This window comes from Qipengyuania psychrotolerans, from assembly GCF_019711355.1.
GTDB lineage: Bacteria > Pseudomonadota > Alphaproteobacteria > Sphingomonadales > Sphingomonadaceae > Qipengyuania > Qipengyuania psychrotolerans.
This window is the reverse complement of the sequence record NZ_CP081297.1, coordinates 1-112285: the sequence shown is the minus strand read 5'-3', so window position 1 is coordinate 112285 and position 112285 is coordinate 1. Positions and strand designations below refer to the sequence as shown.

The 112285-nt window shown below is 60.7% G+C and carries 118 protein-coding genes and 1 pseudogene (1 of these 119 cut by a window edge); 55 read left to right on the top strand and 64 right to left on the bottom strand.

The window, feature by feature from the left end; genetic code table 11:
* The 3 genes in view from polA to K3166_RS00585 are tightly spaced (at most 47 nt apart) and all read left to right on the top strand, a layout consistent with a single transcriptional unit that may run on beyond the window.
* Window positions 1-1383, top strand: the end of a protein-coding gene (gene polA, locus K3166_RS00595; protein WP_221422787.1) for a DNA polymerase I. It extends 1452 nt beyond the left edge of the window; 1383 of the gene's 2835 nt are visible here — the last part of the coding sequence; its start codon lies beyond the left edge, outside the window; it ends in the stop codon at window positions 1381-1383.
* Window positions 1384-1430: 47 nt separating this feature from the next.
* The gene (locus K3166_RS00590; RefSeq protein ID WP_221422786.1) at window positions 1431-2690 is read left to right on the top strand and encodes a sensor histidine kinase; all 1260 of its coding nucleotides are present in this window, start codon (window positions 1431-1433) and stop codon (window positions 2688-2690) included.
* Window positions 2691-2700: 10 nt separating this feature from the next.
* Window positions 2701-3780 (top strand): mechanosensitive ion channel family protein, encoded by a 1080-nt coding sequence (locus K3166_RS00585; RefSeq protein ID WP_221422785.1) that lies wholly within the window; start codon window positions 2701-2703, stop codon window positions 3778-3780.
* A gap of 33 nt (window positions 3781-3813) precedes the next feature.
* Here K3166_RS00585 and K3166_RS00580 read toward each other — a convergent pair whose 3' ends face one another.
* Window positions 3814-6123 (bottom strand): CDC48 family AAA ATPase, encoded by a 2310-nt coding sequence (locus K3166_RS00580; protein WP_221422784.1) that lies wholly within the window; start codon window positions 6121-6123, stop codon window positions 3814-3816.
* A gap of 252 nt (window positions 6124-6375) precedes the next feature.
* Window positions 6376-6954, bottom strand: coding sequence for a hypothetical protein (locus tag K3166_RS00575; RefSeq protein ID WP_221422783.1), 579 nt, complete (start codon window positions 6952-6954; stop codon window positions 6376-6378).
* Between the two features lie 128 nt (window positions 6955-7082).
* On the opposite strand from K3166_RS00575, the gene K3166_RS00570 reads away from it, so the two are divergent.
* From K3166_RS00570 to K3166_RS00555, 4 genes are read left to right on the top strand one after another with little or no spacing between them, the layout of a single operon-like run.
* A complete protein-coding gene (locus tag K3166_RS00570) occupies window positions 7083-7805 on the top strand; it encodes a CoA transferase subunit A (RefSeq protein WP_221422782.1) in 723 nt (240 codons plus the stop codon).
* Entirely contained in the window at window positions 7802-8713 is a 912-nt protein-coding gene (locus tag K3166_RS00565; protein ID WP_221422781.1) for a 5'-nucleotidase, lipoprotein e(P4) family, read from the top strand. Before K3166_RS00570 ends, K3166_RS00565 begins: the two co-directional genes overlap by 4 nt.
* A gap of 1 nt (window position 8714) precedes the next feature.
* A complete protein-coding gene (locus K3166_RS00560; RefSeq protein ID WP_221422780.1) occupies window positions 8715-9380 on the top strand; it encodes a CoA transferase subunit B in 666 nt (221 codons plus the stop codon).
* Window positions 9381-9387: 7 nt separating this feature from the next.
* On the top strand, window positions 9388-10536 hold the full coding sequence (locus K3166_RS00555) for a CaiB/BaiF CoA transferase family protein (protein ID WP_221422779.1): 1149 nt from the start codon (window positions 9388-9390) through the stop codon (window positions 10534-10536).
* A gap of 1 nt (window position 10537) precedes the next feature.
* On the opposite strand, the gene metK is transcribed toward K3166_RS00555, so the two are convergent.
* The 6 genes from metK to hisS all read right to left on the bottom strand — a co-directional run bounded on the left by metK (window position 10538) and on the right by hisS (window position 17526).
* Window positions 10538-11776, bottom strand: coding sequence for a methionine adenosyltransferase (gene metK / locus K3166_RS00550; protein WP_221422778.1), 1239 nt, complete (start codon window positions 11774-11776; stop codon window positions 10538-10540).
* A gap of 32 nt (window positions 11777-11808) precedes the next feature.
* Entirely contained in the window at window positions 11809-13404 is a 1596-nt protein-coding gene (gene lnt / locus K3166_RS00545; protein ID WP_221422777.1) for an apolipoprotein N-acyltransferase, read from the bottom strand.
* A gap of 76 nt (window positions 13405-13480) precedes the next feature.
* Entirely contained in the window at window positions 13481-14149 is a 669-nt protein-coding gene (locus tag K3166_RS00540) for a DUF4167 domain-containing protein (RefSeq protein ID WP_221422776.1), read from the bottom strand.
* 236 nt (window positions 14150-14385) lie between these two features.
* Window positions 14386-15225, bottom strand: a complete 840-nt coding sequence (prmC, locus tag K3166_RS00535) for a peptide chain release factor N(5)-glutamine methyltransferase (RefSeq protein ID WP_221422775.1) — start codon at window positions 15223-15225, stop codon at window positions 14386-14388.
* Window positions 15218-16285 carry a peptide chain release factor 1 gene (gene prfA / locus K3166_RS00530; RefSeq protein WP_221422774.1) on the bottom strand — a complete coding sequence of 356 codons (1068 nt, stop codon included), beginning with the start codon at window positions 16283-16285 and terminating at the stop codon, window positions 15218-15220. The genes prmC and prfA overlap by 8 nt, the downstream gene beginning before the upstream one ends.
* Window positions 16282-17526 (bottom strand): histidine--tRNA ligase, encoded by a 1245-nt coding sequence (hisS, locus tag K3166_RS00525; protein ID WP_221422773.1) that lies wholly within the window; start codon window positions 17524-17526, stop codon window positions 16282-16284. The genes prfA and hisS overlap by 4 nt, the downstream gene beginning before the upstream one ends.
* Before the next feature lie 115 nt (window positions 17527-17641).
* Here hisS and ppa point away from each other — a divergent pair, with 115 nt between their 5' ends.
* Window positions 17642-18175 (top strand): inorganic diphosphatase, encoded by a 534-nt coding sequence (ppa, locus tag K3166_RS00520; RefSeq protein ID WP_221422772.1) that lies wholly within the window; start codon window positions 17642-17644, stop codon window positions 18173-18175.
* Here ppa and K3166_RS00515 read toward each other — a convergent pair whose 3' ends face one another.
* From K3166_RS00515 to K3166_RS00505, 3 genes are all read right to left on the bottom strand, one after another.
* On the bottom strand, window positions 18176-19561 hold the full coding sequence (locus tag K3166_RS00515) for a mechanosensitive ion channel family protein (RefSeq protein ID WP_221422771.1): 1386 nt from the start codon (window positions 19559-19561) through the stop codon (window positions 18176-18178).
* Window positions 19558-20904 (bottom strand): TldD/PmbA family protein, encoded by a 1347-nt coding sequence (locus tag K3166_RS00510; RefSeq protein ID WP_221422770.1) that lies wholly within the window; start codon window positions 20902-20904, stop codon window positions 19558-19560. The genes K3166_RS00515 and K3166_RS00510 overlap by 4 nt, the downstream gene beginning before the upstream one ends.
* Window positions 20905-20969: 65 nt before the next feature.
* Window positions 20970-21386, bottom strand: a complete 417-nt coding sequence (locus tag K3166_RS00505) for a hypothetical protein (RefSeq protein WP_345719136.1) — start codon at window positions 21384-21386, stop codon at window positions 20970-20972.
* Window positions 21387-21550: 164 nt separating this feature from the next.
* Here K3166_RS00505 and lptB point away from each other — a divergent pair, with 164 nt between their 5' ends.
* The 6 genes from lptB to K3166_RS00475 all read left to right on the top strand — a co-directional run bounded on the left by lptB (window position 21551) and on the right by K3166_RS00475 (window position 27519).
* Window positions 21551-22321 carry an LPS export ABC transporter ATP-binding protein gene (lptB, locus tag K3166_RS00500; RefSeq protein ID WP_425594585.1) on the top strand — a complete coding sequence of 257 codons (771 nt, stop codon included), beginning with the start codon at window positions 21551-21553 and terminating at the stop codon, window positions 22319-22321.
* Between the two features lie 26 nt (window positions 22322-22347).
* Window positions 22348-23805 carry an RNA polymerase factor sigma-54 gene (gene rpoN / locus K3166_RS00495; protein WP_221422768.1) on the top strand — a complete coding sequence of 486 codons (1458 nt, stop codon included), beginning with the start codon at window positions 22348-22350 and terminating at the stop codon, window positions 23803-23805.
* A gap of 139 nt (window positions 23806-23944) precedes the next feature.
* Window positions 23945-24640, top strand: a complete 696-nt coding sequence (gene ctrA, locus K3166_RS00490) for a response regulator transcription factor CtrA (protein WP_221422767.1) — start codon at window positions 23945-23947, stop codon at window positions 24638-24640.
* A gap of 82 nt (window positions 24641-24722) precedes the next feature.
* On the top strand, window positions 24723-25424 hold the full coding sequence (gene trmB, locus K3166_RS00485; protein ID WP_221422766.1) for a tRNA (guanine(46)-N(7))-methyltransferase TrmB: 702 nt from the start codon (window positions 24723-24725) through the stop codon (window positions 25422-25424).
* Window positions 25425-25486: 62 nt separating this feature from the next.
* Entirely contained in the window at window positions 25487-26869 is a 1383-nt protein-coding gene (locus K3166_RS00480; RefSeq protein WP_221422765.1) for an NAD-dependent succinate-semialdehyde dehydrogenase, read from the top strand.
* On the top strand, window positions 26866-27519 hold the full coding sequence (locus K3166_RS00475) for an SDR family NAD(P)-dependent oxidoreductase (protein ID WP_221422764.1): 654 nt from the start codon (window positions 26866-26868) through the stop codon (window positions 27517-27519). The genes K3166_RS00480 and K3166_RS00475 overlap by 4 nt, the downstream gene beginning before the upstream one ends.
* Window positions 27520-27522: 3 nt before the next feature.
* Here the strand turns inward: K3166_RS00475 and K3166_RS00470 are convergent, their stop codons facing one another.
* The 3 genes from K3166_RS00470 to K3166_RS00460 form a co-directional block, all read right to left on the bottom strand.
* Complete coding sequence (locus K3166_RS00470; RefSeq protein ID WP_221422763.1) at window positions 27523-28131, bottom strand: outer membrane protein; 609 nt, start codon at window positions 28129-28131, stop codon at window positions 27523-27525.
* A 112-nt stretch (window positions 28132-28243) separates the two neighbouring features.
* Window positions 28244-29380, bottom strand: coding sequence for an aminotransferase class V-fold PLP-dependent enzyme (locus K3166_RS00465; RefSeq protein ID WP_221422762.1), 1137 nt, complete (start codon window positions 29378-29380; stop codon window positions 28244-28246).
* Between the two features lie 5 nt (window positions 29381-29385).
* Complete coding sequence (locus K3166_RS00460; RefSeq protein WP_221422761.1) at window positions 29386-31650, bottom strand: NADP-dependent malic enzyme; 2265 nt, start codon at window positions 31648-31650, stop codon at window positions 29386-29388.
* 115 nt (window positions 31651-31765) lie between these two features.
* Here K3166_RS00460 and mutS point away from each other — a divergent pair, with 115 nt between their 5' ends.
* The 3 genes from mutS to K3166_RS00445 are packed head-to-tail and all read left to right on the top strand — an operon-like array spanning window position 31766 to window position 35219.
* On the top strand, window positions 31766-34390 hold the full coding sequence (mutS, locus tag K3166_RS00455) for a DNA mismatch repair protein MutS (protein ID WP_221422760.1): 2625 nt from the start codon (window positions 31766-31768) through the stop codon (window positions 34388-34390).
* Window positions 34391-34416: 26 nt separating this feature from the next.
* On the top strand, window positions 34417-34767 hold the full coding sequence (locus K3166_RS00450) for a hypothetical protein (protein WP_221422759.1): 351 nt from the start codon (window positions 34417-34419) through the stop codon (window positions 34765-34767).
* A gap of 41 nt (window positions 34768-34808) precedes the next feature.
* The gene (locus K3166_RS00445; RefSeq protein WP_221422758.1) at window positions 34809-35219 is read left to right on the top strand and encodes a YidH family protein; all 411 of its coding nucleotides are present in this window, start codon (window positions 34809-34811) and stop codon (window positions 35217-35219) included.
* Here K3166_RS00445 and K3166_RS00440 read toward each other — a convergent pair.
* The 5 genes from K3166_RS00440 to gluQRS form a co-directional block, all read right to left on the bottom strand.
* Window positions 35216-35563 (bottom strand): hypothetical protein, encoded by a 348-nt coding sequence (locus tag K3166_RS00440; protein ID WP_221422757.1) that lies wholly within the window; start codon window positions 35561-35563, stop codon window positions 35216-35218. The genes K3166_RS00445 and K3166_RS00440 overlap by 4 nt on opposite strands.
* Before the next feature lie 48 nt (window positions 35564-35611).
* The gene (locus tag K3166_RS00435) at window positions 35612-36484 is read right to left on the bottom strand and encodes a 3-hydroxyacyl-CoA dehydrogenase NAD-binding domain-containing protein (protein WP_221422756.1); all 873 of its coding nucleotides are present in this window, start codon (window positions 36482-36484) and stop codon (window positions 35612-35614) included.
* Window positions 36485-36555: 71 nt separating this feature from the next.
* A complete protein-coding gene (locus K3166_RS00430; RefSeq protein ID WP_221422755.1) occupies window positions 36556-37134 on the bottom strand; it encodes a cob(I)yrinic acid a,c-diamide adenosyltransferase in 579 nt (192 codons plus the stop codon).
* Window positions 37135-37139: 5 nt separating this feature from the next.
* Entirely contained in the window at window positions 37140-37370 is a 231-nt protein-coding gene (locus tag K3166_RS00425) for an HIG1 domain-containing protein (protein WP_221422754.1), read from the bottom strand.
* A gap of 9 nt (window positions 37371-37379) precedes the next feature.
* Complete coding sequence (gene gluQRS / locus K3166_RS00420; protein WP_221422753.1) at window positions 37380-38210, bottom strand: tRNA glutamyl-Q(34) synthetase GluQRS; 831 nt, start codon at window positions 38208-38210, stop codon at window positions 37380-37382.
* 116 nt (window positions 38211-38326) lie between these two features.
* Between gluQRS and K3166_RS00415 the strand changes: the two genes are divergently transcribed.
* A complete protein-coding gene (locus K3166_RS00415) occupies window positions 38327-38935 on the top strand; it encodes an HNH endonuclease (protein ID WP_221422752.1) in 609 nt (202 codons plus the stop codon).
* Window positions 38936-39191: 256 nt separating this feature from the next.
* A complete protein-coding gene (locus tag K3166_RS00410; protein ID WP_221422751.1) occupies window positions 39192-39467 on the top strand; it encodes a hypothetical protein in 276 nt (91 codons plus the stop codon).
* A 19-nt stretch (window positions 39468-39486) separates the two neighbouring features.
* On the opposite strand, the gene kynU is transcribed toward K3166_RS00410, so the two are convergent.
* From kynU to dksA, 7 genes are all read right to left on the bottom strand, one after another.
* Window positions 39487-40704, bottom strand: coding sequence for a kynureninase (gene kynU / locus K3166_RS00405; protein WP_221422750.1), 1218 nt, complete (start codon window positions 40702-40704; stop codon window positions 39487-39489).
* Complete coding sequence (kynB, locus tag K3166_RS00400; protein ID WP_221422749.1) at window positions 40697-41344, bottom strand: arylformamidase; 648 nt, start codon at window positions 41342-41344, stop codon at window positions 40697-40699. Before kynB ends, kynU begins: the two co-directional genes overlap by 8 nt.
* Window positions 41341-42132 carry a tryptophan 2,3-dioxygenase gene (locus K3166_RS00395; protein WP_221422748.1) on the bottom strand — a complete coding sequence of 264 codons (792 nt, stop codon included), beginning with the start codon at window positions 42130-42132 and terminating at the stop codon, window positions 41341-41343. Before K3166_RS00395 ends, kynB begins: the two co-directional genes overlap by 4 nt.
* Before the next feature lie 51 nt (window positions 42133-42183).
* The gene (locus K3166_RS00390) at window positions 42184-42654 is read right to left on the bottom strand and encodes a DUF4112 domain-containing protein (RefSeq protein WP_221422747.1); all 471 of its coding nucleotides are present in this window, start codon (window positions 42652-42654) and stop codon (window positions 42184-42186) included.
* A gap of 5 nt (window positions 42655-42659) precedes the next feature.
* Window positions 42660-44120, bottom strand: a complete 1461-nt coding sequence (locus K3166_RS00385; protein ID WP_221422746.1) for an ABC transporter substrate-binding protein — start codon at window positions 44118-44120, stop codon at window positions 42660-42662.
* Between the two features lie 39 nt (window positions 44121-44159).
* Window positions 44160-44519, bottom strand: coding sequence for a PilZ domain-containing protein (locus K3166_RS00380; protein WP_221422745.1), 360 nt, complete (start codon window positions 44517-44519; stop codon window positions 44160-44162).
* 127 nt (window positions 44520-44646) lie between these two features.
* The gene (gene dksA / locus K3166_RS00375) at window positions 44647-45105 is read right to left on the bottom strand and encodes an RNA polymerase-binding protein DksA (RefSeq protein ID WP_221422744.1); all 459 of its coding nucleotides are present in this window, start codon (window positions 45103-45105) and stop codon (window positions 44647-44649) included.
* A 283-nt stretch (window positions 45106-45388) separates the two neighbouring features.
* Between dksA and K3166_RS00370 the strand changes: the two genes are divergently transcribed.
* Window positions 45389-45721 carry an SEL1-like repeat protein gene (locus K3166_RS00370; RefSeq protein WP_221422743.1) on the top strand — a complete coding sequence of 111 codons (333 nt, stop codon included), beginning with the start codon at window positions 45389-45391 and terminating at the stop codon, window positions 45719-45721.
* Between the two features lie 4 nt (window positions 45722-45725).
* On the opposite strand, the gene K3166_RS00365 is transcribed toward K3166_RS00370, so the two are convergent.
* The 5 genes from K3166_RS00365 to K3166_RS00345 are packed head-to-tail and all read right to left on the bottom strand — an operon-like array spanning window position 45726 to window position 48963.
* A complete protein-coding gene (locus K3166_RS00365; RefSeq protein ID WP_221422742.1) occupies window positions 45726-46856 on the bottom strand; it encodes a GNAT family N-acetyltransferase in 1131 nt (376 codons plus the stop codon).
* Window positions 46853-47620 (bottom strand): glycerophosphodiester phosphodiesterase family protein, encoded by a 768-nt coding sequence (locus tag K3166_RS00360; protein WP_221422741.1) that lies wholly within the window; start codon window positions 47618-47620, stop codon window positions 46853-46855. The genes K3166_RS00365 and K3166_RS00360 overlap by 4 nt, the downstream gene beginning before the upstream one ends.
* Window positions 47598-48056: a RidA family protein gene (locus tag K3166_RS00355; protein ID WP_221422740.1), complete on the bottom strand. Its 459-nt coding sequence runs from the start codon at window positions 48054-48056 to the stop codon at window positions 47598-47600. Before K3166_RS00355 ends, K3166_RS00360 begins: the two co-directional genes overlap by 23 nt.
* Complete coding sequence (locus K3166_RS00350; RefSeq protein ID WP_221422739.1) at window positions 48053-48682, bottom strand: HAD family hydrolase; 630 nt, start codon at window positions 48680-48682, stop codon at window positions 48053-48055. The genes K3166_RS00355 and K3166_RS00350 overlap by 4 nt, the downstream gene beginning before the upstream one ends.
* Window positions 48679-48963 (bottom strand): DUF3572 domain-containing protein, encoded by a 285-nt coding sequence (locus tag K3166_RS00345; protein ID WP_247714803.1) that lies wholly within the window; start codon window positions 48961-48963, stop codon window positions 48679-48681. Before K3166_RS00345 ends, K3166_RS00350 begins: the two co-directional genes overlap by 4 nt.
* A gap of 53 nt (window positions 48964-49016) precedes the next feature.
* On the opposite strand from K3166_RS00345, the gene K3166_RS00340 reads away from it, so the two are divergent.
* From K3166_RS00340 to K3166_RS00325, 4 genes are all read left to right on the top strand, one after another.
* Window positions 49017-49385, top strand: a complete 369-nt coding sequence (locus K3166_RS00340; protein WP_221422738.1) for a response regulator — start codon at window positions 49017-49019, stop codon at window positions 49383-49385.
* A 111-nt stretch (window positions 49386-49496) separates the two neighbouring features.
* Window positions 49497-49742 carry an acyl carrier protein gene (locus tag K3166_RS00335; protein WP_221422737.1) on the top strand — a complete coding sequence of 82 codons (246 nt, stop codon included), beginning with the start codon at window positions 49497-49499 and terminating at the stop codon, window positions 49740-49742.
* Window positions 49739-50989 (top strand): serine palmitoyltransferase, encoded by a 1251-nt coding sequence (gene spt, locus K3166_RS00330; RefSeq protein ID WP_221422736.1) that lies wholly within the window; start codon window positions 49739-49741, stop codon window positions 50987-50989. Before K3166_RS00335 ends, spt begins: the two co-directional genes overlap by 4 nt.
* A 56-nt stretch (window positions 50990-51045) precedes the next feature.
* Window positions 51046-51477 carry an OsmC family protein gene (locus K3166_RS00325; RefSeq protein ID WP_221422735.1) on the top strand — a complete coding sequence of 144 codons (432 nt, stop codon included), beginning with the start codon at window positions 51046-51048 and terminating at the stop codon, window positions 51475-51477.
* Window positions 51478-51535: 58 nt separating this feature from the next.
* Here K3166_RS00325 and K3166_RS00320 read toward each other — a convergent pair whose 3' ends face one another.
* Entirely contained in the window at window positions 51536-52381 is an 846-nt protein-coding gene (locus tag K3166_RS00320) for a sterol desaturase family protein (protein WP_221422734.1), read from the bottom strand.
* Between the two features lie 101 nt (window positions 52382-52482).
* Between K3166_RS00320 and K3166_RS00315 the strand changes: the two genes are divergently transcribed.
* On the top strand, window positions 52483-53118 hold the full coding sequence (locus tag K3166_RS00315) for a Crp/Fnr family transcriptional regulator (RefSeq protein WP_221422733.1): 636 nt from the start codon (window positions 52483-52485) through the stop codon (window positions 53116-53118).
* Window position 53119: 1 nt separating this feature from the next.
* On the opposite strand, the gene K3166_RS00310 is transcribed toward K3166_RS00315, so the two are convergent.
* Window positions 53120-53758, bottom strand: a complete 639-nt coding sequence (locus tag K3166_RS00310) for a YqaA family protein (RefSeq protein ID WP_221422732.1) — start codon at window positions 53756-53758, stop codon at window positions 53120-53122.
* A 225-nt stretch (window positions 53759-53983) separates the two neighbouring features.
* On the opposite strand from K3166_RS00310, the gene K3166_RS00305 reads away from it, so the two are divergent.
* From K3166_RS00305 to K3166_RS00215, 19 genes and pseudogenes are all read left to right on the top strand, one after another.
* Window positions 53984-54463 (top strand): hypothetical protein, encoded by a 480-nt coding sequence (locus K3166_RS00305; protein WP_221422731.1) that lies wholly within the window; start codon window positions 53984-53986, stop codon window positions 54461-54463.
* A complete protein-coding gene (locus K3166_RS00300) occupies window positions 54450-55787 on the top strand; it encodes a DNA-packaging protein (protein WP_221423894.1) in 1338 nt (445 codons plus the stop codon). The genes K3166_RS00305 and K3166_RS00300 overlap by 14 nt, the downstream gene beginning before the upstream one ends.
* A 14-nt stretch (window positions 55788-55801) precedes the next feature.
* Window positions 55802-56952: pseudogene (locus tag K3166_RS00295) on the top strand (phage portal protein).
* Window positions 56952-57260: a DUF6127 family protein gene (locus K3166_RS00290; protein WP_221423893.1), complete on the top strand. Its 309-nt coding sequence runs from the start codon at window positions 56952-56954 to the stop codon at window positions 57258-57260. Before K3166_RS00295 ends, K3166_RS00290 begins: the two are co-directional and overlap by 1 nt.
* Entirely contained in the window at window positions 57257-57658 is a 402-nt protein-coding gene (locus K3166_RS00285) for an HK97 family phage prohead protease (RefSeq protein WP_221422730.1), read from the top strand. The genes K3166_RS00290 and K3166_RS00285 overlap by 4 nt, the downstream gene beginning before the upstream one ends.
* Window positions 57659-57731: 73 nt before the next feature.
* Window positions 57732-58871 (top strand): phage major capsid protein, encoded by a 1140-nt coding sequence (locus K3166_RS00280; RefSeq protein ID WP_221422729.1) that lies wholly within the window; start codon window positions 57732-57734, stop codon window positions 58869-58871.
* Between the two features lie 153 nt (window positions 58872-59024).
* The gene (locus K3166_RS00275) at window positions 59025-59564 is read left to right on the top strand and encodes a head-tail connector protein (RefSeq protein ID WP_221422728.1); all 540 of its coding nucleotides are present in this window, start codon (window positions 59025-59027) and stop codon (window positions 59562-59564) included.
* Window positions 59565-59712: 148 nt separating this feature from the next.
* Window positions 59713-60105, top strand: coding sequence for a tail completion protein gp17 (gp17, locus tag K3166_RS00270; RefSeq protein ID WP_221422727.1), 393 nt, complete (start codon window positions 59713-59715; stop codon window positions 60103-60105).
* Window positions 60106-60134: 29 nt separating this feature from the next.
* Window positions 60135-60542: a phage major tail protein, TP901-1 family gene (locus K3166_RS00265; protein ID WP_221422726.1), complete on the top strand. Its 408-nt coding sequence runs from the start codon at window positions 60135-60137 to the stop codon at window positions 60540-60542.
* Complete coding sequence (locus K3166_RS00260; RefSeq protein WP_221422725.1) at window positions 60539-60841, top strand: gene transfer agent family protein; 303 nt, start codon at window positions 60539-60541, stop codon at window positions 60839-60841. The genes K3166_RS00265 and K3166_RS00260 overlap by 4 nt, the downstream gene beginning before the upstream one ends.
* A 1-nt stretch (window position 60842) precedes the next feature.
* On the top strand, window positions 60843-61037 hold the full coding sequence (locus K3166_RS00255; RefSeq protein ID WP_221422724.1) for a phage tail assembly chaperone: 195 nt from the start codon (window positions 60843-60845) through the stop codon (window positions 61035-61037).
* Window positions 61030-61617: a tail tape measure protein gene (locus K3166_RS00250; protein WP_221422723.1), complete on the top strand. Its 588-nt coding sequence runs from the start codon at window positions 61030-61032 to the stop codon at window positions 61615-61617. Before K3166_RS00255 ends, K3166_RS00250 begins: the two co-directional genes overlap by 8 nt.
* A gap of 12 nt (window positions 61618-61629) precedes the next feature.
* Window positions 61630-63942: a DUF2460 domain-containing protein gene (locus tag K3166_RS00245; protein ID WP_221422722.1), complete on the top strand. Its 2313-nt coding sequence runs from the start codon at window positions 61630-61632 to the stop codon at window positions 63940-63942.
* Window positions 63939-64754, top strand: a complete 816-nt coding sequence (locus K3166_RS00240) for a DUF2163 domain-containing protein (protein ID WP_221422721.1) — start codon at window positions 63939-63941, stop codon at window positions 64752-64754. The genes K3166_RS00245 and K3166_RS00240 overlap by 4 nt, the downstream gene beginning before the upstream one ends.
* A complete protein-coding gene (locus tag K3166_RS00235) occupies window positions 64751-65167 on the top strand; it encodes an NlpC/P60 family protein (protein ID WP_247714668.1) in 417 nt (138 codons plus the stop codon). The genes K3166_RS00240 and K3166_RS00235 overlap by 4 nt, the downstream gene beginning before the upstream one ends.
* Window positions 65168-65169: 2 nt before the next feature.
* Window positions 65170-67347 (top strand): GTA baseplate fiber-binding domain-containing protein, encoded by a 2178-nt coding sequence (locus tag K3166_RS00230; RefSeq protein WP_221422720.1) that lies wholly within the window; start codon window positions 65170-65172, stop codon window positions 67345-67347.
* 18 nt (window positions 67348-67365) lie between these two features.
* Complete coding sequence (locus tag K3166_RS00225) at window positions 67366-67815, top strand: DUF2793 domain-containing protein (protein ID WP_221422719.1); 450 nt, start codon at window positions 67366-67368, stop codon at window positions 67813-67815.
* 199 nt (window positions 67816-68014) lie between these two features.
* Window positions 68015-69145 carry an OmpA family protein gene (locus tag K3166_RS00220; protein WP_221422718.1) on the top strand — a complete coding sequence of 377 codons (1131 nt, stop codon included), beginning with the start codon at window positions 68015-68017 and terminating at the stop codon, window positions 69143-69145.
* A gap of 95 nt (window positions 69146-69240) precedes the next feature.
* Complete coding sequence (locus K3166_RS00215) at window positions 69241-69768, top strand: superoxide dismutase family protein (RefSeq protein WP_221422717.1); 528 nt, start codon at window positions 69241-69243, stop codon at window positions 69766-69768.
* Window positions 69769-69778: 10 nt separating this feature from the next.
* On the opposite strand, the gene K3166_RS00210 is transcribed toward K3166_RS00215, so the two are convergent.
* The 7 genes from K3166_RS00210 to K3166_RS13485 all read right to left on the bottom strand — a co-directional run bounded on the left by K3166_RS00210 (window position 69779) and on the right by K3166_RS13485 (window position 76658).
* On the bottom strand, window positions 69779-71365 hold the full coding sequence (locus K3166_RS00210) for a spinster family MFS transporter (RefSeq protein ID WP_221422716.1): 1587 nt from the start codon (window positions 71363-71365) through the stop codon (window positions 69779-69781).
* A gap of 4 nt (window positions 71366-71369) precedes the next feature.
* Window positions 71370-72086, bottom strand: coding sequence for a 7-cyano-7-deazaguanine synthase QueC (gene queC / locus K3166_RS00205; RefSeq protein ID WP_221422715.1), 717 nt, complete (start codon window positions 72084-72086; stop codon window positions 71370-71372).
* A gap of 39 nt (window positions 72087-72125) precedes the next feature.
* Window positions 72126-72533 carry a hypothetical protein gene (locus K3166_RS00200; RefSeq protein ID WP_221422714.1) on the bottom strand — a complete coding sequence of 136 codons (408 nt, stop codon included), beginning with the start codon at window positions 72531-72533 and terminating at the stop codon, window positions 72126-72128.
* Between the two features lie 128 nt (window positions 72534-72661).
* Window positions 72662-73567, bottom strand: coding sequence for an Hsp33 family molecular chaperone HslO (gene hslO / locus K3166_RS00195; protein WP_221422713.1), 906 nt, complete (start codon window positions 73565-73567; stop codon window positions 72662-72664).
* Between the two features lie 38 nt (window positions 73568-73605).
* Complete coding sequence (gene argF, locus K3166_RS00190) at window positions 73606-74541, bottom strand: ornithine carbamoyltransferase (protein WP_247714667.1); 936 nt, start codon at window positions 74539-74541, stop codon at window positions 73606-73608.
* 10 nt (window positions 74542-74551) lie between these two features.
* Window positions 74552-75739, bottom strand: a complete 1188-nt coding sequence (locus K3166_RS00185; RefSeq protein WP_221422711.1) for an aspartate aminotransferase family protein — start codon at window positions 75737-75739, stop codon at window positions 74552-74554.
* Between the two features lie 130 nt (window positions 75740-75869).
* Window positions 75870-76658 carry a cold-shock protein gene (locus K3166_RS13485; RefSeq protein ID WP_221422710.1) on the bottom strand — a complete coding sequence of 263 codons (789 nt, stop codon included), beginning with the start codon at window positions 76656-76658 and terminating at the stop codon, window positions 75870-75872.
* Between the two features lie 309 nt (window positions 76659-76967).
* On the opposite strand from K3166_RS13485, the gene K3166_RS00175 reads away from it, so the two are divergent.
* Complete coding sequence (locus K3166_RS00175; protein WP_221422709.1) at window positions 76968-77408, top strand: protein tyrosine phosphatase family protein; 441 nt, start codon at window positions 76968-76970, stop codon at window positions 77406-77408.
* Here the strand turns inward: K3166_RS00175 and K3166_RS00170 are convergent, their stop codons facing one another.
* On the bottom strand, window positions 77409-78827 hold the full coding sequence (locus K3166_RS00170; protein ID WP_221422708.1) for an amidohydrolase: 1419 nt from the start codon (window positions 78825-78827) through the stop codon (window positions 77409-77411).
* A gap of 60 nt (window positions 78828-78887) precedes the next feature.
* Between K3166_RS00170 and K3166_RS00165 the strand changes: the two genes are divergently transcribed.
* Genes K3166_RS00165 through K3166_RS00155 form a run of 3 tightly spaced genes read left to right on the top strand, consistent with a single transcriptional unit; the run spans window position 78888 to window position 81847 of the window.
* Window positions 78888-79292, top strand: a complete 405-nt coding sequence (locus K3166_RS00165) for a hypothetical protein (RefSeq protein ID WP_247714666.1) — start codon at window positions 78888-78890, stop codon at window positions 79290-79292.
* A gap of 5 nt (window positions 79293-79297) precedes the next feature.
* On the top strand, window positions 79298-80236 hold the full coding sequence (locus tag K3166_RS00160; protein WP_221422707.1) for a sterol desaturase family protein: 939 nt from the start codon (window positions 79298-79300) through the stop codon (window positions 80234-80236).
* 24 nt (window positions 80237-80260) lie between these two features.
* The gene (locus tag K3166_RS00155; protein WP_221422706.1) at window positions 80261-81847 is read left to right on the top strand and encodes a GMC family oxidoreductase; all 1587 of its coding nucleotides are present in this window, start codon (window positions 80261-80263) and stop codon (window positions 81845-81847) included.
* On the opposite strand, the gene K3166_RS00150 is transcribed toward K3166_RS00155, so the two are convergent.
* The 16 genes from K3166_RS00150 to hisN all read right to left on the bottom strand — a co-directional run bounded on the left by K3166_RS00150 (window position 81844) and on the right by hisN (window position 98856).
* Window positions 81844-82374 carry a GNAT family N-acetyltransferase gene (locus tag K3166_RS00150; RefSeq protein WP_221422705.1) on the bottom strand — a complete coding sequence of 177 codons (531 nt, stop codon included), beginning with the start codon at window positions 82372-82374 and terminating at the stop codon, window positions 81844-81846. The two genes, K3166_RS00155 and K3166_RS00150, sit on opposite strands and share 4 nt — an antisense overlap.
* Before the next feature lie 71 nt (window positions 82375-82445).
* Window positions 82446-85217, bottom strand: a complete 2772-nt coding sequence (locus K3166_RS00145) for a TonB-dependent receptor plug domain-containing protein (protein ID WP_221422704.1) — start codon at window positions 85215-85217, stop codon at window positions 82446-82448.
* 251 nt (window positions 85218-85468) lie between these two features.
* Complete coding sequence (locus tag K3166_RS00140; RefSeq protein WP_425594584.1) at window positions 85469-86803, bottom strand: ammonium transporter; 1335 nt, start codon at window positions 86801-86803, stop codon at window positions 85469-85471.
* A gap of 23 nt (window positions 86804-86826) precedes the next feature.
* On the bottom strand, window positions 86827-87165 hold the full coding sequence (locus K3166_RS00135; protein ID WP_221422702.1) for a P-II family nitrogen regulator: 339 nt from the start codon (window positions 87163-87165) through the stop codon (window positions 86827-86829).
* Window positions 87166-87307: 142 nt separating this feature from the next.
* Window positions 87308-88009 carry an endonuclease/exonuclease/phosphatase family protein gene (locus K3166_RS00130; protein WP_221422701.1) on the bottom strand — a complete coding sequence of 234 codons (702 nt, stop codon included), beginning with the start codon at window positions 88007-88009 and terminating at the stop codon, window positions 87308-87310.
* 6 nt (window positions 88010-88015) lie between these two features.
* Entirely contained in the window at window positions 88016-88573 is a 558-nt protein-coding gene (locus tag K3166_RS00125; RefSeq protein WP_221422700.1) for a pyridoxamine 5'-phosphate oxidase family protein, read from the bottom strand.
* A complete protein-coding gene (locus K3166_RS00120) occupies window positions 88573-89442 on the bottom strand; it encodes an alpha/beta fold hydrolase (RefSeq protein ID WP_221422699.1) in 870 nt (289 codons plus the stop codon). Before K3166_RS00120 ends, K3166_RS00125 begins: the two co-directional genes overlap by 1 nt.
* Window positions 89443-89479: 37 nt before the next feature.
* On the bottom strand, window positions 89480-91024 hold the full coding sequence (locus K3166_RS00115) for a peptide chain release factor 3 (RefSeq protein WP_221422698.1): 1545 nt from the start codon (window positions 91022-91024) through the stop codon (window positions 89480-89482).
* A gap of 57 nt (window positions 91025-91081) precedes the next feature.
* Complete coding sequence (locus K3166_RS00110; RefSeq protein ID WP_221422697.1) at window positions 91082-91831, bottom strand: SDR family NAD(P)-dependent oxidoreductase; 750 nt, start codon at window positions 91829-91831, stop codon at window positions 91082-91084.
* Entirely contained in the window at window positions 91828-94218 is a 2391-nt protein-coding gene (gene pheT, locus K3166_RS00105) for a phenylalanine--tRNA ligase subunit beta (RefSeq protein WP_221422696.1), read from the bottom strand. Before pheT ends, K3166_RS00110 begins: the two co-directional genes overlap by 4 nt.
* Complete coding sequence (gene pheS / locus K3166_RS00100) at window positions 94215-95315, bottom strand: phenylalanine--tRNA ligase subunit alpha (protein ID WP_221422695.1); 1101 nt, start codon at window positions 95313-95315, stop codon at window positions 94215-94217. The genes pheT and pheS overlap by 4 nt, the downstream gene beginning before the upstream one ends.
* A 168-nt stretch (window positions 95316-95483) precedes the next feature.
* A complete protein-coding gene (locus K3166_RS00095; protein WP_221422694.1) occupies window positions 95484-96431 on the bottom strand; it encodes a helix-turn-helix transcriptional regulator in 948 nt (315 codons plus the stop codon).
* 117 nt (window positions 96432-96548) lie between these two features.
* The gene (gene rplT / locus K3166_RS00090; protein WP_006834668.1) at window positions 96549-96908 is read right to left on the bottom strand and encodes a 50S ribosomal protein L20; all 360 of its coding nucleotides are present in this window, start codon (window positions 96906-96908) and stop codon (window positions 96549-96551) included.
* 23 nt (window positions 96909-96931) lie between these two features.
* Complete coding sequence (gene rpmI / locus K3166_RS00085) at window positions 96932-97135, bottom strand: 50S ribosomal protein L35 (RefSeq protein WP_221422693.1); 204 nt, start codon at window positions 97133-97135, stop codon at window positions 96932-96934.
* Window positions 97136-97266: 131 nt separating this feature from the next.
* Window positions 97267-98016, bottom strand: a complete 750-nt coding sequence (locus K3166_RS00080; protein WP_221422692.1) for an SDR family oxidoreductase — start codon at window positions 98014-98016, stop codon at window positions 97267-97269.
* Between the two features lie 57 nt (window positions 98017-98073).
* A complete protein-coding gene (hisN, locus tag K3166_RS00075; RefSeq protein ID WP_221422691.1) occupies window positions 98074-98856 on the bottom strand; it encodes a histidinol-phosphatase in 783 nt (260 codons plus the stop codon).
* A 247-nt stretch (window positions 98857-99103) separates the two neighbouring features.
* Between hisN and K3166_RS00070 the strand changes: the two genes are divergently transcribed.
* Entirely contained in the window at window positions 99104-99934 is an 831-nt protein-coding gene (locus tag K3166_RS00070) for a helix-turn-helix domain-containing protein (RefSeq protein ID WP_221422690.1), read from the top strand.
* A 16-nt stretch (window positions 99935-99950) separates the two neighbouring features.
* On the opposite strand, the gene K3166_RS00065 is transcribed toward K3166_RS00070, so the two are convergent.
* Window positions 99951-100886 (bottom strand): ribose-phosphate pyrophosphokinase, encoded by a 936-nt coding sequence (locus K3166_RS00065; RefSeq protein ID WP_221422689.1) that lies wholly within the window; start codon window positions 100884-100886, stop codon window positions 99951-99953.
* Between the two features lie 92 nt (window positions 100887-100978).
* Complete coding sequence (gene glpX, locus K3166_RS00060; RefSeq protein ID WP_221422688.1) at window positions 100979-101953, bottom strand: class II fructose-bisphosphatase; 975 nt, start codon at window positions 101951-101953, stop codon at window positions 100979-100981.
* A gap of 85 nt (window positions 101954-102038) precedes the next feature.
* On the opposite strand from glpX, the gene K3166_RS00055 reads away from it, so the two are divergent.
* A complete protein-coding gene (locus tag K3166_RS00055; protein ID WP_221422687.1) occupies window positions 102039-102689 on the top strand; it encodes a hypothetical protein in 651 nt (216 codons plus the stop codon).
* Here the strand turns inward: K3166_RS00055 and K3166_RS00050 are convergent.
* From K3166_RS00050 to K3166_RS00040, 3 genes are all read right to left on the bottom strand, one after another.
* Window positions 102610-103917 (bottom strand): homoserine dehydrogenase, encoded by a 1308-nt coding sequence (locus K3166_RS00050; RefSeq protein ID WP_221422686.1) that lies wholly within the window; start codon window positions 103915-103917, stop codon window positions 102610-102612. The genes K3166_RS00055 and K3166_RS00050 overlap by 80 nt on opposite strands.
* Window positions 103910-104326, bottom strand: coding sequence for an acyl-CoA thioesterase (locus tag K3166_RS00045; protein ID WP_221422685.1), 417 nt, complete (start codon window positions 104324-104326; stop codon window positions 103910-103912). The genes K3166_RS00050 and K3166_RS00045 overlap by 8 nt, the downstream gene beginning before the upstream one ends.
* A 68-nt stretch (window positions 104327-104394) precedes the next feature.
* Complete coding sequence (locus K3166_RS00040; protein WP_221422684.1) at window positions 104395-105219, bottom strand: hypothetical protein; 825 nt, start codon at window positions 105217-105219, stop codon at window positions 104395-104397.
* Between the two features lie 369 nt (window positions 105220-105588).
* Here K3166_RS00040 and K3166_RS00035 point away from each other — a divergent pair, with 369 nt between their 5' ends.
* From K3166_RS00035 to K3166_RS00015, 5 genes are all read left to right on the top strand, one after another.
* The gene (locus K3166_RS00035; RefSeq protein WP_221422683.1) at window positions 105589-106257 is read left to right on the top strand and encodes an energy transducer TonB; all 669 of its coding nucleotides are present in this window, start codon (window positions 105589-105591) and stop codon (window positions 106255-106257) included.
* A 52-nt stretch (window positions 106258-106309) separates the two neighbouring features.
* Window positions 106310-107098 (top strand): MotA/TolQ/ExbB proton channel family protein, encoded by a 789-nt coding sequence (locus tag K3166_RS00030; RefSeq protein ID WP_221422682.1) that lies wholly within the window; start codon window positions 106310-106312, stop codon window positions 107096-107098.
* A 79-nt stretch (window positions 107099-107177) separates the two neighbouring features.
* Window positions 107178-107708 carry an ExbD/TolR family protein gene (locus K3166_RS00025; protein ID WP_221422681.1) on the top strand — a complete coding sequence of 177 codons (531 nt, stop codon included), beginning with the start codon at window positions 107178-107180 and terminating at the stop codon, window positions 107706-107708.
* Between the two features lie 38 nt (window positions 107709-107746).
* Complete coding sequence (locus K3166_RS00020) at window positions 107747-108178, top strand: ExbD/TolR family protein (protein ID WP_221422680.1); 432 nt, start codon at window positions 107747-107749, stop codon at window positions 108176-108178.
* Between the two features lie 154 nt (window positions 108179-108332).
* The gene (locus tag K3166_RS00015) at window positions 108333-108764 is read left to right on the top strand and encodes an ExbD/TolR family protein (protein WP_247714665.1); all 432 of its coding nucleotides are present in this window, start codon (window positions 108333-108335) and stop codon (window positions 108762-108764) included.
* Window positions 108765-108781: 17 nt separating this feature from the next.
* Here the strand turns inward: K3166_RS00015 and K3166_RS00010 are convergent, their stop codons facing one another.
* A complete protein-coding gene (locus tag K3166_RS00010; RefSeq protein WP_221423889.1) occupies window positions 108782-111238 on the bottom strand; it encodes a ligase-associated DNA damage response DEXH box helicase in 2457 nt (818 codons plus the stop codon).
* 48 nt (window positions 111239-111286) lie between these two features.
* On the bottom strand, window positions 111287-112285 hold a 999-nt coding region (locus tag K3166_RS00005), incomplete at its 5' end, for a hypothetical protein (RefSeq protein ID WP_221422679.1).

Sequence of the window (112285 nt, the reverse complement as noted above, 5' to 3'; positions counted from 1 at the left end):
TGCCTGACCTTCAAGGAAGTGTGCGGAACCGGAAAGAAGGCCATCAGCTTCGGCGAAGTGCCGCTGGACCGGGCGACCGAATACGCGGCGGAAGATGCTGACGTGACGTGGCGATTGTACCAGCATCTCAAGCACCGCCTCCCGCTCGAAGGCGGCACGGCGATCTATGAACGCGTTGACCGGCCGCTGGTCCCTGTCGTCGCCCGCATGGAACAGCGCGGCATCAAGGTGGACCGGGCCAACCTAGCCGGTCTGTCGAAGGAATTTGCGACCGAAACGGGCAGGCTTGAGAAGGAAATTCACGCACTCGCGGGGCGGGAATTCACCGTTGGCAGCCCGAAACAGCTGGGCGATGTCCTGTTCGATACACTTGGCTACAAGGGCGGCAAGAAGGGCAAGAGCGGCCAGTATTCGACCGACCAATCGATCCTGGAGAGGCTTTCCGGTGAGGGCGCCGAGATCGCTGACAAGGTGCTGGAATGGCGCCAGCTGACCAAGCTCAAGTCGACCTATACCGACGCGCTCCAGGAAGCGATCAACGCGAAGACCGGTCGGGTGCATACCAGCTACAGCCTTGTCGGCGCCCAGACTGGCCGCCTGTCTTCGACCGACCCCAACCTCCAGAACATCCCCATCCGTACCGCAATCGGCCGCCAGATCCGCGATGCCTTTGTCGCAGAGGAAGGCAATGTCCTGCTGGCTGCCGACTATTCGCAGATCGAGCTGCGGCTCGCCGCTCATATGGCGGATGTGGGGCCGCTGAAGGAAGCCTTCGCCAATGGTGAGGACATCCACGCCCGCACGGCAACCGAGATGTTTGGCGAAGTGACCCGCGACACACGCGCCCAAGCCAAGACGATCAACTTCGCCATCCTCTACGGTATTTCCCGCTGGGGCCTCGCAGGCCGCCTTGGCGTCGAGGCAGACGAGGCACAGGCAATGATCGATACCTATTTCAAGCGCTTTCCCGGCATCCAGCGGTACATTCAGGAGACGCTGGAGACAGTGCGCGAGCGCGGTTACTCGGAAACGCTCTTTGGCCGCAAAACGTGGTTCCCGCGCATCGGATCGAAGAATCAGGCAGAGCGCCAGGGGAGCGAGCGCGCGGCCATCAACGCACCGATCCAGGGCACCAGCGCTGACATCATCAAACGGGCCATGATCCGCATGGAGGCCGCACTTGCCGATGCAGGCTTACCCAAGGTGCAGATGCTGCTCCAAGTGCACGATGAATTGGTTTTCGAACTGCCAGAAAGCGATATCGACGCCGCTTCCAAAGTGATCGAGAACGTTATGGCAAATGCGGCCCGGCCAGCAGTCATACTCGACGTGCCGCTGGGTATCGAAATCGGAACGGGCAAAAGCTGGGGGTCGGCGCATTGAAAGAACTAGCTAGGATTGTCAGGCGCGGCCAACGCTGGCCGAATGCCGTGCTTTCTCTGATCATTTTCGGCGCGATGTTCGCGCTGATCCTCATCGTCTACCAGACTGTCGAGGCTGAGCGCGAGGAGCGCCAGCAATCGCAGCTCACCGCCCTCATCCTCAATGAACTGGAGCAGGTTGAGACCGCGGCGCTGAATGCAGAAACCGGGCAGCGCGGGTATCTCATCACGCTGGATCGCCGCTACCTCACTTCATGGGAAGAAGGCAGCGAACAGATTGATCCGACGCTGCGCCGCCTGCGCGGTCATCTCGACGGCCAGATGACCCTTAGGCAGGAGGAGCTGCTCGACCAGATCGATGCGCTTGCGCGCGCCAAATTTGGTGAGATGGAACGTTCAGTCCTGCTGGTACAGGATGGACGCCTGCTCGATGCCCGCCAAGCCGTCCTGTCGGACGAAGGGCACGAGGCCATGCAGCGGCTGCGGCGTGCGATTGACGAAATGCGGGTGATCGAACGCAAGATCCTCGCCACGCAGGCTGCAGACACCGCTCGGTTCGAGGCGCGTATCCTGCCTTTGCTTGGCGGACTGATCGTGCTCCTGCTGATCGCGATCCTGTTCGGCGCCAGGCTGGTATCACGTGCCGCACGGGCCGAGGCCGAAGCCGCACAGGCTGCTGCGGTGGGCGAAGCGCGCGACCGGGCCGACTTGCTTGCCCGCGAACTCAACCACAGGGTCAAAAACCTGTTCGCGGTCGTCCTTGCCATCGTGCAGATGAGCGCGCGCGACAAACCCGAAGCCAAGCCACTGACCGACAGTATTTCAGAGCGGATCAGGGCACTGCTTACGGCCCATGAGGTCAGTCAGGGCGCGCTCGATACGCAGCTTGCATCCCTGGAGGTGTTGATCGACACTTCGCTGGCCCCTTACCGTTCATCCACCCAGACTGCCACGATCGAAGGCCCGGAAATCTTCCTTCCGGCCAAGCGCATTACTCCGCTGGGGCTCGTATTCCACGAACTCACCACGAATGCTGTGAAATACGGCGCCTGGGCGAACGGGGGCTCCATTAATGTCAGTTGGAAAAAGAGCGGCGATGAAATCGAACTGACATGGCGCGAAACGGGCGTAAAACTGGACGGTGAGCCCGAACGCAAAGGCTTTGGAAGCCTCCTCATGAACTCCGCTGCACGCCAGTTCGGCGGGACCGTGACACGCGATTTCACCGGTGACGGACTGGTTGTGAAGATCACCATGCCGTTTGACGAGGCCGCCACCTTGCTTGCAACACCCGAAGCTGCGGCCTAACTGGCGTTCGATGATTCAACGATACAATCCGCAAAACTGGGAAGTCTCGACCGAGGCTATGGTGGAAACCGCCGTTGCTCTGGGCGGCGCAATCCTGTTGGCACTAGTCGTCCACTTCATTGCCTTCGCCTTGATCCGGCGGTTTACCAAATCATCGGCCAGCCAGATCGACGATGTCGTCGTGCAAAAAGTCCGCAAACCGATGCGCTGGGCCATGGTCGGCTTTGCAATTTCCATTGCAGCGGAAAATGACGCACTGGTTGGCGATGGTTGGGACACCTTTGTAAAGTTCCTCACGCCAGCCCTGATCGGCTGGGTGGCCTTTGCCGTAGTGAAGGGCTTCGCCGCGGGTTACGAGCGTCAGGTCGAAATACAGGGCGACGAGGTCGCGACACGTTCGCACCGGACGCGCATCGCGATCCTGTCGCGCACCATCCGCGTGGCCATCGTGATCATCGCAGTTTCGCTTATTATGCTCAATATTCCGGGCGTAGCGGACGTCGGCACCACCATGCTGGCTTCTGCCGGCCTTGCCGCTCTTGCGATCGGTGCTGCGGCGCAGCCCGCGCTTAAATCGCTGATTGCCGGATTGCAGATGGCCATCACGCAGCCGCTCCGGATTGGCGATCTGGTGAAGGTAGAGGGGCAAGCCGGGCGCGTAGAAGAAATCCGCATGAGCTTTGTCACGGTCCGCACCTGGGACGAACGCGTCCTTGTCGTGCCGACCTCCGTTTTCCTCGACAATCTGTTCGAGAACTGGTCGCGTGTCAGCGAAGCGCTCACCGGTCCGGTCATGCTGCACCTCGATCCGGCGTCGGATATCGAACCGATCCGCAAGGAGTTCGAGCGTTTCGTCAGGGCTCATCCATTGTGGGACCAGCGCAATCTGGCCCTCCTGATGACCGAGGCCTACCCCGAGAGTGTCGAGCTTCGTCTCTCGATGAGCGCGGAGACCATCGGCGATCTGTTCAACCTGCGCTGTGCTGTACGCGAACATATGGTCCAGTGGCTGCGGAAAGAGCAGCCCGAAGCGCTCATCCGTCACCGCCTCGAGGTCGAAGCGGCTAACGCCCGCGTCACCGGCGGCTGACCGGCGGCTGACACTGGGCCAGCCGCCGAAGCATCAGTGCTTCTGGTCGCGGGTACTTTCGACCATGCCTTCGTGAATGAAGCCAATCGGCTGCACTTCGGCAGCGCGTTTCTTCAGTTCACCGCGCATTTTCTTGTATTCCTCTTCCATGCGGCTGGTCACTGTCGCGCGGCTGTCATTGAGCGCTTCGGTAAAGTCGGCAGAGGTCACTTGCTGCACATCCCCGCCCGCGCGCTGAAGGGCGTTGAGCCCTGCCCGCCGCACAACGTCTTCGAGGTCGGCGCCGGTGAAGCGGTCTGTCTTTTCCGCCACGTCTGCCAGCACCACATCATCGGCGAGCGGCATATTCGCCGTATGAATGCCGAGTATCTGTTCGCGGCCAGGTTTGTCGGGCGTCCCAACATAAACAAGCTCGTCGAACCGGCCAGGACGCAGCAGCGCAGGATCGACCAGCGTTGGACGGTTAGTCGCGCCAATCACGACCACCGACTGCAATTCTTCCAACCCATCCATTTCGGCGAGGATGGTGTTGACGACGCGGCCGGTAACCTGCGGTTCGCCCTGTCCGCTACCGCGAGCGGGGACGAGGCTGTCGATCTCGTCGATGAAGATCACGCATGGTGCGACCGAGCGGGCGCGTTTGAACATACGCGCAATCTGCTGTTCGCTTTCGCCATACCATTTGGACAAGAGGTCCGAGCTCTTCATCGAGATGAAGTTCGCTTTCGCTTCCTTGGCGACCGCCTTGGCGAGCAGCGTCTTGCCGGTTCCTGGCGGGCCATAAAGCAGGAAGCCCTTGGCCGGCCTGATACCCAGACGGCGGAACGCTTCCGGATTTTTCATCGGCAGCTCGATGCCCTCTTTCAGCTTTTCGATGGCATCGCCGACGCCGCCGATGTCCGACCAGCCTACATTGGGCATCTGCACCATCACTTCGCGCATGGCAGAAGGCTGGATGCGTTTGAGAGCCTCGACAAAATCTTCGCGAGTGACGCAAAGTTCGTCGAGAACCTCAGGCGGAATTGTCCGCTCGTCGAGATCGATCTTGGGCATGATCCGGCGGACCGCATCAATGGCCGCCTCGCGTGCCAAGGCCCCGATATCAGCGCCAACGAAGCCGTAAGTGGCCTTGGCCAGTTCCTGCAGGTCGACCCGGTCGCCCAGCGGCATCCCGCGGGTGTGAATGCCGAGGATTTCGCGGCGGCCCTGCTCGTCAGGCACACCGATCACGATTTCGCGGTCGAACCGGCCCGGGCGGCGCAGAGCTTCGTCGATCGCGTCGGGGCGATTGGTCGCCGCAATCACGACAAGGTTTGAACGTGCTTCCAGGCCGTCCATCAAGGTGAGCAATTGAGCGACCAGGCGCTTTTCGGCTTCACCCGGTACGCGGTCACGCTTCGGCGCGATGGAATCGATCTCGTCGATAAAGATAATCGCAGGCGATGCCTTGGCGGCTTCCTCGAACACTTGGCGCAGTGCTTTTTCGCTATCGCCGTAGCCCGATCCCATGATCTCGGGTCCGTTGATCGTGAAGAAATTTGCATCACTTTCATTGGCGACCGCTTGCGCCAGCCGGGTCTTGCCGGTTCCGGGGGGTCCATGCAGCAGCACGCCCTTGGGCGGATCGACGCCGAGCCGTGTGAACAGTTCAGGATAGCGCAGCGGCAGCTCGACCATTTCGCGGAGCTGCTGGATGGTTTCTCCCATGCCGCCGACATCGTCATAGTTCACGACGGCGCGGCCATCGCGCGGTTCTTCGAACTCGGCGCGCAGCTCGACCTCGGTATTTTCGTCAATGTGGACGATGCCCTTGGGGCTGGTGGAAACCACGCTCAGGCGGATCTGGGTCAGGGCATATGCTGGCGCGTTGAACATGCGGCGCACTTCCTGCGGCATGTTCTGGACCGGTTGCTGGCCGGTAGTAGCCACGAGATCGCCCGCCATGATCGGCTTCTGGAAGAAATTGCGCTTCAATGCCTGCGCCGGTCCCTGGAGCCGCATTTCGCGATTGGCCGGTGCGAAGACGACCCGGGTAGCCGGGCGCGATTCTGCGGCAACCACCTTTACATGCTCGCCCGAGCCGACTTCCGCGTTGCCGCGCTGGAGACCGTCGAGCCTGATCACATCAAGCGACTGGTCTTCGTCATAAGCGGGCATGGCAATGGCTACGGTGTCGCGCTTGCCAGTGATCTGGACGGTATCGCCTTCTGTGATGCCGAGCGACTGGAACGCGGAGCGCGGCATACGGGCAATGCCCTGCCCGCTTTCTTCCTGGCGGGCTGCAGCTACCTGCAACCTGACCGATTTTTCTTCTACCGCAGTCGCTGCATCCGCATCGGCCATCTGGGCACACTCCCTTGCGTCAATTCATTGCTGTCCCGCACGAGATGGGGACTGGTCACAATGTTGCAATGAGCGAGACTGCCATGGGGTCCAAGCGATCGCCGAAGCGAGGCAAGAAAAAAGCCCGGCAGGAAAACCGGCCGGGCTTGGAAAGTCTTGGGAGAGGATGCCTAAAAGGCAGGGAGACATATGCTGGCAGACGCGTTTTTGTGCAAGTGCGAAAGGATCAAGATTTGTTGCATAAAACGCAAGCTAAGTATCCGCTTCGCATTGCATCATGGGGACTGCTGATACCAATTCGGAGAAGACAAACTCTTGTTTGTCACCCTCATCCGCCGCCGCCAGCGCATCCGAAGTCGCAACGTCCTTGACTGGCAGCAATGGCGTGTAAACCAGTCCGCGGATTCCGCGCTCGTTCGCAAGGAAACCGTAGTGTGGGAAACGGTCGTCGACGAGCAGATACGTGCGCATGTTGAACAGGTGCATGTTTTTCATGTAGCTAGCGGCAACCGATATGTGACCTGATCCCCCGTCGGAGATGAACTTTTCGAAAGCATCGCATGAGCGCGGAAAGCTAATCGCCAGCAGATTTGAGCGCAGGCAATATTCCGTCTTATCCGAGCAATCCTGCATGGGGATCGCCGATCCCCGTATCCGGTTCATGAATCGTCCGCGTTTAGTATCGATGACGAACCCGGGCATGAATGCGTACACATCACCTCGGTTTTCTTGTGGTGGCCTCGCCTCATGTGCCGATAGGGTGCTGGTACAGGCCAAGGCCATCGCCGCGCTGGCACATCGATTCAAAAATGAACCCGCTATTCGTTTCATTTCCCTAATATCGCTTCGTAAAGGCCGCTTCGTCAATGACCCAGCTACTGCGGCCAGAAAGGCTCGCAGTTAGAAGGGGTGACAGGCTCGCAGTCGGGCGCTAGCAGCCTCTGGGTAACGGAGGATTGATGAACAAGCTTTATCCCGATGCCGCCGCGGCCCTCGACGGGCTTCTGACAGACGACATGCTGATTGCCAGCGGGGGGTTCGGCCTGTGCGGCATACCCGAGCGACTGCTGGAGGCTATCCGCGAGAGCGGCGTGAAGAACCTAACCTTCGCCAGCAACAATGCCGGGATCGACAATGAAGGCATCGGCATGTTGCTGCGCACGCAGCAGGTGAAGAAAATGATCTCTTCCTATGTCGGCGAGAACAAGGAATTCGAACGGCAATTCCTTTCTGGAGAGCTTGAGGTGGAATTCTGCCCCCAAGGTACGCTTGCTGAACGCATGCGAGCAGGCGGAGCGGGTATTCCCGGCTTCTACACCAAGACCGGTGTCGGCACGCAGGTTGCCGAGGGCAAGGAAGTGAAATCTTTCGCCAATCGCGACGGACAAATGGAAGACTATATCCTCGAACACGGCATCTTTGCCGATCTCGCCATCGTCAAGGCATGGAAGGCAGACGAAACCGGTAACCTCGTCTTCCGCAAGACCGCCCGCAATTTCAACCAGCCGGCCGCGACCTGCGGCAAGGTTTGCGTGGTCGAGGTCGAAGAGATCGTACCGACCGGCAGCCTCGATCCGGACTGCATCCACCTGTCCGGCGTGTATGTGCAACGCATGATTGTCGGAGCGCCCTACGACAAGAAGATCGAGTTCGTGACAACTCGCGAACGGGAAACGGCATGATCCGGTCGCTCGTCATATCGGCAGCAGCGGTTGCCCTTGCAGGCTGTACCACGGCGACCACGAACTATTATCAAGCGTCGGCCAAACCGGATGCGGCACAGTCCATCAGCAGCGATGCGCCGGATTCCATGCGCTGGCTTTATGGTTCGGGTGAAGCCTCGGCCGTATCGATCCAGAGCTGGCGGATGCTGGCCGACTATGCAGTGGCGCGCGCCCGTGAACGCCGCATCCCGCAAGCCGTACCGATGGGTATTGCCGGCAGCGTGTCCCAGCCCGCATGTACTGTAGGCGAAACGATCAAGCCGCTCGCTGTGGTATTCGACGTCGACGAGACCGTGATCCTGAATGCAGGCTACGAATACTGGCTCGCAATGGGTAACGAATACTCGTCCGCGACCTGGCAGGAATGGGAAAATGATGGCGCACCGCTCGCCAGACCCGTGCCGGGTGCCGTCACGGGGATACGACGCTTGCGCGAAGCTGGCATCACGCCGGTATTCAATACCAATCGGCAGTTCAGTCCCGAAGGTGCAGCGCGTGCTATCGCCGTCGCTGGTCTGGGCGATGCCACGCATCTCGAAACCCTGTATCTGCGCGGAGACGATGGCGGCAACGGCGACAAGGATGGCCGCCGCGCGATGATTTCAGAGAAATTCTGCGTGATTGCGCTTGCAGGCGACAATCTGGGCGACTTTGCTGACATCTTTAACGATGATGACCTGGGCGTGCAGGACCGCCGCCAGATGGCTTCGCGCGGAGAGTACGCGCAGCTCTGGGGCAATGGCTGGTTCGCCCTGCCCAACCCCGTTTACGGAGATTCCATCAAGGGCTCGATCGGCGAGGTCTTCACAGAAGACCAGCGCTGGAATGCCCAGACCGCGCCCGCAATCACGAACGAAGGCAATTGAGATGAGCGAGACCGCAGAGAAAACTGGCTGGGACCGTGATCAGATGGCTGCCCGCGCCGCCAAGGAGCTGGAAGACGGCTATTACGTCAATCTGGGCATCGGCATACCGACACTGGTCGCAAACCACATCCCTGAAGGCATGCACGTAACGCTCCAGAGCGAAAACGGCATGCTCGGCATCGGCCCCTTCCCCTATGCCGGCGAGGAAGATGCCGACCTGATCAATGCCGGCAAGCAAACGATCAGCGAACTGCCGCACAGCGCCTATTTCGACAGTGCCGCCAGTTTCGCCATGATCCGCGGCGGGCATATTGATTTGACCGTGTTGGGCGCGATGGAAGTCGCCGAAAACGGCGACATCGCCAACTGGATGATCCCGGGCAAGATGATCAAGGGAATGGGCGGCGCGATGGACCTCGTCGCCGGCGTGAAAAAGATCATCGTGGTGATGGACCATAATGCCAAGGACGGCAGCCCGAAGTTCATTCCGGAATGCACGCTGCCGCTGACCGGACAGAACGTGGTCGACATGATCATCACCAATCTCGCCGTGTTCCACCGGCCCGACCATGACAGTCCCTTCAGGCTGATCGAACTGGCTCCCGGAGTGTCGGCGGAGGAAGTAGCCGCGAAGACTACGGCGAAGTACGAAGTCGCCTTGGGCTGACGCTCGGATGGCCGCCTGGCTCGACAAACCTCGCAATGAAGGCACCCCTCTTGCGGGCCTGAAGGTGCTGGAACTGGCGCGCGTGCTGGCGGGCCCATGGGCGGGTCAGATCCTCGCCGATCTGGGCGCGGATGTGATCAAGGTCGAAAGCCCGGAAGGCGACAACACCCGCATCTGGGGGCCGCCTTGGATCGAGCACGAGGGCGAGCGAACGGCCGCCTATTACCACGCCTGCAATCGCGGCAAACGCGGCGTCGTGGCGGATTTTCGCGATCCTGAACAGCTTGGACAGATATCCGATCTAGCCGCCAGTGCCGATGTGGTGCTCGAAAACTTCAAGCCCGGTGCACTGGCCAAGTTCAAGCTCGACTATGCGAGCCTTGGGAAAGCCAACCCTGCTCTGGTCTATTGTTCGATCACAGGATTCGGACAGGACGGACCGCGGCGCGACGAGCCGGGCTATGATTTCGTTATCCAGGCGATGAGCGGCTTCATGTCGCTGACGGGCGAGCCGGATGGCGAGCCGATGAAGCATGGCACTTCCGTTAGCGATCTCGCCTGTGGGCTGTGGTCAGCCAATGCCGTGCAAGCCGCCCTGTTGATGCGGCACCGGACCGGCAAGGGCCAGTGGATCGACATGAGCCTGCTCGATTGTTCGGTCGGGTTGCTGGCCAACCAAGCGATGACCTATTTCGCAACGGGGCAGAACCCTCCGCGCATGGGCAACGCGCACGCACAGGTCAGCGCTTATGGGGTTTTCCCGACACGAGACGGACCCGTCGTCCTTGCTCCTGCGAACGATGCTTTGTTCCGCAAACTTTTGCGGGTCCTGGGCCGGGAGGATCTTGTCGAGGACGACCGTTTCAAGACCAACGAGAGCCGGATCGCGCACCGCGCTACAATCGATGCGCTCATCGCAGGCGAAACGATAAAACTGCCGCGCGATGAACTGCTGGCCAAGTGCGCCGGGGCAGGCGTCCCGGCAGGGCCCATCAATAATCTGGACGAGGTCTTTTCGGACCCGCAGGTACAAGCACGCGGCATGAAAATCATGCCTGACGGCGTGCCGGGCCTGCGCAGCCCGTTCAGCTTTTCAGATGCAGAACTGACCCTCGACAAACCCTCCCCGCGCAAAGGCGCCGACCAAGGCCGCTAAGTCAGCCGAGCGCGGTTTTCAGTTCGTCAGTCAGGTCGGTGCGCTCCCAGGGAAACGCATCACCGTCGGCCTGACGCCCGAAATGGCCATAGGCCGCGCTCTGCCGGTAGATCGGCTTGTTGAGACCGAGATGCGTGCGGATGCCGCGCGGCGTAAGCCCGCTGAGGCTGTCGATTGACGCGATGGCATTTTCCAGCGCCTCGTCGGAAACGCCTTCGATGCTCGTGCCGTGGGTATCAACATAGAGCGACAGCGGCTTCGATACGCCAATCGCGTAGGCCAGCTGGATCGTGCACCGCGTAGCAAGCTTCGCAGCGACAATGTTCTTCGCCAAATAGCGGGCGATATAGGCAGCAGAACGATCGACCTTGGTCGGGTCCTTGCCGCTGAATGCTCCGCCGCCGTGCGGAGCCGCGCCGCCATAGGTGTCGACAATGATCTTGCGGCCGGTAAGGCCAGCGTCCCCGTCAGGGCCACCGATCTCGAATGCTCCGGTGGGATTGATGTGCCACTCGGTTTCGTCGGTCAGCCAGCCGCTCGGCAGGATGTCGCTCACCACGCCTTTTACGTAGGACTTGAGCTCGGCTTCCTTTTCGCCTTCGTGATATCCCTTCGCGTGCTGGGTCGAGACGACGATCGCAGTGCATTCGACCGGCTTTCCGTTCTCGTAGCGGAGCGTGACCTGGCTCTTCGCATCAGGTTCGAGGAACGGCGCTGCGCCGCTTTTGCGGTCGGCCGCGAGACGTTCGAGGATCTTGTGACTGTAATCGAGTGTCGCGGGCATCAAATCAGGCGTTTCATCGCAGGCGAAACCGAACATAATTCCCTGGTCGCCGGCACCTTCATCCTTGTTGCCACTGGCATCGACGCCCTGGGCGATTTCGGAAGACTGGCCGTGCAAGTGGTTTTCGAACGTGAGGGTCTTCCAGTGGAACCCTTCCTGCTCATACCCGATTTCGCGCACGGTGCGGCGGACCGCTTTTTCGATTTCTTCCTTCGCGCCCGGCGCCCAGCCGCCGTTCTCCGCCCATTCGGGATTCTTGGCATCGTACATCGGCGCGCAGCGAATTTCGCCCGACAGGATCACGCGCTGCGTCGTGGTCATCGTTTCGCAAGCCACGCGCGCTTCTGGATCCTTGGCCAGCATCAGGTCAACGATCGCGTCACTGATCTGATCGGAAACCTTGTCCGGGTGTCCTTCGGAAACGCTTTCGGAAGTGAAGAGATAATTAGCGCGCATTGAGACCCCGATTAGTGGATATAAAGAAACCTTTATGTGTCTTGAGACACGTAACGGTCCTGCACTCGCATGGCAACAAGTGATGCAACGATTAAGGCGATACCCCAAAGGAGTGTCAGCCAGTGCCCTGACCGCGCGAACCATGTTGGCGCGGCAGGCGGCGGCACAAGTGTGTCAATCCGGTCCGCCTGGTATTTCCCAATGTGGTTGCGCACCACCCCCCGCGCATCGATTACCGCGCTGATACCGGTTGTGGTGGAACGCAGCACCGGAAGTCCTTCTTCGATGGCACGCATCCGGGCTTGGCCCAAATGCTGGGGCGGCCCCCAAAGGCCAAACCAGCCGTCATTGGACGGGTTAAAGATGTAGTCAGGACGGTTGTCGGGATCGGTGACTTCGCCGGAGAACACTATCTCGTAGCAGATCTGCATCCCGGCCTTGCCGTATTCCTTGAAATCGAACGTCTGGGGTCCGGGCCCTGGCAGGAAGTCGATGCTTCCGGCCACCAGGCGGGACAAGCCAAGCGGCTCCAGAAGCTCCCGCATTGGCAAGTATTCGCCGTACGGCACCAGATGCGCCTTGGCATAACGGGGCCCCAGGGTGCCGTTCGCTTCGATCGCGGTTACAGTATTGTATGCCCCGACGGCGCGGCGATATCCATCAACCTCGCCCATTTCCAGATCGGTCGCACCGGTAAGCAGCAAGCCTCCATCCGAGATGGCTTGCCCTATTCTGAAGCGCGCGAAGGCGGGTTCGCCGGCGGCAGTCGTCTGATCGTAATACCGCTGCGGATAACCATCGCGCAGGTAATCGGGGACTCCGCTTTCAGGCCACAGCACCAATCTGCGTTCGACGTCGCGCTGCTTCTTGCTGAGCCGGGCAATCTGCTGGAACTGCTCTTCGTACTTGCTCGGATCGTGGATGTCTTCCTGCTTCAGATTGGGCTGGACCAGCGTTAGAGGCAGCGAGCCTTCACGAGGCTGAGATGCAGGCCAAAGCATGCCGCCAATCATCAGCGCCCCGGTCACGCCGACTGCAGTTCGGCGTCCGGTCGACACCATCCACGCAAGCAATCCGCATACCGCCACCGCGAGGCCGGACAGGGCGTAAGTGCCGAAATAGGGCAGGATTCCTGCCCAGCCCGGCCTGCTCCAGTCGCCCAGCAGCGACAGCGAAAAGGGGCCCCACGCATAGCCTGTGAAAACCCAGCTTCGCAGCCATTCAGCCGCAATCCATAGGGCACCAAAGGCGAGCGAAGCTGCAACCGGCCCGCTCTTGCGAGCAACCAGCCACGCGCCAAGCGAGGCCAGACCCGGCCAAACTGCTAGGTACAAGGAAAGCAAGGGGACCGCAGCCCACCCCAGGATGCTCGGCATTTGGGCCTGGAAGGTAAAGGCGGTGGCGATCCAGTTGTTGGTCAGCGTGAAATGCGCGACCCCGAACAGCCATCCTGCCAGGAACGCGCTTTTGGCGCTGGGCCGCTGCCACAGCAGCCATGTATAGGCCGCCATGCCGGCGATCGCGAGCGGCCAGAGGTGCAACGGCGGGTAGCCGAGCGCAGCGACAAGGCCGAGCGCAAGCGCGCTCCAGTAGGGGAATTTTGCGAGATAACCGGCGAGACGATCCATCGCCTCGCCTGTTAAAGTCAGCGACGTGGTTGGCAAGTGAAAGCGTCAGCCGCAAGCGCGGCTGGCGCGATCAACATCAGCCTACCGCGGTTTCGGCTTCGCTCTCGTCAGCCTTGCGGCGGCGACGACGCGGTGCCGGCTTGGCTGCGCCGTCGTCATCGTTCGAACCGATCGCCGGAGGCAGGGCCGCAGCATCGATCTCGCCGTCGCCGCCTTGCTCGCCTTCGTCACGCTTCTGCGCCTTGCGCGGAGCGCGGCGCTTCTTCGGCTTCTCATCTTCTTCATCCTTGCGGGTGAAGGGGTTTTTCGAAGGCTCGAAGTCCGTGTCGTCCCCGTCCGAGCCATCACGGCTCTTGCGAGCGCGCGGCTTGGTCCGGGGCTGGTCCTGTTCGTCGTCCCGGCGAACACGCGGGCGGCGGTTGCCGCGGCGATCATCGCCGTCGTCATCACCATCATCGTCGCTTTGCTGGCGATCGTCAGGGCGCTTGGCCTTGGCCTCTTCCTGACGCGCCTTGTTGTCGGCGATCACGCGGAAGTAATGGTCGGCAAATTGCAGATAGTATTCAGCCTGAACGCGGTCGCCATTGTGTTGGGCGTCCTGAGCCAGCTTCTTGTACTTGTCGAGCATCTGGGGCGCATTGCCCCGGGCACGGCTATCGATCCGGTTGGCCGAATTGCCTCCGCCCTGACTGCGGTTAGTATTATGACGTCCGCGACGACGGTTGTTATTACGATTGTTGTTCAAGGATATTCGTCCTTAGTTATGGCGCGGCGCGAACCTTCTGGTCCGCAATTGCCGCCAATCCCCTTGCGCAAGGCGCACCCTCCGGCGCAATGCGTACCCCTGTTTGTGCATGGTATGCGGGGCCGGAACCTCGCACCAGAACTGCAATGTCGGAGCTAGAACCGATGGGGCGAAATTACGCGCACACCACTGGCCTATGGCCAGAGGTAGAGGGTCGAATCGCCTTTGCCAAGCCCTTATCTCAGGATCAGCGCTCTGGGACGTTCAGCAAGGTCGAGTCGCAGCTTTGTTTCGAAGCCCGATTCGTGTGCAATTGCTGCCACTGCGGGTGCCTGTTCTGCGCCGATTTCGAGGACAGCCAGCCCCCCCGGAATTAAAAGCTTGCCAAGCTGCGGGATAATCGCCCGATAATCGTCAAGCCCCTCTGGCCCAGAAAACAGTGCGGATGCTGGTTCGTATTCTCGGACATCGGGGTCGAGCTCGGCATCATCCTCCACATAGGGCGGATTGCAAAGCACCAGATCGAACTGGCCAAGATCGCTGGCCCACCCCTCGCAGAGCCAATTCGCTTCGTGAAACTGCGCTCGCTCGGCCAGGCCAAGTCGTTCGGCATTGGTTTGCGCGACGCGCAAGGCTGCCGGTGAAGCGTCGGTTCCGACGCCGGCCGCGCCTGGGTTTTCGTGCAGATATGCCAGGAGCAAGGCACCGGACCCTGTCCCCATGTCGAGCACCCGGCTGGCCGATGGAGCGACCTCGAGCGCCGCCTCGACGATCGTTTCACTATCGCCGCGCGGGATGAGGGTGTCGGGCGTGACTGCAAAGTCCAGGCCGCAAAATTCCTGCGCCCCCAAGATATGCGCTACCGGCTCACAGGCGGCGCGGCGCGTTACGAGCGGGGCAAATCCCGGCGGCTCCTCTTCGCGCATCAGCGTGATCAGCATTCGCGACCGCGACACTCCAAGAGCGTGGGCCATCAGCAATTCGGCATCAAGCCGCGCGGTATCGCTGGTTGGCGACAGGCGGTCTGCCGCCGCACGGATCGCGTCGGCAACGCTTGGTGCCGCGCCGTTACTCACTGAGCGCGGCGAGCCGCTTGGCTTCGTCCTCGGCGATCAGCGCATTGACCAGCTCGCCAAGGCCGGGACCTCCGATGATTTCGGGCAGCTTGTGCAAGGTCAGGCCGATGCGGTGGTCGGTCACGCGGCCTTGCGGATAATTATAGGTCCGGATGCGCTCGGACCGGTCGCCCGACCCGACCATGGCCTTGCGCGCCTCGGCTTCGGCGCCCTGTGTGGCTTCGCGCTGCGCTTCATAAAGGCGTGCGCGCAGGACCTGCATCGCCTTTTCCTTGTTCTTGTGCTGGCTACGCCCGTCCTGGCAGGTGACGACCGTATCGGTGGGCAAGTGCGTGATCCGGATCGCGCTGTCCGTCGTGTTCACGTGCTGGCCGCCCGCCCCGCTGGCGCGGTAGGTATCGATCTTGAGGTCGCCGGGATCGATCTGGATGTCGACGTCGTCCGGCTCTGGCAGAACGGCCACGGTTGCCGCCGAGGTATGGATACGCCCGCCGCTTTCGGTTTCGGGCACGCGCTGGACACGGTGGACGCCGCTTTCAAACTTGAGCTTGGCGAACACACCCTTCCCGGTGACGTTGGCGACGATTTCCTTGAAGCCGCCAACCTCGGACGCGTTCATGCTAACCGGCTCGACCTTCCAGCCCTGTTCGGCGGCGTAGCGTTCGTACATCCGGAATAGGTCGCCTGCGAACAACGCGGCCTCGTCTCCGCCGGTGCCGGCGCGGATTTCGAGCATGGCTGGCTTGTTGTCGGCACTGTCACGCGGGAGCATGGCGATGGCCAGTTCGCGCTCGGCTTCGGGCAAGCGCTTGCGAAGGGCGGCAAGTTCCTCTTCCGCCATGGCTTTCATTTCCGGATCGGCGAGCATTTCTTCCAGCTCCGCGATCTCCTCGCGCGCCGCTTTAACCTCGGCAGCGACCTTGGCCACCGGTTCCAGTTCGGAATAGTCGCGGCTCGCCTGGACGAACTCGTCGCCCACAAGCTGGCCAGACGCCATCCGCGCTTCCAGTTCAGCGAAGCGGTGAGCAATCTGTTGAAGGCGTTCGGCGGGGATGGTCATTGGAAACCAGCAAGTGCCTTGTTTATGCGGTCGGCGATCTCTCCATCCGCATTTATGGAGTGCGTCTGAGCGTCATTTTCGCGCTTGAACGAGATGAGCGCCAGAGGTTGCTGCTTGACTGCCTTGTCGTAACGCTTCCTGGGCGAGCCAGATGCGAAAAGCTCTGCGGTCAGTCCTTCTGAACGAAGATTGCCAAGGGTGTGAATTGCGCGCGCCATTTGGGCGTCATCCTCAACAACCACAATGACATCTGCAACGCCTTCACCGCGATCGCCCACCAGCATCGCAAGCCGCTCGATCCCAGCCGCCCAGCCCACCGCAGGGGTGGCTGCGCCGCCGAGGCTTTCCATCAGGCCATCATAGCGTCCGCCACCCAGGATCGTGCTCTGGCTGCCGAGCTTGCTGGCCGCTTCGCTGCCCTCGTCGGGAATGAACTCGAAGGCGGTGTGCCGGTAATAGTCGAGGCCGCGCACGAGGCTTTCCGCGCGTGTCCATTTCACGCCCGCCGCATCGAGGCCGCTGGTGACGGCTTCGAAGAAGGCCTTCGCCTCGTCGGTCAGAAAATCATCGATCTTGGGCGCATCGGCGACGAATTTCTGGTCGCGGCGATCCTTGCTGTCGAGGATGCGCAGCGGGTTCTTCTCGAGCCGTTCTTGCGAATCTTCGCTTAGCTCGTCCTTCACTGCGCGGAAATATTCGACCAGCGCGGCGCGCCATGCTTCGCGGCTGTCGCCATCGCCAAGTGTGTTGAGGTGCAGGGTCACGCCCTCGATGCCGAGTTCCTTCAGGAGCTGGTCGGCCATCGCCAGCAATTCGACATCGGCTTGCGGTTCAGCCGCACCGATGATTTCCGCATCGATCTGGTGAAACTGCCGGTAGCGGCCCTTCTGAGGGCGCTCGTAACGGAACAGCGGGCCGTGCGTCGCGACCTTGAGCGGCGCGTGCTGCTGCCAGCCGTTGGACAGGTAAGCGCGCGCGATCCCGGCGGTGAATTCGGGGCGCAGCGTCAGCGAATCGCCGCCGCGGTCTTCGAACGAATACATTTCCTTCGACACCACATCGGTGGTCTCGCCGATGGCACGGCTGAATACTTCGGTTTTCTCGAATACCGGCATTTCCACACGGCGAAAGCGGTACAGCTTGCGCACGCGCTCGAAGGTTTCGACAACAAAGGCGAAGGCTTCGGCTTCGGGTCCGAAGATATCCTGCGTGCCGCGAATGGCTTGGGGCGTTTTCGACATGGTGGCGGCGATTAGGACGATAGTCCCCCTTCCGCAATGCTTCGCAAGCCGCTAGGGCGCGCGGCGAAGTCTTTCTGGGGGGAGGGGCAAACAGTAATTTCAACAAGAGTAGTCCATGCGCATCGAAATGATCCCCGTTGGCGACAACCCGCCTGAAAGCCTCAACGTGATTATCGAAGTGCCCACCGGCGGGGAGCCGGTGAAGTACGAATTCGACAAGGCAAGCGGCGCGCTGTTCGTCGACCGCATCCTGCACACGCCGATGCGCTACCCTGCGAACTACGGCTTTGTACCCCACACGCTCAGCCCTGATGGCGACCCGCTTGATGCGCTGGTCATCGCGCGTTCGCCCTTCATCGCAGGCTGCGTGGTGCGTGCCCGCCCGATTGGCGTGCTCAACCTCGAAGACGAGCATGGCGGCGATGAAAAGCTGATCTGCGTACCGGTCGACACGACTTTCCCGTATTATTCGGACGTCGGCGAAACCAAGGATCTGCCGAGCATCATCTTCCAGCAGATCGAACACTTCTTCACCCACTACAAGGATCTCGAAGCGGACAAGTGGGTCCGCGTCGGCAAGTGGGGCGATGCCAAGGAAGCTCGCCAGATCGTGATCGAAGCGATCGAGCGTTACGAAGCCGCGAAGTAATTATTCCACAGGGCGGGAGTGATCGAGCAGGTCCATATCTTGCTCGCCCCCGCTTTGACGGCGCTCCTGGTTCACCATGTCCGCAATATCCGCCGCCGGGCTGACGTCCTCGTCTGCTTCGCTGACGGTGACCTGCGGCACCGGCTTTGCAGCCTTGCGCTCTTTCTCCGTCGTGCCTTCCGCCTTGTTTTCGAAAGGCAGCGTTGCCGACCTCGGGTCGAAGCGAAGGCGGTAGATCGGTTCGGGCAAGCCAAATCCGGCGGCTTCCAGCGCTTCCTTCACTGAAGGGATCGCCTGGCTCTGCGCCTTCCACCAGTCGGTTTCGTTCTGATTTATCCAGCCCAGGAAGCGGATCACGACATTCGAATCGCCAACTTCCTTGATCCGTGCCTCGGGCGGCGGATCACTGAGGATGAAGTCGAGGCCAGCCAGCGTGTCGCGCCCTAGCTTGCTTGCCGCACGCGCATCATCATCTGCGTCCACGCCCAGCTCGAATTCGAACCGGCGCTGCGGATTGCGTGTGAAGTTGGTGATGACCGCCTTGAAGACCTGGCTGTTAGGTATGCGCAGGTGATTGCCGTCGAGCGTCATGAGTACGGTTGCGCGGCTCGTCAGCCGAATGACCCGGCCCTCCAGGTCGTCAATCTGCACCCAGTCATTCGCACGGAACGGTTGGCGCAAGCTCAGCATCAGCGATGCAACATAGTTCTCGATTGTATCGCGCAGGGCAAAACCCAGTGCGAGGCCGATAACCCCTGCTCCGCCGAGAACCGCTCCGAGCAACGCGCTGGCACCGATGATATCGAGTGCGACGACCAGACCGCCGACCACAAAGACAAAGCGGATCGCGCTGGCGATAAGCTCGGCCAGGAAACTGTTGGGAGCCACCTTGCGCCACAAGGCACTGAGCCCGGCGAGGAGATATCCGATCAGCGAGATCGCTGCCCATACCGCGAACGCGAGGCCGACAAGCGGCAGCATTGCAACGAAGCCGGAAATTCGGTCAGCCAGGCTGGCGATGCCTTCGCCTTGCGCGGCGATCGAAAGATCGCGTTCAAGGTCGTTCTCGACCGTCACCACACCAGAGACGCGGCCCGCAATCGCTTCAGCGCGGGCAATGTCTTCCTGGTCAGGGACGACACCGGTCAGCGAAACGACGCCTTGTTTCACGTCAACGTTGATCTCGGCGAGCGCGGGCAGCTCTGCAAAAATCCCTTCGATACGTCCGGCAATGCGCGCGTCGGCGCCCGCATCCTGCGTGTCGGCAATCTGCTGGGCAGGCGATTCCGGTGGAGCAGGCTCGGCGCTCTCGGACGGAGCGGTGGGCAGCATGGCTACGCCTGGCGTGGCAATTCCAAGCGCTATAGCGGCGAGTAGAGCCCTCATTCGCCGGCCACCGTCATTCCATCGATCCGCAAAGTCGGGACGTTCACGGCCCTGAACATTTCGAGGTCATTGGCAGGTGTCATTGCCCGGAACATGTCCGGCAGGCTTCCGGCGATGGTAATTTCGGCGACCGGCCCGGCCATTTCGCCGTTCCGAATGCGGATACCGGTCGCGCCGCGGCTGTAGTCACCAGTCACCATGTTCACTCCTTGGCCGAACAATCCGGTCACATACAGACCGTCCTCGATATCAGCCATCAGTTCCTGCGGCGTGACATCGCCAGCCTCAAGATACCCATTGCTGGCGCTGACACCGGGGGAACCTCCGCCCGATCGCGCTGCGTGCCCCGTCAGTCCAAGGCCAAGCTGCCTCGCCGAAGCGACATTGGTCAACCAGCCGGTGATCCGGCCGTTCTCGACCAGAGGACGCCGGGCGCAGGGAACACCCTCGCCGTCGAAGGGGCGCGAGCGCAATCCGCGCAGCTGGAACGGGTCCTCGATGATGCGGATGCTGCTGTCGAAAAGCTCTTCATTTTCGCGGCCCAGCAAAAAGCTGGATTTACGTGCGATCGCAGGTCCGCTCATCGCGCCGATCAGGTGACCCAGAAGGCCGCCGCCAACGCGCGGATCGAATACAACCGGCATCTTGCCGCTTGGCAGGGAAACCGGGCTTACCTTTGCAACCGTCCGCTCGCCGGCCTCGCGTCCGATCTCGGCAGGAGCGGGCAAGTCCTCGTAGAACCGCGCGCTGCGCGAGGCGTAGTCGGTTTGCATCCCGCTGCCCTCGCCCGCGATAACCGCTGCGGAATAAGAGAAGCCGGACCCGGAATACCCGCGTGCAAATCCATGCGAAGTGACAAGTGCGACGACCGCCCTGCTCGATGTGGCGCTACCGCCATTGCTGTTCGTAACTCCTTCCACCGCGCGCGCTGCATCTTCGGCAGCCAATGCCGCCTCGCGCAAGGCCGCTGGATCAACCTCCGCCGGGTCGAGCAATTGCAGGTCGGGCATCTCGCCATCAAACAACTGCTCCGAAGCAGCCAGGCCGGCATAGGGATCTTCAGGCGCATGGCGGGCCATCTCCACGGCCCGCTGGGCCAGCGCGCGCAGACCTTCCGGTTCGAAATCGCTGGTGTGGATCGAGGCGGAGCGCTTTCCAACAAACACGCGAAGGCCGATTTCTTCGCCTTCGGAGCGTTCGACATCTTCAAGCTCGCCGAGACGCACGCTCACGCTCTCGGAGAAATCGGCGCGGGCCACTGCATCTGCAGCGTCCGCACCCATGGAACGGGCCAAGGCCACAAGGTCATTGCAGCGCGCCAGCGCAGTGTCGGTATCGATCATGTTGAAATAACTCCGCTGGTCCGGTTTGGGGTCCGGCTAGAGTTCCCATGGCGGGCTAGCAAGCCCTAGCCCAGAGCGGCGAACGCTACCTTTAACAGGGCTGTCAGCAAAACCGGCAAGCCGATCGCCAATCCCCACAGCAGGGCAAGGTCACGGCGGAACGCGCCTTTCATGGCTGGATCAGCCGCTTCATCGTCCGACAGGTCGAGCCACCGACGCTCGAACCAGCGGCACGCCGGGATAATGGCCGCAACCAGAACGATCAGAGCAAAATAAGGGGCAATCGAGGAAATGCCTTGTTTCATGGCGTGTACCGTCATGAAAATCTGGAGGCCGGTGTAAATGATCAGGGCAACGGCGATATTGTCGCTCATCGCTTTTCGAAGGTCGCGCTTGCTTGCGTGATCCGTCACGCCGCCAACGCCCGTCTTGTCGATCGCCTTGCCCATGGGCACACTCTCCAATCCTGCTCCGACTCGCATTGTTTCAAAATTGCGGCATTCTGGCAAGCGGCAGCCGACTAATTGCGTTTACCTGTCCCAAAGCAGTCCATGCATGAATCCTGCCAGTTCGTCGATTGAGGGGGCACGCAGGGGTTTTCAGCGCCGTAGGCCATGCTATGGCACCGGACATGGCAGATTTGACAATGAGCCCTGAAAACGAAGCGGTGCATGATGCCGCCCCGCCGATCCCGCAGGGCGGGCTCGAGGTCATTTCGATCGCCAAGAGCTATGACAAGCGCGCAGTTCTGACCGATATCTCGCTATCGGTCGGCAAGGGCGAGGTGCTTGGACTGCTCGGCCCCAATGGCGCGGGCAAGACGACCTGCTTCTATTCGATCATGGGTCTTGTGCGCCCCGATGCCGGCCGCATCCTGATGGACGGCGAGGATGTGACCAAGCTTCCCATGTACCGCCGAGCGATTTTGGGTCTTGGCTATTTGCCGCAGGAGACCAGTATTTTTCGCGGCATGACCGTCGAACAGAACATCAATTGCGTGCTCGAGATGGTCGAACCTGATGCCGAAACGCGCGAAGCAGAGCTGGAACGCCTGCTCGATGAATTCGGCCTCACGCGCCTGCGCTCCAGTCCGGCGATGGCGCTTTCCGGCGGTGAACGCCGCCGTGCGGAAATTGCCCGCGCGCTGGCCGCCAAGCCTTCGATCATGTTGCTCGACGAACCGTTCGCCGGGATCGATCCGCTATCGATCAGCGACATTCGCGATCTGGTTGCAGACCTCAAGACGCGCGGCATCGGCGTGCTCATCACCGATCATAACGTCCGCGAGACGCTCGAAATCGTCGATCGGGCCTGCATCATATATGGCGGACAGGTCCTGTTTGCAGGCACGCCCGAAGCACTGGTGGCCGATGAAAACGTGAAACGCCTCTACCTCGGCGAGAATTTCACGCTGTGAAAACGGCGCGCGCCCGGAGCTGAACGATGGCGCTTGGTCCGAGGCTAGACCTACGGCAAACCCAGTCACTGGTGATGACGCCGCAGTTGCAGCAGGCAATAAAGCTGCTGGCGCTGTCCAATCTCGAAATCGAAACCTTCGTGGCCGATGCTCTGGAGAGCAATCCCTTGCTCGATATCGGCGAGGTGCGGCGCGAAAAAGGCGAGGACAGTTCCGAGGCACCGCCTGCCGAACATGACAGCGCTCCTGGACCGGACGGAGAGGGTGCACTCGACATAGCGCATCACGCACTCGATCCGGAAGCAGCGCCGGGCGACATGGGAGACTGGGGCCGCGCAGCCGATGGCGGCAGCCTTGCGGGATCTGAATTACCCGATTTTGAAAACCGGGGTTCAGACGGGCCTACGCTGGCCCAGCACCTGCTCGGCCAGGTCGGGGCACAGGCGCATGATGCACGCGAAGCCCTGATCGCGACCCGTATTATCCACGAACTCGACGATGCAGGATATCTCCAGGCCGATTTGCGCCATCTCGCCGAAGAACTCGGCGCGCCGGTGGCGGAAATAGAGCGCGCTCTCGATCTGGTCCAATCCCTTGAACCAACGGGTGTGGGCGCGCGAAGCATTGCCGAATGCCTGGCGCTGCAAGCGAAAGAGGCCGACCGCTACGATCCGTGCATGGCGCGGTTGATCGACAATCTGGATCTCCTGGCCAAAGGCGAGATCGCACGGCTCAAGCGGCTTTGCGATGTCGATGATGACGATTTCTCCGACATGCTGGCCGAATTGAAAGGCTATGATCCCAAACCGGGATGCCAGTATGGCGGAGAGAACGAAGCCGCAGTCGTGCCCGACGTATTGATCGCACCCACGGGCAAACACGGTTGGTCAATCCGTATCAACGAAGCGAGCCTCCCGCGCCTCGTGGTGAACCGTGAATACTATATCGAGCTGGAAGCCGGCGCGCGCGACAAGGCATCGCGCAAATGGCTTGATGAACAGCTGGGCGAAGCCGACTGGTTAATCCGCGCGCTCGACCAGCGGCAGAAGACCATCCTGAAGACAGCCAGCGAGATTGTGAAGCGGCAGGAAGGTTTCTTCCGTGAAGGCGTGTCCGCGATGCGCCCGCTGACCTTGCGCGAAGTAGCCGAGGCAATCGAGATGCACGAAAGCACCGTCAGCCGCGTTACCAGCAACAAGTACCTTCACTGCCCGCGCGGCACGTTTGAAATGAAGTATTTCTTCTCCAGTGGGGTGGGCGCAGCCGATGGCGAAGGGGCCAGCAGCGAGGCGATCAAGGCCCGCATCCGTGCGCTGTGCGAAGGCGAAGACCCCAAGAAGGTTCTGTCCGATCAGAAGCTGACCGACCTCCTCAACGAAGAGGGATTCGATCTCGCCCGGCGCACTGTCGCAAAGTACCGCGAGGCAATCGGAATCGGATCCTCGGCCCAACGCCGACGCGAGAAGAAGCTGAAATCGCTGTGAGTCCTGTTTGCAACACTGAAAAATGTTAACTGTTTTTACTCCACGTTAACCTTTCCCGTTCACACCCAGTGTGGTTAACAAAGGGCAACACCTCTTTACAGGGGGTTACCGCAAACAGGGGCAAGGGGGGACCAAACCCATGCGTGTACTGCTGATCGAAGACGAGCCGACAACCGCCAAGGCGATCGAGCTCATGCTGACTACCGAAGGCTTCAACGTCTACGCTACGGACTTGGGCGAAGAGGGTTTGGACCTGGGCAAGCTGTATGATTACGACATCATCCTGCTCGACCTCAACCTGCCGGACATGCACGGCTACGATGTGCTCAAGAAGCTGCGCGTCGCCAAGGTGCAGACGCCGGTCCTGATCCTCTCGGGCATTGCCGAAATGGACAGCAAGATTCGCAGCTTCGGCTTCGGCGCAGACGATTACGTCACCAAGCCGTTCCACCGCGAAGAACTGATCGCCCGCATCCACGCTGTTGTGCGCCGCTCGAAGGGCCACAGCCAGTCGATCATTCGCACCGGCAAGCTGGCCGTGAACCTCGACGCCAAGACCGTCGAAGTCGACGGTGCCCGCGTTCACCTGACCGGCAAGGAATACGCCATGCTCGAGCTCCTCAGCTTGCGCAAAGGCACCACGCTGACGAAGGAAATGTTCCTCAACCACCTTTACGGCGGCATGGACGAACCCGAACTCAAGATCATCGACGTCTTCATCTGCAAGCTGCGCAAGAAGCTCAGCCATGCATGCGGCGGCGAGAACTACATCGAAACCGTATGGGGCCGTGGTTACGTGCTGCGCGATCCAAACGAAGAGGCGGAAGCCGCCTGACCGAATTCTCCTGGACGGGAAAACAGCGAGACGCCCGGCAGCCTATTGGCTTCCGGGCGTTTTGCTATTAGCGCCCCGCCCCATGTCAGCATTCAAGGACGGCGACCCAACCACGCTCAAGCGCCTCTATGGGCGCAGCAAGGGCAAACCCCTGCGTTCGAACCAGCAGGAACTGGTCGACAAGCTACTGCCGCAGATCGCAGTACCGACCGAAGGTCCGGTTACGTCGGAGCGCTTGTTCGGCTTCGACCGCCCGATGCATTTCGAAATCGGTTTTGGTGCGGGCGAGCATCTTGCCTACCGGGCGGATCTACTTCCCGATCACGGCTTTATCGGCGCAGAACCCTTTCTCAACGGCGTCGCGCAGGCGCTGGGCCACGTGCGTGACGGTAGCCTGGCGAATGTCCGCATCCAGCACGGCGATGCGCTGGAAGCCCTCGAACGTGTGCCCGACGGCGCGCTGACAATGGTCTATCTGCTCCATCCCGACCCCTGGCCCAAGAACAAGCACGCCAAGCGCCGCATGATGAACGACGGTCCGGTCCGCATGATTGCCGACAAGCTCAAACCCGGCGGCGAGTTCCGCTTCGGTACCGATCACGCAATCTACTTGCGCCACGCGCTGATGGTGATGCGCAATTTCACTGATGAATTCGAATGGATTGTCGAAGGCCGGAACACTTGGGAAACTCGCCCCTCCGGCTGGTGCGAGACGCGCTACGAGCACAAGGCGCGCAACACCTATGGCCACGAGGTCTGGTATTTCCGCTTCCGCCGAAAATAGCGGCGGAACGCAAAGCGGGGCGCGGCGATTGAATGGGTAAGACCGAATTCAGGAGCCGCCCCTTGATCACTACAATCAATCCCGCGACCGGCGAGCCAATCGCCGAATATGAAACGCTCGATGAAAACGGCATCGATTCCAAGCTTGAGGCAGCGACGCGGGCCTACCGCGACTGGCGCCGTAGCCCGGTGCAGGATCGCATCGACCTGCTGACAAGGCTCGGCGATCTTTATGAAAGCCGCAGCGAAGAGCTGGCGGTGCTCGCAGTCACGGAAATGGGCAAGCCGATCACGCAGGCGCGCGGCGAGGTGAAAAAATGCGCCAGCCTTTTCCATCATTTTGCCAAGGTCGGTCCGGCAATGCTCGAATCGGAGTTCTGGGACCTGTCCGATGGCGGCCGCGCTGAAGGGCGCTGGCTCCCGCAGGGCCCGGTGCTTGCCGTCATGCCGTGGAATTTCCCGTATTGGCAGGTCGTTCGTTTTCTCGCACCGACGATCCTTGCCGGAAATGTCGGCGTGCTGAAGCATGCCAGTCTCGTCCAGGGCGTGGCTCACAAAATCGAAGAGCTGGTACTGGAAGCTGGCGGGCCAGAGGGTCTGTTCCAGAACCTGTGCGTGCCGTCCGACCCCATCGGCGATGTCATTGCTGATCCTAGAATCGTCGCAGCGACACTCACCGGTAGCGAGGGCGCGGGCAGCGCGGTGGCGCAGCAGGCGGGCAAGCATCTGAAAAAGGTCGTGCTCGAACTGGGCGGCAGCGATCCGTTTATCGTCATGCCATCCGCCGATATCGATCAGGCGGTCGAAGACGCGGTTTTTGCGCGGATCCAGAACAATGGCCAATCCTGCATCTGCGGCAAGCGAACCATCGTCCACCGCGACATCCATGATGCGTTCGCGGAGAAATTCATCGCGGCGCTAAAGGACGTCAAGCTGGGCGATCCGATGGAAGACGATACACAGCTGGGCCCGCTTTCCAGCGAAGGGCAGCGCGACACAGTCCTGGAGCAGATCGAAAATGCCAGGCAGGAAGGTTGCACACTGTTATTCGGCGGCGAAAAGCTGGACCGGGACGGCGCGTGGATGACCGCAGGCCTGCTCACGGACGTGCCGCTCGCCAGTGAAACCGGGACAGACGAAATTTTCGGACCCGTCGGCCAGCTCTACAAGGCGGACGATATCGAGGAAGCAATCACCATCGCGAACGCAATCCCGTTCGGCCTCGGCTCGGCGGTCTGGACCAATGATGACGACGAACGCGAGATCTTCGCAGACCGCATCGAGGCTGGCATGACCACCTTCAACGCGGTCAATGGCTCGAAGATCGAGGCTCCGTTTGGCGGCATCAAGAAATCCGGCTTCGGGCGCGAATTGTCGCACCACGGCCTCCATGAATTCATGAACCTGAAAACGCTGGTCTATCCAGCAGAAGGAAATCCCCAATGAGCAAAACCATTCTCATCGTCGGCGCATCACGCGGCATCGGACTTGGCCTTGCCAAGGAATTCAAGGCTCGCGGCTGGGACGTCATCGCGACCGAACGTTCCAGAAGCGAAGACCTGCACGCGGTCGACGGGGTGCGTGTCGAAACGATGGACGTAACCGATCCCAAGACATTCGAGAGCTTCGACACTGAAGTGGACGCCGTGATCGTGAACGCTGGCATTACCGGCGCGAGCCATCAATCTGCGCTCGAAGCCACGGCAGATGAAGTGGCGCAGGTGATGATGACCAACGCGTTTGGTCCTGCCCACCTGGCCAAGGCGCTTTTGCCCAAGATCAAGGATGGCGGAACGCTGGCTTTCATGAGTTCGCTGATGGGGTCGATCGAAGACAGTTCAGGCGGCTACGAGCTTTATCGTACCAGCAAATGCGCGCTCAACATGCTCGCCAAGGGCATTTCCGAACAGGACGCCGGACCGCGTGGCATCGCCACACTGTCGCTGCATCCGGGCTGGGTCCAGACAGATATGGGCGGACCCAATGCTCACATCACGGTAGATGAGAGCGTGAAAGGCCTTGCCGATGTGGTCGAGAGTGCGAGCGGAGGAGAGTTTCGCTACGTCGACTACACCGGCAAGGATCTTCAGTACTAGCGTTTAGAAGCGCAGTCCAAGTCCGGCGACAACCTGATCGGTCGAGGCATCGCCCTGGTCGATATCGGCCAGGTTGTTGTAGTTGGAACGGCGGTATTCAATCCGCGCTTCGAGCGGTCCGGGAAGCTGAACCTGCAGTCCGCCGCCGAAGCGGAAGCCGTCAGTGTTCTCATCGAGATCGGACAGCGAACCGCTTTCGGTGAAAGCTGTTGTGTCGAGCGCGGTGTAGCCCGCCTTGCCATAGGCTGCGATGCCGGGCGTGATGGCAAAACCTGCACGCGCACCGATGTAGTACTGGCCGTCGGTCTCAAGACCTTCGCGCGCTCCGCCGAACGAGTCGGGGAAGCTGGTCGAACCATCGCTGGTCGAAATTTCGCCTTCGACACCGACGAATGCGCTTCCGAGGCTAAGATCATAGCCGGCGGTGATACCATAGACAGCATTGTCTGCGCTGGCCGTGGCGGTGCCGTCTGCGGCATCAACGTCCAGTCCTTCGTAACCGCCGATTACGCCGACGTGAAAACCGCCGGGAGCCACGTTCTGGTCCTGCGCTGCGGCTGGAGCGGCGGCAAGGCCGGCGCCTAGCGCGGCCAGTGCGATGAGTTTCTTCATGGTAATTCCTTGTTGTACAGACCCTGTTGCCGAGCCCCTGTCGCGGTGATGGTTGCGCGCGCCTTAACCGGGCTGTCAGAAACCAAATCCGCTCGACGAACGGTGCACCGGTCTAGGTGAGAACCTCTTCAAGCGTGGCGAGCAGCGCCTCGCAATCCGCGTCATTATTGTAGAGGTGCGGCGTCACGCGCAGCGACTGACCGCGTGCCGAAACGAACACCTGCGCTTTCGCGAGTCGGTCGGTCAGGCCATCGGGCAAACCATCCGGAAATTCGAGCGAGAGGAAATGCGCCGCCCGTGTGCCGATCGGTGCGGATGCCAGGCCAAGCCGTGCTGCCCTGTCCGCGATACCCTGGGTCGTACTTGCAAGCGTTTCTGCAATCGCGTCGACGCCGTGTTGGAGCAGAAAATCGATTCCTGCGCCGGCCCCCATCAGCAGCGGCGCGTTGGATTTTTCGCCCATGTCGAAGCGGCGGGCGCCGGGCTGATAATCGCTCCGGTAATCGACCAGCCGGGTGAAATCCTGTGATCCGGCCCGGTTGATCCAGTTGTGCTCGATAGGCTCCCCGCCATGGTGCTTTGGATCAGCATAGAGCATTGCGATGCCGTAAGGGCCCATCAGCCATTTATAGCACGCGGAGACTGCGAAATCGGGCTGCACCGCGGCGAAATCGATCGGCATCGCACCGAGCGATTGCGTAAGATCGAGGACCAACGCGGCACCGACCGAACGGCATTTCTCGCCGACTGCGGCGAGGTCGACCACGCGGCCGTCTGCCCAATGGCAATTCGGCAGGGCGGCGATGGCAGTGGCATCGTCGATCGCTTCAAGCACGGCCTGCGTCCAGCAGGACTGCGACGGCCGCTGAACAGCAACAACTTCCCCGCCCTTGCGCTTGGCCAGTTCCTGCCAAGGATAGACGTTCGAGGGAAATTGATCGCCCAGCGTGATGATGCGCTGCCCCTTCTCGAGCGGAAGGTTCGCTGCGGCGACAGCGAGGCCGTAACTGACCGAGGGGACGACGGCGATATTCTCTTCGGACACACGTGCCAGCTTTGCCGCCTTTCCGCGAAATTCCTCGGTCACGCGGAAGAAATCCGGCGGGAGGAAATTCCACGGCTGCTCTTTCAGCCGGGCGCCGTCCACCATCGCCGCGCTGACGGCGTGCGAGAGCGGCGCCATATAAGCGCAGTTGAGGTAATGAACCTCGTCCGGGATCGAAAACAGATGCCGCTGGGAAGCGATCATGCGGGTCAGCCCAGCACCCCTGCGCTCGCCAAGACTGCCAGGGTCAGGACATCGGGCGCGATTGCCGTCATCGGGGCGATTTGAACCGGCTTTTCCATACCGATCATCATCGGTCCCACGGTCGTCTCGCCGCCCAGTTCGCGCAGCAGCTTAGCCGACAAATTGGCCGATTGCAGTCCGGGCATGATCAGTACGTTGGCTGGGCCAGACAAGCGGCTGAAGGGATAGAGTGCCATCACCTTGGGATTGAGCGCGGCGTCGGGCGCCATCTCGCCTTCGTACTCGAAATTCACACTGTCATCAGCATCAAGCAATGCAACCGCATCGCGGATGTTGCCGAGCCACTGGCCGGACGGATTGCCGAAGGTCGAGTAGGACATGAAGGCCACGCGTGGCTCATGCCCCATGCGTCGTGCCACGGCCGCGGTTTCGCGCGCGATGTGGGCAAGCTGTTCTGCGCTGGGCCGTTCGTTGATCGTCGTATCGGCGAGGAAGGTCGTGTGGTTCTTACCGATCATCATGTGGATACCGAAAGGCACTGCGCCGGGCTTTTCATCGAGCACGCGGCCAACTTCGCGGGCAGTCTGCGCGAAGGTGCGGGTAAGGCCCGAAATCATGCCGTCACCGTGACCCAGTGCGACCAGCAGCGCGGCGAACACGTTGCGTTCCTGATTGACCATGCGGGCCACGTCACGCTCAGTATAGCCGCGACGCTGCATACGCTTGTAGAGGTAGTCCACCATGGCCGGGACCTTGTCCGAAACGGCCGAGTTTTCGATGATCCAGTCGTCCGGATCTTCCACCGCCAGCTCGATCAGCTTTTCGCGAACCTTCTCGGTCCGTCCGACGAGGATCGGCGTTCCGTATCCGAAATCGCGGAACTGGATTGCGGCACGCAAGGCAACATCTTCCTCCGCTTCGGCGAAGACCATCCGCTTGGGATTGGCCTTGGCGAGGTCGTAGATGTTGGTGAGCGCCGCGGTAGTGGGGTTGAGCCGGGCCTTGAGACGGTGCCGGTACTCTTCCATGTCCTCGATCGGGGCCTTGGCCACGCCGGAATCCATCGCGGCCTGCGCCACGGCGCTTGAGACCACTTCCATCAGGCGCGGATCGAACGGGGCGGGAATAATGTATTCCTCGCCGAACTGGTGTGTGACGCCATAGGCCGCCGCGACTTCTTCCGGCACGCGCTCGCGCGCCAGGGCAGCAATTGCCTGGGCTGCGGCCACCTTCATCTCCTCGTTGATCGCAGTCGCCTGCACATCGAGCGCGCCGCGGAAAATGAACGGGAAGCCCAGCACGTTGTTGACCTGGTTGGGATAATCGCTGCGCCCGGTCGCGATGATCGCATCGGGCCGGACTGCCTTGGCATCTTCCGGCATGATTTCCGGCACAGGATTGGCCATTGCAAAGATGATCGGCTTGTCAGCCATCTTTGCGACCCACTCCGGCTTCAATGCTCCTGCTGCTGACAGTCCGAGGAAAATATCCGCCCCGTCGAGCGCTTCTTCGAGGGTGGTCGCGGAGGTTGCGACAGCGTGAGCGCTTTTCCACTGATCCACGCCTTCGCGGCCAGGAGTGATCGGACCGGACCGATCGCACACGATCACCTGGTCATGCGGAATGCCGATGGCCTTGATAAGCGCGGTGCACGCCAGCGCCGAGGCACCCGCCCCGTTCACGACCATCTTGCAGTCTTTCAGATCACGCCCGGTCAAGTGGCAGGCGTTGATCAGTCCGGCCGCCGCAATGATCGCTGTGCCGTGCTGGTCATCGTGCATGACCGGGATGTTCATCCGCTCTCGCAAGGCCTGCTCGATGATGAAGCATTCAGGTGCGGCGATGTCTTCGAGGTTGATGCCGCCAAAGGTCGGCTCCATCAGCGCGACCGCTTCGATGAACTTGTCGGGGTCTTCGGTGTCGAGTTCGATATCAATGGAATCGACGTCGGCGAAGCGCTTGAACAGCACTGCCTTGCCTTCCATGACCGGCTTGGATGCCAGCGCCCCGAGATTACCGAGGCCGAGGATCGCCGTACCGTTCGAGATCACCGCCACCAGGTTCGCCCGCGCCGTGTAACGCGCAGCGTCCTGCGGGTTGGCGGCAATCGCTTCGACCGGGGCGGCTACACCTGGCGAGTAGGCCAGACTCAGGTCGCGCTGGCTCGCCATAGGTTTTGACGCAATAATCTCGATCTTACCCGGGCGGATCGTCTCGTGATAAAACAGCGCCTCGCGCGTGGTGAAAGCGGTCGGTTTCTCGTCGGCCATAGATGTCCCTGTGTTTTCTCGGCTCCGCCCTAAGGGCATTTTGGAGCAAGTCATAGGGGGAAAGACGCTCTGCGCCGCTTCCCGAATCGCTAACCCCGCCGCTACGGCTTTTGCAATGTCCGGCAAACCCACCCCGATGATGGAGCAGTACCTCGCGCTCAAGCAGGAAGCGGGCGACGCTTTGCTGTTCTACCGAATGGGCGATTTCTTCGAGTTGTTCTTCGAAGATGCGCGGGTGGCTGCAGGCGTGCTCGACATTGCACTCACCAGCCGGGGTGAACACGGCGGCCAGCCAGTTCCAATGTGCGGTGTGCCGGTCCATGCCGCCGAAGGCTACCTCGCCCGGCTGATCAAGGGTGGGTGCCGCGTTGCGATAGCCGAGCAGACAGAGACGCCCGACGAAGCAAAAGAAAGGGCCAAGCGCGAAGGCAAGCCGGTTTCCAAAACGCTGGTCGCCCGCGACATCGTGCGGCTCGTTACGGCGGGGACACTTACCGAAGAAGCCCTGCTGGAACCGCGGCGGGCGAACCTGCTGGTGGCGCTCGCCCCGGTACGCGATGCCATAGGGCTCGCCTCCTGCGACATTTCCACGGGCCGAATGGAACTGGAAGAATGTGCACCCGACCGGCTGGATGCAGCGCTGGCGCGGCTTGGGGCGAGCGAAGTGGTCATGCCCGACGACTGCGACGAGATAGCCGAGGATGTCATCGCGCGGCCCCGGGCCGATTTCCGCAGCGAAGACGGCGAAGCGCGGCTGAAACAGATCCACGGGATCGCAACGCTGGACGGTCTGGGTGACTTCACTCGCCCCATGCTCGCAGCAGCTGGCGGACTGATCGCCTATCTCGACCATGCCGGCCGCGGGAAAATGCCATTCCTGCTGCCTCCGGTTGCGCGGGGCTCTGGCGCGCATCTCGCGATGGATGCCGCGACACGGATCAGCCTCGAGATACTCGCTGCACAAAATGGCGGGCGCGAAGGCAGCCTGATCGCCTGTGTGGATCGCTGCGCGACAGGAGCGGGCGCGCGGCAATTGGCCGACGACCTTTCCGCTCCGCTGGCAGACCGGGCTGCGGTAGAAGACCGGTTGGCTGGTGTGCATCACTTCCACAGCGACCCGCTATTGAGGGCCGATTTGCGAGCGGTCTTGCGTCAGGCCCCCGACATTGGACGGGCGCTTGGGCGCCTGGTGGCAGGACGCGGCAGTCCGCGCGATCTCGGGCAGGTGCGCGACGGATTGGCCGAGGCGCAGCGGGTTCGCGATATGCTGGAAGGCAGCGCAGATCTGCCGCCATTGCTCACGCGGATGACCGGTGCCCTCGGGGGTCACGGCGCGCTGGTCGATCACCTTTCGCGCGCCCTTGTCCCCTCCCCCCCGACCGAGCGCGGTCAGGGAGGTTTCATCGCCGAGGGTTATGACCACGCCCTCGACGCGCTGCGCGAAACCAGCGGCAACGCCCGGCGTGCCATTGCCGCGCTGGAAGCAAAATACCGCGCCGAGACCGAAACCGCCTCGCTGAAGATCAAGCACAACAAGGTGCTGGGCTACTTCATCGAAGTACCAGCCAAGCACGGCGACAAGCTGATGGCCGCCGATAGCGGGTTCACGCACCGGCAGACGATGGCGGGCGCAGTGCGCTTCAACTCCATCGGCCTGCATGAAGAGGCCAGCCGCATCGCCGAAGCAGGCGCCCATGCGCTCGCGGCAGAAGACAGCCATTTCGAAAAGCTCGTCGGTGAAATCGTTGCCGACCGCGAAGCAATCGCCGCAACCGCTGCCGCCCTTGCCCGGATCGACGTGTCCGCAGGTCTGGCAGAACGTGCGGTCGAAGGCGATTGGGCACGGCCGGAAATGCTGGACGAGCCGTGCCTCGAGGTCAGCGGGGGGCGTCATCCGGTCGTCGAGCAAGCATTGGCGAAAAGCGGCGAGCGATTTGTGGCGAACGACTGTTCACTTGGACAGGACGACCGCCTCTGGTTGATCGGCGGCCCGAACATGGGCGGTAAATCGACCTTCTTGCGCCAGAACGCACTTATCATGCTGCTGGCGCAGGCAGGCAGCTTCGTGCCAGCAAGTTCGGCCCGGATCGGATTGGCTGACCGACTGTTCAGCCGTGTTGGTGCGTCCGACAATCTCGCTCGCGGGCGCTCCACGTTCATGGTCGAAATGGTCGAAACCGCAGCCATCCTGTCCCAGGCAACCGAACGCAGCTTTGTCATCCTCGACGAAGTCGGGCGCGGGACTTCGACCTATGACGGCATGGCGCTGGCGTGGGCGGTCGTGGAGGCGGTCCACGAACAGCTTGCTTGCCGCTGCCTGTTCGCCACCCATTATCACGAGCTGTCGCGACTGGCCGAAACCTGTGACGCGCTGAGCCTGCACCATGTGCGCGCCCGCGAATGGAAAGGCGACCTAGTGCTGCTGCACGAGCTGGCCAAAGGCGCGGCAGACAAGAGCTATGGCCTATCGGTAGCCAAGCTTGCAGGAGTGCCCGCTCCGGTCATCAAGCGGGCAAAGGCCGTGCTCGACAAGCTCGAAAAGGGGCGCGCCGAAACCGGGGGATTGGGCGCGGGGCTAGGAGATCTTCCGCTGTTTGCAGCGAGCATCCAAACCGAAGACGCTACAATCGATCCGGTAAATGAGATGCTGGATACGATCGACGTAGACACGCTCAGCCCGCGCGAAGCCCTTGAAAAACTGTATGAATTGAAGGCCAGAGCGGCGGAAAGAAAGACTTAACCGGATCGGCAGTATATCTGGTGCCCATGGACACCAGCATGTTTGTCACTCAGCGCAAGAAGCTCATCATGATCGGGCTGTTCCTCCTCGCAGTCGTCGCGGTGGTGGGCCGGGAGGAAGATCCCGGAATGCTTCAGCAGATTGCCGCAGAGGCGGAGGGCGCGCCGGTATCGGCTGGCCCGGCGCAGCAACAATCAGCTGCACCAGCTGCTGCGACCGCTCCTCAACCGAGCCGCCAAGCGCAACAAACGCCTGATCTGGACAGTTGGTATTCCGAAGCTGGGCGCCAGAACGTACCCGTCGAGCCTATTCCCGAAAACAAGGATTGGCTGATCAATGATGCCGAGCCCCTCGTCTCGGCTGAACCCATTAGCTAGCGCTTCCGGAACGCCTGCGGCTTTCGCTCGCTATTGAAGACATGGCACAGGACGATCCGCCCAAGGGCACAGACAAAAGCACCGAATGGGCGGAATTCCGCACCGACCTCGCAGAAGATCGTAACATCATGGCGATGGAGCGGACATTCGCAGGCTGGATGCGAACCGCATTCGCTGCAATCGGCATCGGCTTGGGGTTTCGTGCCGTCTTTGGTGAACTGGAGCCGCCATGGCTTGGGAAAGCCATCGCTACTGCCTTCATCGTGGGTGGAGGATGGCTTGCCGTCACGGCAGAACGCCGGGCTTGCGCTACGCTAGCCCGGCTTGATCCGCACAAGTTCGAAGCGATTTCCACCCCGAACTTCAAAGTGATGGCTTACGGGGTCGCCCTCGGTTCAGCGATCCTGACCGCTGGCCTGTGGATCCTCAACGACGGCGACCTCACCAGTTAAGTTCCGTCGCCGCGGAGCCCGTCCGGATTGTGGCCCTTGCCATATTTGTCGACATTATCGTCGTGGTTTGGCTCACCGCGGTAGGCGTCCATGTCGATCCTGCCAGAGCTTTCCATGTCGCGCATGTGATCAATGGTGTCCTGCGTGGAATCGCCCATCAGGTCCGATTTGTTCTTGCTCTTGGTGCTTTCGGTTGGCGAACCAGTATCGTTTGACGTCTGACGCGCTTGCTCGGCCACTTCCTGGGCCTGGCTGCGGTGGTCATCCTGCTCGTCATTGTGCGTTTCGGGCGCGAGGCCCGACTGGCGCTGCTCCTGGCTCTGCGGCTTTGTATCATCGGTCATGCAAAATCTCCTTTGCCCAACCAACGGACCGCGAGGCCGGAGGGTTCCTTAACGAGTGGGTTTAGGCTCGTCCCCGGTGTAGTCGTAAAAGCCGCGGCCGGTTTTTCGTCCCAGCCAGCCAGCTTCGACATATTTCACCAGCAGGGGCGCAGGACGATACTTGCTGTCCCGCGTCGTGCGATACAGCACCATCAGGATGTCGAGACACGTGTCGAGACCGACGAAATCCGCCAGCTGCAGCGGACCCATGGGATGGTTGAGGCCAAGGCGGCAACCCTTGTCGATATCCTCGATACCGGCGGTCGACTGGCCGAGCACGAAGATCGCTTCGTTGATCATCGGCAAAAGGATGCGATTGACGACGAAACCCGGCTCGTCCTGGCTGAGCACGACTTCCTTGCCGAGTGCTTCTGCAAAGGCGCGGGTGCGCGCCGTGGTCTGCTCGCTGGTGGCAAGGCCGGGAATGACCTCGATCAGGCCCATGACCGGGACGGGATTGAAAAAGTGCAGGCCAATGAAGCGCGCCGGATCGGGTGAATAATTCGCCATGCGCGTGATCGGGATCGAACTGGTGTTCGATGCCATTATCGCATCGGGGCCCAGCATCTTGCCTGCCTTTTCGAAGATGGCCTGCTTGATTTCTTCTTTCTCGGTCGCTGCCTCGATAATCATCTCGACCTCGCCCATGCGCGCGTAATCGCCGACGGGCGTGATGCGGCCAACGGTGGCTTCTGCGTCGGCAATCTCGATCTTGCCGCGCCCGACCAGCTTGCCGAGCGCCTTGTCGATCTTTCCAACCGCTGTTTCGGCAACTTCAAGGCTGACATCGGCGAGCAGCACCTGCATGCCGTGCTGCGCGATGGTCTGCGCTATGCCCGAGCCCATCTGGCCCGCACCGATAATTGCGATCGTCTTGCTCAATTGAAAATCCCTTCGCAGATGCAGCAAAGGCGCTGCGTTAGCGAGTGTGGGCGCCGCTGGCTAGCGGGGGATCAGCGGTTTCCGCCGGGAACCCATTTCACGTCGTCCGCCCCATCAGCATTGGCGACGCGCGCCAGCACGAACAGGTAATCGGATAGCCGGTTGATATAGGCCAGAGCTTGCGGGTTGACCGGATCGACTACCGCAAGCGCGGCGCAGGAACGTTCAGCACGCCGGGCAGAGGCCCTGGCGACATGCAGGCGCGCTGCAGCCTCGCTGCCGCCGGGAAGCACGAAACTTGTCAGGGGTTCAAGCCGTTCGTTCGCAGCATCGATGGCCTGTTCAAGCCAGCCGACCTGCGCCTCGACCACTCTCAACACCATTTCGGAAGGCGCAAAATCTTCACCCTCATCAGCCGGTGTGGCGAGGTCCGCGCCAAGGTCGAACATGTCGTTCTGGATGCGAAACAGCGCCTCTGCGTGATCCGTGCCCTCCAGCGCTACTGCTGCCAGCCCCAATGCGCTGTTGGCTTCGTCTACCGCGCCAATCGCTTCCATGCGCGGCGCATGTTTGGCCAGCCGAGACCCGTCGACGAGGCCGGTCGTCCCGTCATCGCCCGTGCGCGTATAAATCTTGTTGAGCTTGACCACCCGCGTCAGTTCGCCACGGCCATAAGGATGGCAAGCGCGACAACCGCCAGCGCCTGGTACTTGATGCGCGCAAACATGGCTTTGTTCTGTTTCAACTGCATCTCGGTCGCGTCGACCTGCTCGCCGCTTTGAAGGTCGATCTTCGTGCTTTGCATGAAGGCGACGATACCGCGGATCAGAGAGATCACGACAAGGACCATGAGGGCGACGATGACAATGATGAGGAAGGTTTGCATGGCTGTTATCTAGGTGCTCTCTATCGTAATACCAGTCGGCAACTTCTCAGCGCGCAGCGCATCTGCAAGTTCCCGGCCATCTTCGCCCGCTTTCCTGCGGTCGGCAAGGCTGGGCGATCCTCGCCGCTTGGCCAATTTCTGTCCGCTAGCGTCCACCAGTAGCGGGTGGTGGTGCCACTCGGGCACCGGTAAATCGAGCAGCGCTTGCAGCACCCGGTGCACATGGGTCGACGTGAACAGGTCCTGCCCGCGCGTGACCAGCGTTATCCCGTCAGCCGCATCGTCGAGCGTGGCGGCAAGGTGGTAGCTTGCTGGCGCATCCTTGCGCACCAGCACCACATCGCCGAATTCGCGCGGGTCGGCCTTGATCATCCCGGCCAGTTCGTCCTCCCAGAAGATCTCGCCGACTTCCGCGATGGCCCGGTCTACATCCAGCCTCAAGGCTGCGGGTTTCGAAGGATCGACCGCGCAGCCTTTGCAGGCCCCCGGATAAATCGTGCCGTCCGCCCCTACGCGCGGCTTGGCAGCGACAATGTCTGCGCGGGTACAGGTGCAAGGATACAGCAGTCCGCAGGACATAAGGGAGCGCGCAACCTCCTCATACCGGTCCAGCCGGGTCGATTGTGCGGGCAATTCTTCCCACTCCAGGCCCAGCCATTCCAGGTCGGCGCGAAACTCGTCTGCAAGTTCGGCTCGTGACCGTTCCCCGTCGATATCTTCGATCCTGAGCAGGAACCGGCCACCCCTTTCCTGCACGAGATCATACGCCGTGATGGCCGAATAGGCATGGCCAAGATGCAGCGATCCATTGGGGCTCGGGGCGAAACGGGTGACGATCAAGTGACAGGACTCGCTGGATAAGCTTGTGGATAGGGTGTCTGTAACAGTCTTGACCCATTTGTTTGCAAGTGCATTCTCCATTCCATCGGGGAGGGGCGCAAACGTGTCTACGACTGATGTTCAAGGCTGAGCTACTCGAACGCGCCGCGCGGTTCCGCAGCGCCGACGAAGATCCGACGCGCAATCTGCAGTCGTGCCCTTCGCTTGTGCTGAACGCGGATTACACGCCGCTATCCTATTATCCGCTGAGCCTGTGGCCCTGGCAGACCGCGATCAAGGCGATCTTCCTTGACCGGGTGGACGTGATCGAGACCTATGACCGCGAGGTCCATTCGCCCAATCTCGACATGAAAATCCCCAGCGTGATTGCGCTGAAGCAATATGTGCGGCCGAGCGAATTTCCCGCCTTCACCCGTTTCAATCTTTTCCTGCGCGACCGGTTTTCCTGCCAGTTCTGCGGCGACATGAGCAATCTTACGTTTGATCACGTCGTCCCGCGCCGTTTGGGCGGAAAGACGACGTGGGAAAATATCGCCACGGCGTGTGCGCCCTGCAACATGAAGAAGGGCGGGCGCACGCCCAAGCAGGCTGGAATGCAGCTCTACAGCACCCCCATCCGCCCGACGCATTGGCAATTGCAGCAACACGGCAAGCAGTTCCCGCCCAACTACCTCCACGAAACGTGGCGAGACTGGCTCTATTGGGACATCGAGCTGGAAGCCTGATTCCTATCGTTTCGCGGGCGCGGATCGGGTTCATGTTACGGGGCCTCAAGGCGCAGATTGATCCGGTCATGCGCCATATGGCCTCCCAACGACGATAATTACGGCGATTGCGAAGACTAGCCGCTGGAACGGCTGCGGGGGACGTACAAACTCGTTCACCCCCGCGGAGATTGCCGCACATTTTTCTCTTGTTCGGTTAAATCGGCAGGATTATTAGAGAGTTGGCGCCGATCCTGGCGCAAGGATCACCTCATTCATGAAGCGATTTACTATCCTGTGCCTCCTGCCGGTGGCGGCAACTTTGGCGGGCTGCGTTTCGATGGGCTTTGATAGCGCAGCCAACAAGTTGGCAGATATTTGCGAGGCGAGAGGCCCCGATATGCGCATTGCCGAACCCACGGCGGAATCGCAGGGCGGCATGTTCGGCAATGTCGTTGTCACCGGCAACTGCGTTGCTCCGGAGGACGAGGGTTATGCCGATGCGATGACAATTGAGGAATATCGCGCCAAAAGCGGCAAGGTGGCGGACTGACCCGGTACTGATTGCCGGCCTAGGTCACCGCTGCCCGCTCGCGGAATTCTTTACGCTGCCATTCCTCGGTCTCCAGCACTTCCGCCAGATGCCGCGCGGCCTCGGCCATATCCTCGAAGCGCAAATATGCCGGTGCGAAGCCGAAGCGCAGGATGTCGGGATCGCGGAAGTCGCCGATGACCCCTCGCGCGATCAGCGCCTGGCAAATGGCATAGGCATCCTCGTGCCGGAACGACAGCTGGCTGCCGCGCTGTGCCGGGTCGATCGGACTGACCAATTCAAGGTCCAGCCCGCTTTCCAAGAGGCATTGGCGGAAGAATTCGGAGAGCTTTTGCGATTTTGAATGGAGCGGCTCGATCCCGATTTCGGCGATCAGGTCTACGCCGACTTCCATCGCTGCCAGACCCAGAATTCCCGGCGTACCGCACAGCAACCGGTCAACGCCCGGAGCGGGCGTGTAGTCATCGCTGAATGCAAAGGGTGTGGCGTGGCCCATCCAGCCGCTGAGCGGTTGCTGCGCATCCGAATGGTGCCTCTCGGCCACGAAGGCATAGGCCGGCGCGCCGGGGCCGCCGTTGAAGTATTTGTAGCCGCAGCCGACTGCGAAATCGGCATTGCGGGCGTTGAGATCGACCGGCAACGCGCCGCCCGAATGCGACAGGTCCCACAACACGAGTGCGCCCTTGTCATGGGCAGCGCGGGTGATCGCTTCCATATCGAAGACTTCGCCGGTCTTGTAGTGCGCGTGCGTGAGAAGCAGGAGCGCGACATCTTCGTCCAGCGCTTCCAGCAAGTCGCCACGGTCCGACAGTCGGCGCTCCGCAAGCCCCTGCTGCTCAAGGCCTTCAATCATGTAGACGTCGGTCGGGAAATTGCCCGCTTCGCTCAGCACGACTTTGCGGCCCGGACGCATGCGGAGCGCAGCCGAGATAAGTTTGTAAAGGTTCACCGATACGCTGTCGCAGGCGATGACCTCATGCGGCTGCGCCCCGATCAGCGGTGCAATCTTCGCTCCGACACGCTGCGGCAGATTGATCCAGTCGGCGCTGTTCCAGCTGCGAATGAGATCGCGACCCCATTCCTCCCGCACGACCTGCTCCAACCTCGCGGGCGTGGCGCGCGGAAGGCAGCCGAGGGAGTTCCCATCGAGGTAGATGACGCCGCCGGGCACATCGAAGCGCTCGCGAAATTTGGCCAGCGGATCGGCAGCATCAAGGCTCTTCGCACGTTCAAGCATCGCGTAGTTCTCGCAAGATTGCGCGGGTCAGTCCGGCATCGCCGCCGCCCACTTTCAGCGGCAAGGCCACCAACTCGTACCGCCCTTCTTCGACATCATCGAGCACCAGGCCTTCGAGGATGCGCATGTCGTGCTTCGCGACGGCATGATGGGCGGCCATCGTCTTGGATTCCTGCGGGTCCACCGATGGCGCATCGGTCCCGACCAGCTTGACGCCCTGCAGGGCCAGCCATTCGATCGCTTCTGCCGAAATGGGCTTCCAGTCGCTGCGCCACGCATCATGCGGGAACGCGTCCCATGTGCGAAACAGCACGCGGTCGGCACTTTCCAGATCGGGCAGATCCGCAACGTCTATCTCGCCGGAAACCTTGCGTGCATCCACGACCAGGCATTCGCCAATGAAGGCGTCGAGTTCCATCGCCGCTGCATCCATTCCGTCTGCCGCATAATGTAGCGGGGCATCGGCGTGAGTGCCCGAATGGGTGGTCATGGTCATCTTGCCGACATTGACCGGCGAGCCCTCTTCCATCTTCCACGTCCGTTCGAACGCAAAGTCGGTATCACCCGGCCAGACCGGCAGGCCAGGTCGCAAAGTCTGGCTGATGTCCCAGATCCGCCGCGAACTGCGCCACGAACTCATATGGCTGTCCTGACGCTTAGCAATTCGGGGAAGAAGGCGCTTTTCAGCACTCCGGCCAGATAGGGGACACCGGGAGTGCCGCCGGTACCTCGCTTGAAGCCGATGATGCGTTCGACCGTTTTCAGATGGCCGAACCGCCAGCGCTGGAAGTGATATTCCAGATCGACCAGCTTTTCGGCCAGTTCATAAAGGTCCCAATGCTCTTTGGGATTACGGTAGATCTCGGCCCAGGCGGCTTCGACCGCTTCCGAATGCTCCCAAGCCGCACCGACATCGCGCCCAAGCACGTCTTGCGGAATGTCGAACCCGCGCCGCGAGAGCAGATCGACAACCTCGGCATAAATGCTCTTGCGGCCCATTTCGGCGCGCAGGTCCGCGGCCACATCAGGTGTCGCCTCGTGCATCGTGATCATGTCGGGGTTCCGGCCGCCGAGCAGGAATTCCATCATCCGGTACTGCGCGCTCTGGAACCCGCTCGACCCGCCAAGGTGCGGGCGAATGGTCGAATAATCATGCGGGGTCATGGTGCTGAGCACATCCCAGCTCTGTATCAGCTGCCCCTGTGCGCGAGCCACACGGGCGAGCATCTTGAACGAGGGCCTCAGCCGGTCATCAACAATGCACTCGCGGGCAGCGAACAGTTCATGGAGGCACAGTTTGAGCCACAGCTCGCTGGCCTGGTGAACGATGATGAAAAGCATCTCGTCGTGCGCGTCCGATGAAGGATGCTGAGCGGCAAGTATCCGCTCGAGATCGAGATAGGAGGAATAGGTAACGTCCTGCGTCATGCGCGCAGCCTTATGGGGCAAGCGCGGGCCGTGCAATGGCCGCAGGTGAAACTACTGGTCGATGACGCGCGTCTCGGGGTGATGCTTGTCGAGATGCTTCTTGATGGTCTTCAGGTTCTTCGTGTTGGAGCGGTAGACAAGGTCAAAGGCATCGCCAACGACCGGTACCGCGCCAACTGCCGTATCCAGGCCAACCCGCCCCATCATGTGCCAAAGCTTCCATTTTGGAAGGCCAAGGTTGCGCGCTTCCCACACGATGTAGCTGCCCATCGCCGCCGTGATGATGTCGCCGACGACAGGAACCAGACCCACGATCGTATCAAGACCGATCCGGTAATTCGTCCCCGGCAGGACCATGCTGCGCTCGAGCACCATTTCCAGCGCTTCTACCCGGCGCCGGATCGAATGAGGATCGGAGCCGGTTGGGATTTCGAACCCGAAACCCTGCGCAGACGCGCGAGGATTACCGCTTTCTTCGCGGGGTGAATAAGGCTCGATCGGGGTCAGGCGGTTGTCTTCCATGTCCCTTAGATGGGCGCACGGGTGAGCGGGAACAAGGGATGGAATGCCCAAGGGTTCTCTGCAAAGCCCTGTGCATCGGACGTCACCTGGGCCCAGCGAATGGGTGAACCAAGCGGAATGAAATAATTTGTCGCAGTCAGGGTTTGCTCGGCTTCTGCGAGATAGGACGCCTCCTCAGCGGGATTTGCTGCATCGACGGCCAGCGAGACGAGGAAATCGGCATCTTGTGAACAAACGCGCGGAGCAACCCTGCAGTTGAACTGGTTTAGAAACCAGCGTGCGCCGGAGAAACGCGCCACCCGGTCGCGCAGAACGAGATCGGCACCTGCGCGCTTGTCTGCACGTTCAGCAGTAATACCTACAGCCGAAAGGTCCGCTGCAAGACGGTCGAACAGGATGTCAGAGCCTGGACCTTCTGGCAGCGCGATGGAGATGGCCGGACCGATCCCGCCGCCGGACCGCCACGCTGAAACGCGCTGCGAAGCGCGGGCCCGGCGCTCTTCGAGTGATAAACCCGGCCAACGCTCGGTTTCATCGGCGCCCACGCCCGGCAATCCCTCGGGAACTATGCTCGCTGTTACCGCCCAGCCGCCGATCCCCAGAGCGCCGGCAATGGCATCGCGGTCGATTGCGAGTGCGATGGCTTCGCGATTGTCGGCGGATGCGAGAAACCCGCTTCTCCCGACTACATCGAGACCGAACAATCCAATGGCCGAATCGAGCCGCACCGTGGCCCGCGAAAAAGTATTCGTCGATGCACGCGGCAGATCCTGCACGCGCCCGCCGAGCATCAGGTCAAAGTGGCCCTGGTCGAACCCTCTTGCCGCCGTTTCCGCATCAAGCGACTGGAAGCGAACCGTGCGCAGCCCCTCGCCCCAGTCGGGCTGGACGGGCCCGCCGCGAAGCTCGGGCGGCATGGCCTCCAGCATCAGTACATTTTCCGAACGCGAGGACGAAAGCGGTCCGGTACGGGCAACATCCGGCGCTATTCCCAGCTCGGGCTGAGCGAGAAGTTGCAGGAATCCCGGCATCGGGCTTTTCAAACGGATTTCGACCACGCGGCCGGTCATGGCGCGCACTTCAGCGACCTTGGCCAGGTCGAGGCCAAGGCTGGTGCCATCGAGCCGCGCGATACTGCGCACCAGTGAAGCGCGAACCACTTCGGCGGTCAGACGCTTGCCACCTGGAAGGTCGAATTCGGAAATCCGGAAAATGTAGCTTTCGCCGTCGTCGGTAACGATCCAGCGTTCGGCAAGGCCCGGAACAACCTCACCTGGCGCATTCAGCCGGACAAGGCCCTGCTGTGTCGATGCGCGGACAAGCTGCGCCGCCGGGCCAATGCGCAAGCCCTGTTCGAAGACGTCTTCCGACTGGCCGATATATACGACATCGACAATCCCATCATCGCCCACGTTCTCGCATGCGGCGAGACCGATGAGGATGAGAGTTGCAAGGATGAAGCGCATGGTGCCGAGTTAGCAGCGCAGCGCGATCACGCAAGCAGGTCAGACTTTGCGGACCGCGCCCACGCCATGGTTAGGGATGCCGATTGGCCGGGAATACCGCGGAGCCTCGGCCTGCGAGGCAGCGGGCCGAGCGCGTGCCGCCTTGGCGTCGATTTCTTCGTCGAACGCAATGCCGACGCGGTTGCCCTGTGTCCACGCAACGGTGCCGGCCACGGGCTTGAGATTGCGCAGTTCGACAGTCAAACGATCGCCGCGAGACAGTGCCAGAACCCCCTCCGCCATCATTCCGCCATCGGACAGATTACGGACCTTGATGGTAGTGCCGTCGGAATCGGCATCGCGGCGTAGCACGGCCGTCAGGAAAAGGCTGTCCCGATTAAGGTTTCGCGTGTCCATCATAGACAAGTGCGCCGACTCCGCCATTACACTGTTAATGCACGACTTAACGAGCCATGCCCCAAGGGCAAAATCTAGCGTTTTACAAATGAAGAAATGGTTACCCGAGCGGCAACAATTCGCTCCGCCATCAATCGTCGCGCGATACCTTTTCCTTGCGCTCATGCGCAGTCTGAGCTTCGACTGTCATGGTCGCAACGGGACGGGCAATCAGTCGGCGCAGGCCGATAGGATCACCGGTCACTTCGCAATAACCGTATTCGCCCTTGTCGATATTGCGCAGGGCGGAATCGATTTTTGCGATAAGTTTGCGCTGGCGGTCACGGGTCCTGAGTTCAATCCCCCAGTCGGTTTCCGAGCTCGCGCGATCGTTCAGATCAGGCTCGCGGATGGGGCCATCTTTCAGCGACTGCAGCGTGTGCCCGGCTGCATCGTGAATCGACTTCTTCCAGTCGAGCAATAACATTCTGAAATAGTTGAGCTGGCGTTCGCTCATGTATTCTTCGTCATCCGAAGGGACATAGTCCGGATCGACCGCAGCCCTTGCCTGTTCTAGCTTTTCGGAAACATTCGAAGCCGAAGTGGCCATTGACCTCTTTATCCTTCTTCCCATCATCACAAGTGGCCGCGTTAACCCGCCAGTCCGGATGTTTCCGGTACCACGCCGCCTGTCGATGGCGCGGCCTATAGGTCGCACCTGTGAACGGCACAAGGAGCAATCAGGAAGACTGTCCCCAGCCTGTGGCAATTTCATCGCAGAACCGGCGCCACCCCGATTGATTTGTAACAATCGGCGTTAACCTTTTATTGACCATAAAGGGGGAGGACTGTCCTCAACCGGCCGGGGGGCCGGACTTAGGGGGGAGTTCAAAATGACCGTACTTACCAGCATCGAAGGCGGCGCAGGCCGGATCGACCAGAACAGCCAGGGCGAGGCGACCATCGCCCAGTATCTGGGTGCGTATGAACAAGGCAGCACCGACGCGCTTTACGACCTTGGCGTAGCGTTTTCGACCGGCAGCCACGGCGTTGCGTGCGACATGATCGAGGCCCACAAATGGTTCAACATCGCCGCATCGAAAGGTCACGAAGAGGCCGCATGGTGCCGCGCCGATATTTCCGACGAAATGACTGCCCGAGAAATTTCAGAAGCCCAGCGCCGTGCGCGTCAGTGGCTCAGCGAAGGCCAGCGCAAGGTCGCCTGACAATTCATTCGCCGCGCCGGAATGGCAGGCGATCTGCCAGGTAATTTCTGTCGGAAGCGATTCCCGCACGCTCTCGTTCGAGAAAATCCGAAATCGCTTCGCGAAAACCCGGATCTGCAATCCAGTGAGCCGACACGGTTTCGACCGGTTCGTACCCCCTGGCAAGCTTGTGACCGCCCTGTGCACCCGCCTCGACGCGGGACAGGCCCAGTTCGATGGCGGCATCGATCGCCTGATAGTAACATAGTTCGAAATGCAGGAACCGCACGTCCTTCGTGCAGCCCCAATATCGCCCGTAAAGTGCCTCCCCCCCAATGAAATTGAGCGCTCCGGCGATCGGCGTCCCTTCCTCCAGAGCCAGTACGAGCATCAACCGGTCGCCCATCCGCTGGCTGAAGAGGTCAAATGCATCGCGGGTCAGATAGGGTTGCCCCCATTTGCGCGCGCCGGTGTCTTGGTAGAACAACCAGAAGGCATCCCAATGCGCCGGCTTGATGTCGCCACCGCGTAGCCGGACGATTTCCAGACCTTGTTGTCCCGCTGCGCGCTCCTTGCGCAAATCCTTGCGCTTGCGAGAAGTGAGTGTGCCGAGAAAGTCTTCGAAGCTGGCAAAATCCCGGTTCTGCCAATGGAACTGGATGTCCTTGCGCAGCATCCAACCGGCCTGTTCGAACAGCGGGACCTGATCCGGTTCAATGAAGGTCGCATGGGCGCTTGAAAATCCGTTCTGCAGGCAAAGATGCTCCGCCGCGGAAAGCAGCGGCCTTGCAAGCGAAGTGTCGGACAGTAGCAGCCGCGGTCCCGTTGCCGGCGTGAATGGAACGGCGATTTGCAGCTTGGGGTAATATTGGCCCCCTGCCCGCTCATATGCGTCCGCCCATGCATGATCGAACACGAACTCGCCCTGACTGTGGCCCTTGAGATAGGCGGGCATCGCGGCAAGCGGCGGCCCGCCCTCGGCCGAGATTACCAGCGGCGCACTTTGCCAGCCGGTACCTGCATCGACGCTGCCGGAATCTTCGAGTGCCGTCAGAAATTCATGGCTGACGAATGGATTGTCGCCCGCCAGCGCGTTCCAGGCGGCGCGGTCTATCGCGCCGACCGATCCGGCCACTCTCGCGGCAAGTTCGCTCACGCCAGCCCTTCTCCCTCGGCGATCAAGGCATCGGCATGGCGCAGCCCGACAGCGCGGGTTTCAGGAGAATTCACTGTCCATGTCAGCACCGGCATTCCGCGTTTCCGGAGACCCGCCACCATGGGGCTGGGAAGCGCCGCAACGTGATATGCGATGAATTCGGGCTTTGCGAACCACAGCGCCAGGCGGCGCTGCCATGCTTGCTGCGTCATTCCATGTTCGTCTTCGCGCATTACGAGACCGCGCACCGTTTCCGGCGAGTGTTCTGCAAACCACCGGCTTACACGGGGATCGAAGCTCATCACCGCGTGCAGGCCGTCATAACCCGCGAGGGCATCGCGAACAGCTGCGCAGCTTTCTTCGACATCATAGCGGCGCCGGGACTTTATCTCGATGAGCAGCGGAACCCGGCCCGCAGCGATTTCGAGCAGGTCGTCCAGCCGGGCAAGCTTGTGCTCACTGTCCAGGAAGGCGATCTGTGCGAGCTGGTCCGCGCTATAGTCCGCCAGGCGTCCGGAGATGCCGGTCAGCCGCTCGAGCTCCCAGTCATGAACCAGCATGGCTGCATCGTCGCGGCTGCGCTGGATATCGCATTCGATGCCAAGCCCCTGCTCAGCTGCGAGCTCGAAACCGGCAAGCGAATTTTCGGGAATTCCCGGACTGTGCAGCCCTCGGTGGGCATAGGTCCAGTCGCGCAGCCATCCAGTCCGGTCCGGGTCCGGAGACGGCACGATGATCCGATCAAGCGGGGCGAATAGCGACAATCGCGTCGACCTCTACTGCAGCATCGAGCGGAAGGACGGGTACGCCCACTGCACTGCGGGCGTGCAGGCCCGCATCTCCGAAGACTTCGAACATGAGATCGCTTGTGCCGTTCACGACCTTGGGCTGGTCGGAAAAATCGGGAGTGCTGGCCACGAAACCGCCCAACTTTACCACTTGCGCGACACGTTCGAGAAGACCCGCAGCCTTCAGCTGCGCAATGATCATCAGTCCGCAAGCACGGGCCGCTTGCTGCCCTTGTTCAAGCGTCACAGCGGCGCCCAGCTTGCCGGTTACCAGCTTGCCGTCAACGAACGGGAGCTGGCCGGAAATGTAGGCCGTCTCGCCTGCAATGACGATCGGCTGATAGCTCGCCACCGGAGCCGCTGCCTGCGGCAGGGTGATACCAAGTTCGGTCAGTCTTGCTTCGATGTTCATGCGGGTTCTTTCTCCAGTTCGCCCATCAACCACGGAAGGGCATGGTCCCACGTATCGATCCGCGCATCGGCGTGCCCAGATGTATGTGCGCAGTCGATATGGGGCGCCAACATGGGCTCCCCGCAAAGATGCAGCGTGGTAATGCTACCTATCGTTTCGCGGGCGGAGCGATGATGCTGCGCCAGATCGTCGATGAAGATCGCCTTGGTCGGATTGTACTCGTCGAGGATTTTCTGCAGCGCCGGACCCTTGGGGCCCTGGTTCGTGAAAACGCGCGCATCCAGGCCATGGTCGGCCAGTTGCTCGGTACGCATCTGCTGGCGCTTGTCGACGAGGTTCGTCAGGATGACGACATCGGCTTTTTCGCCAAGCGCGTTGATCCCTTCGATGGCACCGGGGATCGGCGACTGCCGGTGCATCTCGGTGTCGAAGAACTTGCCCAGCATCCGCCAGATCTCCTCCGGCGCTAGAACTTCTCCGTTCTCTTGCCAGCGCAGGGCCTGCGAAAAATCATTTGTGCCCATGTGAAACTCGATCCCCTGCTCCTCGTCCAGCCAGTCACGGAATGGCGAGACCATGTAGAGCAGGACTTCGTCGCAATCGGAAATGATCAGCGGGCGGCTCATGCGGATAGGCTCCTGTGTGCAGCAATCAGCGCTTCGGGCGTTGTGCCCAGCGCGTCTGCTGCCGAGATAAGGTCGGGCTCGTGATTTGCGAGGAATTCGAGGATTGCCGCCTGGACCGAACGCTCGCCAATGCCGTGGCGCAGGCGCTCTGGCGTCAGGCCGGTTAGCGAAAGCAGGCGTTCGGCACGCCGCTCGTCTACCAGAGCCCAGCCAAGCGCCTCCAGCGCCAGAACTTCCGGTGCGCGTGTTTCGTCCGATTTGTCCCGGTGTGGAATTGTCAGCCCTTTCGCTTGTCCCTATGCCCCGACGCTCATTCGCAGGAGGCGGCAGTCACGTGGCAAAGAGAATACTCGTTGTCGAGGATAACGACCTAAATCGGAAATTGTTCTGCGACGTCCTCAAGGCGAACGGGCACGAAGTCGTTCCGGTTGCAGATGGCAGCAATGTGCTTGCCACCGCGCGCAAATTCGCGCCTGATCTCGTCATCATGGATATCCAGCTTCCCGGCGTCAGCGGCGTGGACCTGATTGCACAGATCAAGGATGATCGGGAACTCGCCAAGGTGCCGGTTCTCGCGGTCACTGCTTATGCCGGCAAGGGCGACGAGGAACGGATTCGCGGTGCCGGGGCAGAGGATTATCTTGCCAAACCGGTGTCGATCGGCCCCTTCATGGCGGCCGTCCGCCGCCTTGTCGCAGAATGAGAACGCGCCCCCACGCTTGACAAGCAGGGGCGGAAACCGCTTTGCCGCCTTAGTAGTTACGATCTGCACTCACTGCGGGTCGCCGCGCATTATACAAGGACTGGACCCTTCATGGACCGAGCCGAAGTCGACGCGAAGATTCGCGAGATTGCAGAACCCTTCAACAAGAAGGGCGTTACCATCACCGAGGAGACGAGCTTCCAGAACGATCTGGAGTTCGACAGCCTGACTGTCATGGATTTCGTCGCCGAGATCGAGGACGAATTCGACATCATCATCTCGATGAACCAACAGGCCGAAATCGAAAAGTATGGCCAGCTGGTCGACGCCGTACACAAATCTCAGGGCGCATCATGAGCGAAGGCATTTCCCAGCCCGATCAGCCGCAGACGCTGAAAGGCGAAAGCAAGGATCTGTTCTCCAAGTTCGACGATATGATCGCGCTGCGCGAGAGCATCCTGTCGACCGGGATAGAAGATCCGTACAATCTCGTGATGGAAAAGGTTCTCAGCCCGACCCGTGCAATCTGCAACGGGCGCGAGACCATTCTGCTCGGCACCTACAATTACATGGGCATGACCTTCGACCCCGACGTGATCGAGGCAGGCAAGCAGGCGCTGGCCGATTATGGATCGGGCACGACCGGTAGCCGCGTCCTCAATGGCACGTATCAAGGGCACAAGGATGTTGAAGAGGCCCTGAAGGACTTCTACGGCATGGACCACGCGATGGTCTTCTCCACCGGTTACCAGGCAAACCTCGGGATCATCTCGACCATTGCGGGCAAGGGCGATTACGTCGTTCTCGACATCGATAGCCATGCCAGCATCTGGGACGGCTGCGCGATGGGGAATGCCGAAGTCGTGCCGTTCAAGCACAATGACATCGAAGCGCTGGAAAAACGCCTGCGCCGCATTCCGGAAGATGCCGGGAAGCTGGTGATCCTCGAAGGTGTCTATTCCATGCTGGGCGATGTCGCCCCGCTCAAGGAAATGGTCGCTATCGCCAAGAAATACGGCGCAATGATCCTAGTCGACGAAGCTCATTCAATGGGCTTCATCGGTGAAAACGGCCGCGGCGTTGTCGAAAGCACCGGGGTCATGGATGATGTTGATTTCATCATTGGCACATTCTCCAAGAGCGTGGGTACGGTCGGCGGCTTCTGCGTTTCCAATCATCCCAAGTTCGACATCATGCGGCTGGTTTGCCGCCCCTATGTGTTCACCGCTTCGCTCCCGCCAAGCGTGGTGGCCACCGCTTGCACATCGATCCGCAAGCTGATGCACGGGTCTGAAAAGCGCGCCCATCTTTGGGAAAATTCCAAGAACCTCCACAAGGGGCTCAAGGACCTCGGGTTCAAGCTGGGCACTGAAGAACCGCAAAGCGCGATCATTGCCGTGATCATGCCTGACTTGCAGCAAGGCGCTGCCATGTGGGAAGCCCTGATCAAGGGCGGGCTGTATGTGAACCTTGCAAGACCGCCAGCAACACCGGCAAACATGACGTTGCTGCGCTGTTCGCTGTGCGCCGAGCATAGCGAAGATGAAGTCGGCAAAATTCTCGCTATCTTCGAACAGGCAGGCAAGGCGGTCGGCATTATCTGATCGGCGGGGAACGCTACGCGCTACCCATCCGTCTCATCAGGGAAGGAGATTTCCCGATGAAAACGACAAATAGCGGAAGCGCAACTTACGAAGGCCTTGGCAAAGACGGCAAGGGCCACGTCTCGACCGGCTCGGGTGCGCTTGCTGCCCAGCCCTATGGTTTCAACACGCGCTTCGAAGATGCGCCGGGTACCAACCCGGAAGAACTTATCGCTGCTGCGCACGCTAGCTGCTTCACCATGGCGCTTTCGTTCAAGCTGGCGGAAGCTGGCTTTACCGATGGGCGGGTGGTCACCAGCGCAGAAGTAACCCTGGAAAAGGAAGATGGCGGCTTCACCGTCACCAAGTCCGCCCTTTCGACGAAGGGGAAGGTTTCTGGAATGGAGCAGGCAAAGTTCGAAGAGCTGGCCGCCGATGCCAAGGCAAATTGCCCCATCTCGAAGTTGCTCACCTGCGAGATTACTCTCGAAACCAGTTTCGAGGGCTGATTTTCAAACCGGAACAAGAAAGGCCGGGCGTCCTCTCGCGGGCCGCCCGGCCTTTCCGTCAGGCAGCGTCTACCGCTGCCCCCTCTCCAACTTTTTCGCCCATGTCCTTGTTCTCCGGAAAGATAGGCCAGAGCAACTGCTGCCCCAGCGTTGCCGGTGCGAGGTTTTCGACACCGTAACTTTCCGGGTATTCCCGGGTGATCTTGGCCGTACCGAACAGGACATCCCAGAAGAACAGCAGGTTTCCGTAATTGCCCTTGTACTGTGTTGCGGGATCGTGCGCGTGGCGACCATGGTGAGCATGATGCGTCGCAGGCGTCGAGATCGTCCGTTCCACCACCCACATTAGCGGCGACAGCCACTTGATCGCGTAAAGCGGCTTGTCCCATGCCACGTCCGAATGGGCGCCGGTGATGACCAACAGCTTCACGACGATGTAGCCTGCATAGACCCAGCCGAGGCCAAGATAGATCAGCACGCCGGACAGCCAGATGCCCGGCATCATTGCATAGTAGAAGATGTTGTTCCGGTAGACGAGGCGGACGCTCATGTAGCGAGCGTTATGGTGCGCGCGGTGTAGATTGTAGAGCCAATGGAAGCTGTGGCTCGCGCGGTGCCACCAATACTGCATCATGTCGTCGAGGATCAAAAAGAGCCCGATCGCGAGGAATATGTTGATGCCCGAAAGCGCCCCCGCCCATTCAGGTGCGACAATCCCGGCCAATGTTGCCGAGGTGAAAAGTACGGCTGGCTGCGTGAAGCCAAGCAGGACAACGATGCTGACCGCTTCAACAATCCCATCGTCGCGAACCTGCTCTCCCTTGCGGAAAAGATTCGTGCGCCAGAGCTCGAGAACGGCAAAGCCGAGATAGATGGCGAGGATGGCAATCGTCGATGCGGGCATAATCTGACTCCCTTGTCGATTCCGTGCCTAGCGTTTACCAAAGCGAAAGAATGTCAAATTCTTTACATTCCGGCGCGACTCGGCGCTCATTGGTCTCGCCCATGCTTTTTGCGGCGCTCGACACTGGGTTGCAGGCCCATCTGGTAAGAGGGGCCACGGAACGACAGTTCGAGAATGATCAGATTATCCAGCAGCGCGGATCCGCCGCAGATGGCTTCTGGTTGATCGAAGAAGGATCGGTGATGGTCGGACAGTTTATGCCCGACGGCGAATTTCGCGCCATCGCCCTTCTCGGCCCGGGCGACTCTTACGGAGAGCTGGCTGTGTTTTCCGAAAAGCCGCGCGTCGTCGATGCAGTTTCGCGCGGCAAGAGCCGTGTCCGCTTCATCTCTGCGCGCAAGTTCCTTGATGCGCTTGGGAATTATCCCGCTTCAATGCGCGCACTGCTTGGCGCGCTTTCCTATCAGCTGCAGGACACGCTCGCTTTGCTTGCCGGAATGCGGCGCGGCACCAATCCGGCTAGAATGGCGGAGCTGCTTGTCAATTTAGCGGGCGAGCAATCCGGACCGTCTCAGGTCGACATCACCCAGCAGGAACTCGCCGAGCTGCTAGGGGTCACGCGCGTCACGGCGAACGCAGCCTTGGCTCAACTACAGCAACTTCGCCTTGTCGAACGCGGCTATGGATCGATCATCGTGCGCGACCGCGACCGGCTGATGCAATTTGCCTTGAGCTGACCTAGCGCGTTTGGATTGGCGGAGGGTTGGAGCATGGCCCACCCTCCCCGTCTTCGCTGCCGCCTAGCTGGGTCAACACCAGCACGCCGCCAACCACCAGCACCACGAATGCTGTCGTCACGAGGCCGAGATATTTGTCGATCACCTGCTTGATCGGCGCACCGAACATCCGGAACAAAATCCCCACGGTCATGAAAATCAGCGCGCGTGCGAACAGGCTGGAAAGCACGAAGGTGATCAGGTTCATGCCAACGAAGCCGGCCGTGATCGTCAGCAGCTTGAACGGGACCGGTGTGGCACCCGCAATCAGGATCGCTTCGAAGTCATATTCGCGCAGGTGACAGGCGGCGACGGGGAATGCCTCGGTCAGGCCAAGTGACCCGATGAGCCAGACACCAACAGTATCGTAAAGCCCCCAGCCAATTGCATAACCCAGCAGTGCACCGGCAACCGATGCCAAGGTCGCGATCAAGGCAAAGCGGATCGCCTTGTTAGGTTCGGCCAGGCACATCAGGCCCAGCAGCGGGTGCGGCGGGATTGGAAAAAAGGACGATTCCACGAAGCAGAAAAAGGCCAGCCACCAAACCGCATGGGGATGCGCGGCCTTGTCCATTGTCCAGTTATAGAGACTGCGCAGCATCGATCGTGACCCTTCGAAGAGTGACCAGCCGCCTAAGCCAGTTGAACCGCGTAGGCAATCCCTTCGATATAACCTATTTGGTTCTTTTTTGTTGACATCGTAACGCTATTTGGCTAGACAAATGAAACATCGCGATAGTGTGATTCGCCAGCCAACATGGCTTTGAAGGGCGGCCCGGACGGGTCGCCCTTCTGCGTTTCACCTTCACTGCAACGGGAGGGGTGCATGGCCAAGCAGGAGGCAGGCAAGAGACTGCCGAAGGACTGGAAAGACAAGTTTCTCGCTGAACTGGCGCAAACCTCGAATGTGTCAGCGGCTGCCCGCAAAGCCGGTGTGGAGACAACCGCAGTCTACAAGACGCGCCGCAGCGATGCCGAGTTTTACCGCCATTGGCAGGAGGCGCTGGCGGAAGGTTACGACAACCTCGAAATGGATCTCCTGCGCCGGCTCAGGATTGGCGAGCTAACTGGCGGCGGACCGGCCAAGAGCCGCCGCAAATATGACAACGCCATCGCGTTCCGATTGCTGTCCGCCCACCGCGAAGCAGTTGGCAGGCAAAAGGCGCTTCGAGCCAACGAAGACGAAGACGCGATCATCAAATCGATCAACGAGAAGCTTTCGAAAATGCGCAAGCGCCAGCTCGCCATGCGCGAAAGCGTCGAAGAAAGCGGAGTCTATCCGGTCGGTGACGATGCCGGACAATAACGACCTGCTCCAGGGCTTGCTCGAAATCGAGGACGATGACGAACGCTTTGCCGAACTCGACAAGCTGAGTGAAATCGAACGCAAGGAGTTCCGCTACCACTGGCACCTCTGGGCGCGGCGCAGCCAATTGCCTCCGCCCGGCGACTGGCGCTGCTGGCTCGTCAATGCAGGCCGCGGCTTCGGCAAGACACGTGCAGGCGCAGAGTGGGTCCGCGAAATTGCCCGGCGCACGCCGGATGCCCGGATCGCTCTGGTCGGCGCCAGCCTCAATGAAGCCCGCGCTGTCATGGTCGAGGGGGAAAGCGGCCTGCTTGCCGTATTCCCTCCCGGCAATATGCCGACATTCGAACCATCGCTGCGCAGGATTAGCTGGGGCAATGGCGCCGTCGCCACTCTTTACTCGGCAGCGGAACCCGAAAGTCTGCGCGGTCCGCAGCACGATTATGCATGGTGCGACGAGATCGCCAAATGGGACAACGCCTCTAGCCGCGCCGAGCGGGCCTGGGACAATCTGCAGATGGGTATGCGGCTGGGCGACGATCCTCGCGTGCTTGCCACCACCACGCCGCGCGCCACCCAGCTGATGCGGCGCCTATGTGCCCAGGAAGCGAGCGGCGATGTCGCGATTACACGCGGCTCGACGTATGAAAACGGACAGCACCTGCCCGAGCCGTTCGTCGAAGACATCAAGAAACAGTATGGCGGGACCGCGCTCGGGAGGCAGGAACTCGACGGGGTCATGCTGCAAGATATTGAGGGCGCGCTATGGAGCCGGTCGCTAATTGAAAAATGCCGCAACGAGGCGTTGGGTGATCCGCCCTTGCGCGTAGTGATCGGCGTCGATCCGCCCGCTACTTCGCGCGGCGATGAATGCGGGATCATCGTGTGCGGTATCGGAGCCAGCGGGATAGCACAGGTGCTTGCGGACATCTCGGTTGCGCGGCCCACGCCCGAACGCTGGGCCCGCGCCGTCGCAAATGCTGCCGCTGCCTGGAATGCCGACCGCGTGATCGCCGAGGCCAATCAGGGCGGAGACATGGTAGCCAGCGTACTGCGCGCAGCTGATATCGCCCTGCCACTCAAACTGGTTCACGCCAGCCGCGGCAAGACCGCCCGCGCAGAGCCTGTCGCGGCACTCTATGAAACCGGGCGCGTCGTACACACCGCACTATTCGCCAAGCTGGAAGACCAGCTTTGCGGGATCATGGCGGGCGGCAAATACGAAGGGCCCGGCAAAAGCCCCGACCGCGCCGACGCGCTGGTCTGGGCTTTAACCGAGCTCATGCTCGGCAAGGGATCGCGCCCGAGAATTCGAAACGTCTGACACAAGGAAAGCCAATGTCCTTCCTCACCAGCCTATCCGCCGCCTTCAAGGGCGGGGGCCAATCCCGCGTGCCTGTTTCGCGCGGCTTTATCTCTCCGTGGGCGACCGCTTTCGAAGCCGGCCATCCGCGCGCGTCATTCGACTATGGAAGGTCGGTGGCCGACGCCTATCTCGCCAATCCAGTCGCCCAGCGCGCGGTCAGGATCGTGGCAGAAGGTGTGGGCGGCGCGCCCATCGCAAGCGAGGACGAACGCTTCACGCGCCTCATCTCCTGTTCTTGCGGATCGCAGCCCTTGCTCGAGGTACTTGCCGCACAGCTATCCCTGCACGGCAATGCATTCATCCAGATCCTCAAGGACGGATCGGGCGTGCCGATTGAGCTATTCCCCTTGCGGCCAGAACGGGTGCAGGTTGTGGCCGGAGACGACGGATGGCCGGCACTTACCGCTATGTCCTGGCAGACCACACGCTGACGATCACACCCCATGACGAGGATGGCTGGCCCAACATCATCCACCTCAAGGGCTTCCACCCGACCGACGACCATTATGGCGCCGGAAGCCTCGCTGCTGCGGCACCGGCGGTGGCGATCCACAATGCCGCATCGGAATGGAACCGCGCGCTGCTGGCCAATGCCGCCCGGCCCTCGGGCGCCCTGGTCTATGACAGCGGCGACAGCGCCGGGCTGACCTCTGAACAATTCGACCGGCTAAAAGCCGAACTGCACTCTGCCTTCCAGGGCCATGACAACGCCGGGCGTCCGATGCTGCTCGAAGGCGGCCTCGACTGGAAGGCGATGAGCCTTTCACCAGCAGACATGGATTTCGCAACACTGAAATCTGCCGCTGCCCGCGACATAGCGCTCGCATTCGGTGTTCCGCCTATGCTGCTCGGCCTGCCCGGCGACAATACCTATGCCAATTACCGCGAGGCAAACCGGGCCTTGTGGCGCCTCACCCTGCTGCCGCTGATCTCCAAGATTTGCGGCGGATTGCACAGCGGGCTGTCGGACTGGTTCACTTCGCCGCCGCGGGTCGATCTCGATCTTGTTCCGGCCCTTTCCGACGACCGCGAGAAATTGTGGAGCCAGGTCAGCGGTGCCGATTTCCTTACCCCGGCAGAGAAGCGCGAAATGCTCGGCCTGCCAGTCAAGGAGGACAAATGATGATGCGTGAAGACATGCTTGCGCGGCTGATTGCGCAGGCGAACACTCAAGGCGGCGATTTCGTGACGCTGCGCGCAATTGTCGAGGAAGCTAGCGAGCTGGGCGCGAAGCGCGTCGTAGACCGGCTGGGACTGGGCGATGCCAATGCGCAGGACGATCTCGATGAATTGCGCGAGCTTCTGTCGGCCTGGCGCGATGCCAAGGCCAGCGCGTGGAAAGCTGCAGTGGATTGGCTGGTCCGCGGTATCCTGGCGCTACTTCTCGTAGGCATCGCAGTGCGGCTTGGTGTTGGCGAGATGCTGTCGTGACGGCGCCGCTGCGCATCGCCGGCTATGCTGCGCTTTTCGGCACTGCGGATGCATCGCGAGACACAATCTTGCCCGGCGCCTTTCGCGCTTCGCTGGATGGCCGCCGCGATCCGCTCCCGCTGTATTGGCAGCACCGCCCCGACCAGCGCATCGGCTGGGTCGAGACAGCCGGTGAAGACACGCATGGCCTGCGTATCATCGCCTCCATCGACAATCCCGAGGGGCGGGCGGCCAAGCTGCTGCGGGAGCGTGCGGTGAGCGGTCTCAGCTTCGGCTACCGCGCCAGAGGATATCGCCGCACACCGCAGGGGCGTGAGCTGGCCGACATCGACCTGTTCGAAGTGAGCGTGGTGACCCACCCGCTCCATCCGGAAGCACGCATACATCTCACGACCTGATTTCAATTTTCTCGACCAACCTTCGCCGCCTTCCGGGCGGCTTTTTTGTGCCTGTGAAGAAAGAGGAATTTCTATGGATACCCCTACCACTCCCTTCGAAACTGCCGAAGCCAGCTTCGATATCGTTGCTCGCCAGGACAAGACCGAGGCCGATGTCACCGCGCTGCGCAATGATGTCGACGAGGTGAAAACGCGCGTCGACAAGATCGGCCGCGCCGCCGTCCGCCCCGTGATCGGTTCGACTGCCGATGCCGCACCCGAAGTGAAAGGATTCGTCGACGGATATTTGCGCCGCGGTTCGACCCATGAGATCAAGTCGATCTCGGGCGCGGTTGCCTCTGACGGCGGTTACGCGGTGCCACGCCAGATTGATGCGATGATCGCGCGCGAACTCGCGGAAATCAGCCCAATCCGCTCCATCGCACAGGTCGTGCAGACGGGCAGTGCTGGCTACCGCAAGCTCATCGCAACCGGCGGCACGGCATCCGGATGGGTCAGCGAAACGGCTGGTCGTCCCGGAACCGACACGCCGAATTTCGCCGAGATCGCCCCGCCGACCGGTGAACTCTACGCCAATCCGGCGGCAAGCCAGTCAATGCTCGACGATGCAGGGTTCGATCTTGAAAGCTGGCTCGCAAGCGAGATCGCGATGGAGTTCGCCCGCGCAGAAGGTGCGGCCTTCGTCGGCGGCAGCGGCGTGGACCAGCCCGAAGGTTTCCTGAGCGCACCCGTTTCGACCAATGGCGATGCTTCGCGCAATTTTGGGGCGCTGCAATATGTGGGCTCGGGCGATGCCGACGGCTTCGATGCCAATCCCGATGCCCGCCTGATCGACCTCGTCCATACCATGAAGGCCGGACACCGGCAGGGCGCCAGCTTTGTCATGAATTCGTCAACCCTGGCCGAAGTCCGCAAGCTGAAAACCGCAGATGGCGCATTCCTGTGGCAGCCGGGCCTCGTTGAAGGCCAGCCCGATCGCCTGCTGGGTTATCCGGTGGTCGAGGCCGAAGACATGCCCGATATCGCGGCGGGCACTTACCCGATCGCGTTCGGCAACTTCCGTCACGGCTATCTGATCGCAGAACGCAGCGCCACGCAAGTGTTGCGTGATCCGTTCACCAACAAACCCTTCGTCCACTTCTACGCCACCAAGCGCGTGGGCGGTCAGGTGCTGGATAGCAACGCGATCAAGCTGCTCAAGATCGAGGCGTAACTCGGTCGGGCCGGCGGGGCTTATCCCCTTTGGCCCCGCCGGTTCCTTTTTTCCGCTTTCGGCCGCGCGACTGCCGGCCGTCGAAAACGAAGCGGTGAGAACCCAACGTGCCCGGCGTCCAATTGCGCCAAATTTAGACAGGAGACCGCTATCATGCGGGTGATTTCCGCCCCTGCGAGCCTTGCCGACGGGCCGCTCGAAGAACTCAGGCAGTGGCTCGCCATTTCAACCGATGCGGACGATCCGCTTCTGGTCAATCTGCTCGGCGCTGCGCATGCCATGTGCGAACGATTCACCGGCCTCGTTCCGCTCAAATGCGAAATCCGCGAGCGTTTCCTGGCGTCCAGCCTCGTTCACCGCCTTGCCTCACGCCCGATCATAGAATTGCTCGACGTTACCGCGATGTCCGGCGTGTATGATCGGCGCCTGCTTCAGGATGCCGACTTTGTCCTCGAGCTTGAAGAGGAAGGCGCCGCACGGTTGGAACTGCATCGTGCAACGGATGAACCACAAGTCGAGATCCGGTTTTACGCTGGATTGGAAAGCGAGTGGTCCCAGCTTGACCAGAGCCTGCGTCATGGAATCATCCGTTACGCTGCGCATCAGTACCGCGAACGAGATACCGCCGGTGACGAAAACCCGCCCGCAGCGGTTGCCGCCCTGTGGCGCCCCTGGCGCCGACTGCGCCTGTGACGGGCGGCTTCGATAAGCTGGTGGCCAGCCTGATAAGCCGGGCTGAAACTCTCGCCAGCCAACACGCCACCAGGCGCCATCGGTCCGAGGGCCATGACTGGCGCGACGCGCGGCTTCTCTGGCCAAAATTCACGAAGAGGAATGACTGATGGAGAGTGCACTTCGCACAGCTCTGGTTGCCGCACTACGCGCCGATCCGCAGCTTGCCGCATCGCTCAATGCCGTGGTCGAGGAAGGCCCCTCACCCGCGCCGCCGCCTGCCCTTTCGCTTGTCGCAAGTGCCGCCGCCGACTGGTCGAGCAAGACGAGCGCCGGGCGAGAAATCCGCATCGCTCTCGAGCTGACGACCCGCGGCGATACGCCTGAACCGACCGCCGCAATTGCCGAGGCGATCGAGAACTGCATCGCGACGCTGGGGCCGCGGCAGAACGGTTTTCGGATCGTTACGACGCGCTTCTTGCGCAGCCGCACGGAACGACGAAGCCGCGGACTGCGCGCCATCCTTCTCGAATACGCTTTCCGCGTTCTTGCGGACCAATAACCCCTGATCCTGCCTACGGAGTATCCATTATGACAGCCCAGAAAGGCGCAGCCTTCCTTCTCAAGATCGGCGATGGAGGAAGCCCTATTGCCTATGAGACCGTCGCCGGTCTCAGGACCACTCAGATGACCATCAACGGAGACAGCGTTGTCGTCACCCACAAGGAGAGCGGCGGCTGGCGCGAGCTCCTGTCCGGTGCGGGTACTCGTTCGGTCTCGGTCAGTGCTGCAGGGATATTCCTGGGTTCGGATGCTGAAACGACAGTGCGGGCCAATGCGCTCGACGGGTCGCTCGACGATTATGAATTGTCGTTCGAAGACGGCGCCAAGATGCGGGGGCGCTTCCTCGTCCAGCGGCTAGATTATTCCGGCGATTTCAACGGTGAGCGGACCTACACCCTCCAGCTCGAAAGCTCCGGCCAGGTCGCCAGCCTATGAGCAATCAGGCACGCGGAGAAGCGGCCATCCACGTTGACGGGCGAGAGCTGGTCCTGCGTCCGACATTCGATGCGCTGGTGCGCGCCGAGGAAGAACTCGGATCGCTGTTCGCACTCGTGGAACGTGCGGGCAGCGGCGAACTTCGCCTTGCGGAAATTGCCGCACTGTTCTGGTTTTGCATGGCCCAGCCGCATGCAGCTACCCGTGAAGCTATCGGCGAAGCAATCTTGGCGATGGGCCTCTCCAAGGCAGCCGCGCCGCTGAAGGTACTCCTCGGGCAAATCCTGAGAGGGCGCTGAGATGGACCGCGGTTTTGGACAGGGGGCTGTAATGCTTGCCGGCCTTGCTGCGCGGGCGCTCGGCTGGTCGCCCGAGACCTTCTGGACCTCCACTCCCGCCGAACTCGCCGCAAGTCTCGGAACCGAAAACCCACAAGATGCTCCGCTTGGCCGCGAAGAAATCGCGGCATTGATCGAAAGGGATCGTAATGAATGATGACTTCGAGGAGCTGGTCGTATCGGTTCGCGCCGATACTGCCGGTTTCGCGCAAGACGTCGCGCAAATGAAGCGCGAGTTTGACACCAATCTGGTGGATGGCTTCGATGCGGCGGGCAAGGTTCTCGAAAGCGGCCTCACCCGCGCGCTGCGAAACGGAAAGCTGGGGTTTGAAGACCTCAAGCGGATGGCGCTGCAAGTCATGGACCAGATCGCCAGCAAGGCGCTTGGGGCAGGCATAGATGCAATGTTTGCGGGCCTCGGCAAGGGCGGCGCTGGAGGCGGAGCCGGAGCAAGCCTTCTCTCGGGTCTCCTGTCGAGCGGCTTGGGCTTGCCCGGTCGCGCGACTGGCGGATCGGTCGCCCCCGACCGACCCTATCTCGTGGGAGAGCGCGGCCCCGAATTGTTCGTGCCCACCAGCGCGGGAAGCGTCGAACCCAATCACAGGCTGAACGGGTCACGAACTGATGTGCGGGTGGCGATCAATCTCGCCCAGCCGCGCGGCGCAAGCACGCCTGCGTCACTTCAGCGATCTTCACGCCAGGTGGCCAGCGCGGTCCGGCGTGCGCTTTCAAACTAGGGGGATATTCCCATGGCATTCTGGCTAGCAGCCTCACGACAACGGCAGGATTCCGACTGGATACAGCGGTTCGATCCGCGGTTCTGGACGGTCAACTTTCCACGCCCGATGATGGCAAGCGTTGTCACCACGAGCGCAAATTCACTCCGGGTTGACTGCGAATTCCATCACGAGGGCGAATTGGCCGGGTTGATCTGGGATAGCGAAGACGCCCTCGATCATCCTCTTCTGGCATATCGAACGGTGCGCGATTATTCGCACTGTGTTCTTCGTTTTCGTTGGCAGAGCAGCGGGGTTCTCCCGCTCGACGCTGCCAATGGTCCGACGCTGACTATCGAAGGGCGCGATGCGGCTGGCCAGGTACGCAGCTGGTACGTCCGGCTGTGGAACTACGCGTCCGGGACGGTCGAGGATGCCCGCATCGAGCTGCCGTTCTCGGAAATCGCATCTGGCTGGTCGCTCCCTGGGGAAGCCGTCTGGCCCAAGGACATCGACCGGATGTTCATCTCATTGGCGCCGCAAGGTTATGTGGAAGCGAGCAGCAAGCGATTGGCCAACCGTGTCAACGGATGGGTGACCATCAGCGAGATGAATTGCGAAGGTGAGAACGCAGTCATCGAGATCGGAGATATTCTCCTGCCGGCGCACGAAGAACAGATTGCTATTTCTTACGATGACAGCTTCAACCAGACGCCCGCGCGTCTCCTGCGCAATGCCGAGGGCCTCGGCTATCGAGGAAGGATCGTCCACTACGTCGGCATGAGCCATTACTACCGGCTCAATGATTACGGCGGAAAACTCGAGACTGCCTTTGGCGGCGCATTGTGCGAACCGGCGGAGGTTTGGCACGCCGATTACTTCGAACGTGCGGTCGCCCAAGGCTACGCGCCCATTGTCTCGCTGTCCTACGAGGTTCTGGATCAAGATTGCCCAATATGGTGGACACAAAAAGCTTGGGACGGCACCGTAGCCTTGACCGGCTGGGACCCGCCTTCGACCTTGCTCACTCCTTCGAGACCCCAAGCCATGCAATTTCTGCAAAAAGTGGCGGTCAATTTCGTGACTTTGCTCGAACAGGCGGGCGGTAAACCTCTCTTCCAGATCGGCGAGCCCTGGTGGTGGGTCCAACCGGATACCGGCGCCCCGTGCATCTTCGATGGCAAAGCCAAAATGGACTTTGGCGACGCTCTCGTGCCGATCACGGACATGCGGGCACCGCTGGACGAAGACCAGCTTGCACTGCTGGATCTGGCAGGAGAAATGCTTTCGCAAAGCACCATCGACCTTGCGAACGCCGTAAGGGACGCCGCCGTGGGCGACGCTGAAATCCTTCTGCTCGCGTTTACGCCAACCTTGCTTGATCCAGAGATGCCGGAACTGCACCGCGCCAGCCTGCCGTCCGGCTGGGCTTATCCCGCATTCGACCGACTGCAACTGGAAGACTACGACTGGTTGACAACCGGTCGCGATGCCAACCGCAGGATTGCCTATGCGCAGGTCGAGGACAAACTCGGTTACCCGGTCCATCGTACTGATTACCTCTCCGGCTTCGTGCTTGATCCATCAGACGCTGAGACTTTGTGGCCGCTCATCGATGCCGGGCTTGACGAAGCGCGCTCGCGCGGCGTGGAGCAAAGGTTCGTCTGGGCGCTGCCCCAAATTCAGCGCGACGGATACGTCCGCCTGCCCACACCCGAGGATGATGAAATGCAAGCCTTCGATGATGTCGCCTACCCGCTGGCGCTGGGCCGCGACACACAGGTCAGTCCCGAGTTTTCGACATCTGTTGCTGTCACCGCTTCGGGCCATGAGCGGCGCAACGCACTGTGGTCAGATGCCCGGATGCGATATGATGTCGGGCCAGGCGTTCGCTCTCAAAAGGAACTGGCAACCCTCATCGGCTTCTACCGGGCTAGGTTCGGTCCGGCACGCGGGTTTCGCCTACGCGATCCGTTCGATTTCAGCTCGAACGAAGGCGATGGTGCTCCGGGAATGAGCGATGAATTGCTAGGTTTTGGCGACGGGGTCGTCTCGTCATTTCAGCTTGTTCGCAATTACGGCGAGCAGGTGAGGCCGATCACGCGGCCGCAAGACGGCACGATTGCCGTCAGCGTAGATGGGATCGCCTCCAGCGCCTGGACACACGTCGGCAAAGGCCAAATCCGTTTCCTTCAGCCGCCTGCCCCGGGTGCGGAAATCCGCGCAGGTTTCCTTTTCGATGTGCCAGTCAGGTTTGCCGAGGACAGGCTGGACATCTCGGGCGCGACCTTCGCCGCCGGCGAAGCACCGTCGGTTCCGGTTATCGAAGTGCGTGAAGCACCATGAGCAGGATCTACTTCGACCGTGAACTGGATACGGTAGCTTCTTACTGGCGCATTCACCGAAAGGACGGTGTCGCGCTGGCTTTCACAACCCATGACCGCGATCTCTATTTTGGCGGGATGCTTCACCGCAGTGCGCCCGGGATGCTGCCATCCGCCATTCGCAGGACTATCGATCTATCGGATGACGAGGCGGAAGTGGATGGCGCGCTCAGCCATGACACGATCAAGCGCGACGACCTCCTTTCGGGCCGTTTTGATGGAGCCTCGATCGAGACAGGCGTCGTAGATTGGGAGACCCTTGAGAATTCCTCCCTCTATGCCGGCTCAGTCGACGCAGTCAGCCAGGACGCCAGCGGATTTTCCGCGCAGCTGCGTTCGGTGAAGGCCGATCTCGATATCGATCCTGTCCCGCGTTCCAGTCCGTCATGCAGAGCCAGATTTGGCGGTCCGGGATGCGCGATTTCAGCGACGCGTTTCGAGACGCGAAGCTCGGCAGTTTCTCTCGATCGCGGCGCAAATTCCGTCAGCTTCCCGCTCGAGGACCTTCAGTCCTACGTGCACGGACATCTGCGGTGGCTGGATGGACCGCAAACCGGCTTGTCCTTCAGGATTATTGACCAGCAGGACGGCGCCCTGTTCCTCGACAGACAGCTGGACGAAGGTACCACTTCGGGAAGCAGGGCCATCCTTCGCCAAGGCTGTGAGCGTACTATAGCCTGCTGCTCCCAACGATTTGGCAATGCGCTCAACTTTCAAGGCGAGCCATATCTGCCGGGCAATGACCTGATCGTGCAATACCCCCAGCCCCGGTGACCGACCTTGCCATGCGCTTTGCCGAAGAAGCGGAGCGGCTGGTCGGCGTTCCTTATCGCCTTTACGGGCGCAGTCCTGCGGCAGGTCTCGACTGCGTGGGCCTGGCAATTGCGGCCTTGAAAAACTGCGGTCGCCCGGTCGCTGACCGAAGCGGCTATTCGCTGCGCATTTCCAACCTGTCGGAGCTGTTCGACCTGGCGCGCAAATGCGGGTTCAGGCCAGCATGCGGGAGCACGGTGCCCGGTGACGTGTATTGCGTCAAACCCGGCCCCGCTCAGGCGCACATTGTAATCGCAGGCCGCTCAGGTCGCTTCCTTCACGCCCATGCGGGGCTTGGCCGCGTCGTCAGCCAAGGGTCGCTGCCCGATTGGCCGATACTCGCGCATTGGCGCCTATTCACCGAACCGGAGTAACTATGGCAACCCTGCTTCTGACTGCCGTCGGCAGCGCTTTTGGCCCTATTGGCGGCGCCATTGGTGCGCTGGCCGGGAGGACCATCGACGCCCACATCTTCAAACCCGATGCTCGTGAAGGATCTCGGCTTAAGGAAGTTTCGATATCCGGATCAAGCTACGGCACTCCGCTTGCCCGGCATTATGGGGCCATGCGCGTGCCGGGGACCATCATCTGGTCGACCGGTTTCAAGGAAACCGCAGCAAGCGATGGCGGGGGCAAAGGCCAACCGGAAACCACGAGCTATAGCTATTCCGTCAGTTTCGCCGTCGCGCTTTCGAGTCGTCCGATCGATCGGATTGGGCGGATATGGGCGGACGGGAACCTGCTGCGCGGCGCCAGCGGCGATCTCAAATCGGGCGGGACTTTGCGAATTCATCGTGGACTGGCCGACCAACTCGCCGATCCCTTGCTCGACGCAGAGCTAGGCGCTGCATGCCCCGCTCACCGGGGTCTTGCCTACGCTGTATTCGAGGATTTGGATCTCACCGATTTCGGCAACCGCATACCAGCGCTGAGTTTCGAATTGTTCGCCGGTTCAGGCAGCGAACTGATCAAGCTTATGCTCGCGCCCCATGAAATCAGTGCGTCGGAAAGCGCCCGGTTTTCTGAATTGCGGGGGTTCAGTCACGAAGGCGGTACACTCAAGAGCGCCGTACAACTCGTTGGCAACCTCCACCCCCTGTCGCCGAGGATTCAATCTGGCTCCGTCGTAATACGATCGGCTGCCGATCCAGCGACTGTCCCGCGCATGTTGCCAGAACCAGCAGCATGGGATGATGGCGATTTTGGAACGCAATCCGGACATAGCCAGACCCGGCGCGATCAACGCTCACGCGCTTTTTCCGGACTGCGCTATTACGATACCGCGCGCGACTACCAGCCAGGGATGCAGCACGCAGATAATAGCGAAGCAGATGGCGTCACATTCGAATTCCCCGGCGCGCTGGCAGCGGCGGATGCAAAATCGCTTGCCAGCCGTGCAAATGACCGGCTGATCACTCGCCAAGATGCCATGGCTTACCGGCTGGCCGAACTTGATCCTGAAATAACACCTGGCACGCTTGTTCAAGCGCCGGGAATTGACGGCGTTTGGCAAGTCGCAGGATGGGAGTGGCGCGAACGGGGTATCGAGCTCGACTTGCTGCGCTACCGCCCCGAGAGCGCAAGGTATGCTGCGGCCGATCCGGGCACTCACTGGCTTCCGCCCGACAGGTTGGCAGCACACTCGACACTTCGCGTGTTCGAACTGCCTTGGGACGGAACCGGTAGCCCAATCGAGCGCCGCGCCTTCGCTGCAATAGGCGCTCACTCAGGACGCTGGCCCGGCGCAAGGCTCTACGCTGAACAGGCCGGGACACTTCAGGATACAGGCGTATTCGCCTCCCGCAGGGCTATCGGCGGTTATCTATCGCAGCCATTAACGTCCTCGCCGGCCATCAGGTTGGAAAGCGGCGCCAGCGTGCTGGTGCAATTGGACGATTTTGCCGCCCAGTTAATTGGTTCCGATGCCAATGGCTTGTCTGCCGGCACAAATCGCGTCCTCGTGGGCTCGGAAATTCTCCAGTTCACTTCGGCAGAGCCAAGAGGCGACGGGGCCTGGCTGCTCAGCGGTCTGCTTCGCGGCCGCGGAGGCACAGAGGCTTCGGCTTCGAGGGGACATCCATCTGGAACTCCGGCGACACTGCTTGATCAGCGAGTGAGCGTCATTGGCCAGGACTTACACAGCCAATTTGGTTCAGAATTCGCAGCCCTCGGACCAGCGGATACAGAACCTGCAACCGCTATCCTCGAGAACGGCGGCGCCAGCCTTCAGCCCCCATGCCCGGTACATGGCCGGATTGAGAAGAAGGACGGCAGCATCCGAATTTCTTGGACGCGCCGCGCAAGAGGCGGCTGGCTCTGGCTTGATGAAGTCGATCAGCCACTGGTCGAGGATGCGGAGCAGTACGAAGTTGCGATTGGCTCGTTCGATGCGCCGTCGGCGCATTGGACGACATCGGAGCCCGAGTTGTTGCTCAATTCCGCTGATGCCGAGGCGATTCGACTGGATCACCCAGGCGAGGCGGTACTGATCCGTCAGATTGGCACCTATGCCCGGTCGCCAGCCCTTTCGATCGCAGACGCGTTCGCACTATAACACGAGGATACCCCCCAAATGACGCTCCCTTCCAGCTTCCGTGACAAGACACCCAGGCATGAACTGCCTTTCTTGTTCGCAGGACAAGCTCAGCGCGAATTCTTTGTGAATGAAAGCCTCGCCCGGCTCGACCTCCTGATTCAGCCATCAGTAGTGGGAGAGATCGGAAATCCGCCGGAAGAGCCCGAGGATGGCCAGTGCTTCCTCATTGCCGAAACTGCAGGTGGTATCTGGACGGGTCTGGACGGAAATATTGCAGGGTGGATCGCGGGCGAGTGGGTGTACGCAGTTTCGTCGGAAGGCATGCAACTGCACGACCTCTCGACCGCCACGATGCTTACCTACAAAGGTGGCTGGCAGAGAAGCACCCCGATTGCAGAACCGAGCGGAGGAAATACAATCGATGCCGAAGCGCGCTCGGCAATCGCTGCCCTTATCGCGACAATGACGCAACATGGCGTGTTTTGAATTTAACGCGGAACCGTAAGCCACTGGCGTCGTTAAGGCTCCGGACGGGCACTAATTCGCCCAGACGGCTTTGAAATTCGACGGGAATCGCGACATTCTTGCAACAGTTCACGTCTAATGGCAGCTTGCCACCTGTAAGAGGGAAAGTTAGATAGTTCTTTCTCGGTGGCTCCAATTCGCAATAAAGGGGAAATACATAATGCGGAATTTCGTCCTAGGAATGGCGATGGCCTCTACGGCCCTTGCATCGCCTGCCCTCGCACGAGATAATTCGTGGTACATCGGCGCCGAATTCGGTCCGATGCTCACGGAAGATCTCGATCTCGCAGTAAACAACGCCGACGGCGATGAGATCGACACAGTCTCTCTCGACACCGATTTCGGTTACGATGGCGGTGGCTACGTCGGTTACGACTTCGGTGCTTTCCGTCTGGAAGCAGAAGTCAGCTATCGCGAAGCTGACCTCGACACGGTCACAACCGGTCCGACTGGTTTGGCAAACGGCGGCTTCAATGCGCTGAGCAATGAATTCAACGCAGAAGGCGGTATCGACGCGCTGAGCTTCATGCTCAACGGCCTGTTCGATTTCGGCTCCGATGATGGCATCCAGTTCTACGCTGGTGGCGGTATCGGTGTAGCGCGCACCAATGTCGAAGCTCGTATCTCTTCCACCGGAAGCGCTTCGATTGACGATTCCAGCAGCGACCTTGCGTGGCAGCTTCTTGCTGGCCTGAACGCACCGCTGACCGACAACGTCGATGTTGGCCTGCGCTATCGCATGTTCACTGCTGAAGACGTTGAGCTGGTTGACCTTGGTGGCCGTGGTCTTGACGACAAATGGCGCACGCATTCGATCATGGGAACGCTGACCTACAACTTCGGCGCACCTGCCGCAGTTGTACCCCCGCCGCCCCCGCCGCCTCCGCCGCCTCCGCCGCCTCCGCCCCCGCCTCCGCCCCCGCCGCCGCCGGCGCCGGTGTGCCAGCAGGGCCCGTACATCGTCTTCTTTAACTGGGACGAATCGGACATCACTCCGGAAGCAGCGACAATCCTCGACAACGCAGTTTCGGCGTACGCCAATTGCGGTATGGCTTCGGTCATGCTCGCAGGCCACACCGATACTTCGGGTTCGGCCCAGTACAACATGGGTCTCGCCGAACGTCGTAACTCGTCGGTCCGTGATTATCTGAGCGCCCGTGGCGTTCCCGATGGCCGCATCAGCAGCGAAGCATTCGGTGAATCGCAGCTGCGCGTTCCGACCGCCGACGGTGTTCGCGAACTCCAGAACCGCCGTGTGGAAGTTACCTACGGTCCCGGTTCGGGCATGTAATTTCGCTTAAATAGCGAAAACAGGATTAGGGGCCGGAGCAATCCGGCCCCTTTTTCGTTGGTGGTGGAGAAACGTGAAATACGAGGATTTCCAACATGCGTCCCCATTTAGCGATTTTGACCGCGGCACTTGCTGTGAGCGGCTGCTCGACCATCGACGGCCTCCCAACCGAAAAGATCGGCGATGCGAAGTTGAGTTTCGCCAATGGCGTTCCTGCCGGAACAGCGCAGTTACTTTCTGACGCCCAGATCATATCGCTTGCGCTAGCGGCCACCGGGCTCGAGCCAGGCCCCCACGGGTTCCATCTTCACACAACCGGTAAATGCAGTGCCCCCGACTTCAAGAGCGCCGGGGGCCACCTCAATCCTGGCAACCAGCAGCACGGCTCTCTCAACCCTAATGGCAAGCACTTGGGCGACTTACCCAATCTCGTGGTCGGCGCTTCACGGTCCGCAGGCACCGAGATCGATATCGGTCCCGACACCACGGAGCTCCGCGATGCTTTGTTCGATGCTGACGGAACCGCGATCGTGATCCATGCCGGACCCGATGACTATCAGAGTGACCCAGCCGGAGATGCTGGCTCGCGCGTGGCGTGCGGTGTCCTCAGCCGTTCAAGATGACGGCCAGAACTTAGATTTCTTCACCGGCTGCGCGCGCGCGCTCGAGGACAGTTCGTTCCGCTTTTGGAACGGTCCGATAAGCGATGAAGAGCATTACCAAACCGATCGGCACAGCAATTAGTAGGCTAAGGCCACCGGTCGACAGGCTTCCGGTCACGGTAGACACTTGGCCCGCCATGTAGGGACCTAGTGCCAGACCCACCAAAGTGGTGGCGAGGAAGAATGTCGCCGTGGCGGTGCCCCGCATGCGAGGCAGCACGAGGTCCTGTGTCGTCGCGGCGGCCGCTCCGAGAGCTGAACTGCCGAAAAGAGACTGAAAGAACGCGGCGATATAGAACACGGTTGGGTTGAGGGTTGTGAACATGATGAACAGGAACGGCGCAGCAGCCGTCAGTCCAAAAGCTACGACGATCAGCCTTCCAGTCGGCATGCGTTCGCGCAGCCAGTCGGCAACTCGTCCACCTATGATCACGCCGAGAAAACCAGACACTGCTCCCGGTCCGCCAATCCACCAACCGGCAGTCGAGGGCGCTTCTTCAAGAATACGGATCGCGTAAGGCGCGGCCCAGAAAGATGCTGCATACGACATGAAGGCGACCATGCCGTATCCCAAGATCGTGGTCAGGAAGGCGGGAGTGCCCCAGATCAGGCTGAACGTGGGCTCGTCACGGCGCTTTAGGGTCGAGGCCCATGAAAAGATCGCGTAATATCCGATTCCTACGGCAATCCATTGCTGCGCATTGCCGGTGGCCTGCGCCATCGCGTACGCTATAGCACCGATAACTAGTGCGCCGGCCAAATTCAGTGCGATCCCACGTGGCCCAGCTTGAGCTGCACCAATGAGTGTGAATGGCGGAATTACAGCGACGAGCTCCCTGAAGAAGCCCCGGAACGGGTCCTTTGGCGGAGGAGTTACGATCCCTTCGCTCTGGCCCCTCACGGGCTCTCGCAAAGTGAACACGAGGCAGGCGAGCAGCAAACCGGGCAAACCGACGATAATGAATGCAGCTTGCCACCCTGCGAGGCCCAATGGGGCATCGACAGGGAATGCAGCATTCCAGTTTTCCACGATGGCGCCGCCGATCAGTAGCGAGACACCGCCGCCAATATAAAGGCCAGAAGAATAGATCGCGAGCGCGGTGGCCCTCATCTTTTTCGGAAACCAATCCGAGATCAGGGAATAAGCGCTCGGGCTAGCCGTTGCTTCACCCACACCCACGCCGATGCGAGCTACGCTCAGCATTGTGAAGTTCTTCGCAAAGCCTGAGAGAGCTGTGAACGCGGACCAGATCGCCAGGCCTGCGGTCATCAATCTCACACGGTGCCAGCTGTCCGCGAGTTTCCCGAGGGGGATCCCGAACAAAGCGTAGAAAACGCCGAATGCAGTGCCGTAAAGAAAGCCAATCTGGTCATCGCGCAGGCCGAGGTCAGCTTTGATGTCCTCGGCAAGGATCGAGATTATGTTGCGGTCGACGAAGTTCAGGACATAGATGATGACCAATATGCCAAGTGCATACCAGCTATAGGCTGGGACTTTGGCATCCGGGACTGGCGACGCATTTGTTTCGGTTTCCGCGGTAGCGTCGCTCTGGCTCAATCTCTCACTCCCTCAAGTCAGGCGCATCACCTGCATAGGCCGTGGTATCGACAAGGCTCGCTTCGTCAAAGCCCTTTCGTCGCAATCGGCAAGAATCGCATGCCCCGCAGGCCAGTCCATCGGAAGTTGGATCGTAGCAAGACCAGCTCCACGAGGGGTCAAGACCCAGCCTGTGGCACTCGCGCGCGATGTCGGCCTTGCTCATGTGTTGGAGCGGCGCGTGGATTACGAAAGGCTGCCCCTCGACCCCCTGCTTGGTGCCCAGCCTGGCCGTTTCGGCAAAACTTTCGATGAACTCGGGGCGGCAATCGGGATACCCGGAATAATCCAGCGCATTTACGCCAATGAAAATATCGCGGGAGTGTACAGTCTCGGCGAAAGCGGTCGTCAGAGCGAGAAAAACAAGGTTCCTGGCAGGCACATAGGTCACCGGGATATCGTTGCCGACGCCCGATTTCGGCACGGCGATGTCGGCGGTCAAAGCTGAGCCACCAAATTTTCGAAGATCCAATGGCAACTCTACATGACGGGCAACGCCAATCTTGTCTGCAATCGCTCGTGCGGATTGGAGCTCGCGGACGTGCCTTTGACCATAGTCGATCGTGAGCGCATGGACCGCGTGGCCCATTTCTTTGGCCATGGCTGCGGTGACCATTGAATCCAGTCCTCCCGACAGGAGGACGACGGCGGGACCTTTACCCGTGGGCGAATCTAAACTCATGGGTGCGCAGCTAAGGCTTCATCGCTGCACGAGCAATCCTCAGTTGCAGGAACCGGTGCGCCGAGCTTCGGCAGAAAACTGGAATGGCCGGCCATCGGCAATCCCCTGACTATCGATCTGCACCAGCGAACCGCTTTCCTTGCGGATATTGGTCCGTCCGTAGCCGTCGCCCGGACATGTGTATTGGACCGTCACCTCACTCTTGCCGTCTTCCACGACGTAGCGATTGCATCCACTCTGCTTGTGGCGCAGTTGAATGAATTCACGTCCGGTGCGGACACATATCTTGCGGACACTGGACCCATCACGAAAGCGAAGGTCCCAGGCCCCGGTTTCCAGGGAGTTCAGCATGGCTAGAGATGCCTGTGCCATAGCCGGCACGGCATGGCTTGCGAGCGGCAAGGCAAGCACCGCGCCGATAATGGCGACACTCTTGCGAAATTGCATTTGCCCCATGGGAAACCTCACAAACTGACGAGCGAACCGAATCGCTAACTGCATTATATGAACAAATTGAGCTGAACCGTTGTAGAACAGCGCCAAAATACCCTTTTGATACCTTTCGAAGGGATAGACTACGCTTCGATCGGGAATTTGCGCGAACAAAATGCGCAGTCGACTACGATCAAACCTGCGTCATCTCGCATTTCAGCGCGTTCAAGTTCCGGGAATTTTGCAAGAACCGTTTCGTAATGCTCTTTTGAGCAGCGGCAACCCTTCGTGACGCTGTGGCCCTTAATTATGCGGACCTCGTCCTCTTCGTGAAAGAGACGCCAAACGATCGCCTCAAGCGAGAGATCGCTGTCGATCAGCTCATCATGGCGAACCGAGCCGCCCATAACGGCGACATGCTCCCATTCGGGATGGTCCAGCCGTGCGTGCAGGCGCTCGCGGCCTTCCTCTCCATCCGGCAGATGCTGAATAAGCATACCGCCGGCAAAACAACGCTTCCCGTCGGAGCGTACCGCCGTGCGGATTAGGGTTGGCACTTGTTCGGACTGGAAAAAATACGACTGGCAAGCCTCAGCCAGCGTATCGCCTTCGAGGGGCACAATGCCCTGATAACGGCCTTTGCCGCCGCTCATGTCGAAGGTGATTGCCAGATAGCCTTTGCCAAACAACGCGAACAGCGACGGGTTTGCGCCCAACTCGGCCAATTTGGTCTCGTCGAAATCAACATAGCCGCGCAGAGCACCATCCTGATAATCGCAAACGAGCAAGTTGATTGCACCGGCCTCGGTCTGCGCTTGCATGGTAACTTGCGATCCCTCGCCCTTGAGCAGCCCGCCCATCAATGTTGCTAGGACGAGCGCTTCTGCAAGGAGATGGGTTATCGGAACCGGATAGTCATGCGCCTGGAGGATCTCATCCAGCGTGGCATCAAGGCGTACCACGCGACCGCGCGCATTTCGCGCAGGTATAGCGAAAGCCAAGGTCTGGCCAGAATATGTCTCGTCCAAGTTCTGCGTCGTGTCTGTCATGGCCGCCATATGGGTGTGGCAGTTACGATTAACAGGGGTTACCCAGCCTGGCCCAGTCGTTCGAAACACCAAAGCAGGATCGACTTCTGTGCGTGGATGCGATTTTCGGCTTCGTCGAACACGATCGACTGCGCCCCTTCGAAAACTTCGTCAGTGACCTCGTCACCGACATGTGCGGGCAAACAGTGGAGGAATTTTGCGTCCGCCCGGGCGACTGACATCAAGGCTCGATCAACCTGAAACGGCGCCATCGCGGCCAGTTTATTGTGCGCATGCTGCTGGCCCATAGATACCCAGGTGTCGGTAACGATGATATCGGCGTCGCGCGCAGCTTCGTCCGCATCTTGAGTGAGAGTTACGTTCGCCCCGCTTTCCCGTGCGGCCTTCACAAACTCTGCATCGGGTTCGTAGCCTTGCGGCGTTCCGACACGGACGTTGAACTTGAACAGCCCGGCAGCCTCGAGAATCGAGTGCAGGACGTTGTTCCCGTCGCCCAGCCAAGCCAGTTCCAGCCCAGGCAAGGCCTTGCCATGCTCGACTATCGAGAGAAGATCGGCGACAATCTGACATGGATGGGATCGGTCCGTCAGACCATTGATAACCGGCACATCAGCGTAATGCGCCAATTCCTGCGCCTTGGCATGATCGTCGGTCCTGATCATGATCGCATCGACCATCCGGCTAAGGACGCGCGCAGTATCAGCGATACTCTCGCCCCGGCCAAGCTGGGTAGTGCCAGAATCCAGGATCAGTGCCGTGCCGCCCAATTGGCGCATGGCGATATCGAAGCTGACCCGCGTCCTTGTTGAGTTTTTCTCGAAAATCATCCCCAGGACATGGCCAGCCAGCGGCTCATCTGCGTCTGCGCGCCCCTTCGGCCAGTCCTTGCGAGCAGCCTTGCGGTCCTGCGCGTCGGCAAGCATCGTGGCGATCGCGTTGCCGCCGGCGTCGGACAGATCGAGAAAATGCTTCAATGCTGGCTCCTTAATCTTCCGGCTTGAAGCTGGCCGCACCTGCGGAGAGCTTTTCGAAAAATTCGTCGAACTCGGCATCGCCTGCCACCAATGGCGGCAGGATGCGTAATGTCTGATCGCCGGCGGCGACGCACAGCAACTGGTGGTTGTCACGCAGGTGCACGTAGAATGGACGGCTTTCGACCTTCATCCGGAGGCCCAGCATCAGTCCCTTGCCGCGGACGAGATCGAACAGGTCGGGATAATTGCCGATGAACTGTTCGAGCCTTGCGCGGAGGCGTTCGCCTTTTTCGGTCACCTCACCAAGAAACTCCTCGTTGGCGACTGCGTCCATCACAGCCATGCCTGCTGCCATGGCGAGCGGGTTGCCGCCATAGGTCGAGCCATGCGTGCCGAAGCCCATGCCGCGCGACGCCTTTTCGGTCGCAAGGCACGCGCCGATCGGGAAGCCGCCGCCAAGGCCCTTGGCGCTTGCCATGATGTCAGGCTCAATCCCGTAGTGTTCGTATGCGTAGAGCTTACCAGTCCTGGCGACCCCGCACTGAACTTCGTCGAAGACCAGCATAAGATCGTGCTCGTCGCACATTTCGCGCAAGCCCTGCACGAACTCGTCAGATGCCGGACGGATACCGCCTTCACCCTGAATCGGCTCTACCAAGAAGCCCGCGGTCTTGTCGCTCATGAGCGACTTCACGCTTTCGAGATCGTCGAACTCCGCATACTGGAACCCTGCCAGGAGCGGATGAAACCCCTTGTGCATCTTGGCCTGATTCGACGCACTGATCGTGGCCATCGTCCGGCCATGAAACGCGTTGGTGAAGGTAATCAGTTCAGTCCGGTTGGCATCGCCGTCTTCGTGTTGGTGATAGGCACGTGCGGTCTTGATCGCCGTCTCCACCGCCTCGGCTCCGGAATTGGTGAAGAACACCGTGTCGGCGAAAGTCGCATCAACCAGGCGCTGAGCCAGCGCTTCGCCCTGAGGGCTGCCATAAAGGTTTGAAACGTGCATCAGCTTTTCTGCCTGGCGCTGGATCGCACCGATCAGGCCAGGATGACTGTGGCCGAGCAGGTTGACCGCGATGCCGCTGGCAAAGTCGAGATAGCGCGTGCCGTCCTCGTCGATCAAATGACAGTGATCACCCTCGACCGGGCGGACGCCGCAGCGGGGATAAACGGGCATTAGGGGGCTGATGGACATGAAGTCTCCGCGATTCTCTTAAATGAAACGACAAATGGCGGCCCCTGTAGGGAACCGCCATCTGCGTGTTGTTCAACGATCTATTGCCTCACGCGGCGCGGGTCAAACCGGCCTTGCGTCAGGGCGGAAATTATTCCGCTGGCACAAGATTGACCGCCGAGTACTTGCCGCGGCGATCAACTTCGAGATCGAACTGATACCGCTCGCCCTCGTTGATTGCCGAAAGGCCCGAACGCTCGACTGCACTGATATGCACGAATGCATCAGGCTGGCCGTCATCGCGCGTAAGAAAGCCGAAGCCCTTCATTGCATTGAAGAACTTGACCGTCCCGGACGCCTTGTCGCCAGTGAGCTCACGGCGAGGCGCTTCGGTGCGCTCTTCGACCGCTATCACATCGCCAACGACCTGGAGATCCTGAGCGGATACCTTGCCGCCGCGATCAACGAGGTTGAACTCGAGTTCCTGACCTTCAGCGAGGCCTTCGAGGCCGGCACGTTCTACCGCGCTGATGTGAACGAAGATATCTTCGCCGCCGGTTTCCTGCTGGATGAAGCCAAAGCCCTTCTGAGTGTTGAAGAACTTGACCTTGCCCTTGCCGGTGCCGACAACCTGCGCAGGCATGCGGTTTCCGCCGCCACCAGCGCCGCCGCCACCACCACCGCCACGAGGGCCGCCGCTGAAGCCGCCGCCACCGCCGCGATTTCCGCCGCCAAAGCCGCCACGATCCCCGCCGCCGCCGAAGCCGCCGCGATCACCACCGCCGCCGCCATAGCCGCCGCGATCACCGCCTCCGCCAAAGCCACCGCTCTGCGAGTCGAAACCGCCGCCGCCACCGGGGCCGCCGAATGGATCGTAATTGTCTTCACCGAAACCGTCCCGCTTGTCCCGTCCGCGGCGCCGCCCTCTGTCGTAACCCATAACCCTTCAGATACCTTGTCGTTCAGCCAGTAATCACTGCGCAGGCACGGCGGCTGGAGTACGTGCCAGGCTTGGACAGGTACGTGCAAATTGCGCGAGACCTACCCCTCAAACCATATTCCATAGCGCGAAACACCGCATCACGCGAATGTTTTAGCATTTGGTGCTTGTCTGACGAACAATTGTGACATTTTGGCAAGACGCGAGGTAACGCGTATCGCTTGCAAGGCCCTCCTGCAGTGGGCAATCGAATAGCGATCAGAACGATGGTGCCGGGGATTTCTCCCCGGCGCCAAGAGGACAGACAGCATGAGCGATTTCCGCAAAATCACCGACGGCTTTTATGCCAGCCCGCAGATCACCGTCGACGATATGGCCGCAGCCAAATCGCTTGGTGTCACCCTTGTCGTCAATAACCGCCCGGATGGCGAATCGGAAGATCAGCCGGAGGGTTCCGAGATCGAAGCCGCAGCGCGTGCCACCGGAATCGAGTATATCGCCATTCCCGTGTCGTCCGCGGGCTTCAGTCAACCGCAAGTAGATGCCTTGCGTGAAGCCCTCGCGAAAACCGAAGGCCCCACGCTTGGTTTTTGCCGGTCAGGTACACGTTCGACATTCCTGTGGTCGCTCGCACAAGCAGCCAATGGGCGCGAACCTGATGCGATTGCGGCCGAAGCAAGCGCTGGCGGTTACGACATCTCTCCGATCTGGCCCGCATTGGAAGCGCTTGCTTCCAAATCTCAAGGCTAACTACTTGCGATAATCGAGCGGCGGATCACGGTCGCCGAGCAGGGAGATGTATTCGTACCCTTCGCCGCGAGCCGCATCGAATTCATCTCGGGCGGCTTTTCGTAATGCAGGGTTGGTGAACAGCTCTGCAGCCATCAGCGTCAGCGCTTTCGCCGCATGCTGCGCACCTTTATGGCCGATCGAATGCCCGCTGGCCGCTACGGCCTGCCAGCTATGCGCGCTCGTGCCCGGAACCCAGGTAGCGGTTCGCACCCCGACCGTCGGGGTCGCCCAGGACACATCGCCAACATCGGTCGAGCCATAGCCCAAGGCCTTTTCATAAGGCTGGACCTTGGCGGCCTCCTCCAGCGGCCGGGCATTATCGCCAAAGCTGTGCGAAATCTCCCTCGCCCAGACGGCCTCCTCGGGTGAATATTCGATCCCGCCGAGGCTGCGCAGTTTGGCGTCCATGACCTTGGCCAGCGATTCGTTTACCAGCAATGGGTTGTTTCCGTGGATGATCTCCCACTCGACATCGGTGCCGGTTCCAAGTGCCGCGCCCTTCGCCGTTGCTTCGAGGCGGGTCCAAAGGGCCCGGACTTCGTCTGCATCGGAATGGCGGACGTAGTAGAACACCTCAGCGAAATCGGGGATGACATTCGGAGCGGCGCCGCCTTCGGTGATCACATAGTGGATACGCGTATCCATGCTGGTGTGCTCGCGCATCATGTTGACCATCATGTTCATAGCCTCGACACCGTCGAGTGCGCTCCGCCCCCGCTCCGGCGCACCGGCAGCATGGGCCGAAACACCGCGAAACCGGAATTTGGCGGAACGGTTTGCGAGACTCGTACGCGCCGCCGCGCTGTTCTCGTCGTCCGCGTGCCAATGGAGCGCAATGTCGACATCGTCGAACATGCCTGCGCGCGTCATATAGACCTTACCCGACCCGCCTTCTTCCGCCGGAGTACCGTAGAGCCTGATCCGTCCGGGAGTTCCGGTCTTCTCCAGCCAGCGTCTGACAGCGATCGCCGCAGTAAGGGAGCCGCCTGCAAAAAGATTGTGTCCGCAGGCGTGCCCAGCACCCAGTGCGGATTGTTCTCGTGTCGGGGAAGAGGTCTGGCTGATACCGGGTAGCGCATCGTATTCGGCGAGGATCGCGATGACCGGACCGCCTTCACCCCATTCGGCCAGGAAGGCGGTAGGAATGTCTGCGATACCCGCTTTTACCGAGAACCCTTCGCTTTCCAGTTCGTCCTGCAGCAGCCCGCTGGACCGGTTTTCGAGGTAGCCCAATTCCGCCCAGTCCCAGATCTGCTGTGCCACACGGGCCGTCCGGTCGCCTTGTGCTTCGACCTCGGCAACCGGGTCCGCGGACTGCGCAGCAAGCGAGCTGGAAAACAGCGCTGAAGTAGCAGCGAGCAAGGCGATTCTTTTCATGGGCATCCTCCGTTTCATCCTGCTTGCCGGAAAGCGGCGGCCATGCCAATCCATGCCGCAATGGACCTGCCACCCGCCCTGCTCCAGTTCCTTGGCTCGCTGGTCGCCATCCTGGCGCTGGCTGCTTTCGCACGGACGCTGAAACTGGGGTCAGAGCCGCGCATCGCAAGCATCGACGAGGCACGCCGCGCCGCAGACGAGGCAGTCAGCGGCTTCGATCCGATCAAGATCGGGCTGGATGATGATGGCCGCAGCGCACTGCTGATGGAAGCCGAGGGTCGGATTCTCCTGCTGCGGCCGCACGGATCGCATCTCGCCGGACGCATTCTTACCGCAGCTGCCAGCGCCCGCATCGAAGAAGGCACGCTGATCGTCGATACTGCCGAAAAGCGTTACGGCGCCGCACGGCTGCGGCTGGCGGATCCTTCAGCTTGGATGCAGGCGATCGAGGCTATAGAAGACTGACAGCCATGCCCGATTTTTCGCCCACCGAACTTGCCGTTCCCGGCTTTGTTGCCCTGGTCCTGATTGAAATGATCTGGGCCCGGCGCAAGCGGCGTGAGGCTTATGAGCCGAAAGACACGCTCACCAGCCTGGCATTCGGGCTAGGTAGCACGGTATCCGGCCTGATCTTCGGTGGGCTGTTTTTGGCGCTGTTCCTGTGGGTGTGGCAGTTCAGACTGTTCGATGTGCCATGGACCTGGTGGGCTTTTGCATTGTGCTTCGTGCTGGACGACCTGGCCTATTACTGGGTTCACCGGTTCGGGCACCGGGTTCGCTGGTTCTGGGCGAGCCATGTCAATCATCACTCCAGCCAACACTATAATCTCAGCACCGCGCTCAGGCAGACCTGGACGGGCTTCCTGACACTGGGCTTCGTATTCAAACTACCACTGGTGCTGGCCGGATTCCATCCGGGCATGATTGCGATCTGTGCCGGGTTTAACCTGGTCTATCAGTTCTGGATTCACACCGAAGCGATTGACCGCATGCCGCGCTGGTTCGAGGCTGTCATGAACACCCCGAGTCATCACCGGGTGCATCATGCGACCAACCCTCGCTATCTCGACCGTAATTACGCAGGCGTCTTCATCGTTTGGGATAAGCTGTTCGGCACATTTGAGGCGGAGACCGATGACGAGCAGATCCGCTACGGTATCGTGAAGCAGCTTGGCAGCTTCAACCTTTTGTGGGCCGTATTTCACGAGTGGATCGGCATTGCACAGGACATACGGCGTAGCCCCTGGAAGCATAAGCTTTCCTACCTTCTGCGCGAACCTGGCTGGACGCATGATGGCAGCCGCGAGACGAGCGACCAGATCCGCGAAGCATGGCAAACCCGCCAGGGGCGCGAAACAAAACAGGTTTCAAGCGAAAACCCGATTGCGGGCGGGCCCGAGGCTGCCTAACCTCTCGAATCGAGAGGAGCTATCATGGATGAATTCGACGTAATCGTCGTTGGCGGCGGCAGCGGAGGCAGTGCTGTTGCGGGCAGGCTTGCAGAATCTGGCAAGAGCGTGTGCCTGCTGGAAGCGGGACCCAGGAACGATAACTTCCTCATCAAAACCCCCGGCTTCATGCCGTTCCTTCGAAATGCGTCGAATTACCGTTACGACACGGTGCCACAAAAAGGGCTCAACGGCCGGATCGGCTACCAACCGCGCGGACGCGGTCTGGGCGGATCATCTGCAATCAATGCGATGGTATATATCCGGGGCAACCGCTGGGATTACGACAACTGGGCCGAGCTGGGCTGTGACGGCTGGAGCTACGAAGACGTGCTCCCCTATTTCAAGCGGGCCGAGCACAATGTTCGCGGCGCCGACGAGTATCACAGCGATGAGGGCCCCCTATGGGTCAGCGATCAGAAATGGCCCAACTCAGGCAGCCTCGCTTTCGTAGAAGCGGCAGCGCAGTTGCAATTGCCGCGGAATGCGGATTTCAATGGGGCCAAGCAGGAGGGCTTCGGCCTCTACCAGGTCACCCAGAAAGACGGCGAACGCTGGTCTGCTGCGCGTGCCTATGTCGAGCCGAAGCGTGGCTCGAAGAATCTGGACATCCGGATTGGCGTAACTGTCCAGAAGCTCGAAATTGAGGATGGCCGCGTTACGGGGGTGACTTACACTGCCGGTAACAGAGAGCGTACGGTCAAGGCGCGCGGCGGGGTCGTATTGTCGGCAGGCGCGTTCAATTCGCCGCAGATCCTGATGCTTTCAGGCATCGGACCGGCGGAGCATCTGCGCGAAAATGGCATCGACGTCATCTGCGACAAGCCCGCAGTAGGGTCTGACCTGCAAGATCACATCGACTATGTTTCGAGTTGGGAAACCAAGAGCAAGGACTTCATTGGCGACAGCCTCGCCGGAACCGCGCGAATGGCCAAGGCGATCATCGAACACCGGCGCAAACGCACTGGCATAATGACTACGCCCTATGCCGAAGCTGGCGGATTCTGGACTGTAATGCCCGATGCGCCAGCGCCCGATATCCAGTGGCACTTCGTACCGGCCATGCTTGAGGATCATGGCCGAGAGAAGGTCAAAGGTCACGGCTTCTCGCTGCATGCCTGCGTCCTGCGCCCGGAAAGCCGCGGAACCGTTCGCCTGAACAGCCGCAATGCCAGCGATGCACCCCGGCTCGATCCCAATTTCCTCGACGATGATCGCGACATCGCGACCTTGCGTGAGGGCGTCCGGCTTTCGCATCGGATCGCCTCGTCACCCAGCCTTTCGAAATACGAACCCAAGGACCGCTTCGAGATCAACCTCGAGGATGACGCACAGCTCGACGATCTGATCCGCAGCAGGGCAGACACAGTCTATCACCCGGTTGGAACCTGCCGCATGGGCGCAGATGAAGATGCGGTGGTCGATCCCACGCTAAAGGCACGCGGGGTCGATGGGCTCTGGATTGCCGACGCGTCAATCATGCCGCGGCTGGTCAGCGGCAACACAAACGCACCCAGCATCATGATCGGGGAACGGTGTGCTGATTTCGTGAAGGCAGAACTCGGAGCCTAGTCGCCCAGCCGCTTGGTCATCGTTGCAAGCGGCACAGGAACCGCGGCATTTTCGTCGAACCATTCGCTTTCGACCACATAGCCGCACCGTTCGTAGAACGGCTTTCCGGCCATCGTGGCGGCCATCTCTATTTCACCGAAGCCTTCGGCTGAGGCAGCCTTTTCCGATACATTCAGGATCAGGCGTCCAATACCCTTCCGCACGTGATCGGGATGCGTGTACATGGCCCGGATGCGGGCACGTTCGGTCGCTGGATCGAGCAGGCGCGGGTCCCTGCCTGCCGAATGGTTGCCGCCATACAATGTGGCCCTGCGCGACCAGCCGCCGCAGCCGACCAGCTCGTCTTCTTCCAGTACGCAAAAGTAGGTTCCGTCATCGATCAGCAGGCGATCAAGGCCCATCCCGGCCTTCGACGCCTCGATCTGCTCTGGCGTGAGGTATCCTCGTTGCAGCTGGTTGATGGCGAGCTCCATCAATGAGCGAATTGCGTCCACGTCGCGCTCTTCCGCGATCCTGATAGTGAACATGCGTGTCTCCCAAAAGAAAGGGCGACCAATTGGCCGCCCCTTCCGTATAGATTGCAAGGGCTAGGCCCGGCTTACCACTGGAAACGAGCGCGCAGGTAATAGCTGCCGCCGTTAAAGCCGAATGGTGACCGTTCGCCGTACTTTGCGCCCACGATGCCCGAGTAGGGGTTCTCGATGGGGTAGTTGTCGAACATGTTCTGTGCACCGACTGCCAGCTCAAGACCGTCCAGCACTTCATAGCCAAGTTCGGCATCGAAGGTCAGTTCGGCATTGGCATCGATTGGCAGCGTCGAGTCTTCAAGGTGAGCTTCATAGTAGCTTCCGAAGTAATTCGCCCGTACCAGGCCGCGGAAACGGCCTTGTTCGTGCGTCACATTGAGGAAGCCTTTCCATTTGGGCAGGCCTTCTTCCAGCTGGCGCACACGCGTTGCCGAGATGGTCTGGCCAACGTCGGTGACCTCGGTTTCGGTATAGTTGATCGCCAGCGTGGCGCGGGTCGTTCCGCCCGGGATCGGGTAGAAGCGAGCGTTTGCCACGAAGTCGAGACCCTGTGTGCGGGTGTCGAAGTCATTGTTGAAGAAGGTGAATGCCACCAGGTCTTCAAAACCGGTGAAATCACCGCGATCAATCACACCAGCCGCGTCGAGCTGGGTGAGCAGCTCTGCCGGTGCAGGAGTAAATGTCGGCGTGCAATTGTTCGCCACACCTTCACGATCGGCCAGGTAGCAAAGCGCTGCCGGGAAATCGATCGTCGAGGAACGCGAGATGCGGTCTTTCAGCTTGATGTTGAAATAGTCGAGCGTGACAGAGAAATCCCCCATGTCACCCGCAACACCCAAGGTGAAGCTGTCAGCCTTTTCGGGCCCAAGCGTAGGTCGGTCGAGGCCAAGCCCGCCATTGGCGACCGTGTCGGCGATATAGTCCGAAGCGATCAAACCGGCCGGGCTGAACAGCGGGAATGTGCCTTCATCCTGCAGCGTTCCGTTGGAGAACTGCGTGGTCACGTTGATGACGTTCGCCTGGCCGGCTGTCGGAACGTGGAAGCCGGTCGAGTAGGTTCCGCGAAGGCGCCACGCATCGGACAGCTTGAACAGGCCGCCCACTTTCCAGGTCAGGGTGTCGCCGAAGCTCTTGGTGTCTTCGTAGCGAACGGCCGCCTGAATGGTTAGCGCGTCGATCAGGTCGGCTTCGATATCGACATAAGCCGCCTTGTTGTCTTCCTTGTTCGTGCCAGCCGCGTTGGTGGCAAAGCCCGGGAAACCGTTCGAGCTTGTCGAGAAGCCCTGGCCCGTCGGGAATGCAGCACTGGGCTGCGCGAGCGGGCCGAGTTCGAACGAGGCCGCATCGCCTGCGGTGATCCCGAATTCCTCATCGCGGTATTCGGCACCGGCTGCAACATAGACGCTGCCTCCACCCACTGCGAGTTCATAACCGAGGTCAAGATTGATGACATTTTCGGTCTGCGAGTATCCGCCAGGGCTGAATTCGGTCGGGGTGTTGGGGCCGAGCGAAGCATTGACCGTGTTGCGGATGGCAAAGCTCGATTTATTCCGGCCGTGGCGATAGCTCAGGTCGAAATCGAGCCCGCCAAGGATCTGCCCGCGGATACCTGCCGCGACCGAGTAATCCTCGATGTCGCCGCCGAAGCGCGGGGTGAAACCGCCGGGAAATAGCTCGACAAACGAGAAGCAGTTCGCGTCCGCGCTCACTGAAGCAAGTATGGTCGGATCGGGGATCAGCCCGCCTTGGGTCAGCGGAATACCTGCCGGGCAATCGCCTGCCGTGTCGAGCGAAAGATCGCCCACGAGCACCGAAGGAACACCGCCATCGGCTTCGGCAAGCGGCGCACCGGTCGCCGGATCAACGAACGGACCAGCGTAAACGCCGCCGCGATTGGTCGGATTGCGGAAGAAGAAACCGCCATCGACATTGCGCTCGGCATAGTTGCCGAAGGCGTAGAGTTCGATCGAGTCCGACAGATCAATGCCGAAATTGGCAAAGAACTTCATGTCGTCATTGACGTTCGGCTGGCCCCAGATTTGGGCAGGATCAGCGACTGCGGTATTCCCCGCAGCAATCAGAGCGGCCGCATCGTCACGCTGTACAGAGCGCGAAGTCGCATCGGATTCGCCATACTCAGCCGACAGGTTGAGGAAGCCCCTGTCAGTGAGGGGAATGCCGATGTTGGCAGCAATGGTGTAATTGTCGCCGTCGCCTTCATAGGTTTCGCCCCACTGAGCAGATATCGCGCCGCCTTCAGGGCTGTCCTTGAGAATGAAGTTGAGGACACCTGCGATGGCGTCAGAACCATATTGCGAGGAAGCGCCATCACGCAGCACTTCGAGCTGCTTGATGGCGATCGAGGGAATTACCGAGATATCGGGCCCTTGCGAACCATCGGAGATGCCGCCGCCCAGAAAGGCGATGACCGCAGCACGGTGTTGGCGCTTACCGTTGACGAGGACGAGGGTGTTATCGGGCGAAAGCCCGCGCAAGTTGGCAGGGCGAACGAGCGTTGCCGCGTCCGAGATGGGCTGGGTGCCAACGTTGAAGGATGGAACCGAAACGCGAAGAACATTGCCGATGTCGCTATCGGCCTGGTTCGATAGTTCGGCAGCGGAAACGATGTCTACTGGCGCAACTGTATCAGCTGCAGAACGGTTCGCCTGGCGCGTACCGGTAACGATAATCGCAGGTGCGTCTGCATCCTGAGCTGCGATTGCGTCACTTTCAATCGCTCGCTGAGCATCTTGGGCAAACGAAGGGGTCGCTACTGCCACACTGGCCACACCGGTCAAGAAAACCGGGAGCATCCGTGATTTTACGCTACTTTTCCGTACCATATTTCCCTCCTCCAAATCCTGAGCCATCATTTTCATGGCGCGTGGATCAAAGGAGTATTCACAAAATATAACAATTGCAATTTAGAGACAGCAATGAGCGATCACTAATTGTGGCATTCTGGCAACAAAAGAAGGCCGGAACCTCGAGGGTCCCGGCCTTTGGTGAGTCTATTGTTCGCAGGAGGAACAAGGTTAGGCGGGGCCGCCCGAGGAGAGAGAGGAGAGAGTAGGCGGCCCCGCCAAACTGGTGATTAGTTGTAGGCGCGTTCTCCATGTTCGGAGATGTCGAGGCCATTGACCTCTTCTTCTTCCGTGACACGCAGACCGACGAGAGCCTTGGCAATCAGACCCGCAATCAAAGTGCCGACGGCAGCCCATACAATGGTCACGACGACGCCCTCGGTCTGGATGAACAGCTGCGCGAGTGTTCCGACAGAGCCATCGCCCGGTCCGCCGATCCACGGCTGGTAGACGATGGCGGTGCCAATCGCGCCGACGATGCCGCCGATGCCGTGGATGCCGAAAGCATCGAGGCTGTCGTCATAGCCGAACTTCTGCTTCACCTTGGCGACAAACAGATAGCAAACGATCGACGATACGATGCCCAGCAGGATCGCCCCGAACGGGCCGCTGTTGCCGGCAGCCGGTGTGACCGCGACAAGGCCTGCGATCACGCCCGAACAGAAGCCGAGAGCGCTGCCTTTGTGGCCAGCGAGCCGCTCGATCACCATCCAGGTGAGCGCGCCTGCTGCAGTGGCAACGAAGGTATTGATCATTGCAAGGCCAGCCGAACCGTCTGCTTCCAGCGCGGATCCGGCATTGAAGCCGAACCAGCCAACCCAGAGCAGGCCAGTGCCGATCATGGTCATGACCATGGAGTGCGGCGGCATAGGCTCTGCCGGATAACCGCGGCGCTTGCCCAGCAGGTAAGCGAGCACCAGGCCCGAGACACCTGCATTGATGTGAACGACGGTCCCCCCAGCGAAGTCGAGGGCACCCGCCGCAAATAGCAATCCATTGCCGGCCCACACCATATGCGCGATGGGGAAGTAGACAATCGTCAGCCAGATCGGGACAAATACCATGACGGCATTGAACTTCATCCGCTCAGCCGTTGCACCCAGAATCAGGGCGGCGGTGATGGCCGCAAAGGTCATCTGGAAGCTGACGAAGACATATTCGCTGATGACTTCATCGGTGAAGGTCGCAGCGGTCGTGCTGGCATCCATGCCGGAGAGGAAATAGCTGCCTCCGCTGATGAACAGCCCCAGCGTTCCTTCATAAGTTTCCGAACCGAAAGCCAGGCTGAAGCCCCACATCACCCAGATCAGCATGGCCAGAGCGGCGGTGGCGCCGATCTGGGTCATGGTGGAGAGCATATTCTTTGCACGGGTCAGACCGCCATAGAACAGGGCAAGGCCGGGCAGGATCATGAGCATCACCAGCACGGTGGCGGTCATCATCCAGGCGTTGTTACCGGGATTGGGAACGGCAGCGGCCACTTCGGCGGCCTCCTGCGCGAATGCTGCACTCGCAGCGGCGAAAGAGGCGCCCAGCATGGCAGCCCCTGTGAAAATCTTACGCATGGTCATTTGGCTCTCCTTGCGGCTCACAGCGCGGTCTCGCCGGTTTCGCCGGTACGGATGCGGGTGGCATCGGCGAGATCGAAGACGAAAATCTTGCCGTCGCCGATCGCCTCGGTGCTCGCGGTTTGCTGGATCGTCTCGATCACTTGCGGCGCAAGCCCATCCGAGGTCGCGATTTCCAGCTTCACCTTGGGAAGCATGTTGGTTGAATATTCGGCACCGCGATAAATCTCGGTCTGCCCCTTCTGGCGCCCGAAGCCTTTGACTTCCGACACGGTCATTCCGGCCACACCAATACTCCCGAGCGCTTCGCGCACTTCGTCGAGTTTGAACGGCTTGATGACAGCGATGATATATTTCACGCCTTCACCCCTTTGGCTGCGCACCGGCCAAGCACCGGTCTTCGCACCTACAGCACGAAGCGTGCCAAATTCTACGCGTGAGGGGAAAGCGCCCGGAGCAGGCAAGATGCCGCTTTCGGTCGCCTAAATTATAGGCGTGTGCCTATTTTTCGAGCAATTCGAGCGTCGCGATTACCGGCAGGTGGTCCGATGCCTGCGCCGAAAGCACTGAATGGTGCACTTCCGACGAGACGCATTTCCAGTGATTGCTGGCGACAATCCGGTCCAGCGTCGCGACTGGCTGGCGGCTTGGATAGCTGCGACCCGGCGTCACGACCGTCCACCCCTTGGCAAATTCGCGCATCGCCCCTGTAGCGCGGCCCCATTGGTTGAAATCACCCATAATGACTGTCGGACACTGCTGCGCCGCGTTCCCGACGAAGTCCAGCAAGGAGCGGATCTGCTCGCGGCGGCGCAGCCCCGAAAGATCAAGATGGGTTCCGATCACCCTCAGGCGCTTGCCTTCGACCATCAGTTCGCCGCAGGCAGCTCCGCGAGGTTCCAGCGTCGGCAGGTCCAGCGCCTCCCCGCTGCGCACATCCATATCGCGGCGGACCAGCAGGGCATTCCCGTGCCAGCCGATGCTGCGGGGACGCTTGGCCACTTCGACCAGCCGCCAATGCGTATCATCCAGTTCAGCGCGCGGAATGGTTGTCGCCCGATCTCCAATCCTGCGGTCCGCCTCCTGAAGCGCGATCACATCGGCGTCGATTTCATGCAGGACCGACAAAATGCGCTCGGGATCGCGCTTGCGATCAAGACCGACGGCCTTGTGAATATTATAGCTGGCGAACGTCAGCTTCACGCCAGCTTATTCGCTCTCAAGATATCGGTCGGTGGTACGGACGGGAATGCCATCGATACTCGCATCGCGGCCCTGCTGCTTGGCTACCCATGCTTCGGCATCAGTGCGCGCATGGTGCTTCGTCAGCGTATCGCGCTCGCGCTCGAACTGCATGAACGGCACGCCGTACCCGCAGCTGGTCTGAACACTCTCAACGGCGATATCGAATATCTGGCGCGTGCCGGGCAAGATACCGAAATGGCCAGAGAGTTCTAGCCAGCCGTCATCTTGGGGAAGCACGGGTTTCCCGGTCCCGTACAGGCGCAGGATAAGCGCGGGCTGTTCGAAATTACACGCCATGATGGTGATGCGGCCATCGACCGTCAGATGCGCATGTGTTTCGTTGCCAGAGCCGGCGAGATCGAGATATGCGACCCTGTTGGGCGCGAGGACGCGGAACGCATCGTAACCCTTGGGGCTGAGATTGATTCGCCCCTCGTCCGCCGCAGTCGCGACGAAAAACACCGGCTGCTTCGCCAGCATGGCGACATGGCTCTCTTCCAGCTGGTCGAAGAATTCCGCCATTACAGGAAAGAGCCCAGCGTTTCCATGAAGCGGTCGAACTGGTCATGATGGAGCCAGTGACCCGCATTCTCGAATTCGATGACCTGAGCATTCGAAAAATGATCGAGCCGCCCGTCACCTTGAGGGTTCGAGGCCCAGCTATCCGCCCCGTAAAGCAGCAGCGTGGGTGCCGTGATCGCAGCCCAGGTCTGGTGCAGGAATTCATCGGCAATATCCTCGACCGCCCAGACATTGAGGTGGGGATCGAACTTCCAGCCGTAGGTGCCGTCTTCATTGCGGTTCACGCCGTTGACCGTCAGATGCCGCGCCTGTTCTTCGGTGAGGTAGCTGTTCTCCTCGATCATGCGCGCGAAAGCGGCTTCGATGCTATCGTATTTGCGCGGTGAACGGCCCGAGGCGGCGCGTTTCTTGCCAATCCATTCCGCCATGCGTTCTGGATAAGGCTGCTCGCGCATCTCGGCCTGCCGCTTCGGACTGGGTCCGAGGCCTTCGATCGCGACGATCTTGGTGACCATTTCAGGGAACGTCCCCGCATAGCGCAGCGAGACATTGCCGCCCATCGAATGGCTGACGATGGTCACCGGACCAACTCCAAGCTGGTGCACCAGCTGGGCCAGGTCATAGACCATGTCCGTGACCTGGTAATTGCCGTCGCTGACCCAATCGGAATCGCCGTGACCGCGGTGATCCATTGCCACCACGTGCCAGTCATCGCGCAATTGCTCGGCCACCCAATCCCAGCTCCGCGCATGGTCGCGTCCGCCATGCACGAGCACGAGCGGCGGCTTTCCCCGGTTGCCCCAATCAAGATAATTGAGGCGAAGGCGCTGCGAAATGAAGGTTTGCGAAGTCGGGCCGGTAAGCGTCATGCGCACCCCATGCCGCGAAGCTGCGCGCCCCGCAAGCCTACCTCTCTTTGGTGGCCGAGAAGGTGAGGTCCGGGTTCTTTTCCTGCTGGTAGTTCACGTCCCACGGGCTCTTGGCCATGAAGACGAGGTCACCATCACGGTCGCGGGCAAGGTTGGCCCGGTTGAATTTCTCAAACTCGACCAGCGCCTTGTCGTCGCCCTTGATCCAGCGCGCGGTGCTGAACGGCGAAGGTTCAAGCCCTGCCTCCACCTTGTATTCGGCCGAGAGTCTGCTGATGAGCACTTCGAGCTGGAGCTGGCCGACCACGCCCACGATGTGTTGCGCGCCGATCTCCGGATAGAACACCTGGATGACACCTTCTTCGGAAAGGTCATCCAGCGCTTTGCGCAATTGCTTCGTCTTGGTCGGGTCTTTCAATTGCACGCGGCGCAGGATTTCCGGCGCAAAATTCGGCAGGCCGGTAAATCGAACCTCGTTCTTTTCCGACAGCGTGTCACCAACCCTCAGCGTGCCGTGATTGGGAATTCCGATGATATCGCCCGGCTCGGCAACGTCCGCCACTTCGCGGTCCTGTGCGAAGAACAGAATGGGCGAATGGATCGCAATGGGCTTGCCAAGGCCGGAGGGCGTCAGCTTCATCCCGCGTTTGAATGTGCCAGAGACCTGCCGCATGAACGCAATGCGATCGCGGTGGTTGGGGTCCATGTTAGCCTGGACCTTGAAGATGAACCCGGTCACCTCGTCCCTGTCAGGACTGATCTGTTCTTCGCCGGCAGGCTGAGGACGCGGCGGTGGCGCGTATTCTGCAATCGCCTCGATCAATTCGGTGACACCGAAATTCTTCAGCGCCGATCCGAAATAGACCGGTGTCAAATCACCATTGCGATAAGCCTCGAGGTCAAATTCCGGATAGCCAATCTGCGCCAGCTCGATGTCTTCGGCGAACATTTCGGGCAGTTCGGGATTTTCGTCGCGCTTCCCCTTGAACTCCTTGGACGGACCTTCCGGACGCGCGACCTTGCCGGTTTCGAAATCGAGAATGCCTTCAAACTGGCCACCCATGCCCACTGGATAACCCTGCGGGCTGACATCCAGTGCGAGCATGTCGGCGATCTCGTCCAGCAATTCGAATACCGGTCGGCCTTCGCGGTCGACCTTGTTCACGAAGGTGATGATCGGAACGTTGCGCAACCGGCAGACTTCGAAAAGCTTGCGGGTCTGCGGCTCGATACCCTTGGCTGCGTCGATCACCATGATGGCGCTGTCGACGGCGGTCAGCGTGCGGTAGGTGTCTTCGGAGAAATCCTCGTGCCCCGGCGTGTCGAGCAGATTGAACGTGATGCCGTCACGTTCGAACGTCATGACAGAACTGGTTACGGAAATGCCGCGCTGTTGCTCGATCTTCATCCAGTCGGACCGGGCGCGCCGCGCAGCGCCCCGCGCCTTGACCTCTCCGGCCAGGTGGATTGCACCGCCGGTCAGCAGCAGCTTCTCGGTCAGCGTGGTCTTACCCGCGTCAGGATGCGAAATGATCGCGAAGGTGCGGCGGGATTGTGTAGTGTCGGTATTCGCTTTGGACATGCGCCGCGCGCTAGACCGCATGGGCTCCTGCGTCCACCGCTAAGCGCGGCGCAAGCCTCAGTCCTTTCGAGCTATCTGGAAGCCGCCGAAGCTCTGACTGACAGGCATGAGTTCGAGCGTATTGATGTTGAGATGCGCAGGCAGCTCCGCAACCCACCGGATTGTCTCGGCAATATCATCGGCCGTCATCGGATCGGCCCCGCCATAAAGCGTTTCGTGCGCCTGCTCGTTTCCGCCGGTTCTTACCAGCGTGAATTCGGTTTCGACCATACCCGGCTCAATCGAGCAGACCCTCACGCCCGTGCCATGCAGGTCGGCGCGCAGGCCGAGCGAGAACTGACGCACGAACGCCTTGGTCCCGCCATAGGCATTGCCGCCGGAATACGGATAGTTGGCCGCAACGCTCGAAACATTGATGATCGATCCCTTGCGTTCGATCAGTGACGGCAAAAGCTTGTGCGTGATCGACGCCAGCGCTGTGACGTTCGTTTCGATCATGGTCTTCCATTGATCGAGATCCGCCGATTGGGCGGGCGAGGTGCCGAGCGCGAGGCCGGCATTGTTCACCAGCAGATCGATCTCGGAAAACTCCGCAGGCAGATTGCCGAGCGCCGTATCGCGGGCCGCTTCATCGCGTACGTCGAAGCTTGCGGCATGGACCTTGTCCGTGCCCAGTTCATCGACCAGCGCATCGAGCCGTTCCTTGCGCCGCCCGGTCGCCACACAGCGCCATCCGCAGGCGACCAGCGCCCGCACCGTTGCCTCGCCAATGCCCGACGTTGCCCCTGTGACAAGAGCAGTCTTCATCCGCGTAGCTCCGCACCTTGCTTTGCTGCACTGGCCACGATGCTATTCGAGATCGCCTTGATCTCGTCATCAGTGAAGCTCTTTTCGCCAGGCTGGAGGATGACCTCAACTGCAACGGATTTCTTGCCTTCAGGCACGCCCTGACCGGCGAACACGTCAAACACCCGCGCATCGACTATGGCTTTCTTGTCCGCACCCTTCACAGCCCGCACCAAGTCGCCTGCTGGCAGATCGGCCGGAACGAGAAAGGCGAAATCGCGGGTGACGGCCTGCAGTGCAGGCGGCGCGTAGGCACTGCGAGCAAAGCTGCCGCCGCCCTTGCGCGCAGGGATCGCGTCGAGATAGATTTCGGCTGCGACGACCGGCCCTTCGATATCGAATGCCTTGAGTGTGCTGGGATGCAGCGCGCCAAAGCGGGCCAGCACATTCTTGGGACCGAGCCGCAGTGTGGCGGACTGGCCGGGATGAAATTGATCGCCTGCCCCGTCCATCACCATGAGATTGCCGACCGGCGCACCGGCAGCTTCGAGGAGTGCGGCGACTTCGGCCTTGGCGTCGAATGCATCGAAGGCACTGGCCTTCCCATTCGACCAGCCGCGCGAAGTCTTCTCGCCAGCCAGAATGAGGCCCAACGTCGGCTTTTCCTCGCTCGCCCCGCCCTGCCCGCGGAAATAGCGGCGGCCAATTTCAAACAGGCGCGTAGTCGCAGCACCGCGATTGGCGTTGCGGTGCGCGGCCATCAACAGGCCGGGAAGCAGCGACGGGCGCATGACCTTCATGTCTTCGCTGATCGGATTTTCCAGCGTCCAGAGCTTGGCTCCATCGGCAAACTGGTCTGCTTCAGCAGCGGGAAGGAACGACCAGGTAATCGCTTCATTCAAACCGCGCGCAGCGGCGGCGCGGCGCAATTTGCGCTCGGCCAGCTGGAGCGAGGTCGATGTTGCTTTCGCCACCCCCTCGGCACGCGTGAGCGGGACACTCTCCACATTGTCTAGCCCGTGGATGCGGACGACTTCCTCGACCAGATCAGCGGGGCCTTCGATATCGTGGCGGCGCAGCGGGCAGGTGACCTGCCAGTCGGCACCCACGGAGAAATCGAGTGCCTCGAGGATCGAACGCTGTTCGCTCTCGGAAACGTCGACACCGCCGAGTGCGCGGGTCAGCGCAGGGTCGAATGAAATCTTCTTCGCATCGGTCGGCGGGGTTCCGGCACGAACCACTTCGCTTGCCTCGCCCCCGCAGACGCGCTGGATCAGCGACGTCAGGATCGCGAGACCGTCATCGAGAAATGCCGGATCAACCCCGCGTTCGAACCGTGTGCGCGCATCGCTGGCGAGGCCAAGTTTGCGGCCAGTGACACCGATCCGTTCAGGATCGAAATAGGCGATCTCGAGCAGAACGTCAGTCGTGCCTTCGGTTACGCCCGAATGCTCCCCGCCCATGATGCCAGCAATGTCGTGCACGCCATTGTCATCGGCGATGACGGTCATGGTGTCATCGAGCGTGTAGGTTTTCTCGTTAAGTGCCTCGACCTTCTCGCCATTCTTCGCGCGCCGGGCGACGACCGCACCGTTCAACTTCGCGAGGTCGTATGCGTGCGCGGGGCGACCAAAAGCGAGCATGAGATAATTGGTGATGTCGACAATCGCCGAGATGGGCCGCTGACCTGCCGCGATCAGGCGGCGCTGCATCCAGTCGGGCGAAGCGCCGTTCGACACGCCGCGAATGACCCGGCCATAGAATGCCGGGCAAGCTTCCGGATCGTCGGTCCGAATTTCGACCGGGCATGCAAAAGCAGCCTCCACAGCCGAAGCCTCAATGGGTTTGAAATTGCCCATGCCAGCCGCCGCCAGATCGCGCGCGATACCATAAACGCCCATGCAATCCGGGCGGTTGGGAGTGATCGCGACATCGAACACCGGGGAAGATTGAGCGTAGTCTGCGAAAGTCATTCCGACTGCCGCATCGTCCGGCAGTTCGATAATTCCATCGTGCTCGTCGCCAAGCTCGAGCTCGCGGACCGAGCACATCATGCCGTTCGATTCCACGCCGCGGATCGCGCTCTTGCGCAGTTCCATGCCATTGGCAGGCACGATGGCACCGGGAAGCCCGAGGACGCCTTTCATTCCGGCACGCGCATTGGGGGCGCCGCAAACGACCTGCAGCGGATCGCCTTCACCGGTGTCGACCGAAAGGACCTGCAACTTGTCGGCATCGGGATGCTTGGCCGCGCTCAGCACCTTGGCGACGCGGAAGCCTGAAAGCTTGTCTGCCGGGTCTTCGATACCTTCGACTTCGTGGCCGATCCGGTTCAGCGCAGCCGCGATTTCCGCAACCGTAGCTTCGGTATCGAGGAAGTACTTCAGCCATTCGAGCGAGAACTTCATGCTTTCGCTCCTACGCCTGCGGAAAGGGTGGGCTGGTCGAATGGCGAAAAGCCGTAGTGATCGAGCCAGCGCTTGTCGCCGTCGAAGAAAGCACGCAGATCATCCATCCCGTATTTCAGCATGGCAAGCCGGTCGACGCCGACGCCAAATGCGAAGCCTTGCCATTCCTTGGGGTCGAGCCCGGCGAACTCGATAACGCGCGCGTTGACCATACCGCTGCCGAGCAATTCCATCCAGCCGTGGCCGGGCGCATCGCCGTCACCGCCGAGCACGCGGCGTCCCTGGACATCCTGCCAGCCAACGTCGACTTCGACCGACGGTTCGGTGAAGGGAAAGTAGCTTGGGCGCAGGCGCAGGACGATATCGTCGCGCTCGAAGAAGGCCTTGAGGAAGGTTTCCAGCGTCCACTTCAAATGGCCGAGGTGGATGTCCTTGTCGATCACGAGGCCTTCCACCTGGTGGAACATCGGTGTGTGGGTCGCATCGCTGTCACTGCGATACACACGGCCCGGTGCGATGATCCGCAGCGGCGCGCCTTCTTTCATCATCGTGCGAATTTGCACGGGCGAAGTGTGCGTCCGCAGCAGCATCCGGTTGCCGTCAGCATCTACGTCCGGGAAATAGAACGTGTCATGCATGGCGCGCGCAGGGTGTGTCTCCGCCATGTTGAGCGCGGTGAAATTGTGCCAGTCATCTTCGATTTCCGGACCTGTCGCCACTGCAAAACCAAGGTCGGCAAAAATTTCCGCAAGCTCGTCCATGACCTGGCTGACCGGATGGACTGAACCTTTGGGAGTCTCAGGCGCGGGAAGCGTCAGATCGAGCGTTTCGGCAGCAAGGCGTCGCTCCAGCTCCGCGCCGTCCAGCGTGTCCTTGCGGCTCGCAAGTGCATCACTGACAGCCCCGCGGGCGCCCTGAATCTTGGGCCCTTCGGCTTGGCGCTCTTCGGGGCTCATCTTGCCGAGCGTCTTGAGCAGGCCCGAGATCGAGCCCTGTTTGCCGAGATATTCAATGCGAAGGGCTTCGAGTGCGGCCGCGTCGTCGGCCTGCTGGATGCGCGTTAGCGCTTCGTCCTGCAATTGCTGTGCTGTGGTCATACCGCTTCGGAACTTTTGGAAAGGGAAGGTGTGGTGGCTGGCCCTAGCGGCTCAGGCCAGACTGCCCAAGCCCTTATTGCAACTGGCGCGCGCGCGGGCTGGAAAGGGGCGTTTAAAAAGCGAAGGCTAGCCGGGATGAGCCTTTCGGTGAACCCTTCGATGATCCTTTCACACGTCGGTTCCGCCGGGCCGGCCGTCCAGCGGGGCGATATCCGCTCTTACTGGCGACCCCCAGACCCTTCGCCGCTCATCCATGAACGCAGCAGTTATTGGATGAGGCAATTCCGCATATTCGGTCGGGCTCATCCCCATGAAGGTGCGAAACTCCCGGACGAAATGAGGTTGGTCATGGTAGTGGCGATCGATCGACCGGGTCCAGTTCTCGCCATCGGAAAGCATGAAGTCGGCAAGGCTCCGGTTCATTCGGCGCCGGCGGATCAAGGTGCGCGGCGAAAAGCCAAAATGCTTTTTGCAGAGGCGTTCCAGCGTACGCTTGTGCATACCGGCAGCTTCCGCAAACTCATCGCTATTGGCAAGATAGGGGTTCTCTTTCGCCGCCTGGATTGCCCTGATCCTTGTTTCTTCTGCGCGGTCTGAATCGCTTACCTTCGCGCTCAAGCCGCGAAAGAATCGAATCAGGCTCTCCCATTGTCTTTCATCCTTTCCAGCAGGATCGCAAAGCACGTCGGCGAGAGGGAGGAATTTGGCGAAAGCTGGCTCTTTCCTCCCGTCGCGAATGGTGTTGACCCATTCGCTAGCCGGCTGTCCGACGAAGCGCGCCCAGCCGAGTGGCCGGAGGCCGATCCCCCAGAGGCGATTGGTGCCGAGCTCGAACCGGATCGACCGTGTTGTCGGACCGTTTACCGGGAACGAAACATTATCGAGCGTTGGCGCTGCGGGATTGGCAGGGTCGAAAATCTGCATCGAGTGGTTCGCGCCGCTAACAAAGCGCAAATTCGCCCATTCGGGGTGGATGAAGTCGACGACTTTCTCGCCTTCGTCTACTTCAACTTCGAGCCGATAGATCATCGTGAAATATTCAGCGAGGTCATCAGGAGGCGCGATGAACCGCACATCCAGCCTGCCTTCTACGTCTGGCGAAATAAGTCTTGCCATCAGTTTTACTGTACAGGAACGCCACCAGTTCGCCAAACACATGGTGCGCAAAAGAAAGGGCGCCTCCCAAAAGGAGACGCCCTTTATTGTTCGATCAGTCCAGTCGGACTGGGCGAATTAGGCCGGGAGGGCCTTCTTTGCCTGGTCGATGATCGCCTTGAAGGCTGCGCCTTCGTTCATGGCGAGATCGGCCATAACCTTACGGTCGAGCTCTATGCCGGCAAGCTTGGTGCCGTGCATGAACTGCGAGTAGGTCAGACCTTCTGCGCGAACCGCAGCGTTGATGCGCTGGATCCACAGAGCGCGGAAATTGCGCTTCTTAACCTTACGGTCGCGGTATGCGTACTGGCCAGCCTTTTCGACGGCCTGGCGCGCAACGCGGATGGTGTTCTTTCGGCGACCGCGATAGCCCTTGGCCTGGTCTAGGAGCCGCTTGTGCTTCTGGCGTGTAGTAACGCCGCGTTTAATGCGTGGCATATCAGTTTCTCCTTAGTTCGCGATCAGTCGAGGCCGTAAGGCGCCCACTTTTTCACCGTCTTCCAGTCAGCTTCGGACAGGACAGAGGTGCCGCGGTTCTGGCGGATATACTTCGCATTGTGGCTCATAAGACGGTGGCGCTTACCAGCGACGCCGTGCTTGATCTTGCCGGTGGCGGTGATTTTGAAGCGCTTCTTCACACCGCTTTTGGTTTTCAGCTTGGGCATTTTCATCTCCTGTTCGGATATCGAGTCAGAGACACGTCCAACCAGCCCTGGCAGCCCTAACGGCCAGACCGGCAGATGAATCACGTGTCGGTGAAGGGCGCGCAAATAACGGATGTGCGCGGGAATGCAAGTCAGAAGTGTGCGAGATAACCGCCGTCGACCGCCAATGTCTGCCCGGTAATGTAACTCGCCTCGCTTGATGCAAGGAATGCCACTGCACCGGCAATTTCATCGGGCTGGCCCCACCGGCCCAGCGAAGTCCTGCGGCCAAGGTGTTCCTCGACAGAGCGATCCGCAACCATTTCCCGATTGGCCTCGGTGGCGAAATAGCCGGGCGCGACGGAATTGACCGTGATGCCATGGCCGCCAAGTTCGGCGGCAAGCGCCCTGGTCATCGCAGAAAGACCGCCCTTGCTGGCGGTATAGGGAATGTCACCGCGCGCAATTTCCGAAGCGATCGAGGTGATGTTGATAATACGGCCCCGCCCCTTCCTGCGCATCTGTTCGGCAGCGCGGCGAGCAAGATCAAACGGCGCGACCAGGTTTACGGCCAGCATGTCGGACATGTCGCTGCGGCGCAGTTCGCCAAGCGGACGCCGGTCGCGGCGGCCCGCATTGTTCACGAGGATGTCGAGGCCGCCGTGCTCCTCGAGCTGCATGAAAGCCTTTTCGGTCGCCAGGTCATCCGCGATATCGAAGGCGAGGATCCGGCAATCACCTCCAATCGTGGTGGCAGCCATTTCCAGAGCACCGGTATCGCGGCCATTGAGCCAGACTTGCGCACCGCCTTCGGCAAGCCGCCTGGCGATAGCCAGCCCCAGACCCCGTGCAGCACCGGTGACCAGCGCGCCTTGTCCTGCAAGCGATGATGGATGAGCCATGCCGATGTCGTAGACTATCGCGGCGCTCCGGCAACCGTCACTTCGCCGGGGCGCTTCTCAGGCGCCCAGCCCCATTGCTTCCAACACGTCTTCCAGCCGCGCCGGATCGCCGATCGCCAGCACGTTGCCATCGCTGCCTGCATGTAGCGGTTCGCCAGCCCAGTCGCACATCAGGCCGCCTGCTCCTTCGACAATCGGTGCAAGTGCGGCGAAATCATGGATCTTGAGGCCAGCTTCGCAGACCAGGTCGACATGGCCGCTGGCAACAAGGCCGTAATTGTAACAATCGCCGCCATAGATGATCTTGCGCTCGGCGACCGTCTTGGCGAGCGCCATGAAGTGATCGGCCTCGTGGTCGGAAAACTGGTGCGGCGTGGTTGTCGCGAGGACCGCAGCGCTCATTTCGCGGCAGGGTGCGGTTCGCACAATCTCGCCATTGAACGTGGTTTCTCGGCCGGTAAATCCGGCCCAGCGCTCTTTGCCGATAGGCTGGTCGATGATGCCGAGCACCGGGAATCCATCCTGCAGCAGGGCAATCAAGGTGCCGAAGATCGGGCGGCCTGCGATAAAGCTTGTCGTCCCATCAATCGGGTCGAGCACCCATTGGCGGCCCGCACCTTCATTGCGTGTCCCGTATTCTTCGCCAATGATGCCGTCGGCCGGATACCGTTCCTCGATCAGTGCGCGCATCGCAGCTTCGGCAGCGCGGTCGGCCTCGGTGACGAAAGTGGTGTCGGATTTCTGCTCCTGCTTCCACTTCCCGCGGAACAGCGGACGAATGGCATTCCCTGCTGCGTCGGCGAGCGAATGGGCGAAGTCGAGATCAGAGGCTGTTGGCATTCGGGTGCATTTGCGGCATTGTAAAAAATGGTCAAGCGGACTTGTTTCGCTGACTCCACCTTTGGGTCGTGTCCAAGGGGGAAATGTCCTGAAGTCGAGAGACGAAAAAGAGGGGCAGGCGCCTGGAGGCGCCGACGCAGCGACACCTCCGATCGAATCCCATACAGGTTCGACTCGCGAGGGGATGCCGCTCGCTCTGAACAGATCTCCGCATCATTCGCTTCGTGACTGGTTTATGCGAGTGGGGGTGACGTCGGTCGATTTACCGGAAGGCGGCTTCATCGAATGCGGTTCGATGTGCGAGCATCCGGTCATACGCATGATCTATGGCGCGAAATGGACCGCAGAAACCGCTGATGGCGTTCAGGAGTTTGATCCCGGCGAAGAAGGGCTAGCGCTCTACTTTGGTCCTGAAACGCGCGCGATGAAACTGAAAGTGCATGGCTCTTTTCGAGTAGTGTCGATCAATTGCACCTCGGCGTTTGCAACGAATTTCGGCCTTCCAGAGCCACGAGATACACTCGACAGGATATTGCCGCTCGATCCTCTGACCGGGCATCATATCCCGCATGAGAAACACCGCCCGCAGGATGATCCTCACAAATGGCTCAATGCGTGCGAGGCGCAGTTGCACAAGGTTTTGCATGCAGCGGGGCCGGACGATCCGCACGAATTGCTGGAAGATTTCGAGTGGCTCACCCTGGCCGATCCAGCCATAAATCTGGCCGATTATGCCGAAAGCCACGGAGTGACCCGGCGCACGATCGAGCGGCTGATCGGGCGCCATTGGGGCGTTACACCGAAATTTGCCCTACGACGTGCGCGGGCCCTCGACATGGCGGCCGCACTGCTTGGTGTGGCGGACCGGAAAGAAGAACCGGAGCTGCGGCTGCGCTACTACGACCAGTCCCACCTCACGCGCGAGATGCATCATTTCTTCGACATGACGCCCGGGGCATTGCAGACCGGCGATTGCCCGCTGCTCAGGATTACCGTGGAAATACGCCAGTCGCGCAGGCTCGAGGCCTTGTCGAAACTGGACGAAGGCGCGCCGCGCCCATGGCGCGTGCCTGTCTAGGGTAAGCTTGGAAGTCTCAGTCGAAGAGCGAGCTTACCGAACTTTCGTCGGCAATCCGCCGTACCGCTTCACCGATCAGCGGAGCGATTGTCAGGATGCGAATGCGGTCCGAATCGCTGGCCGCATCGGTCGGGCGAATCGAATCGGTTATAACCAGTTCCTTCAGCGCCGACCCGTCGACGCGCGCAACCGCGCCGCCGGAAAGCACACCGTGCGTAATATATGCCGCGACCGAAGCCGCACCCTGGTCGAGCAGCGCCTGTGCAGCGTTGCACAGGGTTCCGCCGGAATCGACAATGTCATCGATCAGGATGCAGTGGCGGCCGGCCACTTCGCCGATGATATTCATCACTTCGCTTTCGCCCGGACGATCGCGGCGTTTGTCGACGATGGCGAGCGGAGCATTGTCGAGACGCTTCGCCAGTGCGCGTGCGCGGACCACGCCGCCCACGTCGGGGCTGACGACCATCAGGTCCTGATCGCCGTAGCGCGCCTGGATATCCGCCGCCATCACGGGCGCTGCGAACAGATTGTCGGTCGGGATATCGAAGAAGCCCTGGATCTGCCCGGCATGCAGATCGACAGCGAGGACGCGGTCTGCACCGGCCTCGGTGATCAGGTTCGCCACCAGCTTGGCAGAGATCGGTGTCCGGGGGCCGGGTTTACGATCCTGGCGCGCATAGCCGAAATAGGGGACGACTGCGGTAATGCGCCGCGCCGATGCACGCTTGAGCGCGTCGATGCAGATCAGCAGTTCCATCAGATTGTCATTGGCCGGATAACTGGTCGACTGGACGACGAAGACATCTTCGCCGCGGACATTTTCGTGAATCTCGACGAAAATCTCTTCATCGGCAAAGCGGCGCACCTGCGCATCGACGAGAGGCATTTCGAGATAACCTGCAATTGCTCGGGCGAGCGGCAGGTTCGAGTTGGCGGCCATGATTTTCATGCGTGCGAATCCCCGGCAAGAATTGTGCGTCCCGCCTAGCCGAGCGTCATGGGAATGCAACAAGGCAGGCGAGGCATTCCCCCGCTTGCCGTTTATTTGGAGCGGTGTTCGCCCTTGACCCAGCGCACGGTGCCGGAACTTGCACGCATGACTACGCTTTCGGTCGTCATCTTGCCGCCGCGCAAATATTTCACGCCTTCAAGCAGCGAGCCCGAGGTCACGCCGGTTGCAGCGAAAATGCAATCGCCCTTCACCAGGTCATCGCGCGTGTAGATGCGGTCGAGATCTTCGATGCCCCATTTGGCGGCCCGTGCCTTCTCGTCATCGTTACGGAACACGAGCCGGCCATTGAATTGGCCGCCAACGCACCGCAGCGCGGCAGCGGCGAGGACACCCTCGGGTGCGCCGCCCTGGCCCATGTACATGTCGATCGTGGTGTCTTCGTCGGTAGTGGCGATCACGCCGGCCACATCGCCGTCGCCGATCAGAACCACGCCGCAGCCGATCCCGCGCAGTTCGGCAATCAGTTCCGCGTGGCGCGGACGATCAAGCACGCACACGATGATATCGGCAGGTTCTACACCCTTGGCATCCGCAACTGCTCTCACGTTCTCGCTCGGGCTCTTGGCAAGATCGATAATGCCTTCCGGATAGCCCGGCCCAACCGCCAGCTTGTCCATATAGACGTCCGGCGCATTGAGCAGGCAGCCTTCTTCTGCCGCTGCGAGCACGGCCAGAGCATTCGGCCCGGCCTTGGCGGTGATGGTGGTGCCTTCCAGCGGGTCGAGCGCGATGTCGATTTTCGGACCCTTGCCCGGAGCGCCGCCGACCTTTTCGCCGATATAGAGCATGGGTGCCTCGTCCCGCTCGCCCTCTCCGATCACGACGGTTCCATCCATGTACAGCGTATCGAATGTCTTGCGCATGGCTTCGACGGCTGCGGCGTCGGCCGCCTTCTCGTCACCGCGGCCGATCAGTTTGGAAGCAGCTATGGCAGCAGCCTCGGTCACGCGGACCATTTCCATTACGAGAACGCGATCGAGTGGATTATCGGTAGGCGAGTTCATGGGGTGTTCAGTCCTTGAAGCGAGTTTGGGGCCACAGGGTGGGTAGCCGCGAATTCGTATGCGCCGCGCCGATATACGCAGGAGCATGACATTGTCGAGACATGGCGGCGCACTCTTGTGTCTATTGGTGGTTTGCCCGCTCAGCCCGCTTGCCGCCCAGGATGCGCTAGAAGCGCAATCCGGTTTGCCGCCGGAGCGTATCGATATCCGGGTGGAGCAGGAGATAAACGGGCCAGAATACGAAGATTGCAGTGACGAACAGGAAGCTGCCGAAATTACTGGTGAAATTGTGGTCTGCCGCCGGAAGAACGATGACACAGCCGAGTATTACGACAAACAGGCGGTCGAAAAGAAGATTGCCGAACGCACTCAAGGTCAAAAGCCCGTGGACGTGTCGGGTCCGGGAATATTCAAGGGTCCCGCAACCGTCGGCGGCCTGTGCCTTATCCCTCCGTGTCCTGCGGAACCTGTGCTCATGATCGACGTGCAATCGCTACCCGAAGCACCTCCGGGGTCCGATGCCGATCGCTTGGCACGAGGTTTGGCGCCGCGCGGTTACGACAACACTCCGCCTCAAGCCCCGCAAATCGTGCGAGAACCCGGAACGCAAGAGAATGCCGACCAGCTTGGCCTGCCCACGGTATCCGAAAGCGAAGTCAATCCTTCAGGATTGGCATCACAAGCGGAGGAGCGGCAAGATTCTCAGAGCCCTCCAGAAGAGCAAGAGCCTTCGTAACGCAGCGTTCCGGGCCTTCGTGGGTGACCATCGCCACCTGGACCGCACCGCCATCGCGGTCGCGCCCGCGCTGGATCAGGCTCTCGATAGAAACGCCTGCATCGCGCATGGCAGCGGTTATTTCGGCAAGCACACCGGGCTTGTCGGCGACGGTAAAGCGGATGTAGTCGCTGCCCTCGCGCTGCCCCGGATCGGCTGGCGCGCATTGCCTGAGCGCGGTGACCGGAACCGAGAACGGTGCTCCGCACTGCCCGCGCGCAATCTCGATCAGATCGGCTACCACCGCGCTGGCGGTCGGTTTGTCGCCCGCACCTGCTCCCTGAAACAGTAGGCGTCCGGAGAAATCGCCTTCCGCGACAACTGCGTTGGTTGGGCCGGTAACTGCAGCGAGAGGGTGACGGAAAGGGACCAGGCATGGCCGGACCCTCTGCAGCAGGCGGGACTCCTCGCCGTCGTCATCCAGGCTGGCCATGCCGACCAGCCGCACCACGTAACCAAGCGCATCGGCCTGGGCGATATCGCTAGCCCTGACGTGAGTGATGCCTTCGGTGCGCACTGCCTCGAAATCGATCCGCGTGCCGAAACCGATGGCGGCAAGAATGGCCAGCTTGTGGGCTGCATCCACACCTTCGATATCGAAGGCAGGGTCTGCTTCGGCATAGCCCTTGTCCTGCGCCGCAACGAGCATCTCGTCGAAATCCGCACCCGTGCGCTCCATTTCGGAAAGCACGTAATTGCAGGTCCCGTTGAGGATGCCGTAGATCCGGTTGAGCGCATTGGCGGCGGTGCCTTCGCGCAGCCCTTTCACCACCGGGATGCCCCCGGCAACCGCTGCTTCAAAGGCGAACGGCGCAGCCTTGATCGCGGCGAGTTCGGCAAGCTCAAGCCCGTGATGTGCAACCATCGCCTTGTTGGCAGTGACAAAGCCCTTGCCCGCATCAAGCGCAGCGCGGGCCAAGGTCAGTGCCGGCCCATCAGAACCGCCGACGAGTTCTACCACGACATCGACATCGCTGCGGCCAGCCATGGCCTGCATGTCATCGACCCATGCGTAGCTCGACAGGTCCACTCCGCGGTCCCTATTGCGTTCGCGGGCGCTTACCGCGACGATTTTTATCGGGCGGCCCGAACGGGCAGCGATCATGTCGCAATTCGTTTCGATCAGGCGGATCACTCCGGTCCCAACCGTGCCCAGTCCTGCAAGCGCAATTCGAAGCGGCTCAGCCATTGGCGGCCTCCAGCGTGGGGAAGCCAAATGCTGCGCGAACCGCGTTTGGTACCGGGGTCGGCTTGCCTGCCGGCAGATCAACGTGGACGTTTAGAAGGCGGATTTCAGCGCGTAGGTCACCATCATCGGCCCCGTATAGCGCGATCAAGGTCTCCATGCTGGAGTTACCGATTTTCGAGACGGTCAGGCGCCCCTCGATCAATTCTTCAAGCCTGATCGGAGCGAGATAATCGATCTCTGCCCGGCGAACATGGAACTCCACGTCCTGCGGCATTCCGTTTGCCCGCGCCTCGCGGAAAAATTCGCTGACCAGAAGGTCGGCATATTCGAGATAGCGCGAGTTGAAGACGACGCTCTGCGGGTCGACCTCGGCATAGCGCACGCGGAAGGTGTGGTGAAACGGCTTCATAGTTGCCGCCTAGCGTAAGCTGGGCCCGCAGGTGAACCAGTTTGTCTTGTCGGCCCCTAAGCCCGCATTCAGCCGCGAGTGCGGCCACACGGTCCCAGCTGTTCGATCACGAAGGCATAGTCGCGTTCTGCGAGCGCCCTTGTCCGCGAATCGCGCGACAGATTGGCCGTACCCGGTAATTCGGCCGGCAGGGTGCAGGCGAGGCGATACCATTCGAGCGTCCCGGTCCGTGGGGGCCGCGCAGCCTGATCGACAATCTCGGTCCATGACACACCCCAGCGCGGGGCTTGTCCCGGGCGGCGCACGATCGTCACTGAAACCGGGCCGTCGTTGCGTGTATCGAGGAAAAGCTGTGTTTCCGACTCGCCGACCAACGTCCCTTCGACAGCAAATGCATCGCTGATCCCGATCACCGTGGGAGGAGCCTGAGGCGAAGCCAGGTCGGACAAGATCGGACGCAGCCGCGCTTCCAGCTCCGGTGAGTAAGGCAGCTGGGAACTGCTATCGACCAGTTGAATTTCGCCGGGCCGGCCTGTGACCGGACGTGCGAACAGGATAACTTCCTGTTTCTTCAGCTTGGGCACCTTGCCGTTTTCACCGAGCGGAACGTCGACCAGATACCGCAAATCTTCACCAACCGGCACGGACCCGGCAATGAGCGTCTGTGTCCGTGCTTCGAGGTAGAGCCTGGCATGACCGGGAGCGAGCCCGGGAGCCCGCTCGGGCTCAACCTCCGCCTGCTTGCGAACTTCGGCCCTGATAACGAGCGCGGCTCCGTCCGACAGAGCCACAAGGTCGGCATAACTCTGCGAAACGACGGGGCGATCCTGAGCAGACAGCGGGGCCGAAAGGGCTATCGCCGCGGCGCAGGCAAGAAGGGTTTTGCGGATCATGTAAAAGCGAACCTTGGATAAGTGTCAGGGCCATTCTCTGGGCCGTCAGCAGCAGAACCGCCGCGGCGGTTTATCGGTTCCTCTCAAGCGAGCAGTGAATTGGTCCTTAACCGATAAAGCGTTTGCCCACGTCCGCCATCCTAGCTAAGGGAAGCCCAGAGCCGAGGCGAATGATACAATATTGCCCGAAATGGTCCTACAGGGATTTTTTTGGGAACAGCCTCTGGTCTGACACGTCGTTATCCCTATGGTTTAACGAATGTGTATTTAAGATTCGGCGTCGGGCACACGGTCATCACGAACCACATCCCAACGGCGCCAGAACGGCCCGGTGCGAATCGGGTAGACACGATGGAGTGATGCAACCGAATGGCTTATGCTGACCAAGAGATGAGTGGCAATCGCGTCATCGCGATCATCATCGTTGCCCTCATCCACATAGGACTTGGTTACGCATTGATTACTGGTTTGGCCCTTGATGTGGCGAAATCGGTTGTCGAACGCGTAACTACAATTGACGTGGAAGAGCCCCCGCCGGAAGAGCCCGAGGACGAGCCTCCTCCGCCTGAGGACATCCCCGAAACGGCACCTCCGCCGCCGGTCGCACCGCCGCCGCCGATCAACATCGCGCCGGCACCGCCTCCGATCCGGACCCAGACGACAATTCCGCCGCCGGCACCGCCAGCGGTAGTCATTCCGCCGCCGGCACCGCCGGCGCCGCCTGCACCTCCGCCGGTGAACAAGTCGAAAGAAGCGACACCGCGAGGCCTGAACGGTTGGGCGTCACGTATCCAGCGCAACTATCCGCGCCGGGCAGAGCGTGACGGTATCGAAGGCAACGTCACTGTCCGTGTTACGGTTGGTGCCGATGGCCGTGTTTCGGCTTGCTCCGTTACCGGATCGAGCGGTTCGGCCGACCTCGATCAGGCCGCATGCGAAGGCATGACCCGGTATGCGCGCTACAATCCTGCACAAGACCAGAACGGGAATCCGATCCCCGACAGCGACGTGCGTACGATTAGCTACCGACTGAATTAACAACGCGCCCGGTCTTGGGCCTGAAAGCAATTACCTAAGAGGATTTTTCGCTATGATTATCGAACTTCTTGCTGGCGCGGCCGATGCGGCTCCGCAGACATCCTTCGGCTTCTGGGAAGCCATGGAACAGGGCGGTTTCGTTGCCTGGTCCATTCTGTCCGTCATGGTCATCATGTCGGTTGGCTCCTTCTACATTCTTTTCACCAAGCTGTTCGAACAGCAGAAGGTGATGAACCAGTACAAGGGCGTGAAGAGCAACTTCTGGCGCGCTAACACACTCGACGAAGGTGCCAAGAAGCTGGAAAAGAACAGCGCATGGCGCCAGCTCGTCGATGATGCCGTCAAGGCACGCGACAGCCACCACAAGATGGGCGACACCCTCGAAGCGCATGATTGGCTTCACGGCTCGCTCGCTCGTTCGGAAGCGACCATCAATGCCAAGCTCGCGGGCGGTCTGCCGTTCCTCGCTACCGTCGGTGCAACTGCACCGTTCGTCGGCCTGCTTGGTACGGTTATCGGTATCTACCGCGCACTGATCAACATCGGCGCTGCTGGTTCGGCATCGATCGACAAGGTCGCAGGCCCGGTTGGTGAAGCACTCATCATGACCGCCATCGGCCTTCTCGTCGCTGTTCCGGCCGTGTTTGCCTACAACTGGCTGCAGAGCCGTAATCGCCGCATTGCCGAGCACATGAGCGGTTTCACCACCGATCTGCTCGCCAACATCAGCTCGGACGGCAAGATCCGCCCGGCTGCGATGACGGCCACTTCGACGCAGCAGGCTGGAAAAGTAGCTGCCAAGCCGGCCACCGGCACGGCAACTGGCGCGATCAAGAAGTAAGTCGGATATGGCTGGGGCCGCAGGGCTCCAGCCAGTTTCGCAAGCAGTCGATTAATTTTAGTTACGGACAGGACACAAGATGGCGGTTCAGGTAGGCGGCGGCACAGAGACGCCCATGTCAGACATCAACACCACCCCACTCGTGGACGTGATGTTGGTGCTTCTGATCATCTTCCTCATTGCGGTCCCGGTCGCGATCCAGACGATCGAGAAGCTCGAGATCCCGATCTTCGAATCTGTTGAATCGAAGGACAAGGTAGAAAACTTGCTCCTTACGGTCAGCACGACCGATTCATCCGGACGCAGTGCCGGCGAACCCGGTTTCGAGGGTGCAGCTCGCGATGGAACGTGTCGGGTATACTTCAACAACACGACTCCGGTGACTTCCGAAGAACTGTATGACCAGGCGTTCGAACGTCTCGATCAAATCGTGCAGCGCTACGGTGGTCCCGAGGCGATCATGGAAGATCCCGAAGCGATCCCGCAGGTTCACATTCGCGGCGACGTCAACGCACCTTGGTCGTGCGTTGCGGGGGCAATCTACAACGTGCAGGCGGCAGGCTATCCTACCGTCGGCTTCATCTCGAACCCGGTCGACCCGAACGGTTGATCGGCGTTTCGAGCCAGAATTTCTAGGGAGATACCCTCATGGCAATGTCAGGTGGCTCAGATGATGGCGCACCAATGATGGAAATGAACATGACGCCGTTGATCGACGTCCTGCTCGTTCTGCTCATCATGTTCATCATCACCATCCCGGTCGCGACCCACTCGGTCGACATCGACCTTCCGCAACCGAACCCGAACCCTCCACCAGTCACGGTGGAGCCGGACAAGAACAAGCTCGTCATCACGCAGATGGACGAACTTCTCTGGAACGGTGAAGTCATTCAGGAAGGCGATCTCGTCAACCTGCTTGCTCAGTCGCTGACCATCAATCCGGAACCCGAACTCCAGTTCGAACCGGAAGCTCTGTCGAGCTACGAAGCTTCGGCCCGCGTCCTGCAGATCATCAAGGGCAGCGGCGTCACGAAGTTCGGCTTCGTCGGCAACGAACGTTACCGCGCTTTCGGCAAGTAAGCGTCAGCCCGGCAAATTGGGCAAATCGAACACCGAGAGAAAGGGGCGGAGCAATCCGCCCCTTTTTTGTGCGATAGTCTCAGCAACTACTCACGGCTTGCCCTCGGTGCCCGATCTGTTATGTTATTCTGTATCATAAAGCAGGAGAGCGCTAATGCCCTATTCCGCCCGCATCCGCCAGGACATCGGTCGTCCGATGAGCGATATGAACATCACGCCGTTAATCGATGTCATGCTGGTCCTGCTGATCATGTTCATCATCGTAATCCCGATTGCCACGCATGCTCTGCAGATCCCCCTGCCCACCGCAGGCCCCGCCCTCCACATCAAGGACGAGAACGTCGTCCATATTGATGAAGGGGACGCGCTCTACTGGAACGGCACCGCAATCGACCGTCAGGGTCTGCTGAACCAATTGGCCGCAACGGCAGTCATGGCAGACGAACCAGTGCTCCGCTTCGAACCGGCGCCGCGAGCAAGCTACGCAGTATCCGCCAGCACTATCGCCTTGATCAAGGATGCCGGCGTCACCCGCTTCGCCTTTGTCGGGAACGAGAAGTACCGGGAATTCGGTCTATCCCAATGACGGGGCAGTCAGCCAGATCACCTACCGTCCTCCAGGCGCTCTACTCGCATGGCCGTGCCCGCCAAGCTTTCCGCCTCGAGCAATAGCTCGTCATCGACCGAACCCTGCGGTGTGGCTTCACGTCCAATCATGACCATGACGGGAACCGCAAGCGGGCTAACCCGGTCGAGTTCGACGTGAACCAATTGCTCCGCAGACCGGTCGAGCAGATCTGCCAATCGGCCGACATCGGTCATTCGCGTCCGGGCATCTGCCCATGCCGCTTCGAGCAGGACATGGTCAGGCTCGTACTTGCGCAGCACATCATAGATGAGATCGGTTGAGAAGGTGACCTGCTTGCCTGTCTTGCGTTTGCCGGGATGCTGGCGCTCCACCAGCCCGCCGATCACAGCAACTTCGCGGAAGGCGCGCCTCAGCAAATGCGAGTTCTGAACCCACTCGATAAATTCATCCTGCAGGATGTCGGGCGACAATAGCGGCGCGTGATCCGCAACAGGCTTCAGGCCCCATACGGCCAGCGAATAATCATTTGCCACGAACCCCAGCGGCATCAGTCCGCGGTCTTCCATCCGGCGCGTGATCAACATGCCAAGGCTCTGGTTCGCGTTCCAACCCTCGAAGGTGTAATAGACGCTGTAGTGGCGCTTGGCGTGTGGGAAGCTCTCGACTAGCAATTGCCCCGGCCCGGGCATCTGGCTGCGCCAATCCTGCACCTCCAGCCATTCCCGCACGTCATCGGGGAAGCGCGCCCAGCCAGTCCGGTCGACCAGCATTGCGCGCACTCGCTCAGCCAGATGAGTCGTTAGAGGCATCCGTGCGCCGCCATAACTGGGGATCATGGCGCTCGCCTTGGCGGCTTTCACCAGGACCTCCATGTCCTGAAGCTTCACGACTTCCAGGCTCATCCCGGCGAAGGCGAAAGTGTCACCCGGACTGAGCGTGGCAGCAAACCGCTCCTCTACCCGGCCAAGGCTGCGACCGCCCCGCCCCCGTCCGGAATTGATGCGGACTTCCAGCATCTCGCTGTCGATGATGATCCCGGCATTCATCCGGTGCCGCTGCGCCTGTTCGGGATGGGTCAGCCGCCAGACGCCGTCCTTGTCCCGCACGATCCGCTTGAACTTGTCATAGGCCTTGAGCGCATAGCCGCCTGTCGCGACGAAAGTCAGTACCCTGTCCCAGATAGCCTGATCGATCCACGCGTAAGCGAGGCTTGAGCGGACCTCGGCGAGCAATCCTTCCTCGGCGAAGGGAGCCGCACAGGCGCAGGCCATCACGTGCTGCGCGAGCACATCGAGCCCCCCGGGGCGAAAGTCCTCCCCGTCTCGCTGGCCCTCGTCCACAGCGTCACGCGCTGCGGTCGCTTCGAGGAATTCGAACCGGTTTCCAGGTACGAGCAAGGCCCGGCTTGCCTGGTCGAGCCGGTGATTGGCCCGGCCGATGCGCTGGAGCAGCCTGCTAGAGCCCTTGGGCGCGCCCATTTGGACCACCAGGTCGATATCACCCCAGTCGACTCCCAGATCGAGGCTGGAAGTTGCCACCAGCGCGCGCAATTCTCCGCGCGCCATGGCGCCTTCAACCTTGCGCCGCGCCTCTTTCGACAGCGAACCATGGTGTATCCCGATGGGGAGGTTGTCCTCGTTCACGTCCCACAGGTTCTGGAAGATGTATTCGGCCAGGAAACGAGTGTTCGTGAAGATGAGCGATGTCTTGTTGGCGCGGATCTGTTCATAGAGTTGGGGGATCGCCCACGTGGCCGCATGTCCGCCCCACGGAACACGTTCTTCCTCGGGAAGCAGGATCTCGACCTCGGCGGGCGCGCCTTCCTCACCCTCGACCAGCTGCACCGTATCAAGATCGCCCCAAGGGGCCAGCCATTCGCGAAAGCTTTCCGGCTGGGCGACGGTGGCCGAGAGGGCCGCGCGCTGCAGGTCCGGCGCGATTGCCTGGAGCCGGGACAGTGCAAGCGCCAGCAAATCGCCGCGCTTGCCGGTGGCAAAGGCGTGCACCTCGTCAATGACGATGCGTTTCAATCCGGAAAACAGCTCGAAACTGTCAGGAAACGATAGCAGCAGCGAAAGGCTTTCCGGCGTCGTCAGGAGGACGTGAGGCGGACGCTGGCGCTGGCGCCGCTTGCGGTCAGAGGGCGTATCACCGCTGCGCGTTTCGACGGTGATTGGCAGGCCCATTTCCTCGATCGGAGCGAGGAGATTGCGCTGCACGTCATGGGCAAGCGCCTTGAGGGGGGACACGTACAGAGTATGCAATCCGTCGGGCGGCTTCGCCCCGCCGAGCCGGGTCGGGGTAAAGTCTGCCAGCGTCGGCAGGAACCCGCCCAATGTCTTGCCCGCCCCCGTGTCTGCAACGAGGAGGGAATGGCGTCCGGCATCACTCGCCTCGAGCATCTCGGCCTGATGCCGCCGCACGGTCCAGCCGCGGCCGGAAAACCAGTCGGTGATTTCAGGCGGGATCATTGCGTCGCTCACGATGACAGAGCGAGAGGGCAAGCGACAGGTTCCCCGCTAAAATGTGCGAAATGTCTCGTCAGGCACGTCCTGCGGCCGAGACAGAAGAGCGTCCAGCAGCGAAAGGGCCGCCTGACAGTGCTGAGGGTCAGTCTCGTCTCGTAACGCATTCGCGAATTCGGTGGATGGTATGCCCAATATCTCGATTGCAGATGGGATGGCCCAGTCAGGATAGACTTCCGGTTGGCTCCGTGAAGGGACACGATTGGTAAGGAAACCGCGATCGAGCAAGGAACGTGAAATCCTGATTTCAAATTCGTCGGTTTCCCGCACATCAGGTCGCAGTGCCCCCAGTCCGTCATATTGGCGGACGCGGGAGCAGGTTTCGGTTCCATCCACGCTCGCAGCAGCCAGCCACGAGCGCTGGAGTGTCGCGATACGAATCAGATCATCGCGCCCAACGGCGCTTCGGGCCGCCAGGATTGACCGGCGCGTAAATCCGCGCGCCTGTTCGATGTCATCGGGGCCCGAGATTGTCTGGTTCGCAAATCCTTGTGCGAAACCCCAGTTCGCATTCTCGAGCGCATCGAAGGTCATGTCTGAGCCGAAAATGGCTTGGGCCGCAAGAAACGCTCTCACTTCCCTCGGCGAATCCTCCGGCGAGAAGGTCTCAGTGCGTATCTCGCTGCCCGATCCTCTCGCCCGATCATCGTCATTGTTGCACATCGCCAAAGCCGCGAAGATGCCCGCAAGCCACCAGAATCCGAACTTGTTTAGATTATAGCGCTCAAAGAACGGAGTTGGTGCGCCGCTCCAATCGACTTCTACTCCCGTGGCCGGATCGCCCGCACGGGTAGGACTGGGCGTGTCGTCATCGTCGTAATAGACCCGCTCTCTGCGATCTTGCGGGCGACCGACTATCAACCTTGCCGGCTGCGCTTCAGGCTCAGGCTCAGGCTCAGGCTCAGGCTCAGGCTCAGGTTCGGGTTCGGGTTCGGGTTCGGGTTCGGGTTCGGGTTCGGGTTCGGGTTCGGGTTCGGGTTCGGGTTCGGGTTC

What these genes read in the sequence shown, in the direction of transcription:
- K3166_RS00585 (WP_221422785.1), top strand. Translation starts at nt 2,701, where the DNA reads ATGATTCAACGATACAATCCGCAAAACTGGGAAGTCTCGACCGAGGCT.
- K3166_RS00580 (WP_221422784.1), bottom strand. Translation starts at nt 6,123, where the DNA reads ATGGCCGATGCGGATGCAGCGACTGCGGTAGAAGAAAAATCGGTCAGG.
- K3166_RS00575 (WP_221422783.1), bottom strand. Translation starts at nt 6,954, where the DNA reads ATGAAACGAATAGCGGGTTCATTTTTGAATCGATGTGCCAGCGCGGCG.
- K3166_RS00570 (WP_221422782.1), top strand. Translation starts at nt 7,083, where the DNA reads ATGAACAAGCTTTATCCCGATGCCGCCGCGGCCCTCGACGGGCTTCTG.
- K3166_RS00565 (WP_221422781.1), top strand. Translation starts at nt 7,802, where the DNA reads ATGATCCGGTCGCTCGTCATATCGGCAGCAGCGGTTGCCCTTGCAGGC.
- K3166_RS00560 (WP_221422780.1), top strand. Translation starts at nt 8,715, where the DNA reads ATGAGCGAGACCGCAGAGAAAACTGGCTGGGACCGTGATCAGATGGCT.
- K3166_RS00555 (WP_221422779.1), top strand. Translation starts at nt 9,388, where the DNA reads ATGGCCGCCTGGCTCGACAAACCTCGCAATGAAGGCACCCCTCTTGCG.
- metK (WP_221422778.1), bottom strand. Translation starts at nt 11,776, where the DNA reads ATGCGCGCTAATTATCTCTTCACTTCCGAAAGCGTTTCCGAAGGACAC.
- lnt (WP_221422777.1), bottom strand. Translation starts at nt 13,404, where the DNA reads ATGGATCGTCTCGCCGGTTATCTCGCAAAATTCCCCTACTGGAGCGCG.
- prfA (WP_221422774.1), bottom strand. Translation starts at nt 16,285, where the DNA reads ATGACCATCCCCGCCGAACGCCTTCAACAGATTGCTCACCGCTTCGCT.
- hisS (WP_221422773.1), bottom strand. Translation starts at nt 17,526, where the DNA reads ATGTCGAAAACGCCCCAAGCCATTCGCGGCACGCAGGATATCTTCGGA.
- ppa (WP_221422772.1), top strand. Translation starts at nt 17,642, where the DNA reads ATGCGCATCGAAATGATCCCCGTTGGCGACAACCCGCCTGAAAGCCTC.
- K3166_RS00515 (WP_221422771.1), bottom strand. Translation starts at nt 19,561, where the DNA reads ATGAGGGCTCTACTCGCCGCTATAGCGCTTGGAATTGCCACGCCAGGC.
- K3166_RS00510 (WP_221422770.1), bottom strand. Translation starts at nt 20,904, where the DNA reads ATGATCGATACCGACACTGCGCTGGCGCGCTGCAATGACCTTGTGGCC.
- K3166_RS00505 (WP_345719136.1), bottom strand. Translation starts at nt 21,386, where the DNA reads ATGCGAGTCGGAGCAGGATTGGAGAGTGTGCCCATGGGCAAGGCGATC.
- lptB (WP_425594585.1), top strand. Translation starts at nt 21,551, where the DNA reads ATGAGCCCTGAAAACGAAGCGGTGCATGATGCCGCCCCGCCGATCCCG.
- rpoN (WP_221422768.1), top strand. Translation starts at nt 22,348, where the DNA reads ATGGCGCTTGGTCCGAGGCTAGACCTACGGCAAACCCAGTCACTGGTG.
- ctrA (WP_221422767.1), top strand. Translation starts at nt 23,945, where the DNA reads ATGCGTGTACTGCTGATCGAAGACGAGCCGACAACCGCCAAGGCGATC.
- trmB (WP_221422766.1), top strand. Translation starts at nt 24,723, where the DNA reads ATGTCAGCATTCAAGGACGGCGACCCAACCACGCTCAAGCGCCTCTAT.
- K3166_RS00475 (WP_221422764.1), top strand. Translation starts at nt 26,866, where the DNA reads ATGAGCAAAACCATTCTCATCGTCGGCGCATCACGCGGCATCGGACTT.
- K3166_RS00470 (WP_221422763.1), bottom strand. Translation starts at nt 28,131, where the DNA reads ATGAAGAAACTCATCGCACTGGCCGCGCTAGGCGCCGGCCTTGCCGCC.
- K3166_RS00465 (WP_221422762.1), bottom strand. Translation starts at nt 29,380, where the DNA reads ATGATCGCTTCCCAGCGGCATCTGTTTTCGATCCCGGACGAGGTTCAT.
- K3166_RS00460 (WP_221422761.1), bottom strand. Translation starts at nt 31,650, where the DNA reads ATGGCCGACGAGAAACCGACCGCTTTCACCACGCGCGAGGCGCTGTTT.
- mutS (WP_221422760.1), top strand. Translation starts at nt 31,766, where the DNA reads ATGTCCGGCAAACCCACCCCGATGATGGAGCAGTACCTCGCGCTCAAG.
- K3166_RS00450 (WP_221422759.1), top strand. Translation starts at nt 34,417, where the DNA reads ATGGACACCAGCATGTTTGTCACTCAGCGCAAGAAGCTCATCATGATC.
- K3166_RS00445 (WP_221422758.1), top strand. Translation starts at nt 34,809, where the DNA reads ATGGCACAGGACGATCCGCCCAAGGGCACAGACAAAAGCACCGAATGG.
- K3166_RS00440 (WP_221422757.1), bottom strand. Translation starts at nt 35,563, where the DNA reads ATGACCGATGATACAAAGCCGCAGAGCCAGGAGCAGCGCCAGTCGGGC.
- K3166_RS00425 (WP_221422754.1), bottom strand. Translation starts at nt 37,370, where the DNA reads ATGCAAACCTTCCTCATCATTGTCATCGTCGCCCTCATGGTCCTTGTC.
- K3166_RS00415 (WP_221422752.1), top strand. Translation starts at nt 38,327, where the DNA reads ATGTTCAAGGCTGAGCTACTCGAACGCGCCGCGCGGTTCCGCAGCGCC.
- K3166_RS00410 (WP_221422751.1), top strand. Translation starts at nt 39,192, where the DNA reads ATGAAGCGATTTACTATCCTGTGCCTCCTGCCGGTGGCGGCAACTTTG.
- kynU (WP_221422750.1), bottom strand. Translation starts at nt 40,704, where the DNA reads ATGCTTGAACGTGCGAAGAGCCTTGATGCTGCCGATCCGCTGGCCAAA.
- kynB (WP_221422749.1), bottom strand. Translation starts at nt 41,344, where the DNA reads ATGAGTTCGTGGCGCAGTTCGCGGCGGATCTGGGACATCAGCCAGACT.
- K3166_RS00395 (WP_221422748.1), bottom strand. Translation starts at nt 42,132, where the DNA reads ATGACGCAGGACGTTACCTATTCCTCCTATCTCGATCTCGAGCGGATA.
- K3166_RS00390 (WP_221422747.1), bottom strand. Translation starts at nt 42,654, where the DNA reads ATGGAAGACAACCGCCTGACCCCGATCGAGCCTTATTCACCCCGCGAA.
- K3166_RS00385 (WP_221422746.1), bottom strand. Translation starts at nt 44,120, where the DNA reads ATGCGCTTCATCCTTGCAACTCTCATCCTCATCGGTCTCGCCGCATGC.
- K3166_RS00380 (WP_221422745.1), bottom strand. Translation starts at nt 44,519, where the DNA reads ATGATGGACACGCGAAACCTTAATCGGGACAGCCTTTTCCTGACGGCC.
- dksA (WP_221422744.1), bottom strand. Translation starts at nt 45,105, where the DNA reads ATGGCCACTTCGGCTTCGAATGTTTCCGAAAAGCTAGAACAGGCAAGG.
- K3166_RS00370 (WP_221422743.1), top strand. Translation starts at nt 45,389, where the DNA reads ATGACCGTACTTACCAGCATCGAAGGCGGCGCAGGCCGGATCGACCAG.
- K3166_RS00355 (WP_221422740.1), bottom strand. Translation starts at nt 48,056, where the DNA reads ATGAACATCGAAGCAAGACTGACCGAACTTGGTATCACCCTGCCGCAG.
- K3166_RS00350 (WP_221422739.1), bottom strand. Translation starts at nt 48,682, where the DNA reads ATGAGCCGCCCGCTGATCATTTCCGATTGCGACGAAGTCCTGCTCTAC.
- K3166_RS00335 (WP_221422737.1), top strand. Translation starts at nt 49,497, where the DNA reads ATGGACCGAGCCGAAGTCGACGCGAAGATTCGCGAGATTGCAGAACCC.
- spt (WP_221422736.1), top strand. Translation starts at nt 49,739, where the DNA reads ATGAGCGAAGGCATTTCCCAGCCCGATCAGCCGCAGACGCTGAAAGGC.
- K3166_RS00325 (WP_221422735.1), top strand. Translation starts at nt 51,046, where the DNA reads ATGAAAACGACAAATAGCGGAAGCGCAACTTACGAAGGCCTTGGCAAA.
- K3166_RS00320 (WP_221422734.1), bottom strand. Translation starts at nt 52,381, where the DNA reads ATGCCCGCATCGACGATTGCCATCCTCGCCATCTATCTCGGCTTTGCC.
- K3166_RS00315 (WP_221422733.1), top strand. Translation starts at nt 52,483, where the DNA reads ATGCTTTTTGCGGCGCTCGACACTGGGTTGCAGGCCCATCTGGTAAGA.
- K3166_RS00310 (WP_221422732.1), bottom strand. Translation starts at nt 53,758, where the DNA reads ATGCTGCGCAGTCTCTATAACTGGACAATGGACAAGGCCGCGCATCCC.
- K3166_RS00305 (WP_221422731.1), top strand. Translation starts at nt 53,984, where the DNA reads ATGGCCAAGCAGGAGGCAGGCAAGAGACTGCCGAAGGACTGGAAAGAC.
- K3166_RS00300 (WP_221423894.1), top strand. Translation starts at nt 54,450, where the DNA reads ATGCCGGACAATAACGACCTGCTCCAGGGCTTGCTCGAAATCGAGGAC.
- K3166_RS00290 (WP_221423893.1), top strand. Translation starts at nt 56,952, where the DNA reads ATGATGCGTGAAGACATGCTTGCGCGGCTGATTGCGCAGGCGAACACT.
- K3166_RS00280 (WP_221422729.1), top strand. Translation starts at nt 57,732, where the DNA reads ATGGATACCCCTACCACTCCCTTCGAAACTGCCGAAGCCAGCTTCGAT.
- K3166_RS00275 (WP_221422728.1), top strand. Translation starts at nt 59,025, where the DNA reads ATGCGGGTGATTTCCGCCCCTGCGAGCCTTGCCGACGGGCCGCTCGAA.
- gp17 (WP_221422727.1), top strand. Translation starts at nt 59,713, where the DNA reads ATGGAGAGTGCACTTCGCACAGCTCTGGTTGCCGCACTACGCGCCGAT.
- K3166_RS00265 (WP_221422726.1), top strand. Translation starts at nt 60,135, where the DNA reads ATGACAGCCCAGAAAGGCGCAGCCTTCCTTCTCAAGATCGGCGATGGA.
- K3166_RS00260 (WP_221422725.1), top strand. Translation starts at nt 60,539, where the DNA reads ATGAGCAATCAGGCACGCGGAGAAGCGGCCATCCACGTTGACGGGCGA.
- K3166_RS00255 (WP_221422724.1), top strand. Translation starts at nt 60,843, where the DNA reads ATGGACCGCGGTTTTGGACAGGGGGCTGTAATGCTTGCCGGCCTTGCT.
- K3166_RS00250 (WP_221422723.1), top strand. Translation starts at nt 61,030, where the DNA reads ATGAATGATGACTTCGAGGAGCTGGTCGTATCGGTTCGCGCCGATACT.
- K3166_RS00245 (WP_221422722.1), top strand. Translation starts at nt 61,630, where the DNA reads ATGGCATTCTGGCTAGCAGCCTCACGACAACGGCAGGATTCCGACTGG.
- K3166_RS00240 (WP_221422721.1), top strand. Translation starts at nt 63,939, where the DNA reads ATGAGCAGGATCTACTTCGACCGTGAACTGGATACGGTAGCTTCTTAC.
- K3166_RS00230 (WP_221422720.1), top strand. Translation starts at nt 65,170, where the DNA reads ATGGCAACCCTGCTTCTGACTGCCGTCGGCAGCGCTTTTGGCCCTATT.
- K3166_RS00225 (WP_221422719.1), top strand. Translation starts at nt 67,366, where the DNA reads ATGACGCTCCCTTCCAGCTTCCGTGACAAGACACCCAGGCATGAACTG.
- K3166_RS00220 (WP_221422718.1), top strand. Translation starts at nt 68,015, where the DNA reads ATGCGGAATTTCGTCCTAGGAATGGCGATGGCCTCTACGGCCCTTGCA.
- K3166_RS00215 (WP_221422717.1), top strand. Translation starts at nt 69,241, where the DNA reads ATGCGTCCCCATTTAGCGATTTTGACCGCGGCACTTGCTGTGAGCGGC.
- queC (WP_221422715.1), bottom strand. Translation starts at nt 72,086, where the DNA reads ATGAGTTTAGATTCGCCCACGGGTAAAGGTCCCGCCGTCGTCCTCCTG.
- K3166_RS00200 (WP_221422714.1), bottom strand. Translation starts at nt 72,533, where the DNA reads ATGCAATTTCGCAAGAGTGTCGCCATTATCGGCGCGGTGCTTGCCTTG.
- hslO (WP_221422713.1), bottom strand. Translation starts at nt 73,567, where the DNA reads ATGACAGACACGACGCAGAACTTGGACGAGACATATTCTGGCCAGACC.
- K3166_RS00185 (WP_221422711.1), bottom strand. Translation starts at nt 75,739, where the DNA reads ATGTCCATCAGCCCCCTAATGCCCGTTTATCCCCGCTGCGGCGTCCGC.
- K3166_RS13485 (WP_221422710.1), bottom strand. Translation starts at nt 76,658, where the DNA reads ATGGGTTACGACAGAGGGCGGCGCCGCGGACGGGACAAGCGGGACGGT.
- K3166_RS00175 (WP_221422709.1), top strand. Translation starts at nt 76,968, where the DNA reads ATGAGCGATTTCCGCAAAATCACCGACGGCTTTTATGCCAGCCCGCAG.
- K3166_RS00170 (WP_221422708.1), bottom strand. Translation starts at nt 78,827, where the DNA reads ATGAAAAGAATCGCCTTGCTCGCTGCTACTTCAGCGCTGTTTTCCAGC.
- K3166_RS00165 (WP_247714666.1), top strand. Translation starts at nt 78,888, where the DNA reads ATGGACCTGCCACCCGCCCTGCTCCAGTTCCTTGGCTCGCTGGTCGCC.
- K3166_RS00160 (WP_221422707.1), top strand. Translation starts at nt 79,298, where the DNA reads ATGCCCGATTTTTCGCCCACCGAACTTGCCGTTCCCGGCTTTGTTGCC.
- K3166_RS00155 (WP_221422706.1), top strand. Translation starts at nt 80,261, where the DNA reads ATGGATGAATTCGACGTAATCGTCGTTGGCGGCGGCAGCGGAGGCAGT.
- K3166_RS00150 (WP_221422705.1), bottom strand. Translation starts at nt 82,374, where the DNA reads ATGTTCACTATCAGGATCGCGGAAGAGCGCGACGTGGACGCAATTCGC.
- K3166_RS00145 (WP_221422704.1), bottom strand. Translation starts at nt 85,217, where the DNA reads ATGGTACGGAAAAGTAGCGTAAAATCACGGATGCTCCCGGTTTTCTTG.
- K3166_RS00140 (WP_425594584.1), bottom strand. Translation starts at nt 86,803, where the DNA reads ATGCGTAAGATTTTCACAGGGGCTGCCATGCTGGGCGCCTCTTTCGCC.
- K3166_RS00125 (WP_221422700.1), bottom strand. Translation starts at nt 88,573, where the DNA reads ATGGCGGAATTCTTCGACCAGCTGGAAGAGAGCCATGTCGCCATGCTG.
- K3166_RS00120 (WP_221422699.1), bottom strand. Translation starts at nt 89,442, where the DNA reads ATGACGCTTACCGGCCCGACTTCGCAAACCTTCATTTCGCAGCGCCTT.
- K3166_RS00115 (WP_221422698.1), bottom strand. Translation starts at nt 91,024, where the DNA reads ATGTCCAAAGCGAATACCGACACTACACAATCCCGCCGCACCTTCGCG.
- K3166_RS00110 (WP_221422697.1), bottom strand. Translation starts at nt 91,831, where the DNA reads ATGAAGACTGCTCTTGTCACAGGGGCAACGTCGGGCATTGGCGAGGCA.
- pheT (WP_221422696.1), bottom strand. Translation starts at nt 94,218, where the DNA reads ATGAAGTTCTCGCTCGAATGGCTGAAGTACTTCCTCGATACCGAAGCT.
- pheS (WP_221422695.1), bottom strand. Translation starts at nt 95,315, where the DNA reads ATGACCACAGCACAGCAATTGCAGGACGAAGCGCTAACGCGCATCCAG.
- K3166_RS00095 (WP_221422694.1), bottom strand. Translation starts at nt 96,431, where the DNA reads ATGGCAAGACTTATTTCGCCAGACGTAGAAGGCAGGCTGGATGTGCGG.
- rplT (WP_006834668.1), bottom strand. Translation starts at nt 96,908, where the DNA reads ATGCCACGCATTAAACGCGGCGTTACTACACGCCAGAAGCACAAGCGG.
- rpmI (WP_221422693.1), bottom strand. Translation starts at nt 97,135, where the DNA reads ATGCCCAAGCTGAAAACCAAAAGCGGTGTGAAGAAGCGCTTCAAAATC.
- K3166_RS00080 (WP_221422692.1), bottom strand. Translation starts at nt 98,016, where the DNA reads ATGGCTCATCCATCATCGCTTGCAGGACAAGGCGCGCTGGTCACCGGT.
- hisN (WP_221422691.1), bottom strand. Translation starts at nt 98,856, where the DNA reads ATGCCAACAGCCTCTGATCTCGACTTCGCCCATTCGCTCGCCGACGCA.
- K3166_RS00065 (WP_221422689.1), bottom strand. Translation starts at nt 100,886, where the DNA reads ATGAAAATCATGGCCGCCAACTCGAACCTGCCGCTCGCCCGAGCAATT.
- glpX (WP_221422688.1), bottom strand. Translation starts at nt 101,953, where the DNA reads ATGAACTCGCCTACCGATAATCCACTCGATCGCGTTCTCGTAATGGAA.
- K3166_RS00055 (WP_221422687.1), top strand. Translation starts at nt 102,039, where the DNA reads ATGACATTGTCGAGACATGGCGGCGCACTCTTGTGTCTATTGGTGGTT.
- K3166_RS00050 (WP_221422686.1), bottom strand. Translation starts at nt 103,917, where the DNA reads ATGGCTGAGCCGCTTCGAATTGCGCTTGCAGGACTGGGCACGGTTGGG.
- K3166_RS00045 (WP_221422685.1), bottom strand. Translation starts at nt 104,326, where the DNA reads ATGAAGCCGTTTCACCACACCTTCCGCGTGCGCTATGCCGAGGTCGAC.
- K3166_RS00040 (WP_221422684.1), bottom strand. Translation starts at nt 105,219, where the DNA reads ATGATCCGCAAAACCCTTCTTGCCTGCGCCGCGGCGATAGCCCTTTCG.
- K3166_RS00035 (WP_221422683.1), top strand. Translation starts at nt 105,589, where the DNA reads ATGGCTTATGCTGACCAAGAGATGAGTGGCAATCGCGTCATCGCGATC.
- K3166_RS00030 (WP_221422682.1), top strand. Translation starts at nt 106,310, where the DNA reads ATGATTATCGAACTTCTTGCTGGCGCGGCCGATGCGGCTCCGCAGACA.
- K3166_RS00025 (WP_221422681.1), top strand. Translation starts at nt 107,178, where the DNA reads ATGGCGGTTCAGGTAGGCGGCGGCACAGAGACGCCCATGTCAGACATC.
- K3166_RS00020 (WP_221422680.1), top strand. Translation starts at nt 107,747, where the DNA reads ATGGCAATGTCAGGTGGCTCAGATGATGGCGCACCAATGATGGAAATG.
- K3166_RS00015 (WP_247714665.1), top strand. Translation starts at nt 108,333, where the DNA reads ATGCCCTATTCCGCCCGCATCCGCCAGGACATCGGTCGTCCGATGAGC.
- K3166_RS00010 (WP_221423889.1), bottom strand. Translation starts at nt 111,238, where the DNA reads ATGATCCCGCCTGAAATCACCGACTGGTTTTCCGGCCGCGGCTGGACC.